Source organism: Methylocystis sp. MJC1, assembly GCF_026427715.1.
Lineage (GTDB): Bacteria > Pseudomonadota > Alphaproteobacteria > Rhizobiales > Beijerinckiaceae > Methylocystis.
Genome location: NZ_CP107558.1, coordinates 3,113,363 through 3,228,705 on the forward strand (window position 1 = coordinate 3,113,363; position 115,343 = coordinate 3,228,705).

The 115,343-nt window shown below is 61.6% G+C and carries 97 protein-coding genes, 2 tRNA genes and 3 pseudogenes (2 of these 102 running past the window's edge); 47 read left to right on the top strand and 55 right to left on the bottom strand.

All coding sequences use genetic code 11. From position 1 onward, the window contains the following. The 3 genes from OGR47_RS15010 to ltrA all read right to left on the bottom strand — a co-directional run. Positions 1–759, bottom strand: partial view of a leucine-rich repeat-containing protein kinase family protein gene (locus OGR47_RS15010; RefSeq protein ID WP_165053259.1) — the 5' portion only. Its footprint begins 552 nt before the window's first position; 759 of the gene's 1,311 nt are visible here — the first part of the coding sequence; its start codon is at positions 757–759; its stop codon lies off the left edge, out of view. 243 nt (positions 760–1,002) lie between these two features. Then, positions 1,003–1,629, bottom strand: coding sequence for a tyrosine-type recombinase/integrase (locus OGR47_RS15015; RefSeq protein ID WP_165053263.1), 627 nt, complete (start codon positions 1,627–1,629; stop codon positions 1,003–1,005). 265 nt (positions 1,630–1,894) lie between these two features. After that, positions 1,895–3,373 carry a group II intron reverse transcriptase/maturase gene (ltrA, locus tag OGR47_RS15020; RefSeq protein ID WP_165056356.1) on the bottom strand — a complete coding sequence of 493 codons (1,479 nt, stop codon included), beginning with the start codon at positions 3,371–3,373 and terminating at the stop codon, positions 1,895–1,897. Positions 3,374–3,844: 471 nt separating this feature from the next. Between ltrA and OGR47_RS15025 the strand changes: the two genes are divergently transcribed. Both OGR47_RS15025 and OGR47_RS15030 read left to right on the top strand, forming a co-directional pair. Next, complete coding sequence (locus OGR47_RS15025) at positions 3,845–7,054, top strand: hypothetical protein (RefSeq protein WP_165055956.1); 3,210 nt, start codon at positions 3,845–3,847, stop codon at positions 7,052–7,054. A gap of 36 nt (positions 7,055–7,090) precedes the next feature. Further along, entirely contained in the window at positions 7,091–7,363 is a 273-nt protein-coding gene (locus OGR47_RS15030) for a hypothetical protein (RefSeq protein WP_165055955.1), read from the top strand. A 433-nt stretch (positions 7,364–7,796) separates the two neighbouring features. Here OGR47_RS15030 and OGR47_RS15035 read toward each other — a convergent pair whose 3' ends face one another. The 4 genes from OGR47_RS15035 to OGR47_RS15050 form a co-directional block, all read right to left on the bottom strand. After that, complete coding sequence (locus tag OGR47_RS15035) at positions 7,797–8,510, bottom strand: AIPR family protein (protein WP_246729881.1); 714 nt, start codon at positions 8,508–8,510, stop codon at positions 7,797–7,799. 532 nt (positions 8,511–9,042) lie between these two features. Next, positions 9,043–9,252, bottom strand: coding sequence for a hypothetical protein (locus OGR47_RS15040; RefSeq protein WP_165055952.1), 210 nt, complete (start codon positions 9,250–9,252; stop codon positions 9,043–9,045). A 296-nt stretch (positions 9,253–9,548) separates the two neighbouring features. After that, positions 9,549–9,623 (bottom strand) — tRNA-Val (locus OGR47_RS15045). Between the two features lie 144 nt (positions 9,624–9,767). Further along, a complete protein-coding gene (locus OGR47_RS15050) occupies positions 9,768–10,463 on the bottom strand; it encodes an HAD family hydrolase (protein WP_165055951.1) in 696 nt (231 codons plus the stop codon). A 110-nt stretch (positions 10,464–10,573) separates the two neighbouring features. Between OGR47_RS15050 and OGR47_RS15055 the strand changes: the two genes are divergently transcribed. From OGR47_RS15055 to OGR47_RS15080, 6 genes are all read left to right on the top strand, one after another. Next, positions 10,574–10,972, top strand: coding sequence for a hypothetical protein (locus OGR47_RS15055; RefSeq protein ID WP_165055950.1), 399 nt, complete (start codon positions 10,574–10,576; stop codon positions 10,970–10,972). A 50-nt stretch (positions 10,973–11,022) separates the two neighbouring features. Then, the gene (locus tag OGR47_RS15060) at positions 11,023–11,814 is read left to right on the top strand and encodes an HAD-IIB family hydrolase (protein WP_165055948.1); all 792 of its coding nucleotides are present in this window, start codon (positions 11,023–11,025) and stop codon (positions 11,812–11,814) included. Positions 11,815–11,919: 105 nt separating this feature from the next. Continuing rightward, positions 11,920–12,642 carry a ribose-5-phosphate isomerase RpiA gene (gene rpiA / locus OGR47_RS15065; RefSeq protein ID WP_165055947.1) on the top strand — a complete coding sequence of 241 codons (723 nt, stop codon included), beginning with the start codon at positions 11,920–11,922 and terminating at the stop codon, positions 12,640–12,642. Continuing rightward, positions 12,639–14,024 (top strand): glutathione-disulfide reductase, encoded by a 1,386-nt coding sequence (gor, locus tag OGR47_RS15070; protein WP_165055945.1) that lies wholly within the window; start codon positions 12,639–12,641, stop codon positions 14,022–14,024. The genes rpiA and gor overlap by 4 nt, the downstream gene beginning before the upstream one ends. A 187-nt stretch (positions 14,025–14,211) precedes the next feature. After that, positions 14,212–15,591 carry a class II 3-deoxy-7-phosphoheptulonate synthase gene (locus OGR47_RS15075; RefSeq protein ID WP_165055943.1) on the top strand — a complete coding sequence of 460 codons (1,380 nt, stop codon included), beginning with the start codon at positions 14,212–14,214 and terminating at the stop codon, positions 15,589–15,591. A gap of 121 nt (positions 15,592–15,712) precedes the next feature. After that, the gene (locus tag OGR47_RS15080) at positions 15,713–16,162 is read left to right on the top strand and encodes a DUF1810 domain-containing protein (protein WP_165055941.1); all 450 of its coding nucleotides are present in this window, start codon (positions 15,713–15,715) and stop codon (positions 16,160–16,162) included. Between the two features lie 36 nt (positions 16,163–16,198). On the opposite strand, the gene OGR47_RS15085 is transcribed toward OGR47_RS15080, so the two are convergent. Continuing rightward, complete coding sequence (locus tag OGR47_RS15085) at positions 16,199–17,341, bottom strand: ceramide glucosyltransferase (RefSeq protein WP_165055940.1); 1,143 nt, start codon at positions 17,339–17,341, stop codon at positions 16,199–16,201. Positions 17,342–17,550: 209 nt separating this feature from the next. Between OGR47_RS15085 and gltX the strand changes: the two genes are divergently transcribed. Continuing rightward, entirely contained in the window at positions 17,551–18,894 is a 1,344-nt protein-coding gene (gltX, locus tag OGR47_RS15090) for a glutamate--tRNA ligase (protein WP_165055938.1), read from the top strand. A 180-nt stretch (positions 18,895–19,074) separates the two neighbouring features. Here the strand turns inward: gltX and OGR47_RS15095 are convergent, their stop codons facing one another. Then, positions 19,075–19,647, bottom strand: a complete 573-nt coding sequence (locus tag OGR47_RS15095; protein ID WP_165055937.1) for an NnrU family protein — start codon at positions 19,645–19,647, stop codon at positions 19,075–19,077. A gap of 54 nt (positions 19,648–19,701) precedes the next feature. Then, complete coding sequence (locus tag OGR47_RS15100) at positions 19,702–20,034, bottom strand: hypothetical protein (protein WP_165055936.1); 333 nt, start codon at positions 20,032–20,034, stop codon at positions 19,702–19,704. Positions 20,035–20,347: 313 nt separating this feature from the next. On the opposite strand from OGR47_RS15100, the gene OGR47_RS15105 reads away from it, so the two are divergent. The 4 genes from OGR47_RS15105 (at position 20,348) to OGR47_RS15120 (ending at position 22,597) form a co-directional block, all read left to right on the top strand. Further along, on the top strand, positions 20,348–21,652 hold the full coding sequence (locus OGR47_RS15105) for a winged helix-turn-helix domain-containing protein (RefSeq protein ID WP_246729880.1): 1,305 nt from the start codon (positions 20,348–20,350) through the stop codon (positions 21,650–21,652). A gap of 71 nt (positions 21,653–21,723) precedes the next feature. Then, a complete protein-coding gene (gene mce, locus OGR47_RS15110) occupies positions 21,724–22,128 on the top strand; it encodes a methylmalonyl-CoA epimerase (protein WP_165055935.1) in 405 nt (134 codons plus the stop codon). 3 nt (positions 22,129–22,131) lie between these two features. Beyond that, a complete protein-coding gene (locus tag OGR47_RS15115) occupies positions 22,132–22,371 on the top strand; it encodes a DUF1467 family protein (protein ID WP_165055934.1) in 240 nt (79 codons plus the stop codon). Between the two features lie 150 nt (positions 22,372–22,521). Further along, positions 22,522–22,597: transfer RNA gene (locus OGR47_RS15120), tRNA-Lys, on the top strand. Between the two features lie 513 nt (positions 22,598–23,110). Here OGR47_RS15120 and OGR47_RS15125 read toward each other — a convergent pair. Next, positions 23,111–24,121 carry a hypothetical protein gene (locus tag OGR47_RS15125; RefSeq protein ID WP_165055933.1) on the bottom strand — a complete coding sequence of 337 codons (1,011 nt, stop codon included), beginning with the start codon at positions 24,119–24,121 and terminating at the stop codon, positions 23,111–23,113. Positions 24,122–24,431: 310 nt separating this feature from the next. Here OGR47_RS15125 and OGR47_RS15130 point away from each other — a divergent pair, with 310 nt between their 5' ends. From OGR47_RS15130 to istB, 6 genes and pseudogenes are all read left to right on the top strand, one after another. Beyond that, on the top strand, positions 24,432–27,053 hold the full coding sequence (locus OGR47_RS15130) for an ATP-binding protein (protein ID WP_165055932.1): 2,622 nt from the start codon (positions 24,432–24,434) through the stop codon (positions 27,051–27,053). Positions 27,054–27,163: 110 nt separating this feature from the next. Further along, a complete protein-coding gene (locus tag OGR47_RS15135; RefSeq protein WP_165055931.1) occupies positions 27,164–28,765 on the top strand; it encodes a hypothetical protein in 1,602 nt (533 codons plus the stop codon). Beyond that, positions 28,762–30,156, top strand: coding sequence for a hypothetical protein (locus tag OGR47_RS15140; protein ID WP_165055930.1), 1,395 nt, complete (start codon positions 28,762–28,764; stop codon positions 30,154–30,156). Before OGR47_RS15135 ends, OGR47_RS15140 begins: the two co-directional genes overlap by 4 nt. Positions 30,157–30,174: 18 nt before the next feature. Beyond that, on the top strand, positions 30,175–30,987 hold the full coding sequence (locus OGR47_RS15145; RefSeq protein WP_216697919.1) for an IS5 family transposase: 813 nt from the start codon (positions 30,175–30,177) through the stop codon (positions 30,985–30,987). Between the two features lie 574 nt (positions 30,988–31,561). Next, a pseudogene (locus OGR47_RS15150) lies at positions 31,562–31,872 on the top strand (IS21 family transposase); the annotation flags it as partial. 24 nt (positions 31,873–31,896) lie between these two features. Then, positions 31,897–32,613 (top strand): annotated as a pseudogene (gene istB / locus OGR47_RS15155) (IS21-like element helper ATPase IstB); the annotation flags it as partial. A 1,244-nt stretch (positions 32,614–33,857) separates the two neighbouring features. Here istB and OGR47_RS15160 read toward each other — a convergent pair. The 5 genes from OGR47_RS15160 to OGR47_RS15175 all read right to left on the bottom strand — a co-directional run bounded on the left by OGR47_RS15160 (position 33,858) and on the right by OGR47_RS15175 (position 37,319). Further along, a complete protein-coding gene (locus tag OGR47_RS15160; RefSeq protein ID WP_165056261.1) occupies positions 33,858–34,748 on the bottom strand; it encodes a primase-helicase family protein in 891 nt (296 codons plus the stop codon). After that, positions 34,661–35,413 (bottom strand): hypothetical protein, encoded by a 753-nt coding sequence (locus OGR47_RS15165; RefSeq protein WP_165056262.1) that lies wholly within the window; start codon positions 35,411–35,413, stop codon positions 34,661–34,663. The genes OGR47_RS15160 and OGR47_RS15165 overlap by 88 nt, the downstream gene beginning before the upstream one ends. 344 nt (positions 35,414–35,757) lie before the next feature. Further along, positions 35,758–35,982 (bottom strand): helix-turn-helix transcriptional regulator, encoded by a 225-nt coding sequence (locus OGR47_RS21820; RefSeq protein ID WP_165056264.1) that lies wholly within the window; start codon positions 35,980–35,982, stop codon positions 35,758–35,760. Positions 35,983–36,054: 72 nt separating this feature from the next. Continuing rightward, complete coding sequence (locus tag OGR47_RS15170) at positions 36,055–36,567, bottom strand: hypothetical protein (protein WP_165056266.1); 513 nt, start codon at positions 36,565–36,567, stop codon at positions 36,055–36,057. After that, a complete protein-coding gene (locus OGR47_RS15175) occupies positions 36,564–37,319 on the bottom strand; it encodes a site-specific integrase (protein WP_246729906.1) in 756 nt (251 codons plus the stop codon). The genes OGR47_RS15170 and OGR47_RS15175 overlap by 4 nt, the downstream gene beginning before the upstream one ends. A 423-nt stretch (positions 37,320–37,742) precedes the next feature. Between OGR47_RS15175 and OGR47_RS15180 the strand changes: the two genes are divergently transcribed. Both OGR47_RS15180 and OGR47_RS15185 read left to right on the top strand, forming a co-directional pair. Next, positions 37,743–38,687, top strand: coding sequence for a FecR family protein (locus OGR47_RS15180; protein WP_165056363.1), 945 nt, complete (start codon positions 37,743–37,745; stop codon positions 38,685–38,687). Positions 38,688–38,946: 259 nt separating this feature from the next. Continuing rightward, a pseudogene (locus OGR47_RS15185) lies at positions 38,947–39,384 on the top strand (efflux RND transporter permease subunit); the annotation flags it as partial. Between the two features lie 347 nt (positions 39,385–39,731). Here the strand turns inward: OGR47_RS15185 and OGR47_RS15190 are convergent. From OGR47_RS15190 to OGR47_RS15225, 8 genes are all read right to left on the bottom strand, one after another. Next, positions 39,732–40,835 carry a cytochrome c oxidase assembly protein gene (locus OGR47_RS15190; RefSeq protein WP_165054569.1) on the bottom strand — a complete coding sequence of 368 codons (1,104 nt, stop codon included), beginning with the start codon at positions 40,833–40,835 and terminating at the stop codon, positions 39,732–39,734. Further along, entirely contained in the window at positions 40,835–41,284 is a 450-nt protein-coding gene (locus OGR47_RS15195) for a hypothetical protein (protein WP_165054567.1), read from the bottom strand. The genes OGR47_RS15190 and OGR47_RS15195 overlap by 1 nt, the downstream gene beginning before the upstream one ends. Continuing rightward, the gene (locus tag OGR47_RS15200) at positions 41,284–41,886 is read right to left on the bottom strand and encodes a cytochrome c oxidase subunit 3 (RefSeq protein ID WP_246729778.1); all 603 of its coding nucleotides are present in this window, start codon (positions 41,884–41,886) and stop codon (positions 41,284–41,286) included. Before OGR47_RS15200 ends, OGR47_RS15195 begins: the two co-directional genes overlap by 1 nt. Next, positions 41,879–43,831, bottom strand: a complete 1,953-nt coding sequence (locus OGR47_RS15205; protein ID WP_165054544.1) for a cytochrome c oxidase subunit I — start codon at positions 43,829–43,831, stop codon at positions 41,879–41,881. The genes OGR47_RS15200 and OGR47_RS15205 overlap by 8 nt, the downstream gene beginning before the upstream one ends. A gap of 13 nt (positions 43,832–43,844) precedes the next feature. Then, positions 43,845–44,879, bottom strand: coding sequence for a cytochrome c oxidase subunit II (gene coxB, locus OGR47_RS15210; RefSeq protein ID WP_267270086.1), 1,035 nt, complete (start codon positions 44,877–44,879; stop codon positions 43,845–43,847). After that, a complete protein-coding gene (locus OGR47_RS15215) occupies positions 44,876–45,292 on the bottom strand; it encodes a c-type cytochrome (RefSeq protein ID WP_246729777.1) in 417 nt (138 codons plus the stop codon). Before OGR47_RS15215 ends, coxB (OGR47_RS15210) begins: the two co-directional genes overlap by 4 nt. A 347-nt stretch (positions 45,293–45,639) precedes the next feature. Then, positions 45,640–46,464: a substrate-binding domain-containing protein gene (locus OGR47_RS15220; protein WP_165054537.1), complete on the bottom strand. Its 825-nt coding sequence runs from the start codon at positions 46,462–46,464 to the stop codon at positions 45,640–45,642. Between the two features lie 9 nt (positions 46,465–46,473). Continuing rightward, positions 46,474–48,345 (bottom strand): PQQ-dependent dehydrogenase, methanol/ethanol family, encoded by a 1,872-nt coding sequence (locus tag OGR47_RS15225; protein ID WP_165054535.1) that lies wholly within the window; start codon positions 48,343–48,345, stop codon positions 46,474–46,476. A gap of 760 nt (positions 48,346–49,105) precedes the next feature. Here OGR47_RS15225 and OGR47_RS15230 point away from each other — a divergent pair. The 6 genes from OGR47_RS15230 (at position 49,106) to OGR47_RS15255 (ending at position 56,087) form a co-directional block, all read left to right on the top strand. Next, positions 49,106–49,324 carry a hypothetical protein gene (locus OGR47_RS15230; RefSeq protein ID WP_165054533.1) on the top strand — a complete coding sequence of 73 codons (219 nt, stop codon included), beginning with the start codon at positions 49,106–49,108 and terminating at the stop codon, positions 49,322–49,324. Between the two features lie 88 nt (positions 49,325–49,412). Continuing rightward, a complete protein-coding gene (locus tag OGR47_RS15235; protein WP_165054531.1) occupies positions 49,413–49,736 on the top strand; it encodes a hypothetical protein in 324 nt (107 codons plus the stop codon). A 192-nt stretch (positions 49,737–49,928) separates the two neighbouring features. Then, a complete protein-coding gene (locus OGR47_RS15240; protein ID WP_165054528.1) occupies positions 49,929–50,321 on the top strand; it encodes a FixH family protein in 393 nt (130 codons plus the stop codon). Next, positions 50,318–51,550: a TolC family protein gene (locus tag OGR47_RS15245; RefSeq protein ID WP_165054526.1), complete on the top strand. Its 1,233-nt coding sequence runs from the start codon at positions 50,318–50,320 to the stop codon at positions 51,548–51,550. Before OGR47_RS15240 ends, OGR47_RS15245 begins: the two co-directional genes overlap by 4 nt. Next, the gene (locus OGR47_RS15250) at positions 51,547–52,926 is read left to right on the top strand and encodes an efflux RND transporter periplasmic adaptor subunit (protein ID WP_165054524.1); all 1,380 of its coding nucleotides are present in this window, start codon (positions 51,547–51,549) and stop codon (positions 52,924–52,926) included. Before OGR47_RS15245 ends, OGR47_RS15250 begins: the two co-directional genes overlap by 4 nt. After that, a complete protein-coding gene (locus OGR47_RS15255; RefSeq protein ID WP_165054521.1) occupies positions 52,923–56,087 on the top strand; it encodes an efflux RND transporter permease subunit in 3,165 nt (1,054 codons plus the stop codon). Before OGR47_RS15250 ends, OGR47_RS15255 begins: the two co-directional genes overlap by 4 nt. Before the next feature lie 147 nt (positions 56,088–56,234). Here OGR47_RS15255 and OGR47_RS21930 read toward each other — a convergent pair whose 3' ends face one another. Further along, positions 56,235–56,561: a VanZ family protein gene (locus OGR47_RS21930; protein WP_165054518.1), complete on the bottom strand. Its 327-nt coding sequence runs from the start codon at positions 56,559–56,561 to the stop codon at positions 56,235–56,237. A gap of 285 nt (positions 56,562–56,846) precedes the next feature. Here OGR47_RS21930 and OGR47_RS15260 point away from each other — a divergent pair, with 285 nt between their 5' ends. Both OGR47_RS15260 and OGR47_RS15265 read left to right on the top strand, forming a co-directional pair. Beyond that, entirely contained in the window at positions 56,847–57,836 is a 990-nt protein-coding gene (locus OGR47_RS15260; RefSeq protein WP_165054515.1) for an amidohydrolase family protein, read from the top strand. A gap of 49 nt (positions 57,837–57,885) precedes the next feature. Then, the gene (locus OGR47_RS15265) at positions 57,886–59,679 is read left to right on the top strand and encodes a sulfatase-like hydrolase/transferase (RefSeq protein WP_165054512.1); all 1,794 of its coding nucleotides are present in this window, start codon (positions 57,886–57,888) and stop codon (positions 59,677–59,679) included. 39 nt (positions 59,680–59,718) lie between these two features. Here the strand turns inward: OGR47_RS15265 and OGR47_RS15270 are convergent, their stop codons facing one another. Genes OGR47_RS15270 through OGR47_RS15280 form a run of 3 tightly spaced genes read right to left on the bottom strand, consistent with a single transcriptional unit; the run spans position 59,719 to position 65,862 of the window. After that, a complete protein-coding gene (locus OGR47_RS15270) occupies positions 59,719–62,907 on the bottom strand; it encodes an efflux RND transporter permease subunit (RefSeq protein WP_165054509.1) in 3,189 nt (1,062 codons plus the stop codon). Continuing rightward, positions 62,904–64,214 carry an efflux RND transporter periplasmic adaptor subunit gene (locus tag OGR47_RS15275; protein ID WP_165054505.1) on the bottom strand — a complete coding sequence of 437 codons (1,311 nt, stop codon included), beginning with the start codon at positions 64,212–64,214 and terminating at the stop codon, positions 62,904–62,906. Before OGR47_RS15275 ends, OGR47_RS15270 begins: the two co-directional genes overlap by 4 nt. A gap of 31 nt (positions 64,215–64,245) precedes the next feature. Beyond that, positions 64,246–65,862 carry an efflux transporter outer membrane subunit gene (locus OGR47_RS15280; RefSeq protein ID WP_165054502.1) on the bottom strand — a complete coding sequence of 539 codons (1,617 nt, stop codon included), beginning with the start codon at positions 65,860–65,862 and terminating at the stop codon, positions 64,246–64,248. Between the two features lie 535 nt (positions 65,863–66,397). Between OGR47_RS15280 and OGR47_RS15285 the strand changes: the two genes are divergently transcribed. After that, positions 66,398–66,667, top strand: a complete 270-nt coding sequence (locus OGR47_RS15285) for a hypothetical protein (RefSeq protein WP_165054499.1) — start codon at positions 66,398–66,400, stop codon at positions 66,665–66,667. 468 nt (positions 66,668–67,135) lie between these two features. Here OGR47_RS15285 and OGR47_RS15290 read toward each other — a convergent pair whose 3' ends face one another. The 3 genes from OGR47_RS15290 to OGR47_RS15300 all read right to left on the bottom strand — a co-directional run bounded on the left by OGR47_RS15290 (position 67,136) and on the right by OGR47_RS15300 (position 70,013). Further along, positions 67,136–68,290: a methanobactin export MATE transporter MbnM gene (locus OGR47_RS15290; RefSeq protein ID WP_165054497.1), complete on the bottom strand. Its 1,155-nt coding sequence runs from the start codon at positions 68,288–68,290 to the stop codon at positions 67,136–67,138. Further along, entirely contained in the window at positions 68,287–69,216 is a 930-nt protein-coding gene (locus tag OGR47_RS15295; RefSeq protein WP_267270087.1) for an MbnP family copper-binding protein, read from the bottom strand. Before OGR47_RS15295 ends, OGR47_RS15290 begins: the two co-directional genes overlap by 4 nt. A 245-nt stretch (positions 69,217–69,461) precedes the next feature. Continuing rightward, positions 69,462–70,013, bottom strand: a complete 552-nt coding sequence (locus OGR47_RS15300) for an RNA polymerase sigma factor (protein ID WP_165054492.1) — start codon at positions 70,011–70,013, stop codon at positions 69,462–69,464. A 750-nt stretch (positions 70,014–70,763) separates the two neighbouring features. Here OGR47_RS15300 and OGR47_RS15305 point away from each other — a divergent pair. Next, positions 70,764–71,174, top strand: a complete 411-nt coding sequence (locus OGR47_RS15305; protein WP_165054489.1) for a four-helix bundle copper-binding protein — start codon at positions 70,764–70,766, stop codon at positions 71,172–71,174. Between the two features lie 29 nt (positions 71,175–71,203). Here the strand turns inward: OGR47_RS15305 and OGR47_RS15310 are convergent, their stop codons facing one another. Together OGR47_RS15310 and OGR47_RS15315 are read right to left on the bottom strand one after the other, a co-directional pair. Beyond that, positions 71,204–72,412 carry an HlyD family type I secretion periplasmic adaptor subunit gene (locus tag OGR47_RS15310; protein WP_165054487.1) on the bottom strand — a complete coding sequence of 403 codons (1,209 nt, stop codon included), beginning with the start codon at positions 72,410–72,412 and terminating at the stop codon, positions 71,204–71,206. After that, positions 72,412–74,133 (bottom strand): type I secretion system permease/ATPase, encoded by a 1,722-nt coding sequence (locus OGR47_RS15315; RefSeq protein WP_165054583.1) that lies wholly within the window; start codon positions 74,131–74,133, stop codon positions 72,412–72,414. Before OGR47_RS15315 ends, OGR47_RS15310 begins: the two co-directional genes overlap by 1 nt. Between OGR47_RS15315 and OGR47_RS15320 the strand changes: the two genes are divergently transcribed. Further along, complete coding sequence (locus OGR47_RS15320) at positions 74,133–74,477, top strand: hypothetical protein (RefSeq protein WP_165054484.1); 345 nt, start codon at positions 74,133–74,135, stop codon at positions 74,475–74,477. The genes OGR47_RS15315 and OGR47_RS15320 overlap by 1 nt on opposite strands. 102 nt (positions 74,478–74,579) lie before the next feature. On the opposite strand, the gene OGR47_RS15325 is transcribed toward OGR47_RS15320, so the two are convergent. Continuing rightward, positions 74,580–74,993, bottom strand: a complete 414-nt coding sequence (locus OGR47_RS15325) for a TolC family protein (RefSeq protein ID WP_246729775.1) — start codon at positions 74,991–74,993, stop codon at positions 74,580–74,582. Positions 74,994–75,050: 57 nt separating this feature from the next. Here OGR47_RS15325 and OGR47_RS15330 point away from each other — a divergent pair, with 57 nt between their 5' ends. Beyond that, entirely contained in the window at positions 75,051–75,632 is a 582-nt protein-coding gene (locus OGR47_RS15330; RefSeq protein WP_267270088.1) for a hypothetical protein, read from the top strand. A gap of 36 nt (positions 75,633–75,668) precedes the next feature. Here OGR47_RS15330 and OGR47_RS15335 read toward each other — a convergent pair whose 3' ends face one another. Together OGR47_RS15335 and ftsH are read right to left on the bottom strand one after the other, a co-directional pair. Then, positions 75,669–80,141, bottom strand: a complete 4,473-nt coding sequence (locus OGR47_RS15335; protein ID WP_165054479.1) for an Ig-like domain-containing protein — start codon at positions 80,139–80,141, stop codon at positions 75,669–75,671. Positions 80,142–80,558: 417 nt separating this feature from the next. Further along, entirely contained in the window at positions 80,559–82,433 is a 1,875-nt protein-coding gene (gene ftsH / locus OGR47_RS15340) for an ATP-dependent zinc metalloprotease FtsH (protein WP_165054476.1), read from the bottom strand. 251 nt (positions 82,434–82,684) lie between these two features. On the opposite strand from ftsH, the gene atpD reads away from it, so the two are divergent. From atpD to OGR47_RS15385, 9 genes are read left to right on the top strand one after another with little or no spacing between them, the layout of a single operon-like run. Beyond that, a complete protein-coding gene (gene atpD, locus OGR47_RS15345; protein ID WP_165054473.1) occupies positions 82,685–84,247 on the top strand; it encodes a F0F1 ATP synthase subunit beta in 1,563 nt (520 codons plus the stop codon). Further along, positions 84,244–84,693: a F0F1 ATP synthase subunit epsilon gene (locus tag OGR47_RS15350; protein ID WP_165054470.1), complete on the top strand. Its 450-nt coding sequence runs from the start codon at positions 84,244–84,246 to the stop codon at positions 84,691–84,693. The genes atpD and OGR47_RS15350 overlap by 4 nt, the downstream gene beginning before the upstream one ends. Next, complete coding sequence (locus OGR47_RS15355) at positions 84,690–84,980, top strand: AtpZ/AtpI family protein (protein ID WP_165054467.1); 291 nt, start codon at positions 84,690–84,692, stop codon at positions 84,978–84,980. Before OGR47_RS15350 ends, OGR47_RS15355 begins: the two co-directional genes overlap by 4 nt. Then, entirely contained in the window at positions 84,977–85,270 is a 294-nt protein-coding gene (locus OGR47_RS15360) for an ATP synthase subunit I (protein WP_246729774.1), read from the top strand. Before OGR47_RS15355 ends, OGR47_RS15360 begins: the two co-directional genes overlap by 4 nt. Next, entirely contained in the window at positions 85,267–85,974 is a 708-nt protein-coding gene (locus OGR47_RS15365; protein WP_165054464.1) for a F0F1 ATP synthase subunit A, read from the top strand. The genes OGR47_RS15360 and OGR47_RS15365 overlap by 4 nt, the downstream gene beginning before the upstream one ends. After that, positions 85,961–86,206: a F0F1 ATP synthase subunit C gene (locus OGR47_RS15370; protein ID WP_165054461.1), complete on the top strand. Its 246-nt coding sequence runs from the start codon at positions 85,961–85,963 to the stop codon at positions 86,204–86,206. Before OGR47_RS15365 ends, OGR47_RS15370 begins: the two co-directional genes overlap by 14 nt. A 12-nt stretch (positions 86,207–86,218) precedes the next feature. Further along, positions 86,219–86,956, top strand: coding sequence for a F0F1 ATP synthase subunit B (locus OGR47_RS15375; protein WP_165054458.1), 738 nt, complete (start codon positions 86,219–86,221; stop codon positions 86,954–86,956). After that, positions 86,946–88,496, top strand: coding sequence for a F0F1 ATP synthase subunit alpha (locus OGR47_RS15380; RefSeq protein ID WP_165054455.1), 1,551 nt, complete (start codon positions 86,946–86,948; stop codon positions 88,494–88,496). Before OGR47_RS15375 ends, OGR47_RS15380 begins: the two co-directional genes overlap by 11 nt. Next, the gene (locus tag OGR47_RS15385) at positions 88,493–89,329 is read left to right on the top strand and encodes a F0F1 ATP synthase subunit gamma (protein WP_165054452.1); all 837 of its coding nucleotides are present in this window, start codon (positions 88,493–88,495) and stop codon (positions 89,327–89,329) included. Before OGR47_RS15380 ends, OGR47_RS15385 begins: the two co-directional genes overlap by 4 nt. 137 nt (positions 89,330–89,466) lie before the next feature. Here the strand turns inward: OGR47_RS15385 and OGR47_RS15390 are convergent, their stop codons facing one another. Beyond that, positions 89,467–92,697 (bottom strand): efflux RND transporter permease subunit, encoded by a 3,231-nt coding sequence (locus tag OGR47_RS15390; RefSeq protein ID WP_371824443.1) that lies wholly within the window; start codon positions 92,695–92,697, stop codon positions 89,467–89,469. 21 nt (positions 92,698–92,718) lie between these two features. Next, entirely contained in the window at positions 92,719–93,933 is a 1,215-nt protein-coding gene (locus OGR47_RS15395; RefSeq protein WP_165054446.1) for an efflux RND transporter periplasmic adaptor subunit, read from the bottom strand. A 233-nt stretch (positions 93,934–94,166) separates the two neighbouring features. On the opposite strand from OGR47_RS15395, the gene OGR47_RS15400 reads away from it, so the two are divergent. The 3 genes from OGR47_RS15400 (at position 94,167) to OGR47_RS15410 (ending at position 96,822) form a co-directional block, all read left to right on the top strand. Further along, complete coding sequence (locus OGR47_RS15400; RefSeq protein ID WP_165054443.1) at positions 94,167–94,505, top strand: P-II family nitrogen regulator; 339 nt, start codon at positions 94,167–94,169, stop codon at positions 94,503–94,505. 149 nt (positions 94,506–94,654) lie between these two features. Then, positions 94,655–95,554: an SMP-30/gluconolactonase/LRE family protein gene (locus tag OGR47_RS15405; RefSeq protein WP_165054440.1), complete on the top strand. Its 900-nt coding sequence runs from the start codon at positions 94,655–94,657 to the stop codon at positions 95,552–95,554. A gap of 38 nt (positions 95,555–95,592) precedes the next feature. Continuing rightward, the gene (locus OGR47_RS15410; RefSeq protein WP_246729773.1) at positions 95,593–96,822 is read left to right on the top strand and encodes an alpha-hydroxy acid oxidase; all 1,230 of its coding nucleotides are present in this window, start codon (positions 95,593–95,595) and stop codon (positions 96,820–96,822) included. A 138-nt stretch (positions 96,823–96,960) separates the two neighbouring features. On the opposite strand, the gene OGR47_RS15415 is transcribed toward OGR47_RS15410, so the two are convergent. The 16 genes from OGR47_RS15415 to OGR47_RS15490 form a co-directional block, all read right to left on the bottom strand. After that, on the bottom strand, positions 96,961–98,598 hold the full coding sequence (locus OGR47_RS15415; RefSeq protein WP_165054434.1) for a GMC family oxidoreductase: 1,638 nt from the start codon (positions 98,596–98,598) through the stop codon (positions 96,961–96,963). Next, on the bottom strand, positions 98,595–99,218 hold the full coding sequence (locus OGR47_RS15420; RefSeq protein ID WP_165054431.1) for a gluconate 2-dehydrogenase subunit 3 family protein: 624 nt from the start codon (positions 99,216–99,218) through the stop codon (positions 98,595–98,597). The genes OGR47_RS15415 and OGR47_RS15420 overlap by 4 nt, the downstream gene beginning before the upstream one ends. Beyond that, positions 99,193–100,146: a hypothetical protein gene (locus OGR47_RS15425; protein WP_165054428.1), complete on the bottom strand. Its 954-nt coding sequence runs from the start codon at positions 100,144–100,146 to the stop codon at positions 99,193–99,195. Before OGR47_RS15425 ends, OGR47_RS15420 begins: the two co-directional genes overlap by 26 nt. Beyond that, the gene (locus OGR47_RS15430) at positions 100,143–101,930 is read right to left on the bottom strand and encodes a thiamine pyrophosphate-requiring protein (protein ID WP_165054425.1); all 1,788 of its coding nucleotides are present in this window, start codon (positions 101,928–101,930) and stop codon (positions 100,143–100,145) included. Before OGR47_RS15430 ends, OGR47_RS15425 begins: the two co-directional genes overlap by 4 nt. A 107-nt stretch (positions 101,931–102,037) precedes the next feature. Further along, complete coding sequence (locus OGR47_RS15435) at positions 102,038–102,265, bottom strand: hypothetical protein (RefSeq protein WP_165054422.1); 228 nt, start codon at positions 102,263–102,265, stop codon at positions 102,038–102,040. A gap of 95 nt (positions 102,266–102,360) precedes the next feature. Beyond that, positions 102,361–103,005 carry a cytochrome c oxidase subunit 3 gene (locus tag OGR47_RS15440; protein WP_165054419.1) on the bottom strand — a complete coding sequence of 215 codons (645 nt, stop codon included), beginning with the start codon at positions 103,003–103,005 and terminating at the stop codon, positions 102,361–102,363. Beyond that, the gene (locus OGR47_RS15445) at positions 102,998–104,596 is read right to left on the bottom strand and encodes a cytochrome c oxidase subunit I (RefSeq protein ID WP_165054416.1); all 1,599 of its coding nucleotides are present in this window, start codon (positions 104,594–104,596) and stop codon (positions 102,998–103,000) included. The genes OGR47_RS15440 and OGR47_RS15445 overlap by 8 nt, the downstream gene beginning before the upstream one ends. Beyond that, positions 104,596–105,543: a cytochrome c oxidase subunit II gene (gene coxB / locus OGR47_RS15450; RefSeq protein ID WP_165054413.1), complete on the bottom strand. Its 948-nt coding sequence runs from the start codon at positions 105,541–105,543 to the stop codon at positions 104,596–104,598. The genes OGR47_RS15445 and coxB (OGR47_RS15450) overlap by 1 nt, the downstream gene beginning before the upstream one ends. Further along, entirely contained in the window at positions 105,540–106,229 is a 690-nt protein-coding gene (locus OGR47_RS15455) for a hypothetical protein (RefSeq protein WP_267270089.1), read from the bottom strand. The genes coxB (OGR47_RS15450) and OGR47_RS15455 overlap by 4 nt, the downstream gene beginning before the upstream one ends. Further along, positions 106,189–106,698, bottom strand: a complete 510-nt coding sequence (locus tag OGR47_RS15460; protein ID WP_165054407.1) for a hypothetical protein — start codon at positions 106,696–106,698, stop codon at positions 106,189–106,191. Before OGR47_RS15460 ends, OGR47_RS15455 begins: the two co-directional genes overlap by 41 nt. A gap of 1 nt (position 106,699) precedes the next feature. Then, positions 106,700–107,749, bottom strand: coding sequence for a hypothetical protein (locus tag OGR47_RS15465; protein ID WP_165054404.1), 1,050 nt, complete (start codon positions 107,747–107,749; stop codon positions 106,700–106,702). Beyond that, positions 107,746–108,159: a c-type cytochrome gene (locus OGR47_RS15470; protein ID WP_371824444.1), complete on the bottom strand. Its 414-nt coding sequence runs from the start codon at positions 108,157–108,159 to the stop codon at positions 107,746–107,748. The genes OGR47_RS15465 and OGR47_RS15470 overlap by 4 nt, the downstream gene beginning before the upstream one ends. A 4-nt stretch (positions 108,160–108,163) precedes the next feature. Next, positions 108,164–108,718: a DUF3341 domain-containing protein gene (locus tag OGR47_RS15475; protein WP_165054398.1), complete on the bottom strand. Its 555-nt coding sequence runs from the start codon at positions 108,716–108,718 to the stop codon at positions 108,164–108,166. Next, positions 108,708–110,012 carry an NrfD/PsrC family molybdoenzyme membrane anchor subunit gene (gene nrfD, locus OGR47_RS15480; RefSeq protein ID WP_165054395.1) on the bottom strand — a complete coding sequence of 435 codons (1,305 nt, stop codon included), beginning with the start codon at positions 110,010–110,012 and terminating at the stop codon, positions 108,708–108,710. The genes OGR47_RS15475 and nrfD overlap by 11 nt, the downstream gene beginning before the upstream one ends. Positions 110,013–110,113: 101 nt before the next feature. After that, positions 110,114–112,972, bottom strand: coding sequence for a Fe-S cluster-containing hydrogenase (locus OGR47_RS15485; protein WP_165054577.1), 2,859 nt, complete (start codon positions 112,970–112,972; stop codon positions 110,114–110,116). Next, positions 112,960–113,613, bottom strand: a complete 654-nt coding sequence (locus OGR47_RS15490) for a cytochrome c3 family protein (RefSeq protein ID WP_371824431.1) — start codon at positions 113,611–113,613, stop codon at positions 112,960–112,962. Before OGR47_RS15490 ends, OGR47_RS15485 begins: the two co-directional genes overlap by 13 nt. 14 nt (positions 113,614–113,627) lie before the next feature. Between OGR47_RS15490 and OGR47_RS15495 the strand changes: the two genes are divergently transcribed. Continuing rightward, complete coding sequence (locus tag OGR47_RS15495; RefSeq protein ID WP_165054390.1) at positions 113,628–113,804, top strand: hypothetical protein; 177 nt, start codon at positions 113,628–113,630, stop codon at positions 113,802–113,804. Positions 113,805–113,975: 171 nt separating this feature from the next. Beyond that, positions 113,976–114,422 (top strand): hypothetical protein, encoded by a 447-nt coding sequence (locus tag OGR47_RS15500; RefSeq protein WP_165054387.1) that lies wholly within the window; start codon positions 113,976–113,978, stop codon positions 114,420–114,422. Between the two features lie 144 nt (positions 114,423–114,566). Here the strand turns inward: OGR47_RS15500 and OGR47_RS15505 are convergent, their stop codons facing one another. Continuing rightward, positions 114,567–115,343 carry the 3' portion of a LysR family transcriptional regulator gene (locus OGR47_RS15505; RefSeq protein ID WP_165054384.1) on the bottom strand. 129 nt of this gene lie beyond the right edge of the window, so 777 of the gene's 906 nt are visible here — the last part of the coding sequence; its start codon lies beyond the right edge, outside the window — the gene reads right to left on this strand; its stop codon occupies positions 114,567–114,569.

Below are 115,343 nucleotides of genomic sequence, written 5' to 3' on the forward strand. Positions count from 1 at the left end.
ACTTAGAGGGGAACCGTCGCTCGTCATGGCGCCCAGGAAAAGTTTCACCGCCACAGAGATCGGCTTATTGACCCTTTCTGCTCGCCAAAGCCCGCGATGCACTTGTCCGGAGGAGCCTCGGCCCAGACGCGCTCCGATGTCGAGATCCGCCCAAAAAACGGGCGCAGCGACTGCGGGCACCAAATCGCGCTGCAGAGGATTTCCGTTCCAGGAAATCCAGGCGAGGCTGGGAAGCTGCACGAGCCACGGTGGAAGCGCATCAAAGCCGTTGGAGCTCAGCCGCACCAGCTCCAGAGACGACGCATCGGCCAGACTGCTCGGAAGTTTGCGGAGCCGATTCCCCGCCAGCATCAACTTCTGTAAAAGCGGTCGCTCGCCAAGAGCTTCGGGGAGTTGCTCAATGCGGTTTTCAGTGAGGATCAGCCAGCGCAATTTTGGCGGCAGAGCTTCTTCTGGAACTTCTCGTAGCCCGGACGCCCGGAACCCGATCTGGCTCAAGGAGCGGCAATCCCCAAGCGCTGAGGGAAGTCGCTCGAAGTTATTGCCTGAGCAAAATAATACGCGCAGCCGATGAAGGCGGCTCATGTCATTGGGGAGTTCGTTAAGCCGGCCACCGCTGAGGTCCAGGACCTCGAGCGTATCAGCCAAGCCAAAGACCTCCCGCGGGAATTCGGTGAGCCCCGGCAAACGAAGCTCGCGTGTGCCGGCGAGATCGCCGCGACGAAGACTTTGCAGGTCCGACTTTTGAAATTCTGACATGACTTCCTCTAGCGGAGACTTTCCCCGACGGTAATGACCTTCCTATGGTTTCCTCGGCAGCGATGGAAGCGCGCCGGTGCCGACAACGTTCGGGAGGATCTTCCGTCTGATTTTTCCCACTAGAGAGAATTTTGAAAAAACAAAAGGGCGCTCATCTGGACTGCTGTGCCAGAGCAGGCTCCTAACGGCGGCTTCTGGCGCGTCGCGGGCCTGGCGCTTCGCTAGGCCGCGACGCTATTCTTTTCACACCTCAACCTGCTCTGAGATGCTGAGAGCGTCGTCTACCTCGATGCCGAGATAGCGGACAGTGCTTTCCAACTTGGTATGGCCGAGTAGCAGCTGGACAGCTCGTAGATTGCCTGTTTTCTTGTAAATCAGAGCTGCCTTCGTTCGTCGTATCGAGTGCGTTCCGTAGGCGGAGGCATCAAGCCCGGCGCTCGCTACCCATTTCTTCACAATGCGAGCGTATTGCCTGGTCGAGATATGAGGGCGTTTCGCAAGGCGGCTTGGGAACAGAGTGCGATTATTTGCCATACCGCGAGCGTCGAGCCATTCTCGAACGGATAAACGAGTCTGCTCGGTTAACTCAAACTGCACAGGGCGGCCCGTCTTCTTCTGAACCACGACCGCGCGGTCGCGCACTCGACCGCCAGCAAAAACGTCATCCACTTGCAAACTTACGAGGTCGCAGCTTCGCAGTTTGCTGTCGATAGCAAGCTTAAACATGGCGAGGTCGCGCTTGCGGCAGTCAAGTTGTAGCCGAACCCGAATGGTCCAAACATCCTTTGGCCGAAGCGGGCGCTTCTGACCCAGCAGCCGGCCTTTATTCCACGGCGTATAGTTGTGGCCGACCTCAGGCGAAGAGTTCATGGTCGTCTCCTTCAGAGCCGACCCTCCCGCCTCAGCACCTAACGTATGGCGCTTCAGATAATATGCGCCTCCGCCACCATCGCGAGGGGAAACGCGGAATTGACCCGAAGCGGCCATCAAACGACACCCGCTTTTCGCATCTATCTTCTGCACGCCATAACCTATCGAAAATTCAAGGGTGCACCGTCCGTGTTCCCGGTAGGGACGCTCATTGCTGAGCGCCCCCCGGACAGATCCGTACGAGCGGAATTCCCGCATACGGCTCCTACCTCGGGTGTCTGGCGGCGAAGCGCGCGCTCGGCCAGGGATGAAGGATTCTCGGCTTGGGGAGAAATTCGTCGGCCAGTTTCCCCATCCGTTCCCACGGCACGTGCGCCCGCTGGCTGCGGCGCGAAAGCTGCCGACGCCAGAGCGCGGTGACGTGATAGCGGAACGCCGTCAGCGCCAACCCGTTGGTCGGCACGGCGTGATAGGCGAAATAGCCCGAGACGACGCTTGCAAGCCATTTACCCGTTTCCGAGATCGGCCTGTTGGTGCGCCGTCGCAACGCCTCCTTGATGTCTCGAAGCTTCGTCCGCATGCGGTCACCCCGCGACTTCCTTCTGACACGAAAGTCGCCGCGGCGGGTTTGGTCGCATATCAGCACGAAACCCAAGAACTTGAAGGTCTCCGGCTTGGAGCGCCCACGCTTCTTGCAGTTCTGCGCCGCAAAGCGCCCGAACTCGATCAGCCGGGTCTTGTCCGGATGCAGCGATAACGAAAACTCCGCCAACCTGTCGCGCATCGCGTTCCAGAATCTCCGGGCGTCGCTCTCATGCTGGAAGCCGACGACGATGTCGTCGGCATACCGAACCATGATCATGTCGCCCGTAGCCTCGCGCCGTCGCCAGCGTTCGGCCCAAAGATCGAAGACGTAGTGGAGGTAGACGTTGGAGAGCAGCGGCGAAATCACCGAGCCCTGACCCGTCCCCTTTTCCTCAACCGTCACGATCCCATCTTCGAGAACTCCAGCGCGCAGCCATTTCTGGACGAGCCGGATGATGCGCGGATCGCCGATCCGATGCTCCAGGAAGCGGACGACCCATTGCTGGGAAACTTCCGTAAAGAACGATCGGATGTCGGCGTCGAGAATGAAGTTCACCTTCTTGCTGCTGATCCCGACAATCAGCGCGTCCAGCGCATCGTGCTGGCCGCGATCCGGCCGGAATCCATACGAGAACCCGAGGAAGTCTTCCTCGTAAATCTCGCTCAGCACTGCGGCGACGGCTTTCTGTACGATCTTGTCCTCGAGAGCCGCAACTGCAAGCGGGCGCTTGCTCCCGTCGTCCTTCGGAATGTAGCTCCGACGCGACGGCTGCGCCCGATACGCCCCGCCGTGAACCCGCGCATGCAAATCCTCGATCCTGCGATCGAGGTCCTGCTCGTAGGTCCTCCACGTCATGCCGTCCACGCCGGGCGCGGCGGACCGCTTCAGCGCATGAAACGCCGTTTCCAGCATGGCGATGTCAACATGGTGCAGGAGCGCCGTGAACTTCTCCTTCTTCCTTTCCCCTGCGACTTTCCGCACGCGGTCCAGCGCCTGTGACACGCTTCCCCGGTTCTGAGCCCGGCGAGTGCTTTGCTGGTCCGCGTTCCCCTCGGTCTCCGCCCTTGGCTCCGCCGGCTCCGCAGCGGATCGCTCCGCTTTGTTCGCCAGCTTCGCAGCTACTACGGCGGAGTCAGACTTCTCGGGCTCGTCCGTCATCGGCTACGACTCCTCGTCTTCCCGATGCGGGCCTGCGGCGTCCATCCGTAGGCCGAACCCGAGACCTCCCGGTTCCCGTTCAAGGAGCTTCCGCACATGCCAGGTTCTCCGACCACGCCGGGCCGGACGAAGGCTCGCATAACGCCTCCGTTCGTGTCGCCTTCCGTGATTTTGACCACGTCGGCGCCCGGGACTATCAAGCTTTCGCGGCTCCATGGCTGGCCTATGCGCTCCCCTGCCGACGCTTCGCCGAAGCCCTCGCGGACGCCGACGCACGGCTCGGGGCCAATGCGGATTGCTACTCCTTCATTGCAGCGGACTTCCACCGCCTACTCCTTGCCGGTCTCCCGGCGCACCAAAAGTCTTGGGCTTTTGCACTTAGCTGGAGGCCGCCCCAAGCTTGCTATGCAACCAAACCGCCAAACCGGCGTTATCGTCATATTGCGGCGTTGAAATAGCTGAGGAATTATTATGTCGAATTCATCAACGTATCACGTCGACGCCGCCCGCACCGGCTGGTTCAAGGGCGTCAAGCAGGGGGGCGGCGGCCTCGCGGCTTGGAAGAAGATCATTTCGATTAATCTTGGCGGGGCCGTGCGCGGCGCGCCCCTCGTCATGGAAAATTGGACGCTGCGCGGCGGGCCGCTGAGCGGCCAGACGCACGACATCGTGATCGTCACGACCTCGACCAATCTTTTGAACGCCTACACGCTCCGTCAACTCTACGCCGGTGACACGCGGCCGCTGTGGTCGACGCAATTGCCGCCGGCGTCCATGCGCTCGGGCAGCAATATTCCGCCGCCTGTCGGCATCTCCAGCACGCCGGTCTTGAACGAATCTACGGGCGACCTGCATGTGTTGGCCCTGCAAAGCGCGGGCAAGCTCGTCTCGGGCGAGACGTCCCCGCATTCTCCGGCCTTGGCTGCGCACAACGGCCATCTCTTCATTGCGTGGAAGGGCGACGGCAACGACCAGCTCAACGTTGCGCATGTCGTCTTGAACGGCAACCGCGTGGTCGCGCTCGCCAATAAGGTCGTGCTTGGCGACACGAGCCCGGTGAGCCCCGCGCTCGCCTCCTTCAACGGCCGCCTCTACATCGCCTGGAAAGGCGACGGCAACGACAATCTCAACGTGATGTCGTCTGGCGACGACGGCCGCACCTTCGGCGGCAAATTCACATCGCCGGAAACAAGCCCCGAGCCACCGGCGCTCGTCGCGCATAACGGGATGCTCTTCATCGGCTGGAAGGGCGACGGCAATGATCAGCTCAATATCGCGCAGGTCGTGACCGCAGGATCCAATGTCACGGGCTTTGCGAACAAGGTCGTGCTTGGTGATTCCAGCGATAAGTCGCCGGCGCTGGCCTCCTTCGCCGGGAAGCTTTTCATCGCCTGGAAGGGAAGCGGCAACGACAATCTCAACCTGATGTTCTCGGAGGACAACGGCAGGACCTTCGGCCACAAGCACATCTCGGGCGAGACGAGCCCGCGCGCGCCTGCGCTTGCCATTCTTCTCAACGATCTGTGGATCTCCTGGAAGGGCGACGGCAACGACCAGCTCAACATCGCCGTCGTCGGCTTCAACGGCGCGGCGATTGCAGGCTTCGGCAGCAAGCTGATCCTCGACGAGACGAGCCCCGAGAGCCCGACCATCGCAGCGTTCATGGGCGACCTATTCATCGGCTGGAAGGGCTACGGCAACGACAATCTCAATGTCTCGGGCCTGCCCGGCTACCACGTCAATGTGCTCGACGTGAACACCGGCTCTATCAAGAGCTCCACGCCGCTCTCCGACCCCGGCGCGGCCGGACGGCCGACCTTCAACGGCGCAGTGCTGGATCAGCGGGGCGCCCTGAACGTCGCGCAGGGCTTCGTTTACGCGACCTTCGCCGACTTTCTGGCCTTTGATAAGGGCGACTATCACGGCTGGCTCGTCGGCTGGCAGGCCAACAACCCCAATATTCAGACCTTCGTCCCGACCACGAAGACGATCATCGGGGGCGGCGCCTGGGGGCCGGGCGGTCCCGCCGCGGGACCGGACGGCTCGCTTTATGTCGCGACCGGGAATGGCGGGACAGACGGCAATTATTGGCATAGCATCAACGGCGGCGGCCGACTCGGAAATAAGGCTACGTTTGGCGACACGAGCCCGAAAGCGCCCGCGCTTGCCGTCCATAATGGGATGCTCTTCATCGCCTGGAAGGGCGACGGCAACGACCAGCTCAATGTCGCGCAGGTGGTCGTGACCGGCAATCGCCCGACCGGCCTCGTGAACAAAGTCGTGCTCGGCGACACGAGCCCCGTCAGCCCCGCGCTTGCGTCGCTGAACGCTCGACTCTATCTCGCCTGGAAGGGCGACGGCAATGACAACCTCAATGTGATGTCCTCCGGCGACAACGGGCACAGCTTCGGCGGCAAGTTCACCTCGCCGGAGACGAGTCCCGAGCCGCCCGCCCTCTGCGCCCATAACGGGCGCCTTTTCATCGCGTGGAAGGGCGACGGCAACGACCAGCTCAATGTCGCGCAGGTCGTGACCGCAGCGGCCAATGTCACGGGCTTTGCAAACAAGGTCGTGCTTCACGACACGAGCCCGAAGGCCCCGGCGCTCGCCTCGTTCAACGGGCGGCTCTACCTCGCCTGGAAAGGCGACGGCAATGACAACCTCAACGTGATGTTTTCGGAGGACAACGGATCAACCTTCAAGAACAAGTTCATTTCCGGCGACACGAGCCCCGAGGCGCCGGCGCTCTGCGCGCATCACAACGGTCTCTATCTCGGCTGGAAGGGCGACGGCAACGACAACCTCAATGTCGCACAGCTGTTCTGGTTCGAGGGCGCGGTGCGCGGCGTGGACAAAGTCGTCCTCTCCGACACGAGTCCGGCCAGCCTGGCGCTCGCTTCCTTCAACGGCATGCTGTTCGTGGCTTGGCGTGGTAACGGTAACGACCAGCTGAACGTCATGCGTCTCGCCAGCCAAGGCGAGATCGGCGACTTTCAGGAGTCGGTGGTCCGCTTCAACATCGATGGACGAGTCGCTTTCGTCACCGATTGGTACACGCCGCTCGACGCGAATGTCCTCGACGCCACCGATGAGGACATCGGCGGGTCCAGCCCGTTGGTCCTGCCGCCAATCGGAGGGCTGGAGATGGTCGTGGTCACGGGCAAGGACGGCCGCGTCTACCTGCTCAACCGCAATGATCTCGGACGGCTGGGCGGCGCGCTGTGGCGGTCCAACGTTTTCGGAAGCGAAAGTAAATGCTGCGCGTCCTACTTCCATACGCAGGCGGGAGACGATCTCGTCTATGTCATCGGCGGCGGTAAGCCGGGCCTCGCGGCATTCAAGGTTGTGGTTCACAGCGCCGCCGAGGCTGGCTTGCGCCCGCTCTGGAAGGCGGGGTCGCCGGAGGGCATTAATCTGGGCGATTTCCCCGGCTCGTCGACGACGCAGAGCTTCCCCGAGGGCGAGGCGGTGGTCTGGATCGTGGACGACACGATTCCGGCGCTTCGCGGCTTCGACGCCAAGACCGGCAAGGAGCTGTTCAATTCGTCGGTTCATGGCGGCGGCTCGCTCGGCGGCATCGCGCATTTCCCGCCGATCGCCTGCGGTTCGACGAATGTGCTGATCGGACTTGCGAATGGCTTCGCCGTCTACGGATCGCCGGACGCGCTGTTGGTGGCATGAACCGCTTTGCAAATTGCAATTTGGTAGGGGAACAACATGACGCAGAAAAACGAGAAGCTCGTCCTCGAGAACGATAAGGTCAGGGTGCTGCGCCGCCATCACAAACCGCACGAGGCCCAGGGCGAGGCGTCGCGGGGCGATAGACTGATTATCTATCTCGAGGATGGCCGCGTGACGCGCACCGAAGGCGGCAAGCGCGAGGAGATCGCGCATTCCGCAGGCGACGTGGTCTGGCGGCCAAAGTCCCGCCACGTGATCGAGAACGCTGGCGAGGGCGTGAATGAGGTGCTCATTGTCGAGCTGAAGTAGGCAATTGACGCCAGCATTTGGCGCCTCACGACCGAGGCGTCAATTTCGCATAACCGGTCATTATGGAACTGCGCGGGAAGGTCCGCTCGTGGCGCATTGCCGACTTCGACCTCGCCTTCCACCAAAGCCTGTAATGGACTCTGAGCGTTAGATGTTGACCCCTCGTCAGTTACTCGACTTCGCAGCCATAGCAGTCCTCAGGGCCTCAGCGGCCTTGACAACCTGGTCTTGAAACTGGGGCGACTTGGCTACACCGTCAGTCCCTCCGGCGTCGCGGAACATTTTTATGACAGCATCTATATCTTGTCTGAGCTCCCCTTCATCGACCGCCTTGTTTTTCCATCCCGTCACGGCGTGCGACAAGTTATAGAAGTGTTTGGCGCTAATATACGCCAAAATATGATAAACGACGTCGTTACGAAACCGCGATCCCTCATTTGGATATTCTTTTATCAAATGACTTAATTATTGCACGTTTTGCTAAAATAACATTCTTAAAAGCGTCTAGAGGATAGCTCTCCGAAAACAGTGATTGGTAATCATCATCGGATTTTAGCAGTGAATTCGGTCGACCGCGTGCATCGCCAGCCCTGAACAGCAGGGCAGCCATCAATGCCTGCGCCATCTCGGCCAGAGTTACAATCGTCGGGCGCGTCTTTCCCATGTTCTTGTATTGATTTTTTCGCCTCTCGTAATATAGACCAGCTGCTTTTAGGTGATCCTCAATGTTGCGATGAACAGTGTCCATTCCTCTGAGATAGGGTTTGGGGATATTTGTCTGGCTGTTCGTTGCCTTAATTATTTCATCCCGAACCTGCTCACTAGGCGGAACGATTATTTTCATTAAAATGATTTGAGATCTTCTCTTCTTCTTGACCTCTTCGTCGACGACAGTATCCGTCATGAACTCAAAAATCACGTTGGACGTTTGCAGGCCATTGACGAGCAGAGGCTCGCTCAAGGCAAGCCTCCTCCCCTTCTGATCAATCGAAGAAGCGACAATCGTAACGCCATTATTCAACCACCAAAAATTTTCGTCGTCGCGCAAGGTTTCAAGCGTCGCTCTGATTGCGTCATTCACTTCGGTTTTTCCAAGGAAATCGCGGACATTGGCATCAAAGAGCCCTCTGATCAAATTCCCCTTCACATCACTCAAGAATGAGACGAGCGCCTCCAGCGATACCAAGCACGCGAACGAATCTCCGCTGTCGGATGATAGAGCTTGTAGAATCTCTAGGTCCCTCGTTCGCGTCCTCGGAACACGTGACATCTCAATGAGGTTTTGGGCCCCAACGAAGATCACCTCGACATTCGGGGTGGCCGCTAGGGTTGCTAGGACTGCAACGCTTTGGCTGTAGCCTGCACGGTATCATGGATATTTTCGGTGCTGGCTTTCGTCGCATAGTAGACACGCACACGGATATTAGCGGTGCGGCCAGCTGAGGCGAGGAGAACTTTCCGAGCCAGCGCGAATTTATCCTGTAGAGTCTGACTGTATTGACTTAGGTAGCTTGAATAATCCCTCTTAAGATCGATGAGATCAGCTACTGTTGAGCGAATAAGCTTAAGTGGAGTCGCCGCAAAGCTGTCTGTATTTTTTGATTGAATTATGATTATATCGATCTCTAACGGACCTTTTTCAGGTATATGCCCGCTATCATCCCCTAAAACAGCTCCATTTACCAATATATATATAACGCGTCGATTTGACCATCCCCGTTGCCATCTGTGTCGCCGGCATCAATTTCATCAACACTGAGATCAAATGGCTCAAGTAGAAGCGAGTTCGCTATGTTAGCAAAGGCTTCCGACTTGTCTGTTAGGCCTAATTCTTTTGCACGCTCGTCAACTACATTTTCTATCAGCGCCTTATAAGTCTCGTTCGACATTACGTTTAGTCCGGCCTTGCTAAATCCCCGCACCGCGACAAGCTAGGCACTTCTTTCGCGGGGCCAAATGCTGCGACTCAGACGGTATACCTTCAGCTCACGACTTGGAAAGCCCCGATGAGCTGCGCTGGAAAGATGCTGATTCAACCATAGATTGCCGCGGCCGCGTGCACAGGGTGTCGATGGCTAGCCGCAGAGCAGGCGGTGACTCTGGTCCAGTGAGTGCCGAGAAACGACCAGCTTCTGCCGATAGCGCCGGTCGCCCAAATCCCGAAAATCGCGCAATTTCAATATGATGGTGGGCGGCACAGGGATTGAACCTGTGACCCCTCGCGTGTGAAGCGAGTGCTCTCCCGCTGAGCTAGCCGCCCATTTTTCCTTCTACATCAAAGACTTACGATTCGCCAGCCTTGGTCTTAGCATATCCGGTGTGAAGGGAGTGCTCTCCCGCTGAGCTAATCGCCCGTCGCGTTGGACGCGGAGAACCCTCCTGTAAGAGAGGGCGGGGCGTTCCGTCAAGTGCGCGTGAAGGCGGAAGGCGGGAGAATCGACTCCGCCGCCGCCCACAGCTCGTCGAAATGCGAGATCACCCGATCCGGCGCGAACTCGGTCACGGGGATCTCCGTATAGCCGAAATCGACAGCCACCACCGGCGCCCCCGCGCCTTTGGCGGTGTCGATGTCGGTCTTGGAGTCGCCCACCATCACCGCCCGCGCCAGGTCCCCGCCGGCGGTCTCTATCGTCAGCTCCAGGGTGCGCGGGTCGGGCTTATGCATGGGGAAGGTGCCGCGCCCGCAGATCGCGGAGAAACGATCGGCGGCCCCGAGCTTCTCCAACAGCAGCCGGGCCATCCGCTCGGGCTTGTTGGTACAGACCGCGAGCTTGAAGCCGGCGTCCCCGAAGCGATCGAGCGCCGCCAGCGCGCCGGGAAACAAGCGGCTCTCGTCCGCGATATGGGCCTCGTAATGGGCCAGAAACTCGACGACAAGCGGCTCCACCCGATCCGGCGGCAGCGGCGCACCGCTGAGGGCGAAGCCGCGCTCGATCAGCGCCCGCGCCCCCGCTCCCACAATGCTGCGCGCCGAAGCGGGCGGAGCCAGGGGCAAGCCCTCGCGGGCCAGAAGCACATTGAGGGTGGCGATGAGATCGTGGGCGGTGTCCGCCAAAGTGCCGTCGAGATCAAAGACGAGAATGGGCGCGCGCTGGGTCATGCGCCAGGGCCTAAAGGGCGCGCGCATGGGGATCAAGCGTCGTGACGCAATTTTCGCGCTGATGAGCCGCGTGTAGACTGCCGGCGCCGATTCGCGACAGGAGAGAATGAATGCGTCTTTCGCAATTTTTCCGCCAGCGGCGCCTCTTGCTGGCGACGCCGCTTTTCCTTGCTTCGCTCCTGCCGGCGGACGCGGCGCCGGCTGCCGGCAATTACGAATTCCTCGCCGCCCCGCAGACTGACCTCAACCGCGTCTTCCGCCTGGACAAGGCGACGGGCGAAATCGGCGCCTGCCAATATGGCCTGAAGGAAGGCTCGACGATCGGCGTCACGCTCTGCTATCCGCCCGGCGAAGGCGCCAAGGCCGGCACTTTCAGCGAATATGCGCTCGTCGCCTCGCGCCATACCGGCGAAGGCGGCGTCTTCCGCGTCGATCTGCGATCCGGCATGATGTCGATCTGCTTCGTGCTCAATGAAAGCTCGGTCGTCTGCACGCCACAGGCAAAGTAAGAGAACGCGCGCAGGCCCTCGAACAGCGCCAGGGCGAGGGAGATGACGGCATGAAGCCACTGGCGCAGGCGAAGATGACTGAATTCGCGGGCGTTCGCTTCGTTCTGACGGACATGGACGAAACGCTGACCTACCGAGGCCGCCTCTCCGCCGACACATATGCCGCGCTGGAGCGGTTGCGCGGCGCCGGCGTGACGGTCATCCCGGTAACTGGCGCTCCCGCGGGCTGGTGCGATCAGATGGCGCGCATGTGGCCGGTCGACGGCGTCATCGGCGAGAACGGCGGTTTCTTCTTCCAGCGCGATCCCAGCGGGCACGAGATCAGGCGGATTTTTTGGCATCCGGACGCGACGCGCGCGGAGGTCGCCGCCCGCTTGCAGGCGATTGCCGTCGCCGTGCAAGGCGCGCTCCCGCAGGCGCGGCTCGCGCAGGACCAGCCATTCCGCCTGACGAGCGTCGCCTTTGCGCGGCCGGACGACCCCGCTCTTTGCGACAAAATTCTTTCCGCACTGAGGGACGCCGGCGCAGATGCGACGGTCAACAACCTCTGGGTTCTTGGCTGGATCGGCGGTTACGACAAGCTCGCAATGGCGCGTCGCATCCTCGCCGAAACGTTCCGTCTCGACATCGACGACGATCGCGACGCGGTGCTCTATTCCGGCGACTCAACGAATGACGCGCCCATGTTCGCCTTTTTCCGTCACACGGTCGGCGTCAGCACTGTCCGCGATTATTTGTCGGAAATCCCGACGCCGCCAGCCTGGATCACGCAAGGCCCGGGCGGCGCTGGCTTCGTTGAAATCGCCGACGCGGTGCTTCGGGCCAAAAACGCGCTCGAGTGAATGCGGCGGGCCCGAGCGCGCCATTGCTGCAGCGACGATTGATTTTAGGCGCGTAAGCTCCTATTCGCGGGTTTTGCCGCCTCTCCTGCGGCGCGGGATCACACCATGTCGCCCTTTTCCGCTGACGCCATGAAGCGCGCCGCCGCTGAAGCGGCGCTTCAATCGGTCACCCACGGCATGCGCCTTGGGCTCGGCACCGGCTCCACCGCCGCGCATTTCGTCGACCTGCTCGGCGCCCGCGTGCGCGAGGGTCTGGAGGTGGTCGGCGTGCCGACCTCCGAGCGCACGCGCCTCCAGGCCGAGGGGCTCGGCATCACGCTCTCGACGCTCGATGAAACGCCGGAGCTCGATCTCACGATCGACGGCGCCGACGAGTTCGACGCAGCGCTGCGGCTGATCAAAGGCGGCGGCGGCGCTTTGCTGCGCGAGAAGATCGTCGCGGCGGCCTCCAAGCGCATGTTCGTCGTCGCCGACGCGACGAAGGAAGTCGAGACGCTCGGCGCCTTTCCCCTGCCCGTCGAGATCGACCGCTTCGGCGCGCTCTCGACAAGGCTGCATATCGAGCGCGTCGCGCGAGGCCTTGGGTTAGAGGGCCCGATCACGATGCGCATGAGCGCGCCGGAGACGCCCTATCTCACCGACGGCGGGCACTATATCTACGACTGCGCCTTCGGCGCCATCGATGCGCCGGAGACGCTCGCCGAGCGGCTGCAGGCCATTCCCGGCGTCGTCGACCACGGCCTTTTCATCGGCCTCGCCACGGCGATCTTCGTCGCCGGCAAGGATGGCGTGCGCATCGTCGGCGACGTGACAGGCGGCGCGCTATGAGCGGCTTCGATTACGATCTCATCGTCATCGGCGCGGGCTCCGGCGGCGTGCGGGCCGCACGCGTCGCGGCGAGCCATGGCGCCAAGGTCGCCATCGCCGAGGAGTTTCGCGTCGGCGGCACCTGCGTCATCCGCGGCTGCGTGCCGAAGAAGCTCTATGTGCTCGCGAGCCGCTTCAAGGACGACTTCGAGGACGCCAAGGGCTTCGGCTGGCATGTTGGCGAGACCTCTTTCGACTGGCCGACGCTCGTCGGCGCGAAAGAGAAGGAGATCACCCGCCTCTCCGGCCTTTACGAGCAGACGCTCGGCAATGCGAAAGTAGAGTTGATCCGCGCCCGCGCGACCATCGCGGGCCCCAACGCCGTGCATTTCTCCGACGGACGCACGGCAAGCGCGCGCTACATCCTCGTCGCGACGGGCGGCGCGCCTGTGCTCGCGCCGCATATTCCGGGCCTCGAATGGGGTCTTTCATCGAATGAAGTTTTCGACCTGCCGACCTTCCCGCAGCGGCTGCTGATTGTCGGAGGCGGCTATATCGCCGTGGAATTCGCCAGCGTCTTCGCGCGGCTCGGCGCGCAGGTCTATCTCGCCTATCGCGCCGATCTGCCCCTGCGCGGATTCGACGAAGACTTGCGCAAGCGCGTCGCCGAAGCGCTGACCTCGGCCGGCGTCGCGCATCACGCCGGCGCGCTGCCGATCCGCATCGACAAAAGCGCCAAGGGCTACGCGGTTTCCATGAGCGACGGCGAGACGCGCGAGGTCGACGCCGTGCTGGTCGCCACCGGCCGCCGGCCGCTCACGCAAAATCTCGGGCTCGAGCGCGCAGGCGTGGCGACGCGCGAGAATGGCGCGATCATCGTCGACGCGCAGTCGCGCACCAATGTGCCGTCGATCTATGCGGTGGGCGATGTGACGGACCGCATCAATCTCACTCCGGTGGCGATCCGCGAGGGCCATGCTTTCGCGGACACGGTCTTCGGCGATCTGCCGACAACGGTGAACTACGACAATGTGGCGAGCGCCGTCTTCACCACGCCGGAGGTGGGCACTGTGGGGCTGACCGAGACGGCCGCCCAAGAGAAATACGCCGCGCTGGATATTTACGAGACGAGCTTCCGCCCCATTCGCGCGACGCTCTCCGGCCGGGCCGAGCGCATCTATATGAAACTCATCGTCGAGGCCGAAGGCCAGCGCGTCGTCGGCGCACATATTTTCGGCCCCGAGGCGGGAGAGATGGCGCAGCTCCTCGCCATTCCGCTCAACATGGGCGCGACCAAGCGCGACTTCGACGCGACCATGGCCGTCCATCCGACGGCAGCCGAAGAGCTGGTGACGATGCGGGCGCCAGCGCGGAAAATCGGCGAGAAGGGTAGCGGAAGCTAATCCGCGGCCCGCCCCTCTCCCCGCGTGCGGGGAGAGGAGTAAAACGCGGCCTTCATCGAGAATTCGCAACCGGTGGTTCCGGGGTCGCGCCGTCTCGAATTTTCCTCTATAAGCGCCTTTCACGCCGAAGCCGTGGCCTCAGCGGGCCATAGACTCGCCGCGGCTGATTTTCGTGGAGTTTAAAAAAGTGGAACGCTGGACGCCGAGCAGTTGGAGGAATTTGCCGATCGAGCAGACGCCGGTCTATCGCGACCAGGCGGCGCTCGCGGATGTCGAAAGGCAGCTCGCCGGCTTTCCCCCGCTCGTTTTTGCCGGCGAGGCCCGCAATCTGAAGCGCCAGCTTGCCGATGTGGCGGCCGGCAAAGCTTTCCTGCTTCAGGGCGGCGACTGCGCCGAGAGCTTCAACGAGCATTCGGCCGACAACATCCGCGACTTCTTCCGCGTTTTCCTGCAGATGGCGGTGGTGCTGACCTATGCGGCGGGCTCGCCCGTGGTCAAAGTCGGCCGCATCGCCGGGCAGTTCGCCAAGCCGCGCTCCTCGCCCCTCGAAAAGAAGGGCGATCAGGAGCTGCCGAGCTATCGCGGCGACATCATCAACGACCTAGACTTCACGCAAGCGGGGCGCGAACCCGATCCGCAGCGCCAGCTGCTGGCCTATCGCCAGTCCGCCGCGACGCTCAATCTGATCCGCGCCTTCGCGGCCGGCGGCTTCGCCAATCTCGAAAATGTGCATCGCTGGATGCTCGGCTTCGTGAAGAACAGCCCGCAATCCGCGCGCTATCAAAAGCTCGCCGACCAGATCACCGAAACGCTCGGCTTCATGCGCGCGATCGGCCTCGATCCGGAGCATCATCCCGAGCTGCGCGGGACGGATTTCTACACCTCCCACGAGGCGCTTCTGCTCTGCTATGAGCAGGCGTTGACCCGCGTCGATTCCACGACGGGCGATTTTTATGCGACCTCCGGCCATATGCTGTGGATCGGCGATCGCACGCGCCAGGAGCATGGAGCGCATGTCGAGTTCATGCGCGGCATCAAGAACCCGATCGGCCTGAAATGCGGTCCCAGCCTGACGCCGGACGGACTGTTGCGCCTCATCGACGCGCTTAATCCCGACAATGAGGCCGGACGGCTGACGCTCATCTGCCGCTTCGGCGCGGACAAGATCGGCGACGCCATGCCCGCGCTCGTGCGCGCCGTCTCCCGCGAGGGCCGCAATGTCGTGTGGTCCTGCGATCCGATGCACGGCAACACGATCAGCGCCGCCGGCTATAAAACGAGGCCGTTCGACCGGATCATGTCGGAAATCCGCGGCTTCTTCGAGGTCCATCAGGCTGAAGGCAGCTATGCCGGCGGCATCCATCTAGAAATGACCGGCAAGGACGTCACCGAATGCACCGGCGGCGCCCGGGCCATTTCGGAGAATGACCTGCGCGACCGCTACCACACCTATTGCGACCCGCGCCTCAATGCGGAACAGGCCATCGAGGTGGCCTTCCTTGTGGCCGAGCTGCTCAAGGCGGAGCGGATTTCCCGCGGCGTCCCGGAGCAACACGCGGCCGAGTAAAAGCACGCGGGCGCCGCCCCTAAGGGCGGCGTCAAGCCGCCACGCTATATCTCTCCCCACCCGTCGCCACTCCGCTAAGATGCCAGTGGCGACGATGGGGAAAGGGATGGGGCTGGCGGACATGAGCGTTCGGGATAACGACGACCCTTTCGATCTGCAGCGCTTCATCGAGGCGCAAAAGGGCTCTTACGCGCAGGCGCTCTCCGAGCTGCGCGCCGGGCGCAAAACCAGTCATTGGATTTGGTACGTCTTTCCCCAGCTGGCGGGCCTCGGCTTCAGCCAGGCGAGTCGCTTCTATGGGCTGTCAGGGCTCGACGAAGCCCGCGCCTATCTCGCCGATCCAATCCTTGGCCCGCGGCTGCGCGAGTGTGTGGAAGTCATGCTGGCAAGCGGCGATCGAAACGCGGAGGACGTGCTGGGCTCCACCGACGCAATGAAGTTCCGCTCGTCGATGACGCTCTTCGCACGCGCCGCGTCGGAGGAAGCGCTTTTCACGCAGGCATTGGCGCGGTTCTTCGACAGCGAAGATGATCCGAAGACGATCGAACTGCTAAAAGAAGAAGGGCGCTGAATGCGCCCTTCTTTTATCCTGCCTGTAAGAGCGGCGTCAGCCCACCGTATCCTCAACCTCGCGCACGGTCATGGCGTTGCCATGCCAGACGAAATCATCGAAGAGAAGCGCATCGACGAACATCACCGGCAGGAGCAGATCGCGCATGATCAGCGCGAAAGGCGTGCGCCAGTCGAACGGGAAGCGACAAACGCGCGCCAACCACAATTCGCCGCCATGCAGCGAGCCGACGATCGCCGCGGCGGTCAGAGCCGCGGCGGCGGCGTCGCCGCCGAACTCCAGCGCAGCATAGGCGCCGAACACCACCGCCGCGAAGCTGCCGTTCATGAACTCCGGCGCGTAATGGGCGGGGAACGTCACGCGGCGCAGGCGCGCCCAACGGACATGGCGGGAATAGACCTCATGCGCCGTGCGCTGGCCGAGCGGCTGCTCGAAAGGCATGTCGACGAGGCGCACCCGCATGTTCTGCGCGCGGATGACCTTGGTCGAGGCGGCGTCCTCGGCGATCTCGGCGCCGAGCGCGCGAATGCCGCCGGCGCGGTCGAGCACCTCGCGCCGCCACATCATATTCTTGCCCTGGGCGAAGCCCGCGCCGATCGCCTCCGCGCCATATTGCCAGCGCGCCTGGAAGGTGTTCAGGATCGCGCATTCGACCGCGCCCCAGAAGCCGACCGGGCGCGAGCCGATCGGCATGGAGACGGTCATCGCCGTGTCCGGCCGGAAGGCCGCGAGCATGGTCTGCACATAATCACGCGGCGGCAAAGCGTTGGAATCCGCGAGGATCACGTAATCGTAGCGCGCGGCTTCCCAGCCCTTGACGCAATTGTTGAGCTTGGGATTGGCGCTGACGTAATCATCGCCGATGAGCAGCTTCGCCTCGCGTTCGGGATGCGCCTTGATCAGCCGCTCGACGAGCGGAATGATCGTATCGCTCGGAGACTGCACGCAGAAGATGATTTCATAATGGGGATAGTCGAGCTCGAAGGTGGCGCCGAGCGTCTCTTCCGAGAAGGTCTCGACGCCGCGCACGGGGCGCACGATGCTGACCCAGGGCGCATCGGCCGGAGCCGGCATATTCCGCTCGCGGGCGCGGCATTTGCGGCCCATGAGCCACATGCTGGCGAAGTTGAGGACGAGGATGAAGGCGCACCATCCGGCGCAGATATAGGCGAGGATCATCGAGATTTTCGGCTCACGCGTCGACTTGGGCGGATTGGCGGCGCAGGCGAAGGCTGGCTTCGGTCTGACGGTTGGCGCGGCGTGCGAGGCCGGGACGCGGCCAGCTCAATATTCCGACTGACAAATACGCCGGCTCTTGGCAAAAGGGTTGCGGCGCGAGAATCTTTTCCCGGCTCCCGCTTTGCGAAAACTCCTGACGAAGCTTCCTCATGACCTCTCCGATCGTCCGTTTCGCGCCGTCCCCGACAGGCCGCATCCATATCGGCAATGCGCGGGTCGCGTTGTTCAATTTTTTATTCGTCACAATGCAACATGGACGATTCATACTGCGGTTCGATGACACTGATTTCGCCCGATCTACCGAGGAATTCGCGCGGGCGATCGAAATCGATCTAGCTTGGCTCGGCGTCGTTCCGGACGCGGTTTTCAGGCAGTCCGAGCGCGTTCCGCTCTACGAGGCCGCAGCCGCAAAATTGCGCGACGAGGGCCGCCTCTATCCCTCTTACGAGACGCAGGAGGAGCTGGAAAAGCGCCGCAAGATCCAGCAGGCGCGCGGTCTGCCGCCGATTTACGACCGCGCCGCGCTGCGCCTCTCCGACGCCGAGCGCGCAAAGCTCGAGACAGAGGGCCGCCGTCCACACTGGCGCTTCAAGCTCGCGCCGGGCGTCGCCGAATGGAACGACCTCATTCGCGGGCCGGCGCATGTCGATTGCGCGGCGCTGTCCGATCCGGTGCTGATCCGCGAGGATGGGAGCTTCCTCTACACCCTGCCCTCGGTCGCCGACGACATCGACATGAAGATCACCCATGTCATCCGGGGCGAGGACCATGTGACCAACACGGCTGTGCAGCTCCAGCTCTTTGCGGCGCTCGCCCCCGAGGCGCCGCCGCCCGCTTTCGCCCATCACAATCTGCTGATCGGCGCGAGCGGCGAGGGTCTTTCCAAGCGCACGGGCTCGCTCTCCATCGCCTCTCTCCGCGAGGAGGGTTATGAGGCCATGGCGGTCGCCGCGCTCGCGACCCTCACCGGCTCCTCCGACAATGTGCAGGCCGTGCGCTCGCTCGCCGAGCTGGGGCAGCATTTCGATCTCGCCCATGTCTCGCGCAATCCCGCGCGCTTCGACCCCGACGATCTCGCGACGCTGACGCATCGCACGCTCGCGCTTTTCGAGTTCGAAGATGTGCGCGAACGTCTCGCCGCGCTCGACGTGGTCGGCCATAAGGCGGAGCCGCTGTGGCGCGCGGCGCGCGGCAATCTCTCGACCTTCGATGATGTTCTGAAATGGTGGCGGGTAGTCGAGGGCGAGATCGAGCCGGTCCGCGAGGACGCGGACTTCCTCGCGCAGGCCGCCGCGCTTCTGCCGCAGGAGCCCTGGGACGAGACGACTTGGTCCGCCTGGGTCGGCGACGTGAAGACGGCGACGGGCCGCAAGGGAAAGGCGCTGTTCCACCCGCTGCGCCTCGCGCTCACCGGCGAAGAAAGCGGGCCCGAGCTCGCTGCGCTATTGCCGCTGATCGGGCGTGCGACGGCGTTCGCGCGCCTTGCCGGGTGAGAGGGTCCATACGTATTTTTGGTCAACTGGTTCGTTGTCATTCCGGACGCTCGCAACGCGAGCGATCGGACTCCAGAGCAGAATAGCGTTCTTGTGCCTTTTAGATTCCCGGCCGGGCTGTCGGCCCGCCGGGAATGACAGATACCAATGCGATCTATCCAAGCGGGAATTTTATGCAGTTCACCGCAGCACGGAAACTCCGAACAAATAGGGATGCAGCAGGAGGAGCAGCACGTAAAGCGCCGTTCCGGCGCCGAGCGCGATGGCGTCGCCCTTCGTGAAGGCGTCGAGGCGTGGCGCGCCGAGGTCGCCGCGCCGCTTGACCGCGATGCGGTCATAAACGCCAAAGCCCAGGAACGAGCCGAAGAGCAGCATGCCGCCGAGGTCGCCGTTGACCAGAAGATGCGCCGTCGCCCAGCTCTTCAGCGCGACGAGCGTCGGATGACGCAGCCAGCCCCTGATGCGCGAGGGCGGCGCGCGGCGGCTGGCGAGCGCCACAAAGGCGATCCACACCAGCGGCATGGCGAGATGGCGCGTCCAGGACGGCGGGTCCCAGATCTGGATGAGTCCTTCGGCGCGATAGCGCGAAAAGCCCCAGACGATCAGCACGAGACCGAGAAGCGCGACAAGCGAATAGGCGCCCTTATAGGCCTGCAGGCCATATTGCGCGACGAGCTTGCCGCGCGCGCCGCGCATGGTCGAAAAGACATGAACGCCAATGAAAAGCGCTATGCCGAGAATAAGAACGAGCATGTTCGATTGGCTCCTCGCCGGTTGGCTCAAATATGAATTTCTATGTGCGCTTGCTCAAAAACACCGAACTTGCGCTTCGGCCTGGGCGCGGCGCAGGGTTTCCAGCGTATCGCGCGCGGCGCCCGTGCTGCGCATCATCATGCCGATTTGCCCCGCCTGCTGATTGACGCTCGCGACCGTTTCCGCGGCGACATAGCTGTCATAAGACAGGATGCTCGCGATGACGTCGACGGAACAGGAACATTGCTCCAACGAAAGCCGCGTGTCGCCATTTGCTTTCATGCAGCCGAACACATAATCGGCGCGCGCCGAGGTGGGGTAGTCGTTTATATCGGCCGCCGCCGCTGGCGCAGCCACGATCAAGAGCAAGGCGAGCAGAGGACGCATCGCGCTTTCCTATCCTAAAGAAGCCTGTTTGGTAGTGTATCGCTTCCCCTTCACGACAACCAGCGCTCCGCTGGCCAGCGTGACGAGAAGCCGGCGTGATGTCATTTGCCCGTCACCATGCCCCCCTAAACCGGGCTAAGAACGCGCTGGGCGACAGCTTGGTGAGTTCTAAAGCGCCGGGCCGGAGGTACGCCCGGCGTTTTTTTTGCCGGGCCCTTGCGAGATTCTCGCATTAGCAAAGGCAAAAAGATTTGTTATTTTAAGGCCTTGCGTCAGACCGTCGGAATCGGACATTGTAACCCAGGAGGGGACGATGGTCGGTTCCGTCAGGTTCGCAGGATTTTTTTACAGCGCCCAGACCGGCTTGCAGCGGGATGGCGTCCAGATTCATCTTGGGCCCCAGGCGCGCCAGCTGCTCGAACTCCTTCTCGAGTCGAACGGGTCCGTCGTCTCCAAGGCGGATATCGCGAGTCGGCTCTGGCCCGATCGGCCGCCGTCGGACGATTCGATCGACCGCTGCGCCTATCTTTTGCGCAAACCTTTGAGACAGGCGGGCTTCGGCGACCTGATCGCGACCGCCTATGGCCGCGGCCTCTCCCTGCGCGCGAAGGTGGAGCCCTTCGCGCCCGAGAGCGAGCCGACGCTATCCTTCTCACAAGCCGTCGAGGGCCGCACGCTCGATCTTTGGCGGACGGCCTATGAGCTCGCGGGAACGCATTCCCGCGACGGCTATGCGCGCGCCCAATCGGCCATCGCTGCAGCAGTCGAGAGCGGCTGCGAATCGCCTGCGATCTGGTCGCTTTCCGCCGATATCGCGGCTGGCCGCGTTGTTCGCGGGCATCTGCGGCCCGCGCAAGCGGCGGCGATGATCGAGAACGACGCCGGACGAGCGCTCGCGCTTTCTCCTGATTTTCCTCCCGCTTTGGCGGCGCTTGGCTGGGCGCGCGCCACGCTCGCCGCCAGGCTCGACGAGGGGCTGGAGATGCTCGACAGAGCGCTGGCGCGGGACCCGGATTACGGCAAGGCCCGCGCTTATCGCAGCTGGGCGCTCGCGGGCGGCGATCGGCTGGCGGAGGCGATCCAGAACGCCGAAGCCGGGCTTCGCATTTGCCCTTACGACGAAGGGCTTCTGAGCTTGCGGGCCTGGCTGGAGCTTTGCGCCGGCGATCTCGAGGCGAGCGGCGAATTGGCCCGCCGGGGGCTGCATCTGCGGCCCGACGTGACCTGCTTGCGCATTGTCGCGGCCATCGCCAGCAGCCTATCGGGAAATCACGATGACGCCCAGCAATCGGCCCGATGCGGATTAGAGACAATTCCGAACGACCCGCTGATCCTGGCGGCGCTTTCCTATGTTCTCGCGAGAGCGGGACGGCTCGAGGAGGCTGAAGCAGCCTTTGCCGCCTGCTCGGCCAATGAGGAGGCGGCGCCCCCCCGTTTGTTCGAGACGGCCGCAAAACTCGCCCTCGGCCGCGATGCGGAAGCAAGAGAGTCGCTTCGTCAGGCGCATGACGAAGGGTGTCCCTGGTTCGTTTTCGCGTCGCATGAACCGCGCCTGACGCCCCTGCGCGATGAAATCAGCAATCTGCGCGGTCAGGCTCCGATCGCCGAGGGTGGTTGAAATTTGCCCCGCCGTGGCCTTAATGCCGCGAGGAACATCGCGGCATAGCCGCCCGGCTTGGGGAAATAAGAATGATCGGTCGTCTCAATCACGTCGCTATCGCCGTCGAAAGCGTGGAAAAAGCGTCGGCGGTCTATCGCGACGCGCTGGGCGCGAAGGTAACGGAGCCCGAGACGCTTTTCGAACACGGCGTTACCGTCGTTTTCGTCGAACTGCCGAACACCAAGATCGAGCTTCTGGAGCCCTATGGCGAAAATTCGCCGATTGCCGGCTTCGTCGCCAAATCGCCGTCGGGCGGCATTCATCATATCTGCTACGAGGTCGACGATATCCTCGCGGCGCGCGAGCAGCTGAAGGGCGCCGGCGCCAGGGTTCTGGGCGACGGAGAGCCCAAGATCGGCGCGCATGGCAAGCCGGTGCTCTTCCTGCACCCGAAAGACTTCTGCGGCACGCTGATCGAACTCGAGCAGGCCTGAGCCATGCCCTTCCCTCTTCCCCTCGCTTTGGCGATCTATGTCACGATCTGGTGGATCGTCCTGTTTGCCGTCCTGCCGCTCGGCGTTCGCTCGGCTGAGGAAGCGGGTGAAGATTTGCCGGAAGGGGCCGACCCGGGCTCGCCCGTCGCTCCCCAACTCGCCAAGAAGGCCGCCATCACCACCGTGATCGCGGCGTTTGTCTTCGGCTTGGTCGTTGTCGCGGCGAATTTCCTCGCCGGATAGTTTTTGGGGCGATTAATGCCTGAACGGGCCGAACGGGGTTGACCCGCCCCCCGGCGGCCGGTAGTTGAACGCTAGCCGCGCCAGCGGCAGGCAAGCGGACCGACCCGCCTGCCTACAGCCGCCGCCAGATGTGACGGGGCAAAACGGTTAGAGCGCGTAGCTCAGTCGGTAGAGCATCTGACTTTTAATCAGGGGGTCCTGGGTTCGAGTCCCAGCGCGCTCACCAACAAAATCAAAGACTTGTAGGAAGGAATGCGGGACCATTGGCCCTCCCCTACCGTTTGTGTCGCCACTAAGTCGCCACGGAGAAAAAATTTCCTTAGCCAGGTTGGTTCTCGCTAAGCTTGTCGCTAATGCGGTGCCCTCCGCCAGCCAACCTCGCGGCCGACCGACCGCCAGCCACCCTCAGTTGCGACGCCCGGTCAAAAGCTTTCCGCCGATCCTGATGACGAACGCCGACGCCGAGCCGAGACCGGGCTGATGTGGCAAGGAACTACTGTCTCCCCAACCTCCCCGGCAGGGGCCTGAAGCGCGACGGGGGGCTTCACAGTAGTTCCTTGTTCCTCACCCCCCGGCAGGGGGGGCGCAAATGCGTAGGGCCGGCAGGCTTGATGGTCTTCGATGAAAAATTTTTGGCCAAAAATCCAGAAAGACAACCATTTAACGCGTTATTCGATAATGGATCAGTTTGAAGTTCCGATCATGACCCTGGTTTAAAATTAGGAACGAGATTGTCCGCTCAAATGCACTTAGAGGGGTCAATCCGACAACGAGTAAGACGGGTCTGTTGAGCGATGGTATCAGCCTCAGCCTTTAGCTCGGCCGCAACATCCGCAGGTGACTTAGGTTTAGCTGCGTTTGCTCCAGCGGTGATTACATTGGCAGCGCCAGCCAAACCTGTCGTCTTATTGTAAGATATCTCCGTAATTGTCCCAGCGTCGCTGAGAGCGAGCGCAAATTTTTGTCCTCCAAATAACGCAGATTTTGGCACGGGCAGAGTGTATACGTGGGGCGTTGGCACGCTTACATCTCCCTCCCATATTGGCGTAGAAAGTCCGCCGCCGGTCATAGCCAAGTGGACGTTCGCGACTTGGTTGAGGTCAACATGTATCATTTCTGTCATGTCACCGTCATAGGTCGCGGGCGGCTCCAAAAGGGTTCTTTTCGTAGTTCGAAGCTTTAGATCGATACTAGGAAATATTGGGCGCAATTTTGCGTAAGCGGTTCTTGTTTCTGCTGTGGGCGCAAGTATTTCTCCACCTTTTGCCGGCTTTTGTTTGTAATCTAAAACGGTAGTATATTTAATCGTGGCAGACATCGCACTGACTGTCGCTTTCATTTTGGCACATGCGGGATCCTCTGCGGCTGCGGTAATGCCTAAAGGAGCCAATGCAGTTCCCATTGAAATGGCCGACTTCAAGATCGCCTCGCCTTGCCCGGTCGAGTCAGTATTAATGTTTTTCAGTCTGCCATCGTCGCTAAGCTTTATACCAAAAGTATTATCTGCTAGGGGCGAGTCCATGGACGTAATTCTAATTTCTCGGGGATCCTGGGTACGATCCGCGGAATAATTGTTGGAAGGCGTGACGGCTGTAGAGATCAATGGTACCCCTGCTGAGCAATCTATTGTTTGAATCGCAGTTACTGTAGTTTCTAGCTTTGCAGGATAATACCTATAGGTCACATCAGGCATGACGGAACAGGCAGACATCATCAGAGCTGTAGAGAGAGGAAATACGACCTTTTTCATTATCCTCTCCTCACAACTCCGGTAGCCACTCTTAGGCGCAGATTGTGCGTTGTTTCCGCAAGGGTGTTTAGCCACTCATATCTTCGACGCAATTTATGCACAGACAGCGACGTAATGCTGCCGCCGAAATGCACACTTGTTTAGTGTCATTTGAATTTTCCACAGGAAAGAGCCGACGGATCGGCTGCGGACCCCCTAAAGACGGATCGCGCCTTACGAGCCGCTGTCGACTTGCGGCACGCAATGGAATAGCCCTTCAACCATGGCGAACGAACCAAGACCGGCAGGCGGTCGTGCGACCGCATCGGGCATGAGCTTCCAGGCCGGAGTCGGCGCGTGGTTCGCCGCGCACCTCGCTACGGCGACTCCGCTCGGCATGCGGTTCGGGCTGTCCGCCACCGCGCTGCCCGAAAGGCTCCAGTTTGAGACCGCACAGTTCCTCGACGACATCAAGATGGACCTGTCCGACGGAAGCTTGATCCTCGTCCAATGCAAGACGCGCCCGGCGATGTCCGCCGCCAAGGACGGTCCACTCGCCAATACTGTGACCCAGCTGGCATCGTTCCTCCTCACCAAGCGGAAGGAGGGTACCGAGCCTGACCCTATCAAGGTTGCGGCCGTGCTCGCAGTCACGTCTGACGCGTCAGGCTCGCTCGACGACCTTGAGGAGGCCTGCCGCCACTTCGACCTCGGGGCGAGGTGGGCTGACGCGGTGGGGCGCGTCGGCGCTAGGCAAGGGTCGGCGCTTCGGGTGTTCGCCCAGTGCGCTTGCGCGGCCTGGGAGTTATTGGAGGGGAGCCTGCCGACCGAGACCGACCTTGCGGCGCTCGCGCGCCTACTCCACATCGTGCGTTTCGACGTCAACGACGGCGGAGCCGACCAGCGCGAGGCCGCCAGCTTGATCGGGACCAAGCTGCTCGGGGACGAGGGTGCCGGCAGCGCTGCACTCGCCTCGCTAGGGCTGGTTGTCGACCGGATGACGCGCACGGGGGCGCCTGCCGATCGCAGGGGCCTCATGCAGAGGCTTCGCACTGCCGGGATCGCCGACACCCGCAGCCCGGGTTACGACCAGGATATCCAGCTCCTCGTCTCGAGAACCTCGACCGAGCTGCACCGGCTCGCACGCCACGCGCGGCTTTCGACCTCCCGAGGCGCACCGATCCCACGCGAGTGCCTTTCCGAGTTGGCCGACGCGATCGATGGTGGCAGCCTCCTCGTTATTGGCGAGCCAGGCGCAGGCAAGACCGGCATCCTCGTAACCCACGCCGAGCGCCTCGCCCAGGGAAGCGCGCCGCTGGTCCTACTGTCGGTCGACAGCCTCAGCGGCGTCATGGGCCGCAACATGCTGAGGACCGAGCTCCAGCTCAAGCATGACCTCATCGAGGTGCTGGCGAACTGGCCGGGACGCGAGCCCGGCGTCCTCATCATCGACGTCCTGGATGCCTCGCGTGGCGGGCCGTCCGAGCTGGTGTTCGCGAACCTGATTCAGGAGGGGCTCCAGCGCCTCGGCGAGCGGTGGTCAATCGTCGCGTCGATCCGCACGTTCGACCTCAAGAACGGCACGCGTTTTCGCGCCATCATGGAGGGGGAGCCGCCGTCCGCGACCTTCCGGGACGCCGGCCTCGGCAACGTCCGGCACTTCCTCGTCCCGCGCCTCAGCGCCGACGAAATCGGCTCGCTCGCGCAGTCGGATCCCGAACTCTCGCGACTGGTCGCGGCGGCCCCGCCCCCGCTGCGGGAGCTTCTGCGTAATGTCTTCAACCTATCGCTCGCGGCGGAGCTCGTCAGCGCGGGCGCAACTGCAGAGAGCATCGCGAACATCACGACGCAGTCCGACCTCATCTGGAATTACGAGGACGCTCGGCTCAACACCGACCGCCTCCGCGTCGCCGTCGGCGACACGCTCACTGTGATGGTCAACAAGCGGCGGATCACGGTGCTTCGTTCGCTAATCCGCAACGAGGCCGTCGGGGACTTGGTGCAGAGCGGAGTGCTCGCGCTGGCCGGCGAGCGCATCGCCTTCTCCCACCACGTCCTGTTCGACCATGCCGCCAGCCGGTACTATCTTGAGTGGGACGACACGGACGCGCTGACAGCTCAGGTCTCCCGCGATCCCGCAATCGGTCTGCTGCTCGGTCCCGCACTCCGCTTCGCTGTCGAAAAGGCATGGCGCGAGGGCGGCCTCGGCCATGCCGACACTTGGCGGCTGATCGCGGGGTTGTGCGCGACCGAGGACATCGATCCCATCATCACGAGCGTTGCGTTACGCACCGCGGCCGAGGGCGTCGCCGGCCCCGAGGACGTCGCCGGCCTCCTCGACCTCCTGTGTAACCAGAGAAGCTCGCGCGAGCTCGCCACAGCGCTTGAACGGCTCGCGCGCTTCGTCGGTATGCGTGCGGGTGAGCCGGGTGGGCTGCCGGCCGGTGCGAAGGCAGCCTGGGCGGCCGTCGCGCGCGAAGGCGTTCGCAACCTCGTGGCCGGATGTTCCGACGGCGTGCGCTTCCTGCTGATGACGCTCGCCGACAAGGGTGACTTCGAAGACGACGAATTCGCGGGCACGTACGGCGAGGCGGCGCGCGGCCTCCTCTCCTTCGCGTGGTCTAAAACCCCCGACATGCAGGGGCTTGCCAACCAGGCGATCCGCTTCGTGACAGCGAGTTACGCGTCGGACGTACCTAAGTCCCGCGCTCTGCTAACGCAGATCCTCCAGGATCCGCGCTTCGAGCTCTACGCACACGAGGAGATGCCGTGGCTTGCGGAGGGGGCGGCGACGATCGCCCCAGTCGACCCGGAGTTCGCTTTCGAGATCTACCGCACGATGTTCGGCCGCCAGATCTCACAGGACGGCCACTTCGACGAGAGAGCGAGGATACGGCTGGGCCGACCGCCCAGGCGGGTGAAGCCGACGGCGGGGAGTGGCGCGTATCGCTAGCCGCCCGCATTCTATCCACCGTACCCGACGAGGCACTCGCCACGGCATCAGGGCGTGAGGTGAAGGCCCGCCTAGGCTCGGAGGGCAGGCTCGTCGGAAACCGACCCTTCGTGTCGTTCGAGTTCGGCACTGGCGAGAACTACGACATTGTCGACAGCCTGCTGCGGCACGAGGGCGCGGATCTCTCGAAAGGCCGCGACAAGGCGGTCCGAGAATCGACGCGCAAGCTTGAGGCTATGCTGCACGAGTTGACAGGCGAGTGCGACGCCGCGCAGGTCGGCCAGCTCTGGACGGCGGCAAGGAACGTGCTCGCCATCTTGGACGACGCCTCGGACGGAACGGCTCACGCACAGGTGCAGCAGGCCAGCTGGGGCGCGGTCGGCAACGCCGTCGAGAAGATCGCCGAGGCCAGGGCTTATGCGCCGGATGTCGCCGACCATCCCCGGCTCGACGAAATCACCGCGTTGGTCGACCGGCTCTCGGCGAACCCCTACCCCGAGCCGAGTTCCGGCCTGGACGACGACGACTTACTGGGATGGGGCAACTGGGACGTGCGCGTCTATGCCGCGTCGGCGCTGATAGACCTGTGCCGCCGGTTCGGCGACCGCGACCCGTCACTGATCGACCGCCTTGAGGGGCTGGCGTTCGACCCGGTACCTACGGTCCGCCTCCAGATTGCCCAGTCGCTCAACGCGCTGTGGGACGTGGCCCGCCCGAAGATGTGGGAGCTTGCGACGAGGATCGGCCGCGAGGAGCCCCACCTTGGGGTGCTCGGTTTCTTTGTTGGCGGTCCCCTCAGGCGGATATCCGAGCCCGAGCCCGAACGCGCCGAGGCGATCGCCGACGAGATCCTGAAGCGCCTACCGCGCAAGAACGGCGAGAAGACCGAGCGCGCCCGCGAGCCCGCCGCCGAGCCCATCGCGGGGCTCGCGGCCCGCCTTTGGATCGGCCGGGGCCGATCCGCCGCGCGCGGCTGGATCGATGAATGGATGTTCGACCTCGTTAGCGGCGAACCCTATCTCTGGCCACTCATCTCGACGATCCGGACCGGGCTGTTCGAGACGTACGTTCGTCCCGACGACGAGACCTCCGTCGGCATCCAGCTGCGCTCCAAGGAGCTCGCCGACCAGTTAGCCCAGATCGCGAGCGAGCTGATGCGGGAGAGCCTGAACCAGGTCCAGAGCGAGGATGCGACACTTGAGGACCGCGCCAGGGCCGAGACCCGTTACCAAGTCGCCGCGACGCTGCTCGACCACGTCTCGAACCAGCTCTACTTCGGATCCGGCGTGTTCCGCCATGGCGGGAGCAACCCCGGGGAGGACATCCCGGGTCTCATTGACGGCAAGGCCAAGAAGGCCTTCCTCGACGCCTACTCGGACACGCTCGACGTGATTGGCCACTCAGGCACCGCGCACACCTTGCACCATCTCGTCGAACTTTACGAATACCTAGCCGACGCCGCGCCCGAGATGGTGTTCGACCGGGTAGCTGAGCTTCTCGTCGGCCCCGCCCAGCGCGAGTGGTACCAATTTGAGAGCCTTGGGTCGGACGCGCTTGTCCGCTTGGTCCGCCGCTACCTCGCCGACCACCGCGAGGTGTTTGAGAACACGGCACGGCGCGGCCGCTTGGTGGCCGTTCTCGAACTCTTCTCGGGCGCGGGCTGGCCCGAGGCGCTAAAGCTCCTCTACGAGTTGCCGGACCTGCTGCGTTGAGCCACCGCGCCGACCCGATGGTGTTCGACGCGCGGCTGCGCAGGATCATCGACGACTTCCGCAGGAACGAGAAGCGCATCCGCGACGAATACGCGCGCGGACCCGAGACCTCGCACGTTCCGAAGGAGATGACCGAGCGGGCGACGAGGCGCTTCCTCGTCGACGAGTTCCTGCGCGCCCTCGACTGGGACCCAGGCGACCCGGCGAAGACCGCTGAGGAGGCGCGCACTTGGCATCCCTCCGGCGATTGGCTGTTCCTAGACTATCTCGGTATCGATCCGCAGAGCCAAACGCCCACCGTAATCTTTGAGGCCAAGAAGTTCGACGTCGAGCCGCCCCACGCGGCGCGCGCCGAGAGACCGACGTCGCGGGAGATGCCCGCACTGATTGCGGACGCGATAGACGCCCTGCGGCTTAGCGACGCAACTTCCACACTGCTCGTAGAGTGGGCGGACTATCTCGGCGCGATGCACCGCTATCTACAGTCGATGGATAGCAAGGGACGAGCAAGCCTCCAGCGCGCGGTTATCTCGTCCGGTGGCTGGATGATAGTCTTCGAGAACCCATGCGCGACCTTTCTCGGGGACAATCCGTCCGAGCCCGAGCTGATCCACTGCTTCGTCGGCTTCGACGAGATCCAAGACGGCAGCTACGACATCTTCGAGTTGCTCCACCGCGAGCGACTCGTAGACACACTTCCACCGGCGCTCGATGTCACCGAGGCGCTTGAGCACATCCGGGTTGATCGGATCGAACGCTGGTTTCGGGGGGTGGTCGTCGCGACCTCGGGATCCTCCGGCACGCGTCGGGCGAGCTATCCAACGCGGGCCATCTACCCCGCGCTGATCGTCCGCAGCGGCATCCGGTCGTTCGCCATCGCGGACCTCAATGGGAAGAGACCGGTCGAGGAGCCTCGCTCGGAGGACAGCATCGCCGGTTTCCTGGAGGCGCTCGACCGGGCCGGGACCCGGCTTGAGAAGCAGGTCGCCGCCCTGTTCGGCATTGCAATCGAACCGTCGCTGCTCGAAGATTTCCCCGGCTTCACTCAAGCGCGCCGGACCACCGATCCGCTACGCGGACCGTTCGAGCCGACTCCTGGCTCGACCACAGATATGGCACCGGCCAAGCCCGCGTTGAAGGCGTTTACGAACGTGTCGGACGTGACGATGCGAGAATTCGTGGTCGTCGTCGGCACCGACCGCTTTTACAAGACGGATCGGCAGCATGGGCCCGAGTGCCCTTACCACTACTGGAAGGCGGCGCGCGCGGACGCATTCGCCGAGGTTTCCCCTCACGAAGGCTTCACAACCGATTCGTTCACCGAGGACGGCCAAGACCGTCACTGCGCGCACGCGGGAATGCTGGGTATTCGCGCCGACTTTGGTGGTTGATTGTCTTAAAGGAATCGGATGTCTCCGGTTCGCAAACCGTATCCGTCTGATGTCAGCGACGAAGAATGGTCCCTGGTTGCGCCGTATCTGACGCTGATGGACGAGGGCGCTCCGCAACGTCAGCATTTGCTTCGTGAGCTTTTCAACGGCCTGCGCTACGTTCTGCGTTACGGCATAGCATGGCGCGCCATGCCCAACGATCTGCCGCCCTGGTCCGCAGTGTATCAGCAATCGCAGCGCTGGCTGGCGGCGGGCGTGTTCGAAGAGCTTGCGCAGGACCTGCGCGCCTTGTTGCGCGTCGCCTCCGGTCGCGCCGAGGAGCCAACCGCGGCGATCATCGACAGCCGCACGCTGCGCTCTACGCCGGAAAGCGGTCCACGGGCCGGCTATGACGGCGCCAAGCGCAAGCGCGGCTCCAAGCTGCTCATGGCGGTCGACACGCTGGGGCACTTGCTGGCGCTGCACGTTACGCCGGCGAATGTCGACGACCGCGCCGAGATCGGCAAGCTCGCCGCCGCTGTGCAGGACGCCACCGGCGAGAGCGTCGAGCTTATTTATGTCGATCAAGGTTATACCGGCGAGAAAGCCGCCGAGGCGGCCAAAGCGCAGGGCGTCGAACTCTGCGTGGTCAAACTCTCCGAAGCGAAAAAAGGCTTCGTGCTGTTGCCCAAACGCTGGGTTGTCGAACGATCCTTCGCTTGGGCGACCCGATGCAAGCGGCTGGTCAAAGACTACGAACGCTACGCCGACACACTCGCTGGCCTCCACGTCGTCGCTTTCGCCTGCCTCATGCTCAAACGCGCAGCCGACTTCATAATACAGAGTACATAACACCCTCTAGGTCTCGATTATCTCGATATCTTCTTTTTGCAGCTTCATATTCTTAACTCTCTTAGCCGTAACAGCAATCTTTTTGTGTAACGTATACGTCCTGACGCCAGTTAATGAGACGTCAATGACTTCCAATTTTGCCAAGTTGACTAGATGATCCAGTCGTTCAATTCTCGTGGCGCGCAAATTCAGACTAGTCAATTTAACCAATCGCTCCAGAACGCGCGGTTGCGCGAATTCTGTAGCTGCAAATTCAGCGAATGAAGCGAGAGAAGGTTTTCGAGGCACTAAAAACGGACGGTGAGGTTGCAGACAATCTTAAACGGCCGAGGCTCCGCAATGTCGGGAGCATTAATATGCCGGACAATTTTTGTACCGTGGAAATTCAGATGCTCAATCATTGCATTCGCCTGAAGTGAGGTAATATGTGAGATGGGCGAACGATGGAGCACCAACTCCATCAGCGAAGGTAGATCCTTCACGGATGGCAAATCAGTTATTTTGGTCCCACGCAAGACCAACTTATTCAGGACCTGTAACTCGTCAATACTTGAGCAGCCGGCGAGCATGCCACGGTGCCCTGAGGGACGGCGCGCCGTTCAAGGACTGGGTGTTGCCGTCGGCCATGGAAAAGATCCGCCGCAAGCTCGCGGGGGATGCTGACGGCGATCCGCAAATGGTGAAAATCCTCGCTGCCGTTCTCGACGACGGGCTGCCGGCGGTCGAATCCGCCTGCGCGGGGGCCATGGATCAGGGCGTCCATTCCGCCGACGTCTCATTCGCAACATTTTGGCGCACCGCCGCGATCCCGGGCCGCCGCTGACCATCCTGACGCCGGACGCCCTGAAGCTCCAGCATGCCCCTTTCGCCGATTGCGCAAGATACGGCCAAACTGAGGAGTTCGGGCTGATGATGGAACGCACGCAATCTTCGATCTCATGGCAGAACTCAAACTCTATGGCATGAGGAGCGCCTACGACGAGGTGATGCTGCGGGCGTCAAGCGGCAGCATGAGCCGCCGTAGATCGTGGGCGACCTTCTCAAGGCTGAAATCGCCGAAAAGCACGCCCGCTCGATCAAATATCAAATGACGATCACCAAGCTTCCCTTGGCGAAGGACATCGACGACTTCGACTTCGACGGGGCGAGCGTCAACGAAACCTTGGTGCGCGATCTCGTCAGCGGTGCCTTCGTCAGTCAGCAGCTCGCAGGCGGCACGGGAACCAGCAAGACGCATCCCGCCATCGCCATTGCCAGAAGCTGCATTCGCGCCGGCCTGCGCGGGCGCTTCTCTTCAATACGGTTGATCTCGTCAATCGCCTCGAGGCGGAGACGCGTGCCGGACGCCAGGGGCGCATGGCTGATTATCTCAGGCGGATGGACTTCGTCATTCTGGACGAACTTGACTGTCTGCCCTTCGCACAGGCCGGCGGGCAACTGCTCTTCCATCTCGTCAGCCGGCTTTATGATTGCACCTCGGTGATCGTCACCACCAATCTCGCCTTTGGCGAATGGCCCAGCGTTTTCGTCGACCCCAAGATGACGACCGCGCTGCTCGACCGCCTAACCCATCACTGCGACATCGTCGAAACCGGCAACGAAAGCTGGCGCTTCAAAAACCGCCTGAGGCGACGCCCCGGCAGGCCGCTGCCGTTAACGGCGGAACGCCGGTCGGGCTACGCCCTCCCTCCGTCACGCCGATAACGGCAAACCCGCATCGCAAAGGGGTCCCTTTTCGGCGCACCCCACTTCAATGCTGATTGACTGGCGGACGCATTCGGCGTGGCCATTCTCTGCGGCCACGAGCAGTGGGAAGCCGCCTTGCCTACCGTAGCGGTGCCCCTGGGCTTGGCCGCCACACAAAATAGCCTTGGCAATGCGCTTCGAGCGCTAGGTTGGCGGAACAGCGGAACCCAGAAGTTCGAGGAGGCGATCGCCGCATACCGCGCAGCGCTCGAGAAATACAAGCGCGTTGCGTTCCTCTCGAATGGGCCATGCGCTGCCAGTTCGGCGGCCGGGAACAGGCCTCCGGCCAAACCCGTTAAAGCCCTGTCAGCAACGAAAGTCAGGGTGCCAACTTTGCTTGTCAGGAGTGTCAGGGCGGGATTTTCACACTCCAACTCGCGCCCAGTCGCGCCTTTTACGGCCGTGGAGCCGCAAAGCGCCGGGAAGGACCCGTAGATGTCAACCGGCCTGTCTACTCGCTTGCACGGGGAACCGCCGCGAGGGTGCCCCTGCTGGGGGAACGGACTATTCCATACGGCGTCCGTTGTTAGAGCTCTCGCAGAGAAGCCAAACGCAAAAACGCCCCTGCCCAGTCTCTCTATTTCCCTCGGCTTAGAAACGACGATAGATGGACCGCTCTGCGCCAGTGCCAATCGCATCGTCCGCTCTCGAGAATCTTATCGACGGTCATTAGAGAGGTTGTTGGCACACCTGCCATCCCTCTTCTTCAAGACAAAGAGAGGTATGACAGCCTTAGTGCCCTGATTTTGTGAGCGGTGCCAAGCCTGGCATAGTCAGCATACCTATTTTAGCGATTTTGGATTTTCGTCTCACAAGCTCGGAGACGGCCATCTCATGCACGCATGCGCGAGAAAAAGGTATCTCAGGTTTGACGGGTATGACGTCCATTGGAGCTTCTAAAGACTCCGCTGGCATACCTAATTGTTGGAGGTATGGCCGCTATGCCTACCCTTGTACGTGTTTAGCCAATACCCACACATTTGTGGGCGCGCGCAGATAGTGCAGAAGTGGGTGGACGGGATCGTGCAGCAACGAGACTAAAACGGTCGGAACGCAAGTCCGCGCGCAGCTAGGCTGCGCACGGAGTTAAGTAAAAAAACAGAGGTGGATATTACGGGCGGTCGCTACACCTCGCTGTCTTCGGGAACGCTCTCCGTGTCACCCGGCTCGATCTCCGGCCACTCAAAGCCCTGCCCGAACAGGTCTTGGAAATAGTCACGGCAGTTTTCAAGGCTCGGCAAGACATAGCAGTTGACGCGGCGGCTAACCATCGCGCCGGTTTGAGCCATTACCTGTCTCGTCGGCCTGCGTTTCAGGAAGTGAGGCACCAGTTTGTGAAGCTTGATGCCAAAGCTCGACTTATCGAGCTTGCGCTTGATCCCGATCTTGTCGCTGTGCGCGATGTAGTCTTTGAAAAGCGCTTCGGTTGGGACCTCATCGTGCCACTTCGATCCGCCCTCCTCCGTCACACCGGAGTTGAGGCGGTCGAGCCACCACGACTCCACGGGATCAAGCGAGCGTATCTTCTGCTCGAGCAACGCCTTCGTATTGGGAATCTGGCGCAAATTCACGCTGGTGAGATCGAAATCGAGGAGATCGCGCAACAGAGCTTCACGGCCCCCCGCGTTCAGCTCCTCCTCCATTTGCGCGAAAAAGGCGGAATTCTTCGCGCAGCGCGGGTCGATGTCGAGAACGAAGAAACGGCGCTCGTCCTTGCCGGCAGGCACAACCCAATCCTCGTTCGACGTCATGATCAGGCGGACGTAGTTATTCAACCGGATCGGGTCTACGCCCTTGGCCTCGATCTGCTGGAACGGCGACGTAATGAGGCCCTTGAGACGGCCTTCGGCTGCCTTGTCGCCGGCCCAAACCGCTTCGTCGGCCTGCAAGAGGAGGCAGCTGGCCATGTGGGCGTTAAACTGGCCGGTCACATAACGCGGGTCGTCGACGAGGAAGTAATGGCGCGGGAACAGAGATCCGAAGACCTCGCCCACCTTCGTCTTGCCGCAGCCCATGGGCCCTCGCATGACGATCGCGACGCCCAAGCGCTCGCGCGGTTTCTGCACCATATGTGCGAAAAGAGATACACAAAAAGCCATTCGTCCCCACGGCACACACTCATCAATAAGTGATCGCGAAATGTCCTGTAAGCCTGCGGATTGCTCTTGGCGGCCGGCGTCACCGAAAAGCCGGACCACAGGTTGAGATAACCCGCCGTTCCGGTCTCATTGTTCGGGTCCGGATGGAATTCAACGCCGTAATACTGCCGGCGGCGTTCGGAAAGCATCCAAGCCTTTGCCCAGGTGACCTCCTTGATTTTGCCGTCCGGGCCACGGATCTCCGTGCACTTGTTCGAGAACCAATGATTGAACGCCTCGATGGTCAAGAAGCGCTGCTGGTCGCTGACAGGCGCGTCCGGCTGTTCCCAATAGACGACCGCCTTCGGGCCAAACAGGACGAGCCCATACTCTCCATTCATCTCCTCAACGCCGAAGCCGAGGGGGCGCGGCTGACGCTTCTTATCGCCGCCGGAGCCTTCGGCCTTAAAAGGTGCTTTGCTCGTCTTGGCGCTGGAGACGTCGTTTTCCGAGGTCTCGAGTTCGCCAATTTCGATCACGGGCGCATTTTCAATGATCTCGGCGATCAGATAAGAGGGTTTTTTCTCAATGTCATCGTTCATTTTCTGTTTTCCTTTTCGTCGATTTCATCCCCACCCGCCACGGATCGTGACGCAGCGCGGTGGGGAGACGCGCTCTAGGAAGGGATACGGATTCGTCTGGAAAGCTCGCGTACGAGCCGGTTAGAGGCTGGCACCCAGATCTGCAGCAGGCGCGTGGAATTCATGATGAGAATAGTTCTCCTCATCGTGAGAACAATTCTCCTCTGCCTGAGGACCAGGCGGTTTGATGATGCTTAGGCGGCAGGCATCTGCGGCGAGGTCTGTGTGCACCACAAACAAGCGTTCGCCCACTTGGACAAGCCAGTCCGAATGATCCGCCCAGGTGGGAAAGGGGCGTTTCGTCATTACGCCGCCTTCCCGTGGTCTGAGGTGGACGTGCGCGCACGCGTCCTGATCCATGCTTCGACGGTAGTCAGATCATATTTAACGCGAGACCCAAGCTTCACGAAGTTGGGGCCGTCGAGGCCCGTCATACGCCATTTCGCGAGAGTGGAAACGCTCACGCCCAGTATATGGGCGGTCTCCAGCGGTGAAAGCAGGCGCTTGTAATTAAGAGATTTCGCTTCCATCGTGTTCACATCCCATTTGACGCGCCGACCAGCGGCGAACGGGGCGGAATTTGAGGGAAAGCGGGCACGCAGTCAGTCCGCGCTAGCTTTTGAAATCGCGCGGACGAAACGCAGATCGATTCCCAAATCGCCGGAAGCTAGTATTTTGATCGCTTGGGGTACAGCCTCTGTTGTGAAAATCGCGTTGACATAGTTTTCAGCGACAAGACGACAATCATAAAGATATGACCTGCTGAATTTGTCGCCCCTCATCTGTTTGGTTACCGCTTCCTCAACTCCACGACCCATGTTTATGTCATGAAGTATCTTTGCACCTAGCAGGATGCGCTCACGTGCATTTTCATCTTTTTTCGAGCGATAAGTTCTTCGCGCATTTTTGGCAGGCTTCAGAACGACGGAATTTCTTCCGTCTTTATCGTCGAGAAGACGGGCGAGTTTTCTTGCGATGGGTGCCGGGATGCTTCTCTTAGAGCGCAACATCTGCACCAAAGGGGCCACGTCAGAGCGTTCTTGAAGAGCGGCAAAAGCTGCGTTCCACCCGAAGGTTTCCTCCTCAGCCACACCCATGAAATGAGGGATGCTCATCTTGATTTCCTCAGTGTGGGAGTAGCCTGCGCGCAAGTACCATCAAGCGCCGCGGCGATGGTCGCTCCAATCGTATCCGCGGCCCGCCGCAAGGGATCCGCGTCCAAGTGCGCGTAGCGCGCCGTCGTCGCGGGCTGCGAATGGCCGAGAAGCTTTCCGATGATCGGGAGGCCCAGCGACGCGCCTGCGCCAAACGACGCAAAGCTATGGCGTAGGTCATGCAGCCGCACGCCTTCAAGACCGGCCGCGCGCGTCACAGCCTGCCACGGCTTCTTAAGGTCGGCGCGCGGCGCCCCTTCCTTTGCGCCAGCGATAATATGCGGGTTGCCTTCGACGCGCGCCAAGCCCGAAAGCACAGCTTGAGCAGCTGCCGAGATATAGATCGGCTTGCGGCCCGTCTTGGAGTCATCGAGAAAGATTACGCCGCGCTCCAAGTCGACCTGCGACCATTGTGCATCCAAGATCTCGCGAAGCCGCGCACCGGTAAGGAGCAAAAGCCGAATCGCCGCGACCGCGAAAGGGTCAAGCTTCACACGCCGGTTTTCGGGCTTTGCGAGATGTTTCGCCTTGGGGCCTGCCTCGTCCACCTCCCACGGGAGGCCGTCCATCTCGGCGAGGCGCAGGGCATCACCCAGGCGGGAGAGTTCGTCGGACGATAAGAACCGCTCCCTGCCCTGCTCTCGGTAGCGCTCGATGCGCCGGGCAGGGTTATGCCCTTGGACGAAGCCGCGACTTTCGGCCCAAGCGAACATTTTGGCCCATGTCGCTAGGGCTCGATTCGCCGCATAGGGCGTTTCCCCCATTTTGGCGTGAAGCGTAGCTAGTTGAGCGCGCGTGAGCGCTTCGGCCTATCTCGTTGCCGGAGCGAAAACTTCTACTCGCTCCAGATTCGATTGCTCAACCCTATGCCAAACGGCGGCGAGATAGAGGCGCTCGCGAACGCGTGCGCGCGCTTATCGTATGTTGGGGTCGGCGGCCCCTTTTGGAGCGCGCGCGAAATCTTCCCGAGACATTTGACTGCCTGATGATACCTTGACCATCCCCGGGGTGGTAACCCCTCTCTCCAGGCTCCCGGCAATGTTCGCGCAGGCTCTCGGCGCCGGAGCCCTGTGGACGATATTCTCTCAGTTGAGCAGCGCGTAGGGCGACGAAGAGCTGTGATTTCTGTTCGATCGATGAAGCCAATCAAGGAAACACCGCGTTCCGACGCCGACGACGCCGGGGACGCCGCCATCGACTGGTTCGTGAGATTGAGGGGCGGGCTGTCCTCCGCCGAGGAAAAGGCGGCTTTCGAGCAGTGGCTCGCCGAAGATGCCGAAAACGCCGCGGCGTTCGAGGAGGTCCTGCGCATGTTTGGCCATCTCGCTGGGATGAGCCCGTCCCTTCGGGTCCGACGCGCGCGCCGTGGCCGCAGGCGGCGCATCACGGCCACGGTCGCCACTCTGGCGGCCGCTCTCGCGATGCTGCTGTCGCTGGGCGACGTCGTAACACGAATTCGGGCCGATCATTACGCCGGCGTCGGGGAAAGGAAAGTCGTCACGCTGGATGACGGCTCCTGGGCGCAGCTCGACTCGAGGTCGTCTATCTCTGTCCATTACAGCGCCGCCGAGAGACGCGTGACGCTGCTTTCCGGCGAAGCCTGGTTCGACGTTGCGCCCGATCCCGCGCGTCCCTTCGTCGTCGAGGCCGGCGAGGGCTCCGTGACCGCGCTCGGCACCGCCTTTGACGTCGCCTTGGACGGCTCCGGCGCGCGCGTGACAGTGAATGAACATCGCGTGCTGGTCATGAGCCGGGGAGCCTCGGTCGTTGTAGCGGAAGGCCAACAGAGCGGTTATGAGCGCGGCGCCGCGGCGCGCGCGCCTGAAGCCGTGGACATCGACGCAGCCACCGCTTGGCGACACGGGAAGCTGATCGTGACGAAGCAGCCGCTTCGCGATGTTCTCGCAGCGGTCGGACGTTACCATCGCGGGATTATCTATTGCGTCGATCCATCTGTTTGCGCGCGCCGTGTTTCCGGCGTTTTCGGCGTCGACGACCTGCGGCAACTCGTCGACGAAGTGGAGATCTCGCTCGGCCTGCACGCCATCCACATGACCGAATATGTGACCTTGTTGTATTGACGCTCGAGGAACGAGAATTTTTTTAAAGGAGAGGTTCCGTTTTCTTGCCTTGCCACGTCTAGGGTTAGAGGCCTTGCCGTGGGACTGCATGTATGACGGAGCGAGAAGCAATAAGGAAAAGAACTCCGCAGCGGCTCCGAGATAAGTTCAGTATCGATCGAACGGCCCAGGGCTTGCCGCCCATCTGCGTAGAGATTTTAGAGCCGAAGCACGCGCACTTTGAATCAGGCGGCGCCCAGCAACCGCCTGCCCGGCGCAGATGAACGTCTCTGCGCCTTTCATTCGACGCCCCGTCGCGACCACACTGATCGCCGCCGCCTGCTTCCTGCTCGGCTCTCTCGCCTATTTCTTTCTGCCGGTCGCCAGCGTTCCGTCCGTCGAGCTGCCGATAATCGGCGTTTCCGCCTCTCGTCCGGGGACCGATCCGGCTACCATGGCCGCCGCGGTGGCCGCGCCGTTGGAACGGCGGCTCGCAGGCATATCCAGCGTCGCCGAGCTCACTTCCGCCAATTCATACGGCTCGACTTCGATCACCCTTCAATTCCGGCTCGGACGAAACATCGACGCCGCGGTGCGCGACGTGCAGGCTGCGATCAATGCGGCGTTGACCGATCTTCCCTCCGACCTGCCGTCCCCTCCTTCCTTCCGCAAGGCCAGCCTGGCTGGGTCGCCGGTCTTTGCCCTCGCGATGACGTCGGATAGAGGACGTGAATGCCGTTTACGTCCGCCAAACGATTCAGCGCGGCGTCCATCGAGCCTTGCGGAATTTGGTAGATTTTGACAGCCTCAGCGATTTCCCTGTTGGTCATCGAGGCGTGCGCGACGGCGGGGCTGCCTGCTTCGATCGCTTTCACGCCCATGACGATCGCGATCGCCGTTGTTCTTTTCCACTCTCTCCTGGCCGCCGTCTTGTTCATCTTCCACCGCTCAGAAATCGGCGAGGACAAGTCCTCCCTTTGTTCTGAGACGCGCGAAGCTTCGATCTAGGAACGTGGTTCGAAATATTCTTTTGATTGTTTCGCGGCCGCCCGACGTTACGATCGCTTATCGCAGCGTCGTCAGGTAAGCGGCGATGTCACGCCTTTGGTCGTCGGAGAGATGCATGTTTGGCATTGCGTTGCCCGGAACGATCTTTTGCGGATCACGGAGCCATGTTGCAAGATTTTCGGGCGTATTTCGCAAAAGGCCGGCGATATAGATTCGGCGGCCCATGGCGGTCAGCGGCGGACCGACGAGCCCTCTCGCGCCTGCGATGCCCGGGATCGTATGGCACGAGCCGCAGCCGATCTTTTCGATCTCTCTCGCGCCTGTTTGCGCGTCGCCTTCGATCCGAGGCGCCTCTCCCTTTGCCAGCAGATTCGCCGCCGGCTCGTCGTCGCAGCCCGCAAGGCCGGAGCCCACGAGCAAAAGCGCGAGAACGGGCGACGCGTGCCGCAAAGTGGCGCGGCGCTCGGCCCTTCTGAGGCAAAGCACCAGAAGCCCCAGGATAACGCCCATATAGACGAAACCGCCGGGTATCCACATCACTAGTCCGGCGAGTTGCTGATCCTCCAGCGGCGTGAGACCGAAGCTTATGGCGCCGAGGCGATGGGCCGCGTAAAGCGGGCGCGGCGCAATGGCGATCAAGGCGCCGGGCAAGGCGCTGAGCAGCGCCGCGGACGCGACGTAAAGCACGCGGGCACCGAGCGAAAGCGCATGAGCGGGATAAAGGCCGAAGGCGACGGACCAGAAACCGAAGGCCGCGAGGAAGAAGCTCAAATGCTCGGCGATATGAATCGCTTCGTCGGCAAGCGCCCGCGCGTAAAGGCCGGGAATGTGCCAAGCCGAAAAGACGCCGACGAAGTAAAGCCAGATGGCGACGGGCGAGAAGAAAAATGCGAGGAGCCGGGCTAGGCGTCGGCGTGAAAGGGCGGCGAGCCATCGTCGTGCCGACAGCGGCAAAATGCGGAAAAATACATGCGCTGGCCGCGCGGCCGCAAAGAGAGGCGCGCAGACCATGATGAGCATCAGATGCTGCGCCATATGCGCGGAAAACAGGGATTCGCTCAGCTCGCTCAGCTGCGAGCCAAGGGCAAGGAGGGTTAGGACAAGCGCCAAGCCAAAAGTCGCGGCCCTGATGGCTGCGACTTGCGCAGCGCGCGCAGACATCAGCTTCCGCATGGCGGAACCCAGAATATGGCGATCGTTGCAAAGAGGATTTGGAGCGCGAACCATACGCCAGACCACACGCCCCATATTGCAAAGAAGCGGGTGCGGCCCAGGCCTATATTGAGCGCGCTTTCATGGCCGCCTGCCGCCTCCTCGTGCGTGCGCCGCCATATCGAGAATGAGATGATAGCCGCTAAAATCGCAATGGCCAGGCAGGCTAGATTTATGGCGACAATCGCCGACCCAACCCACTCCCAGCCGCGCATGAAGAATTGTCTCGGCGTCTCTTTGGGAAAGCAGGCGTGGCTCGCCAGCCCGTAATCAACCAGGAGCTGCGCGCTCCATGCCAGAGGCGCGGCCAGCAAGGCGGCAAACACCGCCGCCATGGAGATGCGTTGCGGCGCTGGAGGCGCCACGCCATAGGCTTGCAGGAGTTGCTCGCTCGCCATCAGCCGACTCCGAGATAAGGCGTGACGTAAAAGGTAAAGAAGATCGCGAGCCAGACAAGATCAACGAAATGCCAATAGACCGCGGCGATCGAAATCGGCGCGTGCCGCTCGCTGTCGAAATAGCCGAGAAGCGACCAGAGCAAGACCGCCGCAAGCATCGCAGCGCCAACCGCGACGTGGGCCATGTGAAACCCTGTCGTGATGAAGTAGCTGGAGCCATAGGAGGTGGAGGAATAGGTGAAGGGTTTCTCTCCCCACTCGAGATACTGGACGATGAGAAAGATGGTTCCAAGCGCGAGACCAATTGCGAGGCCGAGCGCTTGTTTCGCACGTCGCCCGCGTGTCGCGCTTCTTTCGCCCCACCACACAAAGAGGCTGCTCGAAAGCAGGACGGCCGTGTTTGGCGCCGCCAAGGTGAAATCCGGCATTTCTGGAATCCAGTCTCGGCCGTATTGGACGGCGAAGTAATAATAGGAGAAGAGCAAATAGGCGAAGAGCGAGCCTTCGCTCATGATGATCGCTATCATGCCCCACCAGCCGAAGCTTTTATGGCCGATACTGCCGACTGGCAGTCTGGGGCGGCGGATCGTTGTGTCAGCCACGATTCGCCTCCGCAATCTGCCCGAGCTTGCGCCGGGGCCACAGCCAGATGAGAAGGGAAACAATCGAAAGGCCGAAGCCGATCGCCGTAACGATCCAGGACAAGACGAGCGCGCCGGCGCATAACATCGTCGCGGCAAGCGCGACGGCGAGCGGCGCGATCGAATCCTCGGGCACTTTCACAATGGCGTCCGGCTCGGCGTCGAGGGCGGTCGTGGTCAGCATTTCCTTGCCGTCATCGAGGCGCAGGCCGCGCTTCATCGAGGATTCGCCTACCGCCTCGGAGAGCTCCTTTTCCCAAAGCGGGTGCCGGCTCGCGACGGCGGGGATCACCTCGAAATCATAGGCAGGCGGCGGCGAGGGTATCGACCATTCGAGCGTCGGCCCGCCCCATGGATTTGGTCCCGCTGGAAGGCCGCGCTTTCGACTGACCGCAATATTGATGGCAAGTAGCAGAACGCCGACGGCTAGGATAAAGGCCCCGATCGTCGTGACGAGATTGACTGCGCTCCAACCGAGCCCTTCCGGATAAGTGTATATCCGCCGCGGCATGCCCGCGAGGCCCGTCCAATGCATGGGCAAAAAGGCAAGATTGAAGCCGACGAACACGGTCCAGAAGTTCCAGCGACCCAGCCGCTCGTCGAGCAGGCGGCCGGTCATCTTGGGAAACCATGTGTAAAGGCCGCCCATCACCGCGAGCACATTGATGCCGATGAGCACGTAATGAATATGCGCGACGATGAAATAGGTGTCGGTGAGCTGACGGTCGCTCGGCGCCGCCGCCGTCATGACGCCGGAAACGCCGCCGATGACGAAGGTGACGACAAATCCGGCGAAGAACAGAAAGGCCGTCGAAAGCACTGGCCGGCCGGTCCAGATGGTTGCAATCCAGGCGAAGACGGCGACAGCGCTCGGCACGGTGATGATGAAGGAGGCTGCGCTGAAAAAAGACAGCGCGAGGTAAGGAATGCCGGTTGCAAACATGTGATGCAGCCAGACGCCGAAGCCCATCACCATCGTTGCGACCGTCGCGAGCACGACGACCGTGTAGCCGACAAGCGGACGTCGGCAGAAGATCGGCAGCGCGTCCGAGACAATGCCCATCGCCGGCAGCACGACGACGTAGACCCAGGGATGCGCGAAGATCCAAAACAAATGCTGCCAGAGAAGCGGCTGTCCGCGGCCTGCCCAATTGAAGAAATGCGTGTCGAATTGGCGGTCGGTCCAGAGCATGAAGAAGGCGAGGCTGACGGCCGGCACGGAGAATAGGATGCCGAAAGAAGTGGTCGTCGTGCCCCAGGCAAGAATAGGGATGCGATTGATGGACATTCCCGGCGCCCGCGCGCGCAGGAAAGTCACCACGAAATTGGCCGCCGCCGCTGTGGAGGATACGCCGAAGAGGATCATGCCCAACGCATAGAAATCCATGTTGGGGCCGGGATTATATTGCCTGAGCGCATAGGGGACGTAGTTGAACCAACCGTCATTCGCACCATAGCCCATGGCGAAGCCGGCATAGATGAAGAGTCCCGAGAAAAGATAGATCCAATAGGAAAAGGCGTTCAGCCGTGGAAAAACCAGATCCCGTGTTCCGAGGATGAGCGGAAACAGAAAAGCGCTGAAGCCGGTGAGCACCGGCTGCGCGTAAAGGAAAATCATCGTGAGACCATGCATGGAAAAGAGCTGGTCATATTGCTCCGGCGACAACAGGCTTTTGTTCGGTCCCGCGAGTTGCAGGCGCATGACCAGCGCTTCGATTCCCCCAACGAGAAGGAAGAGAAAGGCGGTAGCGATATAGCGCTTTCCAAGCTCTTTATGATCGACCGTCGTGAGCCATCCCCAAAGGCCCGGCTCGCTTTCCCAGATATGCGCAAGGTCGCGTTCGACTTTCGATTGCGGCCGGACATATTCGAGGTCCAGGGGACGGTCGTAATTCGCGATCGCCATGGCCGTCTCCTGCCTATTCCAAGGTTTCGAGATATTGACGAATGGTCGCAAGCTCCGGCGCCGAAAGCTCGAGAACCGGCATTTTGGCTCCCGGCTTGATGGTCTGCGGATCGGCGATCCAGCCCGAGAGATTGGCGATCGTGTTCGGCAGCGTATTCGCGGCGATGTCGCGACGGCTCATCAGATGCGTGAGGTCCGGGCCAAGCGCGCCGCCTGCCCCGGCGCCGCGCACGGTGTGACACGCGCCGCACCGCGCGACGAAGAGCGTTTGAGCGCTTGCGAGCGTGCCGGCTTGCGGCTTGGCCGGGCGCAATTGCGCGGCGCGCCAGGCTTCGAAATCCTTGGGCGCGTCGGCGACGACCGTGATCGCCATATGAGCGTGCTGCCGGCCGCAATATTCCGAACATTGACCACGATAGACGCCCGGCTGACCCGCTTCGAGCCATGTCTCATTGGTCTGGCCGGGAATGAGGTCGATCTTGTCGCCGAGCGCGGGAATCCAGAAGGAGTGAATCACGTCGGCGGTTTCGACCTCGAAACGCACGGTTTGACCAACCGGAATATGCGCCTCATTCGCCGTGTCGAAAATTTGCGAGGGATCGTCGCTCTTGTAACGGAATTGCCACCACCATTGATGGCCGATAACCCTGATCGTCAGCGCCGGATCATGGGGCGGCCGGTTGATCGCCGCCATTGTGTAGGCGTTCCACGCCATGCCGCCGAGAAGCGCAACGGTTGAAATGGCGACACCGATCGTGATCCAGGAGAGGCCGCTTTCCTCGCGCGCGAGCGGTTCTCGGTCGGCTTCCGTAGCGCGGCGCGGGCTTCGCCGACGCAAGACGGCGGCGAGCGTCAAGGCAGTGATTATGACAACGACCGCAATGGACAGGATCAACAAGGCCCAGGTGAGCGTTGCAATCGACCCGGCCTTTCCGCCAAAGGCCTCAAGATAGTTCATCGGAGGAGAGGGCCCTTGGGCCCCCGCGGCCGATTGTGCGATGAGCGCAAGGCCGAGGGTAACCGCAACATGTGCGGCTCTCCCTTTCATGGATGCTTCTCATTGGGCTTTTGACCGGCGCTAAAGTTCTCGGTCTGGCTCCAGGGCGTCGATGTTTGCGAAAATTCGGCGGGCGTTTGCTCGATTCTCCACGCGTCATGCGAAGCGGTTTTGCCCCAGCTCTTCGCAGGCTCCTTGCTGATGCTTTGGACGTAGGCGACGAGATCCCAAATGATGTTCTCCGGCAACATTGCGCCCCAGGAGGGCATGCCATTGGGACGCCCCTGATAAATGCTCATGTAGATGTTGGCGTCGGCGCCGCCGTAAATGAAAAAGCTGTTGCTCAAAGCCGGCCCCATGCCGCCGCCGCCGTTGGGCGCATGACAGCCGACGCAATTGAAGGTCGCGAAGTAGTTCATCCCGCGCTGAATGGCTTCCGAGTTGTTCGCGACAGGATTTTTCATTTCCTGGCGCGGAGGGGCGTTGCCCGGAAACAGTCTCGACACAGGCGTCTCGAGTAGATTTGTTCCGGCAGGATAGAGGCTGAAGACTGGAGCCGCGGCGGCGTTCGCTGGCGGGCTTGGCTCATTTTGAGGTTGCGTTTGCCCTGACGGTTGTTGCTGCGCCGGCTGAGGCTGCGCCTGATTTAACTCGGGCGGAGCCTGCGGCGGGGCGGGTTGCTGCGCTCTTGGCGGCGGCGCCGGGCGCCTGGGACGCGCGAGCGTACCCGCCGCAGTGAAGACGACGCATGCCGTCACGGCGGAGACCGTTGCGAAGAGAACCGGAGCCCAAGCCTTGCGCATGGCGCTTCTCACCCATTCCGAGCATGGTCGACGGGAACGCCATAGCTCTCGACGATCGCTCTGATCTCCGCGCTCTTGTCAGAGATAATCTGGTCGAGGCGCCGCCTCAGCGCATGGTCGCCCTTCCGCACCCCCATCGAGATATCGAAAGAGAAACGGAGTGGCGCGAAATCGCTCGTTTCTTCGATCGCTTCTATGCGTAAGGGAACGCGAGAATGCAGCGCCTCATAGCCCGCGAATGGGCCCCACGTTGCCGCTATATCGATCGCGTCATCTTCGACGGCTTTGATCAGACGCAGCGGCGGCGCGGGCTCCCGATAGTCGCCGTAGATGGTGAAGCCGACGACATTCTCGACCATTCCCTCTTGCGCCAGGACATGCGCGGGCGGGGTGTTCATCCCGTCGTCGCCAATGAGATGCACGCCGATTCGAAATTCTCGCAACCGAGCGTCTTTCAGCGAAGCCACATCGATGTCGCGATCGCGTCTCGAGACAAAAACATAGCGCGATCTATAATAGGGCGCGGTAGTTTCGACGGGGCCGTAACCTGTGGGTACGCCCATCACAATGTCGCAAAGATCCGCTTTCAGCGTGTTGCGGATGAAGCCGCGTCGCTGAGCCTGCCAGACATAAGACAGCTTTTTGCCGAGTTCTTCTGCAATGAGTTTCGCGAGGCGGTTTTCGAAGCCTTCGCCGGCGGCGTTGGAGAAAGGAAGATTGTTCGGGTCGGCGCAGACGCGCAAATCATCCGCCGCCTCATGCGTGGGCCAGCTTGCGCGACCGACCGCTGCTGTCGCGATGATCAGCGCAAGGAGAAGAAGCGCGCGGCGCATCGTCTCCTCCTAGCGGCTGGCCGGCGCATTGGTCGCGCCAGACGGTCCGAGGGAGAAAACGAGAAGCGTGCTGCCGCCAACTGTGTAAAGCGGCAAATCCTGCGTCGCGCCGGTGAAACCGAGCGCGCCATTTCTCACGCGCGGATCGACTTCCGCGTTCGCGACGACGCCGGGCCAGCCTCCGACGCCTGAGAGGATCGCGATATATTGCACGCCGTCATTGCCGAGATAGGTGACCGGTTGGCCGATGAAACCCGACGGTCCCGTCGCCTGCCAAAGCACGTGGCCTGTCTTTGCGTCGACAGCTTTGAACTTGCGGTCCATCGTGCCGTAGAAAACAATGTCGCCCGCCGTCGCCAATGTCCCGCTCCACACAGGAAGCTTTTCCGTGAGCGACCAGACCTTCGCGCGTTTGACAGGGTCCCACGCCATGAATTCGCCGCGATGGCCGCCGGGCCCCGCATACATATCCACCGTCGCGCCGACGAAAGGCGTGCCCGCGATATAGCTCACCTCGCTCGTGCGGAAATTCGCGCACAAATGCTGGTGCGGCACATAGAGCAGCTTGGTTCGCGGCGACCAAGCTGTCGGCTGCCAGTCCTTGGCGCCGGGCGGCGCTGGGCAGACGTTTTCGATGGTCTTGTCGAGAACCGGCGTCATCGATTCAACAGGCTTGATGCGGCCTGTCTTGAGATCGACGCCGGAATAGACTGTCACCGTGTCGTAAGTGTCGGCGGACAAGACCTCGCCCGACGTACGGTCGAGGACATAGAGATAGCCGTTGCGTCCAGGATGGATCAGAACTTTTCGGGTCTCGCCGTTGATATCCAGATCGACGAGGACATTCTCGTTGATCTCGTCATGATCCCAAAGGTCGTGCGGGCTTGCCTGATAAGCCCATTTCGCGGCGCCTGCATCGACGTCGCGCGCGAAGATCGTGCTGGTCCAAAGATTGTCGCCGGGTCTTTGGTCCGCGTTCCAAGGCCCCGGGTTGGCGGTGCCGTAATAGAGATGATTGAGATCGGGGTCATAGGCCAGCCAGCCCCAGACGGTTCCGCCGCCGATGCGCCAGCGGTCGGCGGGCCAACTTTGCACGCCGAGGTCTTTTCCCTTCATCCAATCGTAATGGGGCTTGAAGTCAGCGCCGATCAGCACGTCCGAGTCCGGCCCTGTGGAATAAGCGCGCCAGGCAATCTTGCCGCTGGCTTGATCGACCGCGGTGACCCATCCGCGCACGCCCATCTCGCCGCCGCTATTGCCGGCGAGCACTTTTCCCTTCACGGCGAGAGGCGCCATGGTGATGGTCTCGCCGAGATTGATGTCGCCGAGCTTCGTCACCCACAGCTCGTTGCCGGTGCGCGCGTCTAGCGCCACCATGTAATCGTCCAGCGTGGCGAGAAAGATTTTTCCATTGTCGTAGGCGAGGCCGCGACTCACCACATCGCAACAGGCGACGCCCTTCGCCGCGGGGGTTGGCTTAGGCGCATAGGACCATTTCAATTCGCCCGTCGCCGCGTCGAGCGCAAAAACCTGATTGGGGTGCGGACCGTCATAAGGAGCGACGACATACAGCGTCCCGTCGACCACCAATGGCGCCGCTTCCTGTCCGCGATTGGCGCCAACGGAAAAGGACCAGGCAAGCTTCAACTGTCCGACATTCTCGGTCCTGATCTGATCGAGCGGGCTGAAGCGCGTATTGGCATAGTCTCTCGAGGCCATGGGCCAGTTTGCGGCATTGGCGTAGAGAGAGGTAAGCGTCTCGCTTCTGCTCTGCTGCTGCGCGAGAGAAGGCGTTGCGACATTCACGTCAGCGATAAAGGCCGAAGCGACACACGTCAGCGGTACTGCAACGTAAGCATAACGCGACCGAAGCTTGCGCATGAGCGCCTCAAAGTCTCGGATTGCAACGAACAATTATCCCTTACGACTGGCATCTAGGGGGCTCTTGCTCACAAGCAACCGCTGCGGCTGGCGCGCCATCATAGTCATGGGTGGAGGAATTTTTTGGCGTCTGGTGGCGCTCCAGCGTCCCAGAGCAAGGAATGTTTGTCCTTTCGGAACCTCGGCGACGATGTCGGGGTTCGTGGCGAAGGGCCCCTGGATCATAGGTGCGACATGAAACGCCGCTCTATTAAAGACACGCCAGCATCCGCTCCCGTTTCGAGACCCGATTGCCCCGACTGGGCGCTACGGAGGCTAAGACTGGAACGTCTGGCGCGCTTGGTGGAAGCCGAGAAGGAGCCTGTGCGGCTCTTCTCGACGATGGAATGCTATCCGAGGAAAAAGCGCCTTGCTTTGCGTCAGAACGGATCGCCTTTGGCGATCGCGTTCAAGGATTCGATATTTCGAATAGAAGGCCTCGCAGGCGACAGCGTGGCGGACGGCGTATCCTTTTTCAAGCTGTCGCTAGCGGAAGCGCATACGCTCCTTTGTGACTGTCATTACGGCGGCGTCTTACATATCGGGCAATCAATCGGCGAACAGGTCGCCCAGAGGGCGCGGTCGCTCGCAGCGAGGCACACCTTTGCCGAGTTGCGGGACCGGCTTACGTCCTGGCTCGGGAGGCGTTAGGGACGGCATTTCTTCGGCCGTCCGGACAGTTTCGGCGACGGACGGCCGATAATCGGAAAGAGGCGAACAAATGCAAAAGCGGCTAACAATAATGGCGGCAATCTTGATCGCGATGACGCTTCCCGCGGCGTCGCAGAGCGAGGAACATCGAGAACATAGCGCCATGCAGCACCTCGGGGGCCATTACCGGCATATGCATCGCGATTGGAGCGAGCAGACAGGGCGACATATGCACAGCGTCTGCTGGAACTGGGAGCCTGGAGAGGGCTGGGTCTGGATTTGCCGATGAGCGCGCCTTGCCAAGGCGCGCCAAAAGAGCGTGGCCCTGGCCAGTTGCCGACCAGAGCGGCTGTGATATTGTGCGTCCGGGAAACGCAATGAAGCTGAACTGGCTGCACCTTATCGTCTCTGCGATGCTCGTCATCGCCGCTCTGTCAGGGGCGGCGCCGAGCTATGCCGGGCCTGCGCTCCATCCCTGCGCGGCGATGACCGCGATGGACGACTGTCCCGACCATTCGGCCAACCATGCGACAGCGCCGCGGCGCTGCGACTCCCTCATCTGCGGTGCTGTTCAGCTGACGCCGCCTTTCGCCCTTGTGGCGACCACCACGGTAGCTACCGCGCCAGCGCGTCGAATTCTCGACGATGCCGACTATCGAGGGCTCTCAACGCCACCGGACCTTCGTCCCCCAATTCTCTGAGGCTCCATCGGCGCCCGCCGGCTTCGGTGCGCGCTTTCATGGGCGCTTTGGTGACTGACGTCGCGCTGCGGGCTGTGAATTCAGCCTCCTCGCGAACAGCCCAGATCTTCCCCCTTACGGTCTCAGGCCCCCTTGCGGGGCGATCCAACTTGCGCACAGCAACGGTTGCGAGCGGCGCGAGAGAGAACTCACATGTCACGGAAAATCTTACGGCTGGTCGGCGCAATGACTTTCGTCGCGCTGGGCTTGGGATACGCCCGCGCCGCCGTCGACGACTATGCGTTCGAGCTGGTCAAAACCCAGATCCAGAAGGGGCAAAGCTTCGCCGATGTGCGGCTTGTCCATAGGCCGGACGGCAAACTTGTTGGCGACGCGATTATTTTCGCCACGAGGCTCGACATGGCGCCCGACGACATGGAATCGATGACGAGCGCCATGGAGCTGACGCAAAGCCCTGAGCCTGGCCTATACCGCTTCAAGGTCGATCTGACGGACGAGGGACGCTGGCGCATGTCCATCGCGGCGAAGATTCAGGGAGAGGCCGGCACGCTCCACGGCCGGTTGATCTTGAAGGCGACGCCATGAGGCGACTCATTTTTTTGTCGATCTGCGTCGCGCTAGGCCTTGCCGCCCCGCCGGTTCTGGGAGCGGAACGGAGCGTGCCGGGCGCGACGGCGGAGAGCGTTATCGCTTTGGCGCGGCGGCTCAGTCCAGAGCTCGCGGCCGCGGTTCTCGACGCCGACGCCGCCTTGCAGCGGGTGGGCGCCGCCGGGGTTCAACCTGACCCGACGGTCACCCTGCAGGCTTGGGACGTGAACAGCAAGGGCGTTGGCCAGCGCTGGATCGGGGCCGAGCAGACATTCAGGCTATGGGGAAAGACGGACCTCGAAAAAGGCGTCGCCCAGGCGGACGCCGATGCGGCGCGGCACCAGAGTCATGCGATGGAGGTCGATCTCGTCGCCCGTGTGAAGACGGCCTACGCCCAATATAGCGCCGCCCAGCGCGCGCTCGAATTGTCGAAGTCGCTTCAGCAACGCGTCGATCAGCTGCTGGAGCTGTTGCGGCTGCGTTATGGCGCGAGCTCGGTCGATCAGCAGGAGGTCATCAAGTCCGAGCTGGAGGCGGCCAACGCCGCCGCCGACGTCGCCCGAAGGGAAGGAGACGTCAAATCGTCGGCCGCGCGCTTGAACGCGCTCATCGGCCGCGACGCGCGTGCGGCGCTCGCTGCGCCCAAGGGCTTTCCGGCGCTGAAAACGAAGCTCACGCTCTCCGGCGTGCAGGACTTCGCGCGGTCGTCGAACCCCCAGCTTGCGGCGACGCATGCGCAAGTGCGCTCCGCCACGACCACGAAGGAGCTGACCGAGCTCAACTACTATCCCGACATCACCGCCGGCGCGAATTTCGTGCAGCGCCAGAGCGGCGAAAACAGCGGCATGTTCCTGCTCGGCTTCAAAGTGCCGCTGCAATATGAGGCGAAGGACGCCGAGCAGCGCGCGGCGAGCGCCAGCCTTGGCGCCGCGCAGGCGCGCAACGAGGCGCTTCGCATCCGCCTCGACGGAGACGTGGCCGAGGCGTGGTACCGCTTGGAGGCCATCCGCAAGGCGATCAAAATTTTCGAGCAGCGCCAGCTTCCCCCGGCGAGACTCTCCGTCGAGACGGCGCGCGGCGGCTTTGACGCCGGAACGACCGATCTTGCGACGCTTCTCGAATCCGAACGGCGCCTGCGCGCCGTCGAACTGGAGCTGCTCGCCCTGAAGGTCGAGGAGCAGAGCAAATACGCCGACCTCGAACGTCTGGCAGGAGGCGCGCTATGAGCCGCGCAAAACGCATTTTTTCCGCCGTCCTCGCTGTGGTCGCGCTCGGCGCCGCCGGCTTGTGGCTGTGGCGCGCCAAGGCGCCGGATCACGCGCCGGCCGAGTCCCATGTGCAAGGGACGGGACCGATCATCTACTACCGTGATCCGGATGGCCCCTTCTATTCGGCAAAGCCGAAGAAGAACGCCGCCGGCAAGGACTATGTCGCCGTCCGCGCCAGCGAGGACGTCTCCTTCGAGGATAAGCCGCCGGAAGTTGCGCAAACGCAATCGTCCGGCCGCCGCATTCGCTATTACCGTAACCCCATGGGCCTTCCGGACACATCGCCCGTTCCCAAGAAAGACCCGATGGGGATGGATTATGTCCCGGTCTATGAGGACGAAGCGCAGGACGTTTCGACCGTCACGATCAGCCCCGGAAAGCTGCAAAAGACGGGCGTGCGCTCGGAGCCTGTCGAGCGTCGGGCTGTGACCGTTCCTGTTCGCGCCGCCGGCCGCGTGGATTTCGATCCGCGGCGCACCGCAGTCGTGGCGCTACGCTTCGAGGGTTTCATCGAATCCGTCGAGAAGGTCGCCGAGGGCGATTATGTGCATAAGGGCCAGCCGCTCATGCGCGTCTATGGGCCCGACCTCTCGAGCGCCGCAGCAGAATATGTCGCCGTGCTCAACGCGCATTCGGCGGCGCGCATGGAAGGCGCGCGGCGCCGCCTCGTCAATCTCGGCCTCGACGACGCGACGATCGCCGCGATCGCGCGCAGCCGCCGCGTTCCGCGCGTGATCGACTGGCCCGCGCCGCAGGACGGCCATGTCATCGAGCGCACGGCGCTGAGCGGGATGCGCGCGGCGCCGGGCGAAACTTTGTTTCGCATCGTCGATCACAGCGTCGTCTGGATTTTGGCGGATATACCCGAGCGCGACGTGGAGGCCGTGGCGCCGGGGCAGACGGCGATCATTCGCGCGCGATCCTATCCCGATCATCCGTTCAAAGGCCGCGTCGCGCTCATCTATCCGCATTTGAACATGGAGACGCGCACGGCCCGGGTGCGCATCGAGCTGCCAAATCCAGAGGGGCGCCTGCTCGGCGACATGTTCGCGGACGTAGAGATCGAAGCAGGCGGGAAGGAAAAGGTTCTGGCCGCGCCGGAGAGCGCGATCATCGACGCCGGCAAGCGACAGGTCGTTATCCTCGATAAGGGCGAGGGTCATTTCGAGCCGCGCGAAATTAAGATCGGGAAGCGCGGCGACGGCTATGCGGAAATCGCCAACGGCCTTGCTGAGGGCGACCGCATCGTGACGTCGGCGAACTTCCTGATCGACGCCGAGAGCAACCTCAAGGCCGCTTTGCAGACGCTCGATCACAAAGAGGCCGGAAAATGATTGGCCGCCTCATTGCTTGGTCAGCCCGCAATCTCGTGCTCATCTTTGTGGGGACCGCCTTCGCTGTCGCCGCGGGTCTCTATGCGCTGCGCACCCTGCCGCTCGACGCCATTCCTGATCTCTCCGACGTGCAGGCGATCGTCTATACGGAATATCCGGGTCAGGCGCCGCAGGTGGTCGAGGATCAGGTCACCTATCCGCTCACGAGCGCCATGCTCACTGTGCCGCGCTCCAAAGTGGTGCGCGGCTTCTCCTTCTTTGGCGTCTCTTTCGTCTATGTGATCTTCGAGGATGGAGTCGACGTCTATTGGGCGCGCTCGCGCGTGCTCGAATATTTGAGCTCCGCAACCAAGCGCTTGCCCGCAGGCGCGACGCCGGTGCTCGGCCCCGACGCCACGGGCGTCGGCTGGGTCTATCAATATGCGCTCGTCGCCAAGGAAATGACGCTTGCGGAACTGCGCTCGCTGCAGGATTGGACGCTACGCTACGGGCTCGCCAAGGCGGAAGGCGTGGCGGAGGTTGCAAGCGTCGGCGGCTTCGTGCGGCAATATAATGTCGTCGTCGATCCCAATCGCCTGCGCGCGCTGAATATCCCGCTCTCGCGCATTCGCGAGGTCATCCGCGCCAATAATGCGGATGTCGGCGGCCGCACAGTCGAACTCTCGGAGTTCGAATTCATCGTGCGCGGCCGCGGCTATCTGAAGGGCGTCACTGACCTCGAAAACATTGTGCTGCGCGCCGGCGGCGGCACGCCGCTGCTCCTCAAGGATGTCGCGCGCATCGAGCTAGGTCCTGATGAGCGCCGCGGCATCACGGAGCTCAACGGCGAGGGCGAGGTTGCGAGCGGCATTGCGCTGCAACGCTACGGCGCCAACGCCCTAACTGTCATCGATAACGTCAAGGCCGCTCTGGCGCAGCTCGCGCCGAGCCTGCCGAAGGGCGTCGAGATCGTCCCGGTCTATGACCGCTCCGAACTCATCCATGCGGCGATCGAAACGCTGCGCGGCGCGCTGGTCGAGGAAAGCGTTATCGTCGCGCTTGTCTGCGTCGTCTTCCTTTTGCATTTCCGCAGCGCGCTGGTCGCCATCATCATGCTGCCGGTCGGCGTGTTGATGGCCTTCGCGGCGATGAAAGCCCTGGGGCTCGGCTCCAACATCATGAGCTTGGGCGGCATCGCCATCGCCATCGGCGCCATGGTCGATGCGGCGATTGTGATGATCGAGAACGCGCATAAACGTCTGGAGCGCGCGCCGCCCGATACGCCGCGCATCGATATTTTGATCGACGCGGCGACCGAAGTCGGACCGGCGCTGTTCTTCAGCCTGCTGATCATCACCGTGTCCTTCCTGCCGATCTTTACTTTGGAGTCGCAGGAAGGGCGTCTCTTCAGCCCGCTCGCCTATACGAAGACCTTCGCCATGGCGTCGGCGGCGCTTCTGTCCGTCACGCTGGTTCCGGCGCTGATGGTGATTTTCGTGCGCGGCAAGATCGTCTCCGAGGAGAGAAACCCGATCAATCGGGCGCTGATCTATCTCTACCGGCCGATCATCCGCCTCGTGATGCTCTCGAAGATACCAACGGTCGTTCTGGCGCTCGCGGCCGTCGCCGTCACGATCATCCCCGCGCGCCAGCTCGGCTCGGAATTCATGCCGGCGCTCAACGAAGGGGCCCTGCTCTACATGCCGACGACGCTGCCGGGGCTTTCGGTGACCAAGGCCGCGCAATTGCTGCAGACGCAGGACCGGATCATCAAATCCTTCCCGGAAGTGAAATCGGCCTTCGGCAAAGCGGGACGCGCTGCGACGGCGACAGATCCGGCGCCGCTCGAAATGTTCGAAACCGTCATCGATCTCAAGCCGAAAGAAGAGTGGCGGCCCGGCGTAACCGTCGAAAGTCTCGTCGCGGACATGGACGCGGCGCTGCAGTTCCCGGGCGTCTCCAACGCTTGGACCATGCCGATCCGCAACCGCATCGACATGCTCGCCACTGGCATTCGCACCCCCGTCGGCGTCAAGATCATGGGGCGCGATCTTGCGCAGCTCGAAGGACTCGCGCGCCAGGTCGAGAAGGTCGTGAAAGGCGTTCGCGGCGCCTCTTCCGCTTATGCCGAGCGCGTCATGGGCGGCTATTATCTCGACATCGTCCCCGATCGCGCAGCGCTCGCGCGTTACGGCCTGATGATCGACGACATGCAGGCGACGATAGCGACTGCGCTCGGCGGCGAAACAGTGACCACCACAGTGGAAGGACGCGAGCGCTATGGCGTGAATGTCCGTTATCCGCGCGACTTCCGATCGAGCCCGCGCGCGATTGCGAGCGACGTGCTGATCCCGCTGACTGGGGGTGGAACCATCCCGCTGGGCGAGGTCGCGAAGGTGGATTTGGTCCGCGGCCCGACATCGATCCGCACGGAGAACGGGCAGCTCGCCGTCTATATCTTCGTCGATGTCCGGGACCGCGACATTGGCGGCTTCGTGACCGAAGCGCAAAAGGCCGTTTCCGAGGCGGTTCAATTCCCCGCCGGCTCCTATGCTGTCTGGAGCGGTCAATACGAATATCTCGAACGCGCAGAGGCGCGCATGCGCGTCGTCGTGCCAGTGACACTCGCGATCATCTTTTTGCTGCTCTATCTGAATTTCCGCAAGATCACCGAGACGCTCATCGTCATGCTGTCCTTGCCCTTCGCGCTTGTCGGCGGCGTCTGGCTGATGTGGCTCATGAACTTCAACATGTCCGTCGCGGTGGGCGTGGGCTTCATCGCGCTCGCAGGCGTCGCGGCGGAAACGGGCGTCGTCATGCTCATCTATCTCGACGCCGCGCGGCAGGAGATTGCGGCGCAACGCGCCGAGGAAGGGAAAACCTTCACGAAGTTGGATCTTCACAAGGCCATCATGCTCGGCGCGGTCGAGCGCGTCCGTCCCAAAATGATGACGGTCGTCGCTATCATGGCCGGCCTCGTGCCGATCCTTTGGAGCACCGGCGCCGGATCGGAGGTCATGCAGCGCATCGCGGTCCCGATGATCGGCGGCATGGTGTCATCCACCTTTCTGACGCTTTTAGTCATTCCGGCGATCTACGCTTTGATCAAGGGCGTTGGCCTGCCGGCCGGTGATCAACCGAGCGTGCGCGTGGTTACAAGGTCCATGGCGGGACCGGTGTAGAGACGAAGGCTTATTTTTACCGCTTCCGTTTTGACTATGTCATTCCCGGCGGGCTGAAAGCCCGACCGGGAATCCAGAGCCACAAGAGCGCTGTTTGTTGCTCTGGAGTCCCGACCGCTCGCTTTGCGAGCGTCGGGAATGAACGGATCAGGCCCGAGGCCCGAGACGCGTCAAGACGGCGCCAAATGTGAGCCCAACGGTCAATCCCATCGAGCTTGCCAATGCATCGAGAAGATCAGGCGACCGCCCGGGGATGAAACTCTGAATCGCCTCCAAGACGACGCTGGCGATAACGAGCGCGCCCCAAATCTGCGCCCGCGTTCTAAGACATCGATACGCAATGCTGAAAAGGAACCCCGTTCCAGCATAGGCGATGAAATGTTCGAGCTTCCCCGGCAGAATCGTGTGCGGGCGGGCGTCGCCAGGCGCCAGTGAAAGCGCCAGGATCACCAAGACGCATGCCCAAGCCAGCATGCGGGCTATTCGTTGAGCTGCGCTTGTCACTTCCACTCCTTTTGCGACCCGTCGTCAGTTTTCGCCCGACCGAGCGAAAGGAAGGGAAGCGCTCTCAATATGCGTCCCAATCTCGGCATCTGAAAAGCCGTCCCTCGGGCAAACGCCGATCCTAAGATGTCTGGTTCAACCTTTCACGGTGGAAACGATTTGAAAACCCGTTCAAATAGGGAGGCGTCGGTTGACAGATCCGCGCTAAGCTTGTCACCTCCAGTGACGTTTGGGCAGAAGCGGCGGAGAAATTTCATGGACGGTAAGATCGGGCTCGAGGAGCATTTCGGCACCGCGGATTTTCTTCACGACTCCGAGGGTGTCGTGCCGGCCGACCGTTGGGACGAGCTGAAAAGCAGGATTCTCGACATCCACGACCGCCGTCTGCGGCTGATGGACGAATATGGCATGGAGATGATGATCCTGTCGCTGACGTCGCCCGGGATACAAGAGATTCCAGACGCGCCTACGGCCATCGAAACCGCCCGACGCTTGAACGATTACCTCGCCGAACAGGTCGCCAAACGCCCGGATCGGTTTCAAGGCTTTGCGGCGCTGCCGATGCAGGACCCGGACGCCGCCTGTCTGGAGTTGGAGCGCTGCATCGGCGCCCTCGGCTTTCGCGGCGCCCTTGTGAACGGCTTCACCGAGCTTGGCGCGGACCGCGAGGCTCTCTACTACGACATGCCCAGGTATCGTCCGTTCTGGGCGCTCATGGAGCAACTCGGCGCGCCTTTCTATCTTCACCCGCGAAATCCGCTGCCGCGCAACGCCGGCGTTTACGAGGGTCAGGAATGGCTCATGGGGCCCACCTGGGCCTTCGGCAGCGAAACGGCGGTGCACGCCTTGCGCTTGATGGGATCGGGCCTCTTCGACGAGCATCCGGGCTTGGCCATCATCATGGGGCATCTCGGCGAAGGGCTTCCTTACAGTATCTGGCGCGTCGATCATCATAACGCATGGGCCAAGGCGCCGCCGAAGCACAAAGCGAAGCGCGGCCTTCGCGAATACTTCCAGGAAAACTTCTACCTGACGACATCCGGCAATTTCCATACGCCGACGCTGATGTGCGCGATTGCCGAACTAGGGTCTGACCACGTCCTGTTTTCGACGGATTGGCCTTTCGAAAACATCGACCACGCCGCGCTTTGGTTCGATGCGGTCGACATGAGCGAAGCCGACCGCCGCAAGATCGGCCGGACGAACGCGCAGAAGCTTTTTAAATTGGGCGGCGACGGCGCGTAGCCGCGCCGTCAATGACCCAACACTTTGCGTCAGTCACGAGAGAAGCTCGATGGGCAACGACGACGATCTGACAAATCCTTCTCGTCGCGCCATACTCACGTCCAGCGCCGCCCTTGTTGGCGCCAGCGTATTTCCGCAGGCGCAGGCCGACGCTCGCGGCGCGCTTCCGCAGAACAACACCGCCCTCGCGCCCGAAGTGCCGCCGCAAGGATACAACATCCTTTTCGTCCTGGTGGATCAGGAGCGGTTTTTCCCCCAGTGGCCATTCCCAGTCCCTGCACGCGAGTGGCTCAAGAAGAACGGCGTTACCTTCAACAACCATCAGATTGGCGCGTCCGTCTGCTCGCCAGCCCGTTCAGTCATTTACACTGGCCAACATATTCAGCACACGGGCGTCTTCGATCTGATGAACTATTTGTGGCAGCCGGACATGTCGACGAAAGTGAGAACCGTCGGCGACCGCCTGCAGCAGCTCGGCTACTACCCGGTTTACCAGGGCAAATGGCACCTCTCGTACAACCTCGATCAGGCGAAGCGTCCCTTTGAGGCGCCGGTGCAGCAATACCGGAAAATCCTCGAGAGCTATGGCTTCAAGGATTTCTTTGGCTATGGCGACATCATCGATAAGGAACTTGGCGGCTACCGGTACGACGCGGATACGGCGTCGATCGCGATCACCTGGATGCGAACCGAGGGCGAGAAACTACGGGCCGAGGGCAAGCCTTGGTTCATGGCGCTGAACTTCGTCAATCCCCACGACGTGATGTATATCGATACGGACCTTCCCGGGCGCCCCGTCCAGGGCAAGAAGCACGCGCTCGGCATTGCGCCGCCGCCGGATGACGAGATCTACTCGGCGAGTTGGGACGGCGTTCCGCTGCCGAGCACACGCAGCCAGCCCCTCGACGCGCCAGGCCGCCCCGAGGCTCACAAGATCTACGTCGAGATTGAACGCGTCTTCTCCGGCGAATGGCCCGATGAAGACCGCCGCTGGCGTCTCCTCCAGAATTATTACTTCAACTGCATTCGCGACTGCGATCGGCAGGTCATGCGGGTCCTGGAGGAGTTGAAGGCGCACAGGCTCGACAAGAACACGATTGTCGTCTTCACCTCGGACCATGGCGAATATGGCGGCCACCACCAGATGCGGGGCAAGGGCAACTCCGCCTACCGCCAGCAAAACCACGTGCCGCTGATGATCTACCATCCGGCATATCCGGGCGGCGTGGAGTGTAACGCCGTCACGTCGCAGATCGACCTCGCGCCGACCATCCTCGGCCTGACGGGGCTCGATAAGGAGAAGATCAAGCAGGCTTCGGAGGGTCTGAAAGGCAGGGACATCTCGGCGCTCCTGAAAAGCCCGGCGACAGCCAAAGAAGACACGTTGCGGTCCGGCGCGCTGTTCTGCTTCGACATGCTGCTGTTTCAGGACGCCTTCTGGATCATTAATCTGTACGATTTCATGGAATCGGCGCAGGTTCCAGATAAGAAGAAGATCAAGGTCCTGACCCAGAAAGAGCCAAACTTTCACCACCGGGTGTCGATGCGCAGCGTGTTCGACGGCCGCTATCGTTTCACGCGCTACTTTTCGCCGTTGCAGTTCAACACGCCCACGACGATGGAAGAGCTGCTGGCCAAAAACGACCTCGAGCTCTTCGACCATAGTAGCGACCCCGAGGAAGTCGATAATCTGGCCATGAAGCCCAAGGAGCAGGGCGCATTGATCATGGCTCTCAACGCCAAGCTCAACACTCTGGCTGCGAATGAAGTGGGCGTGGATGACGGCAGTTTCCTGCCGATCCGCAACGGTAAGTGGCGCTTCCCTCCCAAGAGCGAGCGCTGATCGCTGAAGGCCATCATCCCCTAAGCCGCCCGCAGGCGATCAGGCAATTTCCGCCTCGATTTCTTCCAGGGTCTTGGGCTCCGTCTTCTTCCGGGTGGGAGAGTTTCCGCGCCAGCGCTCGTCCAGCGTCTGCAGCACCACGAAGAACGCCGGCACCAGAAGGACCGCGAGGACGGTGGATGAAATCATTCCGGTGAAGACGCTGGTGCCGAGCGACCGGCGAGAATTGGCGCCGGCGCCTGTCGCCAAAACGAGTGGCAGAACACCGAGAATAAAGGCGATCGACGTCATCAGGATGGGACGAAAGCGCGAGCGCGCCGCGTCGACCGCCGATTCCAGGATCGGCTTGCCGTCGTTCAGGCGCATTTCGCGCGCGACCTCGACGATCAAAATCCCGTTCTTCGCAGAAAGGGCGATCAGCAGCATCAACCCGATCTGGACATAGAGATTATTGTTGATGCCGAGACTGGTCAGGGTCAAAGCCGGCCCGACCAGCGCCAGGGGAACGGCCACGATCACCGCTAGCGGCAGCAGCCAGCTTTCATATTGGCCCGCGAGCACGAGATAGACCAGGAGCACGGACATGGCGAACCCCAGATAAAGCAGGTTTCCCGTGATCTTCTCCTGATAGGAGACGGCGCTCCACTCATAGCCCATATCGCTCGACAAGGTCTTTGCTGCGATGTCCTCCATCTTATCCATCGCCTGGCCCGAACTGACGCCCGACGCGGGGCTCCCCGTGATCGTGGCGGAGGGATAGAGATTGAAGAGCGTGATCAGTGGAGGCGCCGAGGTTTGCGTCAGTTGCGCGAGCGTGCCTATCGCCACCATGTTTCCGTCCTGCCCACGAACATACATGTTCAGCAGGTCTTCCGGCTGGAGACGAAATTGCGAGTCGGCCTGCACATAGACCTGCAGGACCTGCCCGAACTTGGTGAACTGGCTGACATATGAGGAGCCGACATAAGACGTCAGCGCCGAGAAGACATCGCCGACGGAGACCTTGACCGTCTCTGCCTGAACGCGATCGACGTTCAGCCCGACATGCGGGGAATTGGCCTGGAAGGTGGTGGACGGCCGCTGCAGCCCCGCGTCGGCGCTCGAATTCTTCACCATGTTTTGCGCGGCCACGCCCAGCTTCGCATAGTCGAAGCTGCCGCCGAGCAAGTTCACCTGCATCTGGAAGCCATCGGCGTTTCCGATGCCCTGGATGGCGGGCGGCGCCACCACGACCGCCCGACCGTCCGAGACGGTCCCCAGCTTCTGTTGCACGATTCTCATGAGGGACGCTATGTCCTGGTCCTTGGCTTTTTCGCGCGCGTCCCAGTCGTCCAGCCTCAGATAGGCCACTCCGGCGTTGGCGAGCACGGCGTTGTTGTCGAGAACCGAGACGCCGGCGATGGTGATCACACTCTTTACGCCGGGCGTCGACAGCGCGCTGCTCGCCGCCTCGCTCAAAGTGTTGGCCGTGCGTTCGAGCGACGCGCCTTCGGGCAGTTGCGCCACCACGATCAAATAGCCCTGGTCCTCGGTGGGAATGAAGGCTTTCGGCAAACGCGCGATCCCCCACACAGCCAAAGCCGAGATCGCGAGACCGATCAGCACAACCGTTTTCGAACGCGCCACCAGCACGCCGACGAAACCGATGTAGATTTCTTCAAGGTAATTATAGCCAATGTTGAAGGCGCGATAAAAGGCGTTGGTCTTTTCAGTTTGCTGAGGGCGCAGCCATTGGGCGCATTGCGTGGGCTTCAAGGTCGCCGCATTGATCGCGCTGATGAGGGCTGTCGTCGCGATGACGACGGCGAATTGCGCGAGCATCTTACCCGACAGTCCCGGTAAAAAGGCGGGCGGGATGAAAACGGCCATCAGGACGAGGGTGATGCCGATAATCGGCCCGAACAGTTCCTTCATCGCCCGGATTGAGGCGTCATGGCCGGACATGCCCTGCTCGATATATTTCGACGCGCCCTCGACAATGACGATGGCGTCGTCGACGACAATCCCGATCGCCAGCACGACGCCGAACAGGGTCGATATGTTGATGCTGTAGCCCAACGCCGCCATGCCGGCGAAGGCGCCAATGATTGTCACCGGCACGGTCGTCGCGGGAACGAGCGTCGCGCGGAAGTTTTGCAAAAACACCAGAATGACGACAAGGACGAGGATGCCGGCCTCGTATAGCGTCGTGTAGACCTCATTTATGGAGGTCTTGACGAAATCCGTGGTGTCGAGAGGAAGGGTATATTGCAGATCCTGCGGAAAACGTCGCGCCAGCTCCGCCATTTTGTCGCGCACCTCCTGCGACACCTGCAGCGCATTGGCGTCGGGTGTCTGGAAAATGGCGATGCAGCCCGCCGGGCGATCGTTCAATTTGCATTGTTGCGAGTAGTTCTGCGAGCCGAGTTCGACCCTTCCAATATCCTTGATCCTGACGAGGCGTCCTCCCTGAACCGTGCCTTCGGACTTCACGATGATGTTCCCGAACTCCTCGGGATCGTTGAAGCGTGAGCGGATATCGACCGTGTACTGGAAATCCTGGTTTTTCGCGGCCGGCGGCATGCCAGTCTGTCCGGCCGCCACGAGCTGGCTTTGTTGATTAATGGCGGCGCTGACGTCCTGGGGCGTAAGTCCGAAGGAATAGAGCTTGCGCGGATCCATCCAGACGCGCATGGCGTATTTGGCCGCGCCGAAGACGGTGACATTGGCGACGCCATGCAGGCGCGCCAGCTCGTTCACGAGATTGATCGTCGCGTAATTGCTGAGGAAGGAGGCGTCGAAGGTTCCCTTCGGTGAATCCAGCGCAATGATCTGCAATATGGCGGTCGATTTTTTCTGAACGTTCACGCCCTGCGACTGCACGGCGGCAGGGAGCGCAGATAGCGCGTTGGACACCCGATTCTGGACGAGCACCTGCGCCATGTCGGGGTCCGTCCCGATCTTGAAGGTGACGATGAGCTGGTAGCTGCCGTCGGCCGCGCTCGTCGAGGACATATACAGCATGTTGTCGACGCCATTGACCTGCAACTCGATCGGCAGGGCGACGTTGTCGATCACCGTCTGCGGGCTTGCGCCGGGATAGCTTGCCGTGACCACCACCGTCGGCGGCACGATATTCGGATATTGGGCGACCGGCAGGCTCCGCATCGCAACGAGGCCGATCACGACGATCACGACCGCAATGACGTTTGCGAGGATGGGGTGCTCGATAAAGAATTTCGACATCATTGCTGACCGGCGCTCCCCTCGATTGCCGTCAGCCTGGGCGTGACCTTCGCGCCGGCCGAAATCCGCCAGAAATCCCCCACCACGATGCGGTCGTCGCTCTTGATGCCGGATAGGATGACACGAAGATTGCCATCGAGATCGCCGAGCTGAACATAGCGTTGTTCGACGGCGTCATCCTTGTTCAGGACGTATAGAAAGCGGCCGACTTGATCCGATTGCACGGCGCGATCCGGCACGAGCAGCGCCCCCGGCAATACGCGGGCTTTCGGCAAACGAATCTGCACGAAAAAGCCGGGCAGAAGCCTGTGATTGGGGTTATCCAGCACGCCGCGCACGAACAGCGTCCCGGTCTTGGGGTCGATGCCGGGCGCGACATATTGAATTGTCCCGCGGAAGGGATAATCGTTCTGATTCTCCATGCCGACCTCGACGGGAACCTGCATGAGTTCCGCATGGCTCGGCATGCGCTGATTCAGGTTCTTCCGAACCATGAGAAATTCTGTCTCGCTGAGGTTGGCCACGACATAGATGGGATCGAGCTGGAGGATGTCGGCAAGGACGGTGCGCTGGCCGGAGCCCCCGACCGTATTGCCCGGGTCGACGTAACGTTTGCTCATCTGGCCGTCGAAGGGGGCGCGAACCTCGGTGTAGCTGAGATTGAGCTTTGCGATGTCGACCTGCGCTCTGGCGGAGGCGAGATCGGCCTCGGTCTTCTTGGTCTGGAAATTCCACTGATCGACGACGACCTGCGCCGCCGCGCCCTTCTTTTGCAGCGCTTCGTAACGGGCGGTCTCGATCTTCGCGTAAGCGAGCGCCGCTTCCAGCGCGCGGACCTGGGCTTCCGCCTGTTGGAGCTGATCCTTGTATTGCTGCTGCTGAATCGTAAACAGAAGGTCGCCCTTCTTGACGATCTGGCCGTCGAGAAAGTGAATTTTCTCCAGATATCCTTCAACGCGGGCGATGAGGTTGACCGTGTTGATCGCCGTCGCGTTGCCGGTGAGCTGCATATATTCGGTCACCTGTTGGACCTTGGGATGAACGACCGGGACCGAGGGAGCCGCCGATTGAGCGGCGGCCGCGCCCGCTGCGGGCGCCGGCTTGCTCGCAGAGCTTTGCGCCGTTTTTTCCTGTGCCGGCGTTTGGGAGCTGTCTCTTGCGCCGAACAGCTTGCTCCATGCCGATTCCGCGAGGCAGGGCTGCGTCGATCCGCAAAGGAGCGCGCCGACGACGGCCAGCGCGGCGCCAGGACGCGACGTCCCCTTTCGGGCTTTTCCCGCGCCTCGCGCCAAATGAATAATGCTCCTCATCGCAAATCGCCCTTTGCTTTTGCCGTCGCCCTCACCATTCCGGCAGGCGGATTGTGGGGCCTCGGTCCTCGGGCCCAGGCAAGCCGGGATCCGGCGGCGGCGTTTCTCCCTCGGGCGAAAGCAAGTCGCCCCAATTTGTCCGGCTGCGCATCTCGCGAGCGGTGGCCTCGTTCACGAAGCCCCGGCCTTCGCGGATCTGCCAGCCGCCGCCAAGACCGCGGAAGACGGCGACGAGCCCGGTCGCCACATTGCCGTTCGCCGCGGCTAGGTTGTTCTCCGCGGAGAGAAGATTTTCTTCCGAGGTCAGGACCGTCGTGAAATCTTGCGTTCCCTGCTCGTATTGCAGCAGCGAGACGTCGACGGCGCCGCGCGCCTCCGAGACGCTGCGCGCCAGATAGCGCGCCTGCGACCTGGACAGGGTGAATTTGGAGATGCCGTTTTCGACTTGTTGCTGCGCCACGAGCACAGCGTTCTGATAGTCGACCAGATACTGCTGCAGAGTCGCGTCCTGGAGACGCACATTATTGGTGATCTGGCCGTAATTGAGCAAGTTCCACCTGAACGACGGCCCGACGGTGAACATTCGACCAATGGGGTGGAACGCCTGCGCCAGATTATGTCCGCTGGCCGTCGAGGCGAGCCCGCCGAAGCCCCCGGTGATGCTGATCGCCGGATAAAGTTCCGCCTGCGCCACGCCGATCTGCGCGCTTTGCGCCGCCGCCTTCAATTCGGCGGCGCGAATATCTGGTCTTCGGCGCAGCAGATCCGCCGGAACGCCCACCACCACCTTCTCCGGGGCGGTCGGAATCTTGCCCGTGGAAGGGGCGAGCAGAGCGTTCACCTCGCCCGGCGCCATGCCAAGCAGCACCGCCAAAGCGTTTTGTCCCGTGCGCAACTGGAGCGTCAGTTGCGGAACGGTCGCCTCGGTCGTCGCAAGCACATTTTCCGCCTGGTGGACGTCGAGCATCGTGGCGGCGCCGCCCTTGTAGCGATCGCGCGCAATGCGGACCGCCTGGCGCTGACGCGTGATATTTTCGCGGGCGATGATGATTTGGCGTTCGAGGGTGCGAATGCCGATATAGGTCTGCGCGACGTCGGCGAGCAGCGTGACGAGCACGTCGTCGTAGCTCGCAATCGAGGCGAGATAAGTGGCGTCCGCGGATTCGACGCCGCGCCGGAATTTCCCCCAGAAATCGACCTCCCAAACGAGCGAAGCCGCCCAGTTGTCCGCCCAGAAATTTCCGAGCGTGGAGGAGTTGCCGCCTTGCGACGGCGTCGTCGCATTGCTCGAGCGATTGTACGACGTCGAGATGGAAACCGCTTGTTTTTGCGGAAATAATTCTCCGATCGCGACGCCCAGCTCTGCGCGCGCCTGGAGCACTTTCGTCCCCGCGCTCAGCAGCGTTAGGTTCTGGGCGTAGGCGATATCAATAAGTCGGTTGAGGACCGGATCGTGGAATACCCGCCACCAGTCCCGATATTCCGCAGGACCGCTCTTGAGTGATTTGTTCCGCCATTCAATCCAGGCGTCGGCGATCGGCGCCTGTGGCGTGGCGAAGTCGGGGCCGACGGCGCATCCCGCCGACAGGGTCGAAAGGATGATCGCGAAACAGGCTGCGCCCTTCGTCTTCGCGCCAGCAGCTCCCATAAAGGCCCCAACTTATTCTCGCGCAAGGCTTTGCGGCCAGTTGACGCCAAGGGCGCAGCCTCCCGCTCCGGTCCCAAGCCAAGGATTACTTCCTTCGGCTGAGGTCTCGAGCGAGGGGCGAATCAGTCGCCGCCACGACCGAGTTCAAGTTAATATACAGTGCACCGCCCATGGCGCCATATTTCCTGAAATCGTCCACAGTTCCTTCCTGAGGGCCGCGCTGATTGCGGGCTTTTCGCTTCCAACGGATTTGCCCGCCGCTTGGACCCTGGGCCGCGCGCGCCCGCTATTATGCGGCTCGCCGCTGATCTATACGCGGCCCGCGCTTTGCTCTTCTAGCGATCCAACCTTGAGCAGGCGGATAACGCCGAACTGCCGCGCGACGGAAGGCCTGTCGAAATCAAGCGAGTCCCCTGCATCCAAAGCGACAGCGCCGCCCCGAAAACGGAAGAATGTCGAGGATCGCTACGCCGCTCCGACGCAAGGCGCGGATGCGGCAGTGATCGCCTAAAAGCTGACTTGGCAGAAGGCGCTCATGGCGCATCTTAACCGCGCGAGACGCTATCCGGCAGGCAGTGGCAGGCGTTCGACGGAAGCGAACGGGCATTTCGCTCCCGATTGTCTCGGTCACGTGCTGGCCCACAATGTCAAGCACTCGTCCAGCCTGCCGGCCTTCGATGAGGCAGGTACGCTCGCCATGATGAAGCGCTCCGACCCTGCATTACGGCAGGCGGCGGAGGACTTTGGCGTTTCCGGGGCCTTCGTTGACCGTGAGGGGAAAAGCCAAGTTTTACTTCTTGCTTGACGCGGTTGCGTCCGGGTTGGGCGCGGGGTCGGTTCCCTCCAAGATCATCCGGCGTCGACGCTCTAAACGATCACGCGCTTTCTGCAACAGGTCTGGAGGAAGAGATTCCTGCGACGCGCTTATCCGGTCGCAAGCGGCAAGGGCGACCGCGCGGTCCCGTGCGGAGCCTCGCGCAAAGCAGATCTGCCAATCCGATAGAGTTTGAATGAGGCTCTCTCCGGGCTGCGCCTGGGAGACCGAAAGCTGTGCAAGAGCAGCGGGAGGCCCGATAATGTTCGAGCATATTGCCGCGCTAGCCAGCAAGCCGAATGAAACCGCCGGCGAGGCGGCTTTTTCATTGGGAAATTTTATCAGTCGCTTCGCAATGTTCATAGGGGCATGCTCAATTCCTTCAACAGCAACGCCCCCTGTCGCGTTGCTTTGGTGGAGGTAGGCGACGCCTCGATCAACGAGGCGTGCGCCCTGTTGCTAATTCGACGCCGCCGCCTTTTTCCATGGATCCGAGAATCTCGCGGAGGTGAGAAGCGTGTCATCTGTGAGGGTTTTCAGAAATGCCACGAGATCGGCCTTTTCCTGTGGCGTCAGATCGATCTTGACGATCAGGCCACTTTTGAGCGGGCTGGCTTGTCCCTCGCCAGCGTTGCGCCCCTTCTCGATCTTGCGGCCCCCCTGCGAATAGATTTCGATGACGTCTTCCAATGTCGCGACGGTCCCGTCATGCATGTAAGGGCCCGTCAAAGCGATATTCCGCAGACTGGGCGCGCGAAACTTGCCCATGTCGTCAGGATCGGCGGTTATGTCGAAGAGACCTCGGTTCGGATCGGGATAGCCGCCCTTGCCGTCGATGTTGTAAAGCCCGGTGTTGTGGAACGGCGTCTCAGCCTCGCGTGTCTTCACGTGAACAAACTGATCATTGAAATTCACGCTGCCGTGGCAGTGGTGGCACTCCGCCTTCTCGCCAAAATAGAGATCATGCCCCCGTTGCTCGGCCTCGCCCAACTTGAGCTTGCCTTGCAGATATTGATCGTAACGGCTGTTGAACGACACGACTCCGCGTTCGAATGCGGAAATCGCCTTGACGATGGTCTCCAAAGTGATCGGATCGGCCTTTTCGGGAAACGCCTCCTTGAACCATTTCCGATAATCCGAATCGGCGCGAAAACGAGCAAGGATCTCATCCTTATTCGCGTCATTCACGCCCATTTCGATCGGCCGCTCGCCCAACAACGGGTTCGTCATCTGCCGCTCGAGCGTCACCAGCGCCGGATTGGCCCAGGTCAGCGTGCCATGCCAGCCGGAGTTCACAATCGAGGGAGCGTTTCGTGGCGTGTTCTCGCCGGTTGAGCCGACACTGAGCGCTCGCCCGTCAGTGAAGGCGCGCTCCTGCAGATGGCAGGAGCTGCATGAAATTGTTCCGTTCCCAGACAAGCGCTTGTCGTAGAACAGGCGCCTGCCGAGCTGGAACTTCTCCTCCGACATCGGATTGTCGGCCGGGACACGCGGCGGCGGAACATAATTGGGCAGTTCCCATTGCCAGCCGGATTGTTTGGCGGGCTCGGCCGCCGCGGGCGACGCCGCGGCGAGACTCAACACGGCAATCGCGAAAAGCGGCCCGCGCCTCATTGCTTGCCCCCTGCCACCTTCGCCGGGCCGCTCTTGAAGACCGGGGAAACGCCTGGCTTCGTTTGTTTGCCGGCCTCGCCCGTCCCTTCGGCGCCCGTGAGATTGAGGCCGAGCGCGGCGAAAATCGCGGGGCATTCCGGATCATCGAGCCCGCTCATGCAGCCGACCGCACCACCCTTATCGACGAGAAGATCGCTGCTTTCGAAGAGTCGAGCGAGGTCGAACTCGACGCGCTGCGTTTTCGGGTCGAAATGGTCGAAGGCCACAGTGAAACGATTCTCGTGCGCACAGGAAACGATTTCGCCCGTGGCCGGATTCCCCTTGCAACCAGTCGAGCCGAGATGGACCGTCCAAGTCCTGGTCTTGGAACCGTCTGCTTTGATAATGGGAGACGGCGTATCGACTTCGAATACGAGGAATCGGCGCCCAGCCTGCCAATTCCACGCCATGCCGGCGATATCGAGAGGCGGCGGCGCAGTCTCGACGTTGGAATGGTTGATGGAGACGGGCTTGCCGTCGACGATCGTCTCCACAGGCGCGCCGACGGAGAATTCCAGCCCGACATAGGCGTGACGTGGCGCGGTTCCGGAGATCCTTGCATTCTTAGCCGGATTGCTCTCCGTGCAGGGTGCGTTGCCGCCGCGCGCGTCTTTGAAATCGAGCAGGGCGACATCGCCGTACTGCCATTCATTTTGCGTCAGAGCGACGGGCGTGCGTGTGCCCTTGGCGTCAATGAGCTTGACGCCATAAACATAAAAGCGCGCCTCACGGAGCTTGGCCTGCAGATGGCCGCCGCCGAGATTGGCAAGCGGCGCCCCACAGCCGACTTCCTTCCCGTCCGCCATCAATCCGAAGGTGATGGCGACGGGCAGATCTTTCGCTGCGGCCCCTTCGACGCCGCCGAGCGCCGCGAGAGTGAATAGCAACCAAAATATCGCCCTTTGAATTAATCTCAGCATCGCTTCGATCCTCGTTCGCAGACCGGAAACAGTCACCGCGCGGTTGATCTTTTTTATGCGTAACAGACGAGATACCGGACGCTGAACCTCCATCAGGCCCCCCTGGATGCCCATCATCGACGGCGTGAGTTATAGTTTGCTCCAACCTCCTAGGACGTATCAGATCGAGAAAAGGGAACCTCGCCGGAGAAATTTTTTCTTATGCGGAGGTTTCACTCCAAAGAATCTCTGAGGGCGGCGCGGCATGTCCGGAAAGCCAGGCTGAGATGTTTGCGCACCATTCTGTCGGAGATCTCCAACCTCCGCGCAATCTCCTGAAGAGGAACGTCTTCATAGGTATGAAGCTTGAAAACCTCGCGGCAACGCGGCGGCAAAGAGCTGACAGCCGCGTCGAGGAGGCGGGATTTGCGTTCATAATCCACACGTTCGTCAGCCGGCGCATCCGCAGACGGCGCTTCCACCAAATAGTCGCTAAATTGTATGTAGTTAGCTTCGGTCCTACGGCGGCGGACGAAATCGCGCGCCAAATTGGTTGCGATTGTTTTTAGGAACGCCGGCGGATCGTTGATCCTCTCCGGCTTTTCCAGTCGGACGACCCGTACAAAGGTTTCTTGAAGCAGGTCTGGCGCATCGGTGGCCCCCACCTTTCGGGTGAGGTAGCGAAGAAGGTCTCCCTGGCTGGAAAGGAAAACTTCGCGGAGCGAAAAAAGCCCCCCAACAGAAACACGCGGCAGGTCGCCGCTCGACGAAACGGTTGAAAACACGTTACTTCTCCCTTGACGGCGCTACCGGCCGCTCGACCGAAATGATTAACGCGCAGACTCTCTGGCTGCGTTCGGTTGATCAGGAGAAGGAAGGTGGGGCGCGAGGTGACCAGCTATTCAACCTACCCGGGATAGGCCTAGGTTCGTCGAAGACGCCGGGAAAAATAACCTGCTTTTCGGGGTGAAAATCCAAGATAGCGAGGCAAGTGACGGCGAGCGCCAGAACAGGCGCGATGCGGGCGCCCGCCAGACAATGGTCACAACATTTGGAATGACTGCTATCGTCATGGGCCGGGCCGGCGTTATCGCCGTTGAGGCACAAGGCCCCGACTTCGGAGGATGCATGAAGACCGACGACGCCGGACAGCTTTGTCGCACCCGCTAACGAAGGGAGCTGAAACAGGAATACAGATAGCACGACGCAAGCGACAAAAGCGCGCCGAAAGCTCCCAAAGTATATCTGTCCCCACGCCATGGCGCTCTAAAATGGCCGAAGTCTCCCTAGTGTCAAGCGTCATGGTCGCGCTTGGCGCGAACTCGTTGATCGGAGGGTCGCAAAGGAAATCCCGCGCCGTAGATGGTCGCTTCCTGGCAGCTCTACATATCCGGGTATAAAATCTTGCCGAGCAGCTCTTGGTTTTAAATCCGTCAGTAGGCCACCCTTCCAGCCATGCCTACAACGTAAGCGCTGCTGGAAACAATTTCGCATTGGCAGTGTTGTTCTGGCGTCTCAATCGGCGGAGAAGGCTCATGCATACTCAGGAGATCATCGGGACGCATCCCGACGTAAAGGGGCAGACCAATCAGGCGCTCATCCGCGCCATCGAGGAATGCTACGACTGCGGCCAAAGCTGCATTTCCTGCGCCGACGCTTGCACCGGGGAGCAAGAAGTCGCTCGCCTCAAGCAGTGCATCCGCCTCAACCTCGATTGCGCGGACATTTGTTTCGCCGCGGGGTCGATCGCAACGCGCCGCACGGGAAGCAATGAGGAGCTCATCCGTTCGACGCTGGAAAACTGCGTCCTCGCTTGCCGCCTGTGTGCCGACGAATGCCAGAAACACGCACAATCGCATGAGCATTGCCGTATCTGCGCGGATGCTTGTCGGAGCTGCGAGAAGGCGTGCCAGCAAGCGGTTCAAACCTTCGGCGCTACGCACTGAAGAGAGCACGGAGAGAGCGGCGCTACGCGTCAACGTTCGTGTAGCGCCTCTTGCCCTTTCAGGATGGGTTTGAGCAGATAGTCGAGCACCGTCTTCTTGCCTGTCTGAATACTGACGTCGGCGACCATCCCGGGCTTGATCGGGAGCGGGCCGTCCGGGCCCTGCAATGCAGCCGTATCGGTGAGCACGCGAACCCTATAATAAGGTTCGGCGTCTTTTCGCGTCTCATCCTTGATGGTGTCCGCGCTTATGAACACCAGCTCTCCGGTGAGCATGCCATAGATCGTGTAATCATAGGCCGTAATTTTGACGGTGGCGCGCTGGCCCGTGTGCAGGAACGCAACGTCCTGGGGACGGATCTCGGCCTCGACATAAAGCTGGTCGTCAAGCGGCACGATTTCCATGATGGTCTCGCCCGGAGAGACGACGCCGCCCCGGGTCGTTACTTTCAAATTCTTGACGATGCCGCGCACCGGCGATTTCAGCACGGCATGCGTGAGCGCATCGCGTTTCTGTTCGCGCTGCTGAGTCAGACTCGCGAGCTCCGCGCTCTTTTTGGTGATCTGGTCATTAATTTCCTGAAAATAAGAATTGCGGGCTTCTGCGAGTTGTCCCTTCAGATCGGCCAGCGTCCGCTCCAATTCGATTTGTTTTAATCTGCTCGAAGCCCCCCGCTCCACCATGGGCTTGAGCAGCTCGAGCTGTCGCGAGGTCAGTTGGATGCGTTCTTCCAGAGATGAGACGGCTTCCGAAAAATGTTGCCGCCTTGCGTTGAACAGGCTCATCTCGCCCCGAATGACGCCGTCGTTCGCCTTTACGTCGCGATCGAAATCAATGTGATTTGCGCCGCTCAGCTCCGCATAAAGCCGACTCAACGCCGCCTTCAGGGCGATCGTCTGACCGTCGAGATCCTGATAAGCGGCGCGGAACTGCGTGTCTTCGATGACGGCGAGCTTCTGGCCAACGGCAACTTCCTCGCCTTCCTGAACAGCAAGAGATTCGAGGATTCCGCCCTGCAGGCTCTGGATCACCTGGCTCCGGCTCAAAGGCTCGAGCTTTCCGGCGCCATTTGTCACCTCATCCAGTGGCGCATTCGCGGCCCAGATGAAAAAGACGACAAGGACAAGCGCCGTGATCCACAGAAGAGATCGTGACATTCGGTAGGCGCCGGAGGCGTCATCCCCCATCGCGGCGGCTATCAGGGAGGCCGCATTGGCGCCGGCACGTTTTGCGTCCATCACTCGGCTTCCCTTGTAGGCCGTTGGTTCCGGTTCTGGCCAGCGGCGCGGTTGGAAGCAAGCGCTGCAAGCACGCCTTCGACAGGCCCATGCGCGGCCGGGCGGCCTCCATTGAGCACGATGGCGCGCTGCGTTAGCGCGAGCACCGGCTGGCGATGGGTGGCGACGACGAAGGTGCGGCCAACCGCCCATTCCTTGATGCGGTTGATCAACACGAGCTCCAAGGCGTGATCTATCGCGGCAGTCGGCTCATCGAGCAGGACAATTCGCGGATCACGCAGCCAGATGCGAGCCAGGCCGACCGACTGCCGCTGCCCCCCGGAGACGCCACCGCCGCCTTCGGTGATCATCCGGTCGAGGCCAAGAGGATGTTCCTGGACAAGGCTCTCCGCTCCGACGAAAGCCAAGGCTTCCAGCAATTCCTCATCTTGCTTCGTCTCGAGCCCGAGGCGGAGATTGTCGCGCAAGGTTCCGTGGAACAGCCGGACATCCTGCGGCAGATAGGCGACGGATTTTCGCACATCCGCCGGGTCGATCTGCCTGATCTCCGCGCCGTCGAGCAGCAGTTGCCCCTGCTGGGGATGATAGAGCCCCGCCATGATCTTCAGCAGCGTCGACTTCCCCGATCCATTGGCGCCGAGCAGAGCGGTGGATGTGCCGGCGTCGAATGAGAGCGTTGGAATCTGCAGCGCTGGATTGCTGTCTTTGTCATAGGCGAAAGCGACGTTTTCGAAGCGGTAATTCCCCGAAAGCCGCGGCCTGTGAACAAATCGTCTGCCCGCCGGCCGGTCGACCGGCGAGTCCATCAACGCATCGAGGCTGTTGAGCGCGGCGCGCATATGCTGCCAGCGGGCAAAGATGCCGGCAAACTGCGTCAGCGGCGCAATCGTCCGCGACGAGAGGATCGAACAGGCGAGCAAGGCGCCGACCGTCATGTCGCCATCGGCGATCCGATAGACGCCGACGACCATCACCAGCACATAGGCGATTTGCTGAACGGCGGTCGCTGAAAACATCAGCAGGCTGGAGATGGTTCGCATGCGCACGCCGTTTTGAGCGAGCAATGCGGTATATTCTTCCCACAACCGCTGAAAGCGCCCTTCTGCTTGTGTCGATTTCACCGTTTCGATGCCAGAGAGCGCCTCCATGAGCAAACCATGGCGAACCGCGCCCTCGCGCAAATGCTGTTGCGACAGCTCGGAAATCGGCCATTGCGCGACGACGCCCGGCACGACAATAACCGGGACGGCGCAGGCAAGGACGATCGCGACCGGTCCGCCGATATAGGCGACAACCACTATGAACAAGACAAGGAAGGGGATGTCGCTCAGGGCGCCGATCGTCGCCGACGTGAAGAATTCGCGCACCGCGTCCATTTCTTTGACCTGGCTGGCGAAGGAGCCAACCGATCGGGGCCGGGCCTCCAACCGCAGGCCGAGCGCCCTTTCGAAAATTCTGGACGAGAGCGTGAGGTCCAACCGACGGCCGGCAATGTCCAACAGATGCGCGCGCAAGATCCTCATGACGGTCTCGAGGACAATCGCGAGACCGACGCCGAGGGCGAGCACCCACAAGGTCGCAAAGGACAGATTTGGCACAACACGGTCATAGACCTGCTTAGCGAACAGTGAGGTTGCAATCGCGAGGAGATTGGCGATCCCCGCCGCAAAGGCTTTTCCAGAAAATTCGGCCAGTAGCGCTTGATCTCGTCCCAGAACCAGTGTTTGTCCGGCTCGTCGCCAAACCCGTCGGCGCGCGAGTCACGCCGCGCCAGAGGAGCGGCGAGGACGACGAGGCCGCTATGGCGCGCCATCAGACTCTCGACTGGGACCAACATTTCGCGCGCGGCCAACTCGGGCAAAACGATCTTCGCCTTGCCGTCCTTGACGCTGAGAAGCGCGGCCACGGAGCCGTCCTTCATCAGGAGAAGCAGGGGCAAAAAGCCCGAGACAATCGAGCTGATCTCCTTGCGCCGGACCTGAACGTCGAGATCCACGCGGGCGCCCGCGCGCCTGAGCAGATCTGGCGTAAGGCGCCCGCCGTCGAGCGGCAGACCCGCCGTTAATTCCGAGGCGCTTGTAGAGCTGGCAGAGCAGAAGCAGCCCTTTCAGCAAGGGGTCCTGCTCGGAGTCCGCAAACTTGATTGGCTGAACCTTCTCCGGCTCGGTCATTTCTGCGGCCCCTCTGCAGCAATGTCCAACAATTGCAGAAGCCTGCCGAGTGCGCTCGCCGCTGAATATTGCAAATCGGAGATCGCATAGCGCGCTTCAGCGCCGTTGCGTTCGATGCGATAGACGTCCCCCTGAACCGATGCGAGGTCGATGAGCGTGCGTTCTCCGAGCAAGAACTGATCTTCATAGAGTTTACGCAGGGCCTTGGCTTTGCGAAGCTGCGCCTCCAGAATGGTCGCCTGGCTGCGCAAGGTCGGCGCCTTGTCCTGAAACGCGCGGACATCCTCCACCGCCTTGCGAACGGCCGTCTCCGCCGCCCATTGCGCGCTGTCGGCTTGGAGGTGAGCCGCCTCGACACGCTTGAAATTGCTCAAGCCCACGAAGGTCGGCGCAACAAGCCGCAGCCCCACGCCTGCGTCGGTCGTACGCGTGTAGGGATACTGCGAATTGGCGTATGAATTGTGGCGATGACCTTCTTGCTCGCCACCGGGCGCGTCACAACTTCGGCGGCCATCTCGGACGGCGTGTCGTTCCCGACACTCGAACAGCTGTGTAAAATGACCGCCGCAAGAAGACAGGTAAAAAGGCGCCCACTCACTCCCGACGCTCGCAAAGCGAGCGATCGGGAATCCAAAGCAGAACACGCGATACCTTGGTTCCGGATTCCCGATCGGGCCTCTGGCCCGTCGGGAATGACGAAGCCGGATACAAGCTGTTCAAGCGGCGGTATAATACCATTTCCGTTTGAACAGCCCCGATGGGCGCTTGTCATTCCCGGCGGGCTGAAAGCCCAACCGGGAATCCAGAGCCACAAAAGCACTGGTTTTGCTCTGGATTCCCGATCGCTCGCTTTGCGAATGTCGGGAATGACACCGAACCAATCGAGCGGAACTCGTACAAATTGCCTTATGGAGCGCGGCGGCCCGACGTGCCGTTTCAAGCAAAATTCTCCAAGAAAAAACTTCACTGCACCGAATACAGCTCTACTCGCGCTGCATCCGCGTGCGCGGAGCATCGACGAAAGCATGTTCTCGCCCTACGGGATGTGAGGGGGCCCAAAACATGATCTCGGCCCCGCCTCTATTTCAGACGACCACAATCCCTTGCTGGATCCAGACGTCGCCGAATGTGTGCGAGGCGTCCAGCATGCTATTGTGATAGACCTCGAACGTCGCGGACCCCACCGTCTGCGTGCCCGTAGCGGACCAAATTCCTCCGCCATCGATGAGGTTCACAGTCGACCCTGGGCCACCCGCGATCTCCATATGTCCGAGCCTAGACGCTGCTTCGGGCTCGCTCAGGACATCGGAAAAACGGATGTCGAGTTCATTGCCGACGCCCAGGTCAAATTTCTCGAAGCCTTGCACCCTGTCGCCGTAGGCTCCGAGGTCCAGAACCAGACCAGACCCGTCCAGCGCCAATGTATCGATACCCTCGCCGCCATCGACGCGCGTGATGTTGAGACCGATGAGGTGGATCCCGTCATTGCCCTGCCCGCCATAGGCAACGTCGTGCAAAATGCTGGTTGCAGTCGTGCCGGTCGTGTCCGCGCCGATGCCGGTTATCGTATCGTTGCCCAGACCGCCGCTGATCTGGTCAACGCCATTCACGATGGCCGCCGCGCCGATCGTCGCGCCTCCCGCAACCAGCGTATCATTGCCGACTGTGAAAGATTGGGTGAGGTCGCTTGTCGAGCCCAGGAAGCTGTAGAATTCGCCCGCGCTGGTGTTGGCCCCCCAGGCGCCGATGGAAAAATCGCTTATGCCGTCGCCGTTCCAGTCACCGACAGCGGTGCTGACGCCCAGAAGGGCTCCGGCAGCCTGGCCATCAAGGCGCTCGGCCGCGCCGCTCAAGACCATCGATTCAAGGTCGCCGCCAGCAAGGCCTCCGACAGCGGAGCCGTAAACCAGATAGGCGCTGCCACGATCGGTCGCGCCCGCGTCGGTTCCTGGCGCGCCGATCAGGAAATCATCGACGCCGTCGCCATTGACGTCGCCGGCGCCGCGAATGTCGAAGCCGAGCCATCCATTCGTAGTGGTGGTCGACAGGCTGCTGTTGAGCGTGAAACCTGAAGTCCCGCTCGCCTCGGTCGCAATCGAACCCGACGCCCACCCCGACTGGCTGCCGTAGATCACGTAAACGCGCCCGGGCGCGAAACCATCGGTCGCGCTGTCGCCCCATTCGGGAGAGCCAACCGCGAAGTCGCCAATGCCGTCGCCATTGATATCGCCCAAAGCGGCGACAGTGTTGCCCTCGCCCGACAACCAGGCGTCGGCCGAGCCATTATTGCCGTGGTCCGTCTGTACGCCGCCAAGGTCTTCGCCAGCCTGGCCGCCGTTGAGACGAATGGCCTGTCCGGAGGAAAGCAGAGTGGTAATGTTCACGTCCGAGGCGAGGCCGCCCTGCTGGCCAAACACGAGATAGGCAGCGCCCGAGTCGACGCCATTTGCGTCGAGTTGCGGATCGGTGACGACGACATCCGAAATGCCGTCGCCATTAACATCGCCGACATTCTGCAACTTGCCGCCGAAGTGGCTCGCAGTCAGCTCGTTCGTCCCGATCATGGTCTGGGCGCCGGCCGCCAACTGAGTGTTCGTCACCGCGTCGTATAGACCGTTCTCGTTCCCGGTGAGATTAGTCCACACCGACGGCCCGCCGCCCGCGTGACCATAAAGAATATACGCCGCCCCCGCGCCAGCCGCACCGGCGGGAGAGGCCTCGGCCCCATAGCCCTTGGCGTCGCTCAATAGCAGATCGGCATAGCCGTCGCTGTTGAAGTCGACTCCGCCACCAGCAGAGCCGAACCAGTTGGAATAGGCGCCGTGGATCGCGAAGCCGTCGCTTGTCGCGTTTGTTTCCATCGAGCCGAGGCTGATCGTCCCCGTCGCCGCCGCGCGCCCCCAGATGACGAATGCGCCGTCGTTCAGGTTCGATGTCACCAGAAGATCGCTAAAGCGGTCGCCATTCAGGTCGCCGAGGCCCTCTACTTGCAGGCCCTGTATGTCGGCGTCTCCGAAAATGCCGCTTCCAGTGATATGCAGCGCCTTCGAAGCCGAAAAGCTGTCGACGTCGCTGGCCGACGGCAAACCATTTGCGGAGCCGTAAATGACATAGAGTTCGGATGCGCCCCCGACTGTCTCGCCATAGTGGTCGTGCGGCCCCGAAACCGCATAGTCTACATATCCATCGCCGTTGAAATCCCCCGCCGCGCTCGCCGCGAAGCCAAGACCGTCGTAAGACTGCGCCGAATTAGCGCCATTTGCCGTGGTAAACGCTTTGGTCGCGATCGTGAGCACGTTTCCGGATATGCTCGAGCTGTCGAGGTACCCCGCCGTCGAATTCCCCACCAGGTCGGTCATTTCCCCTTTCAGGTTGTATGTGTGATCCGGGAGAGACGGCAGCGTAAAATTCACGGCCGCTGACGAACCGGCAAACTCACCGCTGAAATTATAGTCGCTGACGAGCACCCGCTCGCCCGCGTCAATGACGTTGTTGTCATTCGCGTCGTCCCACAGGCTGAGGGTCGTTTGACCAGCCTCGATCGAGGTAGCGTCCGCCGCATTGACGCCGCCGACATACACCGCGACTGCCGGCGTCGAGAGGGCGGTTATGTTGTCGGTGCTACTCGCGCTAGTGTCGCTGGCGCTCGCAAGATCGATGAGGACCGTGCCTGAAGGCGCCGTCGTATCGACCGCCACAGCGAAGGGCGACGACGTCGTCCCCTCATTGCCCGCGGCGTCGGCGACGACCGCCGTGTAGCTGTGCGTTCCCTCCGAGAGGCTGGAGAGCGCCAGCGTCCAGCCTGTCCCGGAGACGTTCGCCGTCCCGACCAGCGTCGCGCCCTCATAGACGCGCAGCGCCTCGCCCGGCGCCAGCGGCGCGGACAGCGTTCCATTCAGCACCGGCGACGCGTCGTCCGTCGCCGTCCCGCTCGCATAGCTCCCCTGCTGCGTGCCGACATTGTCGGTGAAGCTCTCGATGAGGGTGGTGGTCGCCGGCGGAGTCGTGTCGACCGCCACCGCGAAGGAAGCCGAAGGCGTCCCCTCATTGCCCGCCGCGTCGGCGACGACGGCCGTGTAGCTGTGCGTTCCCTCCGAGAGGCCGGAGAGCGCCAGCGTCCAGCCCGTCCCCGAGACCGTCGCCGTCCCAATGAGCGTCGCGCCCTCATAGACGCGCAGCGCCTCGCCCGGCGCGAGCGGCGCAGAGAGCGTTCCGTTCAGAACCGGCGACGCGTCGTCGTCCCAACTCGCATAGTTCCCCTGCTGCGTCCCGACATTGTCGGTGAAGCTCTCGATGACCGTGGTGGTCTCGTTGAGGTCCGTCGCCGTCGCCGTCACCAGCCCGCTCGGCTGCACTGTGGACGCCTCGACCGCATATTGACCGGCGGCGTCCACAGTCGTGGTGGAGGTCGAGCCGTCGGGCCAAGTCACCGTCACCGTCGAGCCGGGCCCCGCCACGCCCGCCGCTTCCGGCAGTCCGTTGGCGTTGGCGTCAGACACGGCGAGCGTCGGCGGATCGATAAAGATCGTCGAGGCGGCCGGGCCCACATTGCCGTTGATGTCCGTCGCCGCCGCCGTCACCGGGCCGGTCGGCTGCACTGTCGGCGCCTCGACTGTGTATTGACCCGTGGCGTCCGCCGTCACGGGAGATGTCGTTCCATCGGGCCAGGTCAGCGTTACGGTGGAGCCGGGCTCGGCCGTTCCCGTGGCCTCCGGCCGGCCGTTGTGGTTAGCGTCTGCGACGGCAAGAGTCGGCGCCGCCGGGGGCGTTGTGTCCGTATAGATTGCCGTCGCCGACGGACTCGCAGCGCCGGTCGCGCTTGTCCCCACCGCTGTCACCGCGCCGTTCGGCTGAACCGTCAGCGATTCCGCCGTGTAATGGCCAGACGCGTCCGCCTTCGTTACGGACGTAGAGCCGTCGGGCCAGGTCACCGTGACCGTCGCGCCCGGCGCCGCTGTTCCCGCGACTTCCGGCCGGCCGTTGGCGTCCGAGAGATTCAACGACGGCGCCGCCGGCGCTGGAGACGTCGCCGGCGGAATCCAAGCCAAAGGATATGCGCCGCCGCCATTGCCGCCGCCGCCCGCCGCCGCAACGCCAGCCGCCGCGCCGCCGGCGCCGAGCAGCGCCAAAGGCAAGAGCCCAATATCAGGCAATCCGCCGGCTTCTTCCGGCGCCGTCTGGTCGAGGACTCGTCCGCATGAATCCTCTGGAAGAATGGGCTGAAGGATGCCTTGGCGGTCGTCCCTGAACAGGACTTCAATATAACGGCCGTCTGCGCCCTCAACTTTGGCGTCTGCGCAGTCGGTTTTTTCTAGCAACAAGACGGGACGGCCGTCCGCGTCGTCTTTGAAAAAGTTATTCAGGCGAATCCACTCGCCATTCGTCAACACAAGAATAAGGTCGTCGCCCTGCCGCTCGTAAACAGCAACCTTATCGGCCTGGAGAGCCAATGCGACGCGCGCCGCGTGGCCTGCATCCAAAGTGGCCTTTTTCCCTGACAAAATAACCGTGTGAGCTGCGTGCGACCCAGAGTGGACGACTTGCGTGCGAAGCTTCATTCCAGCCCTCCGTGGAAGCCTTGCGCCCTCCTGTTGCGGGCCGGCTCCATCAAGACAATGCAAAAAGACTCTTAGGCTCGCGGGCGCCGCGCTCGTCTGTCGCCGATGTAACTGCGCCGATGCGCCAACATGAGAGATGCAACGACGAACTCGGCGACTACTGCTGCTCAGCGCCTTCGAATCCCAAATTGTGAGTCAGTTTGTGCGATCGCAAAGTGGACGTCTTGCGTCTGGAGGAACTGTTTTTGATCTATTCTGATCAGCGCGCTGATCGGCATTTCCGATAATCTTCTTTGGCGCGCCAGAACGCGCGCAAGATGAAATACTGCAAGGAGTTTTAGTCGTAGACATTTGCTTGTTAGCAATCGCCGCGCTGCACAAACCGATTCAAATTAAAGTTGGTTTTGAGTTAATCTCTCATTCGGTCGCATGGCCCGCGCCGACATGCGCAGGACCCTGCGTCAAAACCACCGCTTTCACGCGGGCTGACAGCGCCGCCAAATCCTCTTCGCCGAAAGTTTCCGTTTCGAGCAGGCGCTCCGCCGACTCCCGATGCACGGATGCGCAAGCACTCAGGACGTCGGTCGCCCGTTCGAAAGCCTCTTCGACAAGGCGGCCGATCGCTTCGTCGATCCTTGCGCTGGTTTCGTCGCTCATGTCCGATTGCTGCGGACCGAGACCCTGCAGGTCGAGGTAACGCGGTCGTTCGACGACGAATGACGCGCGCCCGATCTCTTCTTCCATGCCGTAGCGCGTGACCATGGCGCGCGCCATCTCCGTTGCGCGTTGCAGATCGTCGGCGGCGCCGGTGGTCGCCTCTTGGAAAACGAGCATTTCCGCCGCTCTGCCGCCGAGCAGAACGGTCATGCGGTGGAGGAGCTCCGTGCGGGTCATCAGATAGCGGTCTTCTGTTGGCATTTGCATCGTATAACCGAGTGCGCCGAGGCCGCGGGGGATGATCGACACTTTCTTGATTGGATCGACGTCCGGCAGCGCCATAGCGACAATTGCATGGCCCATCTCGTGATAGGCCACGATACGGCGCTCTCGCGGATTGAGGATTCGCTTACGCTTCTCGGGGCCGGCCAGAACGCGCTCGATCGCAGCGGTGAAATCGGCGGCCGAAACCGACTCGGCCTTACGCCGCGTCGCCAGCATTGCCGCCTCGTTCACCAGATTGGCGATGTCGGCGCCCGTGAACCCAGGGGTCATCGCCGCGATTTGTCCGGCGTCCACATCGCTGGCCAATTTAATTTTCGCCAAATGGACCTGAAGAATGGCGACGCGGCCATTCTTGTCGGGCCGGTCGACCGAAATCTGACGGTCGAAGCGCCCGGCGCGCAAAAGCGCCGGGTCGAGCACCTCCGGCCGATTTGTCGCGGCGAGCAGCACGACGCCAATCGTCGGATCGAAGCCGTCGAGCTCGCTCAAAAGCTGGTTGAGCGTTTGCTCTTTCTCGTCATGGCCGCCGCTCAGGCCGGAAATTCCTCTGGCGCGGCCGAGCGCATCCAGTTCGTCGATGAAAATAATGCAGGGCGCCGTCGCGCGCGCCTGTGCAAAGAGATCGCGAACGCGCGCGGCGCCGACGCCGACGAACATTTCGACGAACTCCGAGCCGTTGATGGAGAAGAAAGGAACGGCTGCCTCACCGGCCACTGCACGGGCAAGCAGGGTCTTGCCGGTTCCTGGCGGGCCGACGAGCAGGATGCCCTTGGGAACATGCGCGCCGAGCCGGCCATAGGTCGCCGGGTCTTTGAGAAAGGCCACGATCTCCTGAAGCTCTTCCTTGGCTTCATCCACCCCGGCGACGTCGCGAAAGCCAATCTTGATATCCTTTTCGATGAATATCTTCGCCTTGCTCTGGCCGACGGACATGATCGAGCCGAGCCCCTGGCCTAGACGTCGTGAAAAGTAGCTCCAGATCAGGAAGAAGATCGTCGCCGGCAGAATCCAGGAAAGAATCATCGAAATCCATGTGTGCTCCACGGCGCCGGTGTATTTCACCTTCGCGGCTTCCAGCTCCTGGGCGAAATTCGGATCGACGCGGACGGCGATGACGTCCTTGCGCCCGTCGGCCATCGGCTTTTTCAGCGTGGCGCGCACAGCCTTGTCGCCGACCTCGACCTCCGCGATCTTTCCTTCGCGCAGCATGTCGTAGAATTCGCTGTAAGCGACGACGTCTGTGCGGGTGTATGTCTCCAGAAGCTGCTGCAGAACGAGGATCGCCGTGAGCGCAAAAAGGAAATAGCCGATATCGAAATGTGCTCTGGGTTTGTCGTTGGATTGAGCCATGATGAAATCACTTCCCCACGAAGCGCCACCGGGTGGCGGCCAGTTTGGCGGTCATTCCCCCTTGCAGGGAAGCTTATCGAGCATAGTCATTTTGCCGCATCCATCCGAGGGAGACGTCTCCCCGCCCCGCTACAGGCCATCGCAAGGTAACGTCGCTCTTAACGAAAGCCACGTTTTTCGTCATAATGCCTCTCGCGCGTATATTCGTCGCTGGGATGCAAAAACTCGGGTCACGTCCCAGGTTCTCAAGTATGCTCAGCGCCGCGTTTCGCAACGCAAGGGCGCATGGGGTCGGTTCGTCTGGCGGCAGGCTGAAAGGTTTTCTCTTGGGGGAAAGCGGACCAATTGCGCAGCTTGAACCGATCCATGATCGCCGCCCGGTCGGGAAAGTCGCGGCGGTTCGCGGCGCCATTGTCGAGATTTCCTTTCCGGCCCCGGCCCTGCCGGCGATTAACGAAGCCGTGCTCATCGAGCGCGGCGACGGCGAAGACATTCTTGCGGAAGTGCAAGCCCATGTCGACGAGGGCCATGTGCGGGCGATCGCCCTGCGCTCGACCATCGGCTTGCAGCGCGGACGCAAGGTGGTCGCGACCGGCCGCCCGGTCGAAGCCCCCGTCGGCGAGGCGGTGCTCGGACGTTTGATCGACGTCACGGGCGGGGTCGCGGACGACGGGCCGCCGCTTCCGGCGGACGCGCCGCGCCGGCCCATTCATCGGGCGCCGCCGGCGCTCGCCCGACAAAGCCGAGGAACGCAAATTTTTTCAACGGGCGTCAAGGCGATCGACCTGCTGACGCCGCTCGCCCATGGCGGCAAGGCGGCGATGTTCGGCGGCGCCGGGGTCGGCAAGACCGTACTGGTCATGGAGCTGATCAACGCCATGATCGCCCGCTACCAGGGCATCTCTGTGTTCGCCGGCGTCGGCGAGCGGTCGCGCGAGGGCCATGAGATGCTGCTCGACATGCGGCGCTATGGCGTTCTCGACCGCAGCGTCCTCGTCTATGGCCAGATGAACGAGCCTCCGGGCGCAAGATGGCGCGCGCCGCTGACGGCGCTGACCATCGCCGAGTTCTTTCGCGACGAGCGGCGGCAAAACGTGCTCCTGCTGATGGACAATGTGTTTCGCTTCGTGCAGGCGGGCGCGGAAGTTTCCGGGCTTCTCGGGCGCATGCCTTCGCGCGTCGGCTATCAGCCGACGCTCGCGAGCGAGGTCGCCAATCTGCAGGAGCGCATCGCTTCGGTCGGGGACGTGGCCGTCACGGCGATCGAGGCCGTCTATGTGCCCGCCGACGATTTCACGGACCCCGCGGTCACGGCGATCGCGTCGCATGTCGACAGCATGGTCATGCTGTCGCGCCAGATGGCGGCAGAAGGCATGTATCCAGCCATCGACCCCATCCTGTCTTCGTCTGTCCTGCTCGACCCGCTTGTGGTCGGCGACGAGCATGCGCGCGTCGCCACCGATACGCGGCGGGTCATCGAGCACTATCGCGAGCTTCAGGACGTCATCGCCTTGCTGGGCGTCGACGAGCTGAGCGTCGAAGACCGCAGGCTCGTCGGGCGCGCGCGCAGACTGCAACGCTTCCTCACCCAGCCTTTCGTGGTGACGGAAAATTTCACGGGCATGCCGGGGCGGTCGGTGGCGGTCGCGGAGACGATCGCGGGCTGCGACGCCATTCTCAGCGGCACATGCGACGACTGGCCGGAAAGCGCCTTCTACATGATCGGCTCGCTCGATGAAGCGCGCGAAAGAGCGCATTCGACGAACGGTCGGGCCGAGGCGCCCGCCAGCTCGAATGATGGAGCGTCATCGTGAGCCGGTCGCTTCAGCTTGTCATTTCCACGCCGACCCAGTTGCTCGTCGACGCATCGGGCGTCACGTCGCTGCGCGGCGAAGACGCCAGCGGGGGCTTCGGGATATTGCCGGGACACGCGGATTTCGTAACGACGCTTTCCCCTTGCGTGCTGCGCTGGCGAGAGAATGAAATGGAACGTTATTGCGCCGTGCGCGGCGGCGTGATGAGCGTCAAGGATGGTCTGCAGGTGCGCGTCGCCTGCCGGCGCGGCGTGCTCGGAGACGAATTGCAGAAGCTGGAAGCGGAAGTGCGCGCCGATGCGGCCGCGCGGGCCAGCATCGAGAGCCACGCCCGCGTCGACCAGATGCGGCTGCACGCTTACGCCGTCCGGCAGCTCATCCGTTATTTGCGGCCGGCTGGCTTGTCGGAGTCGATCCTGAGCGACGGCCAAGGAGATGACGAATGAACGAGCCAAGCCCTTCGCGCTCGACAGAAAGGCTGGCGGAGGCCGCGCGCAAGGCCGCGACGCGCGAGCGGGAGCTTCACGACAACCCCGAGCCCTCCTTCGGGAGGCGCCTTGGACAGATGGGCGTCCTCGGCTGGACAATCGTCACGCCTGCCCTGCTCGGGCTCTTCGCCGGCCGTTGGCTGGACAAAACGATGCACTCCGGCGTCTTCTTCTCGGCCCCGCTTGTCATGCTGGGCGCCGCGCTTGGACTATGGCTTGCCTGGAAATGGATGTCCCGCCAATGACTCTATCGATGCACCTCCCGGTCATTTCATTGACGCTCCAGCTATGCATCGGGGCCGTGGTTGGCGCGGCCGTGGGCTATGGCTATTTCTCCGCCCTGTGGTGGAATGTTCTGCTGATGGACCGCGGCGCCACTGCGGGCGCGCTGTTTCTGTTCGCAGCGAGGCTTGGGCTGCTGGCGCTGACTCTTTTCGGCCTTGTTCAAATCGGCGCCCTCGCGCTCCTTGCTGGCGCGGCGGGGCTCCTTGCGGCGCGACGCCTCTTGATAAAGCGCATCGGAGACGGGCCATGATCGGCTCGCCGCTCGAAACCGAGATCGCTTTTCATCTCGGCCCTATTCCCATCGCAACGCCGGTTGTCACCACCTGGGCGCTGATGGCCTTCCTCGTTGCGGCAAGCGCGCTGGCGACGCGGCGTCTCACTCTGCGGCCTGGAAACATTCAAGCCTTCCTCGAATTGATCGTCGATACGCTCGATTCCCAAGTGCGCGACACGATGCGGGTCGCGCCCGATCCCTATCGCGCTTTGTTCGGAACGATCTTTCTTTTCATTCTTCTCGCCAATTGGTCTGCGCTCATTCCCGGCGTCGAGCCGCCCACTGCGCGTCTGGAGACAGATGCGGCGCTCGCGCTCGTGGTTTTCGCCGCGACAATCTACCACGGTCTCAGAACGCAAGGTCTTTGGGGCTATCTGAAGACTTTTGCGGAGCCGAGCCTCTTCATGGTTCCTCTCAATCTCGTCGAGCAGATCACGCGCAGCTTTTCGCTGATCGTGCGCCTCTTCGGCAATGTCATGAGCGGCGTCTTCGTCATCGGCATTGTTCTGTCGCTCGCCGGCCTCCTCGTGCCCATTCCCTTGATGGCGCTCGACCTGCTGACGGGAGCGGTGCAGGCTTATATTTTTGCAACGCTCGCAATGGTATTTACAGCGGCGGCCATCGCCCCCGAGACGGACGCTGCGCAGGGCTCTGACGGAGCGCAACATGGATCAAATTGAAAATATAAGCGTTCTGGCCGCCGCGATCGCGGTCTCCTTCGGCGCGATCGGCCCCGCCTTGGCAGAAGGCAAGGCCGTCGCCGCGGCCATGGAAGCCATTGCGCGGCAGCCCGAGGCCGCAGGCGTTTTGTCACGCACGCTTTTCGTTGGCCTCGCCATGATCGAGACCATGGCGATCTACTGCCTAGTCGTCGCGTTGCTGCTTCTCTTCGCCAATCCTTTTGTGAAATAGGCGCGTCGAAACATGCGCATCGATTGGTGGACGCTTTCGCTGCAGACCATCAATGCGTTGGTGCTGATTTGGCTATTGGCCTATTTCCTCTTCAAGCCGATTGCCAATGTCATCGCCGAGCGCAAAGCGACGGCCGCGCGGCTTCTCGATGAAGCCGAACAGGCGAAATCCGCCGCCGAGGCGGCGCGCGATGAAGAAAAAGCCGCCCTTGCCGATCTCGCCGAGCGTCGTTCCGCCGCTTTGGCGGCGGCCGAGAAGGAGACGGAAGCCAGAAAGGAAGCCTTGCTTGCGGCCGCGCGCGTCGACGCCGATCATCTGCGCGCGGACGCTCGAGCCGAGGCGGCGCGCGACGCCGCGTTTTCGCGCAAGGCGCAAATGAAACACGCCGGTGCGCTGGCCATCGACATTGCGAAGCGCGCCCTTGAGCGTCTTCCGCCATCGAGCCTCGTCTCCGGTTTTATCGAGGGTTTGGCGCGGACCGCAACTCAGTTGCCGCCGGAAGCAAAGCTCGATTTTGAGGAGGGAGACGCCCGGCTCAAGGCGCCACGGGCTTTGACCCCTCAGGAGGAAGCCGACTGCCGCCGCGCTTTGGAGACGGCGTTCGGTCGGCCGATCGACTTCTCCGTCGAGAGCGACCCCTCGCTCATCGCCGGGTTGGAGCTCGAAAACCGCCATACGTCGGTCCGCAACAGCCTGAGCGCCGACCTCGCCCGCATTGCGGCGTCGCTGGACAGTGACGATGCAAAATGAGCCCGCGCCGATAATCGACCCTTGGGTCGCCTGGCTCGAGGAGCGGCGCAACCGTCTGGCGGGAATCGCGCTCGAGCCAAGCATCGCGCAGATCGGCCGCGTCGAAAGCTTCGCCGATGGCGTGGCCTTCGTCTCAGGCCTGCCTCAGGCGCGGCTGAATGAACTGCTGCGCTTCGAAAATGGAAGCCTCGGATTCGCCACCACGCTCGACGTGGACCGCGTCGGCGTGGTGTTGCTCGACGAGGCCGAGAGCGTGGAAGCGGGCACGAAAGTCGCGGGCCTCGGCGAGACGGCGAGTGCCCCGGTCGGTCCTGGTCTTCTTGGCCGGGTCATCGACCCGCTTGGACGACCGCTCGACAACGCCGGCCCGATCCTCGCAGAGAGCTATCACCCCGTAGAGCGCAACGCCCCCGCGATTTACGATCGCGATCTTGTCACAGAGCCCGTCGAGACCGGCCTGCTTGTCATCGACTCGATGTTTCCGATCGGCCGCGGCCAACGCGAGCTCATCCTCGGCGATCGCGCGACCGGCAAGACGGCGATCGCCATCGACGCCATCCTCAATCAGAAACATTCCGATGTAATTTGCATTTATGTGGCCATCGGACAAAGGGCGACGGCTGTCGAGCGCGCCATCGACTCTGTGCGGGCCCGCGGCGCGATCGAGCGCACGATATTCGTCGTGGCCGCCGCCTCCAGCGCGCCCGGCCTCCAATGGATCGCGCCCTTCGCCGGCATCACCATGGCGGAGTATTTTCGCGATCGTGGCAGCCATGCGCTCGTCATCATAGACGACCTGACCAAACATGCCGCCACCCATCGCGAGCTGGCCCTGCTCACGCGCGAGCCGCCAGGACGCGAAGCCTATCCTGGCGATATTTTTTACCTCCATGCGCGCCTCCTCGAACGCGCCGCCAAGCTCTCAAAGGCCAAGGGCGGCGGCTCGCTGACCGCGCTCCCCATCGCCGAGACGGAGGCCGGCAATCTTTCGGCCTATATCCCAACCAATCTCATATCCATCACCGACGGTCAGATCGTTCTCGACTCGCGCCTCTTCGCGGCAAATCAGCGCCCTGCCGTCGATGTCGGCTTGAGCGTCAGCCGCGTGGGCGGCAAGGCGCAGCCGCCGGCGCTCAAGCAGGCTTCGGCGCGGCTGCGGCTGCAATATTCCCAATTTCTCGAATTGGAGCTGTTCAGCCGGTTTGGCGGCGTTTCAACCGGCCTCGTTCGCAACGAGATCATACGCGGGCAAAAGATCCGCGCTTTGCTGACGCAACCAAGATTCGAGCTGCTGCGGCAAGCCGATCAGGTCGCCCTCCTCGTGGCGCTCGAAGCCGGCGTTCTGGATCCTTTGACGCCGGCGGCGATCTGGCAATTTCGCGAGCATCTTCCTGAGCGTCTCGACAGGGACGCGCCCGAGACGGTCGCCGCTTGCCGATCAGGCGCGGCGCTCGCCGACGAGACTCGCGCCGCGCTGCTTCTCGTCGCGCGAGCCCTCGCGGCGGAAACGGGCGCAGCCAGTACCGAGGCGCCGGCATGAGCAGCGACCAGCTGGCCGATATCGGCAAGCGCATCGCCGCCACGCGTCAGCTGGAAACAGTTTTTACCGCCATGCGCGGACTCGCCGCGGCGCGCAGCCGCGAGGCGCAGAAGAGTCTCGATGGCGTGCGTTCCTATGCGCATGCCGTGGGCGAGGCGATTCAGACTGCGTTGGTATGTGCGCCCAATGAGCCAGTGACGCCTCCTGCCGCACCGAAGCACATCGTCCTGGCTTTCTGCTCCGAACAGGGATTTGTCGGCGCTTTCGATGAACGCGTGCTGCGCGCCGCGACGCGCGCGGGATCACCAGCGTCATTCTATGTCGTGGGGCAGAAGGGAAAGGCGAGCGCGATCGAGCATGGCGTGACGGTCGCATGGTCGACGCCGATGGCCGCTCACGCCGTCGATGCGCCGGCGGTCGCCGAACGCATTGCTGACGCGCTCTATGAGGAGGTCGCCTCAGGCGAGAGGACGCATGTGACGCTCGTGCATATGGCGCCCTCGGTTGTTTCCGGGCTGGACATCGTGACGCGCCCGCTCATCCCGCTCGATCTCGCCCGCTTCCCGGCGGCGAGCAATCGCGCGCCGCCCATATTCAATCTGTCGCCGCCGCTGCTCTTATCCGAGCTTGCGGAAGAATATGTCTTTGCGGAACTCTGCGAGGCGACGCTCCTTTCTTTCGCATCGGAGAATTTCGCGCGCATGCAGGCGATGAGCTCGGCGCGCAGCAATGTACGTAAGACGCTCGATGAGCTTACGGCCCGCCACCGGCAATTGCGGCAAGAACAAATCACCGAAGAGTTGATGGAGCTTTCGCGCTCCTCGGGAGTCTAATGGCCGCTCCCTGTCATTCCCGACGCTCGCGAAGCGAGTGATGGGGGATCCAGAGCAAAGACACGGTGTTTTGGCTCTGGATTCCCGGTCGGGCTTTCAGCCCGCCGGGAATGACAAGGCCCAATCCCGCGGGGCGCTCAGGCGCCCTCCGACCCGCCCGTAAGCGATGCGCGGCTGTATCCGCGCAGGAACAATTTTCTGAGCGCAGGGGCGACGATGAGGATCAGCACCGGACCAAAAAACATGCCGCCAACGACAACGGTCGCCAGCGGCCTTTGAACCTGCGAGCCAATTCCATGCGAGACGGCCGCGGGAAAGAGGCCGACGCCGGCGGAAAGGGCAGTCATCAGCATGGGCCGCATGCGCTGCTCGGCCCCGTAAAAGACCGCCTCGCTGAACTCCATTCCCTGGATCGTCAGCTCGCGGATGTAAGTAATGTTGAGAATGCCGTCCATAACGGCGACGCCGAACAAAGAGATAAAGCCGATCGCCGCCGAGACGCTGAAATTCAGGCCCGAGACATAGAGCGCAATGACGCCCCCGCCCATCGCGAAGGGAATGCCGCCAAAGGCGAGCAGGCTCTCGCGGAATGAATTGAATAGGGCATAGAGAAGAAGAAAGACCAAAGCGAGCGTCACTGGGACAACGACAAGGAGACGCTTTTTCGCCTCCTGGAGATTGTCGAATTCGCCGGCCCAGAGAATTTGATAGCCCATCGGGAGCTTTATTGCCTTGGCGACGCGCGCCTGCGCATCAGCCACCGTGCTCCCGAGATCGCGGCCGCGGATACTAAATTTGATCGGAACGTAACGTTGGCCGCGCTCCCGATAGATGAAGGACGCGCCGGTATCGAGGCTAATGGCCGCGACCTCCTTCAAGGGCACATAGGCATTGGGACCGTTCGGATTGGCGTAAGCCACCTTGACGTTGGTGATCGCGTCGATCGAGTTCCGATATTGCGGCGCGAGCCGCACGAGCACCGGGAATTGCCGATCGCCTTCGAGAACCGATGTGGCAACCGCTCCCGCGACTGCGGATTGGATGACCGTATTCACGTCGCCGGCCGTGAGCCCATAACGCGCCGATTTGGCGCGATCGACGACGATGTTGAGGTTAGGTTGGCCAAGCAGATGAAACACCGCGAGGTCCTCGACGCCGGGAACCTCGGCGACCACTTTCATGGTCTGCTCGGCCAGCGCTTCCAGCACATTCAGATCGGGCCCGACGATCTTGATCGAATTGGCGCCTTTGACGCCCGAAAGCGCCTCCTGAATGTTATCCTGAATATATTGTGAGAAATTGAAACCGACGCCCGGAAGCGCGTCCTCGAACTCCTTTTCGAGAGTCTCGGTGAGCTTTTCCTTGGTGAGCCCAGACGGCCACTCGTCGAAGGGTTTGAGCGGCGCGAAGAGCTCGACATTGGAGAAAGGCGAGGCGTCCGAGCCATTGTCCGGCCGACCATGCTGCGAGACGACCGTCACGACCTCGGGATGCCGCAACAGAATCTCGCGCATCTTGCCGGTCGCGGATTCGCCTGCGGCGAGCGAGGTCGTCGGCGGCAGCGAAGCCCTGATCCACAGATTCCCCTCCTCGAGCGTCGGCAGGAACTCGCTCCCCAGCCGCATGGCGATCAACGCCGCGAGGAAGAGAAAGACGCCGCCGCCCGCGAGCGCGGTTTTGGGATGGGTAAGCGAGAAACGCAATGCTGGCGTATAGGCGGAGCGCAGCCAACGCACCATCAGCGTCTCGACCTCCTCGACATGGTCGGGCAGGACGATGGAGGCGAGCACCGGCGTCACCGTGAAGGTCGCGAGCAAGGCGCCGATGAGCGCATAAGCATAGGTGCGCGCCATCGGGCCGAATATCTGCCCTTCGACGCCGGTCATGGTGAAGAGCGGCAGGAAGGCGATGATGGTGATCGTCGCTGTGAAGAAAACCGCCTTATCGACTTGCAGCGCGCTGACGAAAATCAGCCTGAGCCGGTCGGTCCACAACTGGGCGATGCCGCTTGTCTCGGTTGGAGAGGTGGCATTGGGCCCCCAGAAACCTTCGGCCAGAAGCTGCAGCAGCTCCGCGCGCTTGGCCCGCGACGCCTGAAAGTTGCGGAAGACATTTTCAACGAGGATGACCGCCGAGTCGACGATAATGCCGAAATCCACGGCGCCGACGGAGAGCAGATTGGCGTCCTCTCCTTGCACGACCAGAACGATGATCGCAAAAAAGAGGGCGAAAGGAATGTTGACGGCTACGATAAGCGCGCTGCGCAGATCGCCGAGGAAGATCCACTGGATGAGAAACACCAGGATCATGCCGAAATAGAGATTGTGCAGGACGGTATGGGTCGTGACGTCGACCAGCGCGCCGCGATCGTAATAGGGATCGATGCGCACGCCCGGCGGCAGAGTTCCGTCGGCGTTGATCTTCTCGATCTCCTCCTTCACCTTGGGCAGCATGTCATGCGTATGCTGCGTGCGCCCCATCAAGACGATCGCCGCGGTGATGTCGTCCTCATAATCGCGTCCCGCCACGCCCAGCCGGGGGACAAAGCCCACCGAAACCTCTGCCACGTCCCGAACTCGGACCGGCACGCCATTCGTTTGAGACAGGACGATATTCTCGATGTCTTCCGTACGGTAGCCGGCTGTCAGGTCCTGCGCCCCGCCATCGTCGATCAGCCCAATGCCTCTGATATTGATGGACTGCTGGCCGATCTGTATCTCGCGCCCGCCGACATTGACGTTCGAATTGCCGATCGCCGTGACGACTTGAGGTATGGTGACGTTGAACGCCTCGAGCTTGCGGAGATCGACGTCGACGTCGAATTGCTTGGTCGTGCCGCCCCATGAGGTGACCTGCACAATTCCGGGAATTGTCAGCAGGCGCCGGGCAATGACCCAGTCCTGGATCGTGCGGATATTGGTCAGGCCGAAATTCGGCGGCGCCTTGATCTGATAGCGGTAAATCTCGCCGGTCAGGCTCGATTGCTGAATTTGGGGGGTGATATTGTTGGGCAGATTGACGTTCTGCTGAAGGTTGACCGCGACCTGCGTCTTCGCGGCGTAGTAGTCGACGCCGTATCGAAACGTCACGCGCACGAAAGTGAGGCCATAGAAGGACGTCGAACGGATGTTGACGACGCCCGGCGTCGAATAGAGGCCGATCTCGATCGGGATCGTAAAATATTTTTCCATCTCCTCGGCCGAGAGGCCGGGCGACTGCGCTGAAATCTCGATGATCACGGGCGCCGGATTGGGATAGGCCTCGATGTTCAGCTTCGAGAAGGCGACAAGACCGGCGATGGCGAAAGTGATCACGCCGATGACGATGATGGCGCGGCGCGTGAGACCGAACTCGAGAACGGACTTCAGCAAGCGTGATCTCCGTATGCTTTAATCCGGCTTGCCGAGCGCCGCCTGATTGCTGAGAAAAACCGCCCCGTCGCCAACGATCAATTCCTCCGCCGCCAGTCCGGAAAGGATTTGAACGAAGCCGTCGCGCCGCTGGCCGATCATCACTGTCCGCCGGGTGAAGCGGCGCCGGTCGGTCGTCACCCAGCAGGTCATCGTCCCGTCGCCCTCCCGCACGATCGCGCTCGCCGGCGCGGCGGTCGATGAAACGGGATCACCGGTGCGAATCGTAAAATCCGCGAACATGCCGGCGCGCAGCAAATGATGCGGATCGGCGATTTCGATGCGCACGAACTGACGGCGCGTCGCCGGATCGACCGACGGGCCAAGCACGGTGATTTTGCCATCGAAGAAACGGCCGGGATAGGCGGCGACGCTCGCCTTGACCTCCTGCCCCACGCGCAGCGCGGGCGCGTCGCTTTCGACCACATTGGCGACCATCCACATGGTCGAGGTGTCGGCGACGACATAGGGCGCCGGCGCGACCCCAGGCTGGACGAATTGCCCGGGGACAGCGGCGCGCGCCGTGACATAGCCCGAGAGCGGGCTTTTCACCACGAGCCGCGGGTCCGCCAGACGCTCTGCGACGATCTTGTCCACTTCCTCCGACGTCTTGCCGAACATGCGCACGGCGTCGCGGGCGGCCTTTAGCGCGCCTTCGGCCGTCTGCTGATCGGAGACCGCCTGGTCGAGCTGCTGCTGTGAAAACCCGCCGATTTTCACCAGGGACCTGGTGCGATTTAGCGTCCGGCTCTGGAGAAGCTGGGTTCCAGCTGCGGCGATGAGATTAGACTCCGCCGTGAGCAGGTCGGGGCTGTCGATCGTGAAGAGGACCTGATCTTTCTCGACCGCGTCCCCGACATTGAACGACACGCTGATGACGCGGCCTTGATAGGGCGGGAACACCGACACCAGCCGATTCTGGTTGAAGTCGACGCTGCCGACAGCCTGTTTTTCCTGCGGGAACGGCCGCGTAGTGGCCTGCTCGATCTTCAGCGCGGCGATCTGGCTATCGCTCAGCTCCAGCGTGACTGCGCCCGACGGCGCCGGCTTCTTGCGATTAGTCTGCAGCCCCGGTTCGGTGGGCGGCGGCGATGTATATAAAAATGCAACGGCGACAGCGAGGCCGACAGCCGCGAGCGCCGCCACGAGACGGCGCCTTTGCTCGAAGAAGCGGGAAAAGCGAAAGGGCGGCATGCAGGTTCGGCAGCTATCACGACTGGGGCAAGCAGGATAGTCGATCTGCGACGGCCAAGCGAAAGACCGCCGAGATTTATCCACCGACAAGGGAAGCGAGAAACAGTTCAGACAAAGGACGGAAAAAGAATGATCTAAATCAATTACTCCCTGCGTGGGCTTGGCAGGCTGACGTAGCCATTGGTCTAAGGTAGTTTGAACGCTACATTAGTGTGTGTCCGGACGCCGAAGCCATGAAAGTCGTCACCGCCATCATCAAGCCGTTCAAATTGAATGACGTGCACAACGCGCTTTACGCTCTGGGCATTTCGGGAATGACCATCTCCGAGGCGAAGGGCCATGGCGACGCAAAGGGGCACTCCCAGATCCTCGGCGCGGTGGAATATGTCGGCCATTTCGTGCCCAAGCTGCGCATCGAGGTAATCGTCACGGACAGTCTGGCGCCCTCCGTCGTCAGGGCGATCATGGAGGGCGCGCGCACCGGCCTGCGCGGCGACGGCAAAATTTACGTCACAAATTTGGATGAGGTCTACAAGGTCCGCACCGGCGAGACGGGAGCAGACGCGCTCTGACCCAGAGGCGCCTGCAATCGTTTTGCGCGCCCAACGACGATCGACCGACCGCCTTCGCTCTGCTGGAACCGGGATGCAAGGCGCGCGGTTCTCAAGAAACGGCGGTCAGACCTCTTCACACCCCCACATGACCGCGTCTGGAGGAGACGATGGGAGCGCCTTCGCCGCGTTGCGACGTCGAGCTTGCCCTCGACGCGCATGCTCAAACGGGTGAGAGCCCGACATGGAGCACTCGTGAGCAGGCGCTTTACTGGATCGATGTCGAGGAACCGGCGCTGCATCGATTCGACCCGAAAACCGGCAGCGACGAAAGCTGGGAAACGCCCAGCCAAATCGGCGCTTTCGCCCTGTGTCGAAGCGGGGCGGTCGTCGTTGCGCTTCGGACAGGGCTTGCGCGATTGCGCCTGGATGAGGGCGATTATGCGCCGCTCTGCCAACCGCCCTACAATCCACTGCACCATCGCTTCAACGACGGCAAATGCGACGCCTTTGGAAGGTTCTGGGTGGGAACCATGCATGATCCCTTGCAAAGCTCCGGCCACAAGGACGAGCCGCCCGCGAGCCGGCTGCATGTCTTCACCTTCGGCGCCGGTCTCAATGAGAAGGATGCAAGCGCCATTATCGCCAATGGCCTGGCCTGGAGCCCAGACTCGCGCACGATGTATTTCGCCGACACTCGAGCCGCGACGATTTGGGCGTTCGATTTCGATCTGCAGGACGCTGGACTTTCATCAAAACGCGTTTTTGCGCAGTTCTCCGAGGGAAGACCGGACGGCGCCACCGTCGACAGCGAAGGTTTTTATTGGAGTGCGATGTATGGCTCCGGGTGCGTCATTCGCCTCTCGCCCGATGGAGAATTAGATCGGAAAATCGAGCTGCCCGTCAGTCAGCCGACGATGTGCGCCTTTGGCGACGCGGATTATGCAACACTTTACATCACCACGGCCGCTCATGGAATTTCGAGGGAGCGCGAGCCTCATGCCGGCGCGATTTTCCGCTGTCGGCCGGGCGTAACAGGTCTTTCCAATTCGCTTTTTGCTGACGGCTGAGCATCATGCGGCTGCCCTTGCGCCAACGAAACGAACGGATGCTGGTCGAGACGGGCGCGACGGGCGCCAGGCTCGATCCGACCCCGGCGACAAGCAATGGAACGCCGACGCGCCGCCTTTACACAGGCAGCAAGCTGGAGCGCGCCCGCACCATCGCCGATCTGCGCGCCATGGCGCATTGTCGCCTCCCGGCTTTCGCCGCCGAATATCTCGAGGGCGGGGCTGAAGACGAGGCGACGCTCGCGCGCAACTTCGCAGCGCTCGCAAGCTATCGTCTCCTGCCCCGCGCATTGGTCGACGTCTCGCATCGCGATCAAAGCGTCTCGCTGTTCGGGCGCTCGGCGCCGCTTCCTTTCGCCATCGCGCCGACGGGATTGAACGCCCTCTTCTGGCGAAAAGCGGATGTGCTTTTGGCCCGAGCCGCTGCGCAGGCGCGCATTCCCTTCGTGCAGAGCACCATGTCCAACGATCCGATGGAAGAGGTCGCAGCGATTCCGGGCCTGAGACATTGGTGGCAGCTCTATGTCTTCGGCGAGCGGGCGATCCGCGAAGCGCTGATCCGACGCGCCGACGAAGCCGGCTGTGAAGCCCTCGTCGTGACGATAGACGCACAATTCTACGGTGACCGCGAATGGGAGCAAAGGCGCTTCACCCATCCCGGCAAATTGACGATAGGCTCCATACTCGAATCGGCCCTGCATCTCCACTGGATCGCAACAACGCTGACGGGCGGGATGCCGAGCTTTGCAAATGCGGTCGACTATGTTCCGAAAGAGCGGCGAGGTTTCTACGAGAGCGCCTTCTGGATCAGGGCGAATATGGACCAGTCGCTCGATTGGGAGGAGATGGCGCGACTACGCCGATTATGGCCGCGCAAATTTCTCATAAAGGGACTGCTGAACATCAACGACGTCGAGCGCGCCGCGCGGATCGAGGCCGACGGCGTCATCCTCTCGAACCATGGCGGCCGCCAGCTCGACTGGACCCTTTCGGGGCTCGACACGCTTCCCGAAGCGAGGCGACGTTTCGGCGGCCTGACGCTGATCGTCGACGGCGGCGTTCGGCGCGGGACAGACGTGTTGAAGGCGCTCGCGCTCGGGGCTGACGCCGTGCTTGTCGGCCGCGCGACGCTTTACGGTCTTTCGGCGGCGGGGGAGAAGGGCGTCGAAAGGGCGATCGATATTCTGCGAGAGGAAATCGACCGCGACCTCGGCCTGCTCGGCGCGCAGTCGATCAAAGAACTCGGGCCGGATTTTCTTGCGCGTTAGCTTGATTGGATCAGCCGCGCCGCGGTCATTCCAGACGCTCGACTGAAAGCGAGCGATCTGGAATCCAGAGCAGAGTCTGCTACTCTGGCTCTGGATTCCCCATCAGGCCTTGGCCCGTCGGGAATGACAGGGCAACTATTAGAGGTCGCCGGCTGCGGCCTTCGTTTCTATCCGATCCGCCGCGCGGCAGGCGAGCGCCTGAATTGTGAGCGACGGATTGACGCCGCCGCAAGTCGGGAAAACAGAACCGTCGCAAATCCACAGATTGGGGACATCCCAGCTCCGTCCGTCGGCGTCGACGACGCTCGTCTTGGGATCATCGCCCATGCGACATGTTCCAAGCAAATGGCTGGTGTCCTTGTAGTTGGTCCATATGTCGTAGCCGCCGGCGGCTTCGAGCATGTCGCTCATGAAGCGGACGGCGTGCCGCTGCAGCCGCTTGTCGTTTTCCGAATAGGAAAAAACCACTCTCGGTATCTTCAAACCGAACTGATCTGTTTCATCGGCAAGCTCGACGCGGTTCTCGATGCGCGGCTCGGTCTCGCCGACTGGCACGAAGCCGGCCATATGGTTGTATTTCAGCATCTCCGCCCGAAGCGCCTCGCCCCACAGGCCGCGCGAGGTGGCGACCGTCTGCGCCCAGGACATCGGGAGCGGTCCCTGACTCATGAACGCATAGGCGCCGCGGAAGTCCTTGCCGTCGTCCGTGTAATTCCAATGCTCCGTCACCGCCATATTCGGCGGGCCCTTGTACCAGCGGATTTCCTCATCGAATGTCGCCCAGGCGCCGGGACCTGAATGTGTCGTCAGATGCGTGCCGACAAGCCCGGAGCTATTGGCGAGGCCTTGCGGGAAAAGCGGGCAGGCGGAATTCAGCAAAAGACGCGGCGTCTCGATCGCATAGCCGGCGACGACGACGTTTGACGCGCGCTGAAAATGCAAAGCGCCGTCCCGGAAAAACGCAACGCCGGTCGCGCGCCCGCGCGGGTCGATCTCTATGCGCGCGGCCATGGCCAGGTCGCGCACTTCCGCGCCCGCCGCCAGCGCGCGCGGAATCCATACCGTCAGCGCGCTCTGCTTGGCGTTGGTTGAGCAGCCATAGTTGCAAAATCCGCGATAGACGCAGGGCGGCGATTTGCCGCGCGGCGCCGATACGGTGGCGAGCGGCGTCGCGGCCCATTTCACGCCGAGCTTTTCCGCTCCGCGCGCCAGAACCAGGCCTGCCGCATTCACTTCATGCGGCCGATAGGGATAACGTCGGCGCGGCGGTCCCCAAGGGTAGTTCACGGGGCCCGCAACCTTCAGCGCCTCTTCGGCCTCCTCGTAATAGGGAGCCAGCTCCTCGTAAGAGATCGGCCAATCGAAGCTATAGCCGAGCTTGCTGCGTGATTTGAACCACTCGGGACGAAAGCGCAGCACGATCATGCTGAAATGGACCGTCGACCCGCCCACGCCTCGGCCCGAATTATTGCCGCCAAGCGCAATCGGATCATCCCCGCCGGTGATGCGATCGTCTGTCCAAAAAAGCGTCTGCTGGGCAAGCTCGTCGGAAGCGAAATCGTCTAGCGGACGCCAGAAAGGTCCGGCTTCCAATATGACGACGGAAAAGCCTTTCTCGGCCAGCCTGCACCCCAGCGTGGCGCCCCCTGCCCCGGCGCCGACGATGAGAAAATCAACCGGCGTAGATTCCGCATATTCTCGCATGGGCGTCCAGCCGCCCGGGGTGAAGACATCCGGCGCTCGGCCATTCACGGCGCGGGGCTGCTCGCCGTTCATCGGTACTCCTTCGCCTCCCATGAGTCTCGAGAGTCGAATCCCAGCCGCACATAGCCGCGTGGACTGGCGGGGCCTCCGAAGCCGATATCGCTCCAAGCGGCAGGGTGCGAATAGGCGAGGCCGGCGATTGTCTTGAGCAACATGTCGGAAAAAAAGGATTTCGGGTCGAGGTCGCGCCAAAGCGACGCTTCAACTTCGCCGTTTTGAACCGCCCGCAAGACAGCGTCCCTCGACGATGGTTCGAGCGCGCTAAAAGCGGCGCTGAACAAGCGCCCGGCCTCGCCGTCTATCCCCGCAAGCCCCATCCTCCAGCTTGTTTGCAGTGGTGGAACGCCTTCGTTGCGGAAGCCTTCGCCAAGATTTTTGTAAAGACGATCGTCGATCCAAAGGGCGATCGGGGGGCGTTGCGCCAGAGGAAAAGCAGGCGCAAGTCTCTCCACGATCGCCTCGAGCAGCGCCAATTCTTCGACCGTAAAGAAGCGGCGCGCAGGAATGTCGCGCAGGCGCTCGATCACAACCTCGCGCGTGCGATCATCGTAGGAAGGCGTGTTCCATTTGGCGAGGACGTCATAGCCCTCGTAGGGCGTACTTACTTCAGGCGGCTTTGCGAGGGACGTCATCTGCTTCCTTCTCGATCAAGGAGAGCGCCGACAGCGCCGCAATGGAAAGCGCCGAGAAGCTCGGCGGCGCCGGCAGAGGCGGGCCGTCGATGACGTTCTGGCTCCAATTGCGCCAGCCGCCCATGGCCCGCGACACCCCATAGGCATGGAAGCCCATGCCTATGAATCCCAGAAGCGCAGTCGCCCAGAGCCAGGCGCGGGTGAAGGGATGTTTTGGCGACGGCGGTTCGAGCGACGCCTTGGCCATCACAACGGAAGCGACCGGCGGGAGCGTCACCGGGGCCCACATGAAGGGATTTTGGAAGGCGCCTCTGAAATGCAGAAGCGCGACTTCGGCAACCGTTCCGGCAAGCGCAAGACTGCTGAACGCGCCTAGAAGACGCCCCGCGCTTATCCCAAAGAATCGTGGCGCGGGAGCGGATTGACGCGCAAGCCGCTCTGCGCCGAGCCCGACGATTCCACAGGCCGAAAGAGCGGCCGGCGCGCCGACAGGCGCCCCGTAGAATAAATTGAGCCAACTCCATCCGCCCGGTCTCTTGAATATATTATAGATGTGGAAAGCGAGCCCCGTCGCGCCGATGCCGATGGACAAGCCATAGGCGCTTCGGCGGAAGGCGCCCGCGCCTGGAGAAGCCGCCGCCGCGCCCTCGGCGCCCGCGACGAGCGCCAACGTCGCGCTGATCAGGGGCGCAAACATACCGGGATTTTCAAAAGAACCTCGATAATGCTCGATGCCGCTGTCGGCGAGCACGGAAGCTGCGAGCAAGGCCGCCGATCCGTGAAGCGCCCGCGTCTCGCCTGGAAAAACGCCTTGGCCAGACGGTTTCCGCGTTTCTTGAGCCGGCCTTTCGAGCGCTATCAAAGCCGACGCGCCGACAAGCCCGAGAACAACAGCGCCGAAGGCAGCCGGGACCGGCTTGGTGGTCATTTTTCCCCGCCCGGCAGAATAGGCGCGAAGACCTGCCTTGCGGCGCCGGCGATGAGCCTGCCCTCGTCAGGGTCGCCCTTGAACAGCGTCGCTGCAAAATTGCGGGCCTGCTCGAAGGAGATATGCGCTGGCAAAGGCGGCACTTCCGGATCGGTTTTCACTTCCAGAACCACAGGTCGGTCGCATGCCAATGCTTCGTCCCATGCCTCCGCTAAACGGTCGGGCGCATCGACGAAGATTCCCTTGAGCCCGATGAGCTCCGCGAAGCGGTGATAAGGCACGTCTGGAATGTTCTGCGTCGCCTCGAATTTCGGATTGCCCTGCATCACCCTTTGTTCCCAGGTGACTTGGTTGAGGTCCTCGTTGTTGAAGACGCAGCAGACCCATTTCGGAGAGCGCCAATCGCGCCAATATTTGGCGACGGTGATCAGCTCAGCCATATTGTTCATCTGCATCGCGCCGTCGCCGACCAGCGCGATGACCGGCCGAGCGGGATGTGCGAATTTGGCGGCGATCGCATAAGGAACGGCCGCGCCCATAGACGCAAGGCCGCCGGAAAGCGAGCACATCATCTCGCCCCTGATCTTCAGGTCGCGCGCATACCAATTTGCGCAGGAGCCTGAATCGCAAGTGATGATCGCATCCTCAGGCAGGCGCGGCGACAGATCCCACGCAACTCTCTGCGGGTTGACAGGATTGGCAGGCGCCAGGGCGCGCTTCTCGAGAAGCTCCCACCAATCGAAGACGTTTCTTTCGATGCCATCGCGCCAACGCGTGTCGGTCTTCTCGTCGAGATGCGACATCAGCTCGCGCAATGTCGCCGCCGCCTCGCCATGGAGATTGACTTCCATCGGATAACGCATGCTGAGCATGGAGGCGTCGATGTCGATCTGAACGCCGCGCGCCTGCCCTTCCCGCGGGAGAAACTCCGAGTAAGGAAAGCCAGAGCCGATCATCAGCAGCGTGTCGCACTCCATCATCATGTCGTAGCTGGGCTTGGTGCCGAGAAGGCCGATGGAGCCAGTCACCCATGGCGTCGTATCGGGCGCTGCGCCTTTGCCGAGCAACGCCTTGGCGATGCCGGCTTTCAGCTTCTCCGCGACGGCGATGACTTCCTCCCGCGCGCCGAGCGCGCCCGCGCCGATCAGCATGGCGACCTTCTCGCCGGCGTTCAGCACCTCGGCGGCGCGGTGAAGATCGGCATAGGTAGGAACCACCAGAGGACGCGAATAGCCCACGCCCGTTTGCACGGCGCCGTGCTTGCGCGGCGGCTCTTCATATTCCAGATCCTGCAGATCGCCCGGCAGGATAATCACTGACACGGCGCTTTGCGATTTCGATATTCTGATCGCGCGATCGACAAGCATCCTCACTTGCGAGGGAACTTCCGCCTCCTGCACGAAAGCGGCGACGTCGGAGAACATGCGATCGAGATTCAGCTCCTGCTGATAATGCGCGCCGCGCGCGGTCCGCGGCGCCTGGCCTGCGATCGCAAGCACAGGCATATGGTCGCATTTGGCGTCGTACAGCCCGGTGACGAGATGGGAAGCGCCTGGCCCGCCGGTCGAAAGGCACACGCCGAGCTCTCCGGTGAACTTGGCATAGGCGGACGCCATGAACGCCGCCATCTCCTCATGCCGCACCTGCACGAACTCGATCTTTTCCGGGGCGCGCTGCAAGGCGCCGAGCACGCCGTTGATGCCGTCGCCCGGATAGCCAAATATCCGGCGCACGCCCCATTCGTAGAGTCGATGAACGAAGAAATCGCCGACTGTATTGCTCATGGCGGTGCTTTCTAAGGAAGACGCATTGAACGCGTCGGCTTCTGCGAGATAACAGCCGCCGTCTCCCCTTGTTCCGCGCCCGGGGGACGCCGATGGGGTGGCGCCTCTTATCGCTTGATCGTCGCCTTTAGCTGGGCGGAGGCGGCGCTTTCCGGCGCCGGATACATCACGCGCGTTATCGGATCCATCAATCCGAGCCCCAGCAGAATCGAAAGCCACAGCACGGCGGAAGCCGCAAATAATACCGTCGGCGCGTCCTCGTGCCTCAACTCCATGAAATTAGTCGCAACCACGCCGACCATCACCAATGCCGGAATCAAAAGCAAAAGGCGCATAGACTGATCCAAGTGCAGAGCGCTTGCGAAAAATTCCGCAGCAAGCAGCGCCAGAAGCACAAGGTAAGCTATGAGGAGCCGAACAAGACGCGCTTTCATGCGCCGCGCCCCACGAGGTAGATCAGCGGGTACAGAATGAGCCAGACAATATCGACGAAGCTCCAATAAAGACTGATGATCACCATCGGCGTTCTCGACGCCTCAGGAAACCGCAATCTTGTCAAAATGACCCAGCCGAGAAGCAAGAGCCCCACGAAGAGATGAAGCCCGTGGATGCCCGTTCCGATGAAGTAGAAAGTGAAAAACAGCGCAGCGCCGCCGCGCAAGGCGCCCCCAATCGAAAAGTCCGACCCTGGAAAAAAACCCTTTCGCAAATCCTCTGGCCATTCCACTCCGAACTTCAGCGACATGAAGGCGAGACCAAGCGCCCAGGCCACGCAGAGAAACAATAAAGCTAGGCGTCGGCGGCCTCCGTCAAAAAACGCCACGCCGGCGCTATAGGCAAAACTGCTCGTTATCAGCAATATGGTGTTGAGCGTTCCGACAAAGAGATTGGTGTGCGCGGCGGCATAATCGAAACCGCCGACGTTATAATAGCGGGAGAATCCCCAGGAAAGAAAAAGAGGCCCGAAGAAAAGCGCTTCCGTTGCCAGGAACGCCCACATGCCGTCGACCGCCGTATCCCTCTGATGGTCGGCGCTGGAATATTGAAAATCGTGGAGCTCAGCAGCTTCACTCATGGCTGACCGCCTCTTTGAGCGGATATTGATAAGGCGGCTCTGTCACGACCGGAGTCGCCGGAAAGTTTTCCGTTGGCGGCGGCGACGGCGTTTTCCATTCGAGCCCCGTTGCATGCCAGGGGTTGGCAGGCGCGTCCTTCCCGTACATGAGCGACCAAATGAGATAACCAAGCGGGAGCAGATAGCCGACGGCAAGGACGGCGGCGCCCGCCGAAGATAACAGGTTTAGGGGCTCGTATTCCACCGGATAGGAAGCGTAGCGTCTCGGCATGCCGAGATAGCCCAGGATGAATTGCGGAAAGAACGTGAGATTGAAGCCTGCGAAAATAATGATCGCAGCCGCCCTGCCCCACATCTCCGGATACATCTTTCCGGTGATCTTGGGCCACCAGAAGTGCAGCCCGGCGAAATAGGCCGAGACCATGCCGCCAACCATCACATAATGGAAATGCGCGACGACGAAATATGTCTGGGTGAGGTGCACATCAGCCGCCAAAGCGGCGACAAACAGGCCCGTCAATCCGCCCATGGTGAATAGGCCAACGAAACCGATCGCATAGAGCATCGGCGCGTCGAAGCGAATATAGCCATTGTGCATCGTCCCCACCCAATTGAAAACTTTGATTGCCGAGGGGACCGCCACCGCATAGCTCAGCAATGAGAATACAAGCGCGGAATAGAGCGACTCGCCAGCCACAAACATGTGATGCCCCCAAACGAGAAAGCTGATAACGGCGATCGCGATGCTGGCCCAGACCACGAATTTATATCCGAAGAGCTCCTTGCTCGAGAAAGCTGGTATAATCTCGCTGACGACGCCGAAGCCCGGCAAGATCATGATGTAGACCGCGGGGTGCGAGTAGAACCAAAATAGATGCTGGAACAGCAAAGGATCGCCGCCGACCGAAGGATCGAATACGCCGATGTGGAATATTCTCTCAAAAGCAAGCAACAGCAGCGTCATCGCCAGCACGGGCGTCGCAAGGACCATGATCACTGACGTCGCGTAAAGCGACCAAAGAAAGACGGGCATCCTATGCCAGCTCATGCCCGGCGCACGAAGCTTGTGGATGCTGACGATAAAATTGAGGCCAGTGGCGATCGACGAGAAGCCGGAGATAAAGATCGCAACGACGGCCAAGACGACGTGGCCGTTGGAATAAAGAGTGGTCAATGGGGTATAGAAGGTCCATCCCGTATCGACCCCGCCAATAATCATTGCATAAAGAACTGTGATGCCTCCGATCATGAACAAATACCAGCTCAAGAGATTGAGCCTCGGAAACGCTAGATCGCGGGCGCCCAGCATTAACGGAATGAGGAAATTCCCAAGCGTCACTGGAACCGCCGGAACGAGAAAGAACCAGACCATCACAACGCCATGCATCGAAAAAAGCTTGTTGTAAATTTCCGCTGATCCGAGAAGGCCGCGGGAGGAAATCAGATTGTAGCGCAACAGCGCGGCCGCTACGCCCCCGATGAAAAAGAACAAAGTTATCGAACCGAGATATAATATGGCGATCCGCTTGTGATCGGTCGTGAGCAGCCAGCTGCGCAGCGAGAAGCCGTCGGTAAGGTAGGAGGGTCGCATCAGGGCTTCTCCTTGGCCTTAAGAGATTTCAAATAGGCTATGAGCCGCATCAATTGTTCTTCGTCGACCTGGCCGCTAAACGACGGCATGATCGGCTCATAGCCAGCGACGATCTCTTTGTCGGGCTGCAAGATCGAATCGCGCAGGTAGCGATCGTCCGATTTCACCACGGCTCCTGTCGACAGCTTGACCTGACTGCCATAGAGGCCCACGAGCGCCGGCGCTTTAACGGCGCCTCCAGATCCTTCGCCCTTTGCGCCGTGGCATCCGCTGCATCCCAAGCGCATGAACAGAACCTGCCCCTCGGCGGCCATGCTCTCGCGCGCCCCGGTCGGCGCCGGTCCTTGGCTTAGCCATTTTTCAAAATCCGGCGCGGACATGGCCACTACCTCACCGGTCATCGTGGCGTGGCCCGCTCCGCAGAGCTGCGTGCAAAATAGGTGATAGGAGCCCGGGCGCTGGGCCTCGAACCATATCGTCTCGTAACGTCCCGGGAGCACGTCTCGCTTGATGCGAAAGGCGGGGACCGAAAAATCATGAATCACGTCCTGCGATGTCATCACGAGTTGAATCGGACGTCCAATCGGCAGATGCAGCGCATTTATTTCTTTTTGACCGCCCGGATGCTCGACCTTCCAAATCCACTGCTTACCGACGACATAAATCTGAAGCGCATTGGCCGGCGCTTGGAACAGTCGAACGTAAAGATCCGCGCCCCAGAGAAAGAGCCCAAAAAACGCAGCCATCGTTGCGGCGGTCCAGGCGATCTCGAAACGCCAGGATTTCCGAGATGGTCGTCCCCGCTCGGCCTTGCTGCCGGCGTGATAGCGAAACATGTAAAGAAGAATAAGCCCATAGACGAGCGCCAGGATGGCGACGCTCGCCAGAACCAGGGCGCCAATCAAATAGTCGACCTCGACCGAGTCTTTCGTTGCTTGCGGGATCACGACAGGCGCTCGCGGCGCAGCGCGCGCAAGATAAAGGCCGCGCCTACAAAGGCAAAACCGCCTGAAACGATCCGCAGCATTTTAACGATGTCGAGAGAATAGCGTCCGCTCATTGCGTCGAAGTTGAAGCAGAGCAGCATCACGGGCGAAGCAGCAGCAGAAATCTCGTTCGACGCGGCGCGTTGCAAAGCCCGCTGAATCGCCTCAGTGTCGACGCCAAGTCCGAAGAGATAGGTGGAAACCACTCCTCGCGTCGTTAGGACCGCGATGCCTAAAGGATGAGCGAGTGACTTCCCGTCATATGCGTAATCAAAGCCAACTGCTTGCGCGATGGCGGCGCTCTCATGTTCTCGCGCTGTCAGAAAGCGCCACCCGGACTGCGCGCCGGGAGCCGAAAAGCCCGTAAGAGTTTCAGCTTTGGCCTCCCTCGCATCCGCCGGCGTTTCCTTCGGATCGACGCTCAGAAAAACCAGATTGTAATCGCGACCCGCCACAAGATTTGATTTTCCGAGGGTCTCGAAAATTTCACGTCGCAAGACACTGCACAATTTTTGGCAACGATAATACCCTAACACCAGCAGAGTCGGCGTTTGCGTTGTCACATCCAAAAGACTCACCGCGCCTCCCGCCTCATCGATAAGCGGGCTATCGAGTGGGAGTTGCGCGCCGAGCTTTTCCCAAAACACGATGTCTCCCGGCCGTTCCGTGCAAAGCGCCGTGTCCCCGATTGCCTGGAGCGAAACCAACATCACGAGGAGTCTTGCGAACCGCAACATGGCTACTCTCCGGCGGGGAAGGTTGAGCAGTCGGCTTAGCAGCCGCGATCGGGGCGCCAGGCCAATTGGCGATCTTCTCCTCGGCCGTCTCGCGCATTGCTTGTTCTATCGGGATCTGCCCTGGCCCATTTCCTTCCAAAGCCTCATTCCGATAGAAGGACTGCAAATCCGCGCGCGGATTGAGTTGAACCCGAGGCTGCGGATAATTTGGCAAGGGCGTGCGCATCCGCTGGTCAGCGCTCGATCCTGGAAAGAGGCCGAGCACGATCATGGCAAGGAGCGCAATCGACGCGGCTACCGAGACGAAGCTCACCAGGATAAAGCGCCCCGTGACATCGGATGGCTCATGCTTCGCCGCTTCAAGATTGCCCTCGATCATTTCAGACCCTATGCGGAGCAAGGAAAAGGCTATGAACCGACGCCAAGCCAAGCGTTGTTGCGAACATGCCAATCAACGCGGCGACGAATATCGCCCCGATCATGACTGAGTTAGCGTCTGAGGCTGGCGCGACAATCCAGAGATTCTCCGCGCAGGCGCCAGCAATGGTCAGCAGCGACACAAAGCGCATCGACGGCCGCGAAGACTGAATCTTGGGCGAAAGGAGAAAGAAGAACGGGATAAAGAAGCGCAGAGCTGTGACAATCGCCGCCAGCGTTCCCCAGCTACCCGCTAAGCGCGGTCCATACCAGGCCGCTTCATTAGGAAGATTCGACTGCCAAACAATCAAAAGCTCCATGAAGGCGAGGTAAGCCCAAAGAATAACGACGGCGAGCAGCAGTCGACCCAGTTGCCGCAACGCCTCCTCCGCGAGACTCTCTTCGCTCAACGCGAAGAATATCGACACTGACAAGGCGAGAAGCCCCATGCCGGCTATTCGGATGAGGCCAAACACGGTCGAGGAGAATTTTGGGTCGATCGACATCAGCATATCGACCGACATGAATGTCACGGTCAAAGCCAGCAGGATAAGTCCCGCGGGCGCTATCGCGGCGAGTCCAACGTCAGGATTGGCGCGACGCAAGCGACGTTCGACAAGCCACGCCAGCGAAAACCAGATCAGCAAATATCCAAGACCCCGAGCAAGAGCCGCCGTCTTATTCAGATAAAATGCGTTTGCAAAAGCTTCGTCTGAGCGCAGCCAGGGATAGAGCGTCGAAGATACGAGCGCGAGCGGGACTAAAAACAACGGCAGCAGCAGCAATGCGCGCGCGCCGAGAGCGAGCGGCCGCCGAACCGCGTATCCCCATTTGCCGCCTGTGAGCGCATGCGTAAGCAGCAAGCCCATGCAACCGAGCGGCACGCCGAGCCATGTTGAGAGCGCGGCCAGCCACGCGTGGGGAAATGCGCTCGGCCACGCCCTCGCCAGGGCGAATGTCACGGCGAAGCCGACGGCGCCGGCCGCCAGAGTTCCGACGGCCCGCGCCATCATGGCGGATGCTCCGGCGATTGCATAGCGCTCTGGCTACGCTGCAACGCCCGTATATAGGCCGCAATGGCCCAACGGTCGACGGGCCGAACGCGCTCCGCATAGGAATACATTGCCCCGAAACCCTGGGTGATGACGTCGAAGAAATGCTGCGGCGGCGCGTCGCGCAGGCGCTGGATATGATAAGAAGGCGGCGCAGGAAAACCGCGCTGCACGATCATGCCTTTTCCGTCGCCGTTCGCGCCGTGGCAGGGTGCGCAATAGATGTTGTATCGCTCTCGCCCGCGCTCGAGCAGAGTGATGGAGATCTCGGGCGCGGGAGCTTCATGCGCCTCGAACGACCTCACCCCAGATGGGATTTCGGCCGGGCCAACCAGCGGGCGATAAGTCTTTTGCTTTGGTTGGTTGGACATATCGCTACAACTGAGAAGCGACAGCGCCGCCAGAGCGAGGACTCTCCATTTCATGCCGAAACTCCTCGATCTCCGCGGCGCCCAGGGATTCGCAAAGGTCGCGCGCACGCCGTGAGCTTTCAGGGCTCCGCGGGCGCAGGGCGATGACCCATCGGTCGGAAAGGGCGCGGCGCAGCAGATCGCAATCGTCGATCGGGGAATAAAGGCGCCCGACTCCTGCAAATAGGAAAAACGAGACGATGACGCCTATAACAGCAAGCAGCATTCCGATCTCGAAGGCGATCGGCACGAAGGACGGCCAGGATAATTTTGGTCTTCCGCCGATATCCAGCGGATAGGCGATGATATTGGCGTCGGCTTCCATCGCGAAGCCGCCTACGACACCGACCATCCCAGTGACAAAGGCAAAGAGAGAGATGGAGGAAATCGGACGGTCCGCCATGATTGGCTTGGGCGTAAAAGGATAGAGCTCGCCCAAGCCTTCGGCGCTTAGTCGCTCGCAAGCGATCGCAAATGCGCCCTCGGATGCGAAAGACGCGACAAGGTAGTCACCGCTCATCCTTGCCCTTTCCTTCCGTCATCATGTCCCGCATCTCGAACATCGAAATCATTGGGACTAAACGAAGCGCGATCAACAGGCCAGCAGCGAAGAGTCCGACCGTCCCGAACAAGGTCAGCCAATCCCAGATGGTGGGTGCGAAATCTCCCCAAGCCGAAGGGATCCGCGGCCTGCGCAGACTCATGACGACAATCTGGTATCTTTCGCACCACATGCCGATGATGACGCCGAATGACACGAGCATGATCAGCGCCTCGCTTACGCGCGCCCGCCGCAGCCAGAATATCTGCGGAAGCAGAACATTGAGGACGATCGTCATCCAATAGATCGGCGCCAGGGCCCCCGCGATTTTGTCCTCGAAGGATAAGCGCTCCGCTTCGTCGTCGCCGTAATAGGTCATGAAAGCTTCCATCATGTAGGAATAGTCGACACAAAGGCTGCTCACGAGCAGGAGCTTGGTTAAAACGTCAAAATGACGGCCCGTGATAAAATCCTGGAAACCGAGCAGCCTGCGTAACGGAACGATGAGAAGCAGGACCATGGCGAAGCCGGACAGCAAAGCGCCAAAGACAAAGAAGGGCGGAAATTGCGTCGAGTGCCACCCAACCGTAGCGGCGCCGGCGAAATCGAGGCCCACGATGCTATGCACCGAGACCACGAGCGGCGCCATGATCGCCGCAAGAATCCCGTAAGCCGCACGGTAATGGCGCCATTGGACGCGCGAGCCCCGAAAACCGGCGGCGAGGATTCCGTATAAGACCCGCACGCCGGATTTGTGAGCGCGGTCGCGCATGGTTCCGAAATCGGGAATGAGGCCGAAATACCAAAATAGAACTGACGAAACGACATAGGCCAGGATTGCGAAAAAATCCCATAGCAGCGGGCTGCGAAACTGCGGCCAGAGGGTCATGGTGTTCGGATATGGAAAAAGCCAATAGAACAACCACGGGCGCCCAAGATGCAAGATGGGAAATATGCCTGCGCAAGCCACCGCGAAAATGGTCATCGTCTCGGCAATTCGATTCAGCGAGTTCCGCCACTCGACGCCAGCGAGATAGAAGAGCGCAGAAATGAAGGTTCCGCCCGACGCAATGGCGATCCACCAGACATAATTGATGATGGCGAAGCCCCAAACGACGGGCCAGTCGACACCCCAGATTCCAATGCCTGCGATGAAAAGCCAGCTCACGGCGAGGATCAGCGCAAGAACAAGGAGCAACGCGATCGCGAGAGCGACGATCCACCAAAACGCCACGCGGTTGTGAAGGACGACGCCGCAAATCTGTTCAGTCATCGATCCTATGGATCGGCGCGGATTATAAAGAGGATCACCCGCGTGCGGCCTTGCCGGAACCTCGCCCGGCTGCTGCACGCGCGCATCGGGTTTGAGCAACGTCACGGTTGCGGCTCCACGAGGCGTGGATTTTCGTTCAGAATACGCTTCTCATAGGTCACCCGCGGGACCGTGTTCTGATCGGCCAGCAAAGCGTAGGTCAGCCCGCTTTGCTTGCGCTTGGCGACCTCGCTTTCCGCATCGGCCAAATTCCCGAAGGTGAAAGCGCGCGTTGGACAGGCCGCTTGACAAGCGGTCTCGATTTCCGCGACGGCTTTGTTCTCTTTATCCGCCTCTATTCGCGCTTGGGCGATGCGCTGGATGCAGAAGGTGCATTTTTCCATGACGCCACGCGCGCGCACGCTCACATCCGGATTGCGCGACTCGACGGCCCTGGGCTCCGAGTCCGCAAAGGCGAGATAATTGAAGCGCCGAACCTTGTAGGGGCAGTTGTTTGAGCAGAAGCGCGTGCCAATGCAGCGATTATAGACCATGACGTTCAGCCCTTCTGAATCGTGCATAGTGGCGCCAACGGGACAAACCGGCTCACAGGGCGCTTGCTCGCAATGCATGCAGAGAACGGGTTGGAACCTGATGCTCGGCGTTTCGGGGGTTCCCTCATAATATCGGTCGATCCGCAGCCAATGCATCTCGCGCTCGCGCAAAACCTCCTCTCTCCCCACAACAGGAATATTGTTTTCAGCCTGGCAGGCGACAACGCAAGCGCCGCAGCCTATGCAGGCGTTGAGGTCGATGCTCATGGCCCAGGCTGCTGGCCCTTTTGGCGTCCATCGATAGATAAAAGGTCCTTCTTCACTGGACGGGTTGGCTCCTTGCGCTGTGAAACTGGCGAGCGTGTCGCTGCGCGCATAGCGCCCGCCGGCATCGCGGAAGGCTTGGTGATGGTCGGTGCTCGCGAGCGATTGGCGCCGATCGAGCTTCCTGACAGTGACGTGTGCGCCTGCTTCGAGCAGCGGAAAAAAATCCACCCCCCCGCCGGCGCCTGAAGTACCGATCCGCCGCCGCCCGAACCCGAGTGACGCGACAATGCAGTCGTCTGCTTGGCCTGGCGAAATACATATCGGCGCCCGCGCCACGCTCTCGCCCGCAGCAATCTCGACGATATCGCCGTTGCGTAGCGCTGCGCGGCTCGCATATCCGGGCGAGATCAGCACAGGGTTGTCCCAGGTCATTTTTGTCAAAGGACGAGGCAATTCCTGCAGCCAAGCGTTGCCGGCATAGCATCCGTCCCAGATGTAAGGATCGGGTCGCAGCAACAGCGTCGGTGTGGCGCCATCGAGCGGGGGCGGCGAGAAAGCCCAAGCTTCCGGCCGCAGATTTACAGTTGATTTGGCGCTGGCCGAATTTGGGATGACGCCCTCCGCAAGTGCGTCTCTCCAGGAGGTCTCGAAATCCGCCCCTAGCCGCGGCTTCCAAGTAACGCGCACGGCGTCCTGTGTCTCGGGAGCGCTCGGCTGCAGAAGAAGCGCAAGCAGGCGGTGCGGATCGAGTCCCCCATAGAGCGGTAGGGCCTGGGGCTGCAGAATGCTCGCCGTGCCGTCGAATGCGCGGGCGTCGCTCCAGCTTTCCCATGGATGCGCCATGGGCGCCGCCCAAAGCGTCGCGTCGCTCGTCTCGGTCGGAACGGCCGTCAATGTCAGGCTGTATCGGACGCGCTTCAATGCGTCGGGGAAATGGAGACGACCGGGCGCCGTATAGACAGGATTGCTGTCGATGATAACGAGCGACGAGATCGTGCCGGCGTTCATCTCATCGACAAGCGCAGAAAACGTGAAGTCGGGATCGGCGGAAGCGTGAAGGACGGGTTCGATCAGATCATAGGTCGAGCCGCGAGCGCCCAGCGCCTCGTTCATTGCAAAGACGAGCGCATGCGTTTCGCTGGCTTGATCCGGACCCACATGAATAAGCGCGCGGCCGCGATTTGCTTTCAGATCGTCGCTGATCGCGACAAGCCAGGGCGGCGCCTCCGGCCCTGGCCGATCGAAAATGGCGGCGGCAAGCGCCATGATCACTTGGTTCAATTCGTGCGGACTCACCACAAAGCGATGATCCGCCGCGGCGCCCATCAGGCTCGGCGTCGATTCGACCGCATAAAGGCGGTTCATCTTGGCTGTCCGCGTCGGGTTACGCCGACTCGCAAAATCGCGCACATATCGCAGGCTTCCCGGAGCCGCGCTTAAAAGGTCGCTCTCGATCGCGAGCACGACATCGGCGTTCGCCAGATTGAAAACGGTGGCGGCTGGACGGCCATAGGCCAGCGCCGCGCCTTGGCTTGCGTGCACTCGAGAGATCGGCTCCCAATGAATCCACCGCAGGCCCGGATTTTTTTGTCGCAAGGCGTCGAGCTGCCCAGAAAGAGTCGGCGAGGTCACGGCGCCGGTCAGAATGACAAAGCCCGCTCCCGCTTGCGCCGCGAGGATCTCGCGTTGATCGGCAAGAGCGCGCTCCAGCGCGGAGAGAGTTGAGGGCAAGCCGTCGCGCGTAATCCCCCAGGACCGTTGAGGGTCGTAGAAATCCAGAAGCTGCGCTTGCGCCATGGCGTCGGTGGCGCCGAGACTCGCTGGGTGACGGGGATTTCCCTCCACCTTGATCGGCCGCCCCATCCAATGCTTGACGAGCACCCCCGCAGCGAGGCCCTCATGGACGAAGGCCGTGGCGAAGAAATTTGGCGAACGCGACACGACGTCCGGCTGAGGTTTCACGGCAGGAATCAAATGCTCTTCCGGCGCGTCGGAACAGGCGTCGAGTCCGCTGAGCGCGAATGCCGCGGCCATCAGCTTCAACGTCTCGCGCCGATCAGGCGCCGGCGCATCCCAAAAGGGGGGAAATTCGTCGTCCCGCGGCGTGACGCGCTCGGCGTATTCGTCCAAGCTGCGCCATTGTTTCCCTATCTGTGGCATATCGAGCATTCCATGAGATCGCGGTTGCCAATCTTGTAATGCGCAAGCAACGTCTGCTCGGGCGGCGTTTCCGCCCCCCTTTTCCATTTCGTGTCGTAGATCTTGTCCTTGGGGCGCAGGTTGGGCGACGGATTGCTGTGACAGTCCAGGCAGAACGCCATCGTGAGCGTCTTGGCTTTCCAGGTGAGCGGCATGGCCGCCACGTCGCCGTGACAGCTAGCGCAACCAACGCCCTTGGCGATGTGAATGCTGTGGTTGAAATAGGCGTAGTCTGGAAGGTTGGTGACTCTGCGCCAAACGAGCGGCTTGTTCTGCGCGAGACTTTGTCTGACCGGCTCCAGAATTTCGGCGCTGGTCCAAATCTGCGAGTGACATGTCATGCAGGTATAGGTCGGCGGAAGCCCTGCGCTTGCCGCGGTCTCGACGGTGTCGTGGCAATAGCGGCAGTCGATTCCCAGCCCCGAGACGTGATGTTCATGGCTGAACGGAACCGGCTGCGCGAGCGGAGATTGGAGGCCCCGCGCAAAATCGCTATTCTGCCGTAGCCACACAGCAACCGGCAACGCAACGATCACGACGCCGAAAAGCGCCTTGGCCAGAGCCGCCCATAGATTCGCCATTGGTCCAAAGGCCGCCGCCAACTGGTGTCCTCCGGATGTTGGGCTACGCCGAGCTTACCGGGCTCTTGCTTGCTCGATATGGCGCCGAGTTTCGCGACGGCAATGCGAGAGATCGCGGCGACGACGGAGTCGAAAAGCGTGGCTGCGCGCATTTCTGCAAGAAGCGCAACGCGTCCGAGGCCGCTTCACTGCTCGATGTGTTTTTCCGATGAGCGGACCCCTGCCCGCCCGCTCATGCAGGCCCCGCTCACGCGCCTTTAAGCAAATTGAGGTCGGCTATTCCGCCCATATTGTCGGAAGGAGGCAGAGAGCCATCTATCCGCCCGTAGCTGTGGCGCACGCACAGGCGCCGGAGTCCGCAGGTTTTCGATATCGAGCGCAGCATGACGCTGACACAAGTGAAACTTGGAAAGGAGCGTGAGATGAAAAGCGCAGTTATATGCTCTTTAGCCGCTGCCCTAGCCTTGAGTGGCGCCGCCTTCGCTGCTGACGAAACATGCAGCGATAAGACCCTGCAAGGTTCTTATATTTTCTCCGCTAGTGGCACGGATAAATCGCCGATTGCTGAAGCGGGAATGGTTGGCTACGACGGCGCCGGTAACGTGGTATTCAAGGGGAAGTATTCAAATAACGCTGAGATTTCCCTGAAGGGCACTTATAAGATATCCGGAAATTGTCGGGGCGAAGTTCGCTACGAAGACGGGCGCACTGTCACCTTCTTCGTCACCCCGTCGGGTGACGAGCTAACTTGGGTCGTGACGAGCGGCCCCATCCTGGCGAGCAATTCTTGGCGCGTCTCGAAAAGCGACCTCATCGGCATGAAGCCATAGGGCGTCGCTCCCGCGCCGAGACCTCGACAGCGCCTGAGGGAGGTGGTGGGATAGCCAGCGCGCCTTCCCTCGGCAATCTGGCGGACGCGCGCGACCACTGCTAACGACGCCAACGCCATCTCCCCGGCTTTATCCGGGAGTGGGTCATAAAACCTTTCCTCTTTCCGCAAGGAAGTCGAGGAGCGCCCGTACCCGTGAGGGGAGCGGCCCGCCCTGCCCGACGTGGATGGCATGGAAAGCCTCCCGGTCGCCGGGGTTCAAATGTTCGAGAACGGGGCGGAGGCGGCCGGCAGAGATATCCTCCCGCACGGTAAAGCTGGCGAGACGCGCAAGCCCTGCGCCGCCGAGCGCCAGCCGCCGCAGCGCCTCGCCATCGCTCGCTTGCACGCGCCCCACCGCGGGAACGAGGGTGATTTCACCGTCCTTGAGCATCGGCCAACCATCCACTGCGCGGACGTAGCCGAAGCCGAGGCGGTCGTGACCTTCGAGGTCGTCCAAGGTCTTCGGCTCGCCGACGCGGGCGAGATAAGCGGGAGCGCCGACGATGACCATGGCCGTATCGCCGAGCTTGCGGGCGACCAGGCTGGAACTTTTGAGCGGTCCCGCGCGAACCGCCACGTCGGTTCGCTCCGCCAGCAGATCCACCACCATATCGGTCTGGATAAGATCAAGTGTGACGCCGGGATAGCGATCCAGAAACTCAGGCAGGATCGGCGCGAAGATATGTGAAGCATAGGACGCGTTGGTGGTGAGCCGGATTCGACCCACCGGCTGCTCGCCCGAGCCTGCATTACGTTCTGCGTCCTCAATGTCGGCCAGAATGCGCGTCGCCCGCTCATAGAAAACGCATCCCTCCGGCGTGAGCTGAAAGGCGCGGGTAGAACGGTTGACCAACCGCGCGCCAAGGCGAGCTTCCAGACG

Coding starts and splice junctions, on each gene's coding strand:
- OGR47_RS15015 (WP_165053263.1), bottom strand. CDS start 1,629: ATGAACTCTTCGCCTGAGGTCGGCCACAACTATACGCCGTGGAATAAA.
- ltrA (WP_165056356.1), bottom strand. CDS start 3,373: ATGACGGACGAGCCCGAGAAGTCTGACTCCGCCGTAGTAGCTGCGAAG.
- OGR47_RS15025 (WP_165055956.1), top strand. CDS start 3,845: ATGTCGAATTCATCAACGTATCACGTCGACGCCGCCCGCACCGGCTGG.
- OGR47_RS15030 (WP_165055955.1), top strand. CDS start 7,091: ATGACGCAGAAAAACGAGAAGCTCGTCCTCGAGAACGATAAGGTCAGG.
- OGR47_RS15040 (WP_165055952.1), bottom strand. CDS start 9,252: ATGTCGAACGAGACTTATAAGGCGCTGATAGAAAATGTAGTTGACGAG.
- OGR47_RS15050 (WP_165055951.1), bottom strand. CDS start 10,463: ATGACCCAGCGCGCGCCCATTCTCGTCTTTGATCTCGACGGCACTTTG.
- OGR47_RS15055 (WP_165055950.1), top strand. CDS start 10,574: ATGCGTCTTTCGCAATTTTTCCGCCAGCGGCGCCTCTTGCTGGCGACG.
- OGR47_RS15060 (WP_165055948.1), top strand. CDS start 11,023: ATGAAGCCACTGGCGCAGGCGAAGATGACTGAATTCGCGGGCGTTCGC.
- rpiA (WP_165055947.1), top strand. CDS start 11,920: ATGTCGCCCTTTTCCGCTGACGCCATGAAGCGCGCCGCCGCTGAAGCG.
- gor (WP_165055945.1), top strand. CDS start 12,639: ATGAGCGGCTTCGATTACGATCTCATCGTCATCGGCGCGGGCTCCGGC.
- OGR47_RS15080 (WP_165055941.1), top strand. CDS start 15,713: ATGAGCGTTCGGGATAACGACGACCCTTTCGATCTGCAGCGCTTCATC.
- OGR47_RS15085 (WP_165055940.1), bottom strand. CDS start 17,341: ATGATCCTCGCCTATATCTGCGCCGGATGGTGCGCCTTCATCCTCGTC.
- gltX (WP_165055938.1), top strand. CDS start 17,551: ATGACCTCTCCGATCGTCCGTTTCGCGCCGTCCCCGACAGGCCGCATC.
- OGR47_RS15095 (WP_165055937.1), bottom strand. CDS start 19,647: ATGCTCGTTCTTATTCTCGGCATAGCGCTTTTCATTGGCGTTCATGTC.
- OGR47_RS15100 (WP_165055936.1), bottom strand. CDS start 20,034: ATGCGTCCTCTGCTCGCCTTGCTCTTGATCGTGGCTGCGCCAGCGGCG.
- OGR47_RS15105 (WP_246729880.1), top strand. CDS start 20,348: ATGGTCGGTTCCGTCAGGTTCGCAGGATTTTTTTACAGCGCCCAGACC.
- mce (WP_165055935.1), top strand. CDS start 21,724: ATGATCGGTCGTCTCAATCACGTCGCTATCGCCGTCGAAAGCGTGGAA.
- OGR47_RS15115 (WP_165055934.1), top strand. CDS start 22,132: ATGCCCTTCCCTCTTCCCCTCGCTTTGGCGATCTATGTCACGATCTGG.
- OGR47_RS15125 (WP_165055933.1), bottom strand. CDS start 24,121: ATGAAAAAGGTCGTATTTCCTCTCTCTACAGCTCTGATGATGTCTGCC.
- OGR47_RS15130 (WP_165055932.1), top strand. CDS start 24,432: ATGAGCTTCCAGGCCGGAGTCGGCGCGTGGTTCGCCGCGCACCTCGCT.
- OGR47_RS15145 (WP_216697919.1), top strand. CDS start 30,175: ATGTCTCCGGTTCGCAAACCGTATCCGTCTGATGTCAGCGACGAAGAA.
- OGR47_RS15160 (WP_165056261.1), bottom strand. CDS start 34,748: ATGGGCTGCGGCAAGACGAAGGTGGGCGAGGTCTTCGGATCTCTGTTC.
- OGR47_RS15165 (WP_165056262.1), bottom strand. CDS start 35,413: ATGAACGATGACATTGAGAAAAAACCCTCTTATCTGATCGCCGAGATC.
- OGR47_RS21820 (WP_165056264.1), bottom strand. CDS start 35,982: ATGGAAGCGAAATCTCTTAATTACAAGCGCCTGCTTTCACCGCTGGAG.
- OGR47_RS15170 (WP_165056266.1), bottom strand. CDS start 36,567: ATGAGCATCCCTCATTTCATGGGTGTGGCTGAGGAGGAAACCTTCGGG.
- OGR47_RS15175 (WP_246729906.1), bottom strand. CDS start 37,319: ATGTTCGCTTGGGCCGAAAGTCGCGGCTTCGTCCAAGGGCATAACCCT.
- OGR47_RS15180 (WP_165056363.1), top strand. CDS start 37,743: ATGAAGCCAATCAAGGAAACACCGCGTTCCGACGCCGACGACGCCGGG.
- OGR47_RS15190 (WP_165054569.1), bottom strand. CDS start 40,835: ATGTCTGCGCGCGCTGCGCAAGTCGCAGCCATCAGGGCCGCGACTTTT.
- OGR47_RS15195 (WP_165054567.1), bottom strand. CDS start 41,284: ATGGCGAGCGAGCAACTCCTGCAAGCCTATGGCGTGGCGCCTCCAGCG.
- OGR47_RS15205 (WP_165054544.1), bottom strand. CDS start 43,831: ATGGCGATCGCGAATTACGACCGTCCCCTGGACCTCGAATATGTCCGG.
- coxB (WP_267270086.1), bottom strand. CDS start 44,879: ATGAAAGGGAGAGCCGCACATGTTGCGGTTACCCTCGGCCTTGCGCTC.
- OGR47_RS15215 (WP_246729777.1), bottom strand. CDS start 45,292: ATGAAAAATCCTGTCGCGAACAACTCGGAAGCCATTCAGCGCGGGATG.
- OGR47_RS15220 (WP_165054537.1), bottom strand. CDS start 46,464: ATGCGCCGCGCGCTTCTTCTCCTTGCGCTGATCATCGCGACAGCAGCG.
- OGR47_RS15225 (WP_165054535.1), bottom strand. CDS start 48,345: ATGCGCAAGCTTCGGTCGCGTTATGCTTACGTTGCAGTACCGCTGACG.
- OGR47_RS15230 (WP_165054533.1), top strand. CDS start 49,106: ATGCAAAAGCGGCTAACAATAATGGCGGCAATCTTGATCGCGATGACG.
- OGR47_RS15235 (WP_165054531.1), top strand. CDS start 49,413: ATGAAGCTGAACTGGCTGCACCTTATCGTCTCTGCGATGCTCGTCATC.
- OGR47_RS15240 (WP_165054528.1), top strand. CDS start 49,929: ATGTCACGGAAAATCTTACGGCTGGTCGGCGCAATGACTTTCGTCGCG.
- OGR47_RS15245 (WP_165054526.1), top strand. CDS start 50,318: ATGAGGCGACTCATTTTTTTGTCGATCTGCGTCGCGCTAGGCCTTGCC.
- OGR47_RS15250 (WP_165054524.1), top strand. CDS start 51,547: ATGAGCCGCGCAAAACGCATTTTTTCCGCCGTCCTCGCTGTGGTCGCG.
- OGR47_RS15255 (WP_165054521.1), top strand. CDS start 52,923: ATGATTGGCCGCCTCATTGCTTGGTCAGCCCGCAATCTCGTGCTCATC.
- OGR47_RS21930 (WP_165054518.1), bottom strand. CDS start 56,561: ATGCTGGCTTGGGCATGCGTCTTGGTGATCCTGGCGCTTTCACTGGCG.
- OGR47_RS15260 (WP_165054515.1), top strand. CDS start 56,847: ATGGACGGTAAGATCGGGCTCGAGGAGCATTTCGGCACCGCGGATTTT.
- OGR47_RS15265 (WP_165054512.1), top strand. CDS start 57,886: ATGGGCAACGACGACGATCTGACAAATCCTTCTCGTCGCGCCATACTC.
- OGR47_RS15270 (WP_165054509.1), bottom strand. CDS start 62,907: ATGATGTCGAAATTCTTTATCGAGCACCCCATCCTCGCAAACGTCATT.
- OGR47_RS15275 (WP_165054505.1), bottom strand. CDS start 64,214: ATGAGGAGCATTATTCATTTGGCGCGAGGCGCGGGAAAAGCCCGAAAG.
- OGR47_RS15280 (WP_165054502.1), bottom strand. CDS start 65,862: ATGGGAGCTGCTGGCGCGAAGACGAAGGGCGCAGCCTGTTTCGCGATC.
- OGR47_RS15285 (WP_165054499.1), top strand. CDS start 66,398: ATGGCGCATCTTAACCGCGCGAGACGCTATCCGGCAGGCAGTGGCAGG.
- OGR47_RS15290 (WP_165054497.1), bottom strand. CDS start 68,290: ATGAGGCGCGGGCCGCTTTTCGCGATTGCCGTGTTGAGTCTCGCCGCG.
- OGR47_RS15305 (WP_165054489.1), top strand. CDS start 70,764: ATGCATACTCAGGAGATCATCGGGACGCATCCCGACGTAAAGGGGCAG.
- OGR47_RS15310 (WP_165054487.1), bottom strand. CDS start 72,412: ATGGACGCAAAACGTGCCGGCGCCAATGCGGCCTCCCTGATAGCCGCC.
- OGR47_RS15330 (WP_267270088.1), top strand. CDS start 75,051: ATGACCTTCTTGCTCGCCACCGGGCGCGTCACAACTTCGGCGGCCATC.
- OGR47_RS15335 (WP_165054479.1), bottom strand. CDS start 80,141: ATGAAGCTTCGCACGCAAGTCGTCCACTCTGGGTCGCACGCAGCTCAC.
- ftsH (WP_165054476.1), bottom strand. CDS start 82,433: ATGGCTCAATCCAACGACAAACCCAGAGCACATTTCGATATCGGCTAT.
- atpD (WP_165054473.1), top strand. CDS start 82,685: ATGCTCAGCGCCGCGTTTCGCAACGCAAGGGCGCATGGGGTCGGTTCG.
- OGR47_RS15355 (WP_165054467.1), top strand. CDS start 84,690: ATGAACGAGCCAAGCCCTTCGCGCTCGACAGAAAGGCTGGCGGAGGCC.
- OGR47_RS15360 (WP_246729774.1), top strand. CDS start 84,977: ATGACTCTATCGATGCACCTCCCGGTCATTTCATTGACGCTCCAGCTA.
- OGR47_RS15365 (WP_165054464.1), top strand. CDS start 85,267: ATGATCGGCTCGCCGCTCGAAACCGAGATCGCTTTTCATCTCGGCCCT.
- OGR47_RS15370 (WP_165054461.1), top strand. CDS start 85,961: ATGGATCAAATTGAAAATATAAGCGTTCTGGCCGCCGCGATCGCGGTC.
- OGR47_RS15375 (WP_165054458.1), top strand. CDS start 86,219: ATGCGCATCGATTGGTGGACGCTTTCGCTGCAGACCATCAATGCGTTG.
- OGR47_RS15380 (WP_165054455.1), top strand. CDS start 86,946: ATGCAAAATGAGCCCGCGCCGATAATCGACCCTTGGGTCGCCTGGCTC.
- OGR47_RS15385 (WP_165054452.1), top strand. CDS start 88,493: ATGAGCAGCGACCAGCTGGCCGATATCGGCAAGCGCATCGCCGCCACG.
- OGR47_RS15395 (WP_165054446.1), bottom strand. CDS start 93,933: ATGCCGCCCTTTCGCTTTTCCCGCTTCTTCGAGCAAAGGCGCCGTCTC.
- OGR47_RS15400 (WP_165054443.1), top strand. CDS start 94,167: ATGAAAGTCGTCACCGCCATCATCAAGCCGTTCAAATTGAATGACGTG.
- OGR47_RS15405 (WP_165054440.1), top strand. CDS start 94,655: ATGGGAGCGCCTTCGCCGCGTTGCGACGTCGAGCTTGCCCTCGACGCG.
- OGR47_RS15410 (WP_246729773.1), top strand. CDS start 95,593: ATGCTGGTCGAGACGGGCGCGACGGGCGCCAGGCTCGATCCGACCCCG.
- OGR47_RS15415 (WP_165054434.1), bottom strand. CDS start 98,598: ATGAACGGCGAGCAGCCCCGCGCCGTGAATGGCCGAGCGCCGGATGTC.
- OGR47_RS15420 (WP_165054431.1), bottom strand. CDS start 99,218: ATGACGTCCCTCGCAAAGCCGCCTGAAGTAAGTACGCCCTACGAGGGC.
- OGR47_RS15425 (WP_165054428.1), bottom strand. CDS start 100,146: ATGACCACCAAGCCGGTCCCGGCTGCCTTCGGCGCTGTTGTTCTCGGG.
- OGR47_RS15430 (WP_165054425.1), bottom strand. CDS start 101,930: ATGAGCAATACAGTCGGCGATTTCTTCGTTCATCGACTCTACGAATGG.
- OGR47_RS15435 (WP_165054422.1), bottom strand. CDS start 102,265: ATGCGCCTTTTGCTTTTGATTCCGGCATTGGTGATGGTCGGCGTGGTT.
- OGR47_RS15440 (WP_165054419.1), bottom strand. CDS start 103,005: ATGAGTGAAGCTGCTGAGCTCCACGATTTTCAATATTCCAGCGCCGAC.
- OGR47_RS15445 (WP_165054416.1), bottom strand. CDS start 104,596: ATGCGACCCTCCTACCTTACCGACGGCTTCTCGCTGCGCAGCTGGCTG.
- OGR47_RS15460 (WP_165054407.1), bottom strand. CDS start 106,698: ATGATCGAGGGCAATCTTGAAGCGGCGAAGCATGAGCCATCCGATGTC.
- OGR47_RS15465 (WP_165054404.1), bottom strand. CDS start 107,749: ATGATGGCGCGGGCCGTCGGAACTCTGGCGGCCGGCGCCGTCGGCTTC.
- OGR47_RS15470 (WP_371824444.1), bottom strand. CDS start 108,159: ATGTCCAACCAACCAAAGCAAAAGACTTATCGCCCGCTGGTTGGCCCG.
- OGR47_RS15475 (WP_165054398.1), bottom strand. CDS start 108,718: ATGAGCGGTGACTACCTTGTCGCGTCTTTCGCATCCGAGGGCGCATTT.
- nrfD (WP_165054395.1), bottom strand. CDS start 110,012: ATGACTGAACAGATTTGCGGCGTCGTCCTTCACAACCGCGTGGCGTTT.
- OGR47_RS15485 (WP_165054577.1), bottom strand. CDS start 112,972: ATGCCACAGATAGGGAAACAATGGCGCAGCTTGGACGAATACGCCGAG.
- OGR47_RS15495 (WP_165054390.1), top strand. CDS start 113,628: ATGTTGGGCTACGCCGAGCTTACCGGGCTCTTGCTTGCTCGATATGGC.
- OGR47_RS15500 (WP_165054387.1), top strand. CDS start 113,976: ATGACGCTGACACAAGTGAAACTTGGAAAGGAGCGTGAGATGAAAAGC.